112 protein-coding genes and 1 pseudogene (1 of these 113 cut by a window edge) are annotated in these 111,220 nt (G+C 63.2%); 67 read left to right on the forward strand and 46 right to left on the reverse strand.

Features of this window, described 5'->3' with window-relative positions:
* Positions 1-134 (reverse strand): leucine zipper domain-containing protein (locus AC1DUB_RS13630; protein WP_477730057.1); only part of this gene is annotated, 134 nt, incomplete at its 3' end.
* An 80-nt stretch (positions 135-214) separates the two neighbouring features.
* Here AC1DUB_RS13630 and AC1DUB_RS13635 point away from each other — a divergent pair.
* Positions 215-1,294: pseudogene (locus tag AC1DUB_RS13635) on the forward strand (TolC family protein); the annotation flags it as partial.
* Between the two features lie 55 nt (positions 1,295-1,349).
* On the opposite strand, the gene AC1DUB_RS13640 reads toward AC1DUB_RS13635, so the two are convergent.
* Entirely contained in the window at positions 1,350-2,555 is a 1,206-nt protein-coding gene (locus AC1DUB_RS13640) for an MFS transporter (RefSeq protein ID WP_477729938.1), read from the reverse strand.
* A gap of 117 nt (positions 2,556-2,672) precedes the next feature.
* Here AC1DUB_RS13640 and AC1DUB_RS13645 point away from each other — a divergent pair, with 117 nt between their 5' ends.
* Positions 2,673-3,620: a LysR family transcriptional regulator gene (locus tag AC1DUB_RS13645; RefSeq protein ID WP_477729939.1), complete on the forward strand. Its 948-nt coding sequence runs from the start codon at positions 2,673-2,675 to the stop codon at positions 3,618-3,620.
* Between the two features lie 88 nt (positions 3,621-3,708).
* Here AC1DUB_RS13645 and AC1DUB_RS13650 read toward each other — a convergent pair whose 3' ends face one another.
* Positions 3,709-4,368 (reverse strand): TetR/AcrR family transcriptional regulator, encoded by a 660-nt coding sequence (locus AC1DUB_RS13650; RefSeq protein ID WP_477729940.1) that lies wholly within the window; start codon positions 4,366-4,368, stop codon positions 3,709-3,711.
* 152 nt (positions 4,369-4,520) lie between these two features.
* On the opposite strand from AC1DUB_RS13650, the gene AC1DUB_RS13655 reads away from it, so the two are divergent.
* From AC1DUB_RS13655 to AC1DUB_RS13685, 7 genes are all read left to right on the forward strand, one after another.
* Positions 4,521-4,994 (forward strand): VOC family protein, encoded by a 474-nt coding sequence (locus tag AC1DUB_RS13655; RefSeq protein ID WP_477729941.1) that lies wholly within the window; start codon positions 4,521-4,523, stop codon positions 4,992-4,994.
* Between the two features lie 184 nt (positions 4,995-5,178).
* Positions 5,179-5,649, forward strand: coding sequence for a VOC family protein (locus tag AC1DUB_RS13660; RefSeq protein WP_477729942.1), 471 nt, complete (start codon positions 5,179-5,181; stop codon positions 5,647-5,649).
* Positions 5,650-5,767: 118 nt separating this feature from the next.
* The gene (locus AC1DUB_RS13665; RefSeq protein WP_477729943.1) at positions 5,768-6,127 is read left to right on the forward strand and encodes a VOC family protein; all 360 of its coding nucleotides are present in this window, start codon (positions 5,768-5,770) and stop codon (positions 6,125-6,127) included.
* Positions 6,128-6,244: 117 nt separating this feature from the next.
* Entirely contained in the window at positions 6,245-6,667 is a 423-nt protein-coding gene (locus tag AC1DUB_RS13670; protein WP_477729944.1) for a VOC family protein, read from the forward strand.
* 13 nt (positions 6,668-6,680) lie between these two features.
* The gene (locus AC1DUB_RS13675; protein WP_477729945.1) at positions 6,681-7,301 is read left to right on the forward strand and encodes a glutathione S-transferase family protein; all 621 of its coding nucleotides are present in this window, start codon (positions 6,681-6,683) and stop codon (positions 7,299-7,301) included.
* 51 nt (positions 7,302-7,352) lie between these two features.
* Positions 7,353-7,838, forward strand: coding sequence for a DUF1579 domain-containing protein (locus AC1DUB_RS13680; protein WP_477729946.1), 486 nt, complete (start codon positions 7,353-7,355; stop codon positions 7,836-7,838).
* Positions 7,839-7,932: 94 nt separating this feature from the next.
* A complete protein-coding gene (locus AC1DUB_RS13685) occupies positions 7,933-9,024 on the forward strand; it encodes a pirin family protein (protein ID WP_477729947.1) in 1,092 nt (363 codons plus the stop codon).
* A gap of 96 nt (positions 9,025-9,120) precedes the next feature.
* On the opposite strand, the gene AC1DUB_RS13690 is transcribed toward AC1DUB_RS13685, so the two are convergent.
* The 6 genes from AC1DUB_RS13690 to AC1DUB_RS13715 all read right to left on the reverse strand — a co-directional run bounded on the left by AC1DUB_RS13690 (position 9,121) and on the right by AC1DUB_RS13715 (position 15,115).
* Entirely contained in the window at positions 9,121-10,023 is a 903-nt protein-coding gene (locus tag AC1DUB_RS13690; protein ID WP_477729948.1) for an NAD-dependent epimerase/dehydratase family protein, read from the reverse strand.
* A gap of 36 nt (positions 10,024-10,059) precedes the next feature.
* The gene (locus AC1DUB_RS13695; protein ID WP_477729949.1) at positions 10,060-11,337 is read right to left on the reverse strand and encodes a TRAP transporter large permease subunit; all 1,278 of its coding nucleotides are present in this window, start codon (positions 11,335-11,337) and stop codon (positions 10,060-10,062) included.
* Between the two features lie 15 nt (positions 11,338-11,352).
* Positions 11,353-11,856, reverse strand: a complete 504-nt coding sequence (locus AC1DUB_RS13700) for a TRAP transporter small permease (protein WP_477729950.1) — start codon at positions 11,854-11,856, stop codon at positions 11,353-11,355.
* Between the two features lie 11 nt (positions 11,857-11,867).
* A complete protein-coding gene (locus tag AC1DUB_RS13705) occupies positions 11,868-12,803 on the reverse strand; it encodes an amidohydrolase family protein (protein ID WP_477729951.1) in 936 nt (311 codons plus the stop codon).
* A gap of 19 nt (positions 12,804-12,822) precedes the next feature.
* Positions 12,823-13,809 (reverse strand): TRAP transporter substrate-binding protein, encoded by a 987-nt coding sequence (locus tag AC1DUB_RS13710; RefSeq protein WP_477729952.1) that lies wholly within the window; start codon positions 13,807-13,809, stop codon positions 12,823-12,825.
* Positions 13,810-13,975: 166 nt separating this feature from the next.
* Positions 13,976-15,115, reverse strand: coding sequence for an iron-containing alcohol dehydrogenase (locus AC1DUB_RS13715; protein ID WP_477730058.1), 1,140 nt, complete (start codon positions 15,113-15,115; stop codon positions 13,976-13,978).
* Positions 15,116-15,435: 320 nt separating this feature from the next.
* Between AC1DUB_RS13715 and AC1DUB_RS13720 the strand changes: the two genes are divergently transcribed.
* The 5 genes from AC1DUB_RS13720 to AC1DUB_RS13740 all read left to right on the forward strand — a co-directional run bounded on the left by AC1DUB_RS13720 (position 15,436) and on the right by AC1DUB_RS13740 (position 20,017).
* Positions 15,436-16,215 carry an enoyl-CoA hydratase-related protein gene (locus AC1DUB_RS13720; RefSeq protein WP_477729953.1) on the forward strand — a complete coding sequence of 260 codons (780 nt, stop codon included), beginning with the start codon at positions 15,436-15,438 and terminating at the stop codon, positions 16,213-16,215.
* Position 16,216: 1 nt separating this feature from the next.
* A complete protein-coding gene (locus AC1DUB_RS13725; protein WP_477729954.1) occupies positions 16,217-17,413 on the forward strand; it encodes a CaiB/BaiF CoA transferase family protein in 1,197 nt (398 codons plus the stop codon).
* An 82-nt stretch (positions 17,414-17,495) separates the two neighbouring features.
* The gene (locus tag AC1DUB_RS13730) at positions 17,496-18,464 is read left to right on the forward strand and encodes a Bug family tripartite tricarboxylate transporter substrate binding protein (protein ID WP_477729955.1); all 969 of its coding nucleotides are present in this window, start codon (positions 17,496-17,498) and stop codon (positions 18,462-18,464) included.
* 103 nt (positions 18,465-18,567) lie between these two features.
* Complete coding sequence (locus AC1DUB_RS13735) at positions 18,568-19,041, forward strand: cupin domain-containing protein (protein WP_477729956.1); 474 nt, start codon at positions 18,568-18,570, stop codon at positions 19,039-19,041.
* A 73-nt stretch (positions 19,042-19,114) separates the two neighbouring features.
* The gene (locus AC1DUB_RS13740) at positions 19,115-20,017 is read left to right on the forward strand and encodes an amidohydrolase family protein (protein ID WP_477729957.1); all 903 of its coding nucleotides are present in this window, start codon (positions 19,115-19,117) and stop codon (positions 20,015-20,017) included.
* Here AC1DUB_RS13740 and AC1DUB_RS13745 read toward each other — a convergent pair.
* Entirely contained in the window at positions 20,005-21,048 is a 1,044-nt protein-coding gene (locus tag AC1DUB_RS13745) for a transcriptional regulator GcvA (RefSeq protein ID WP_477729958.1), read from the reverse strand. The genes AC1DUB_RS13740 and AC1DUB_RS13745 overlap by 13 nt on opposite strands.
* Between AC1DUB_RS13745 and AC1DUB_RS13750 the strand changes: the two genes are divergently transcribed.
* From AC1DUB_RS13750 to AC1DUB_RS13765, 4 genes are all read left to right on the forward strand, one after another.
* The gene (locus tag AC1DUB_RS13750; protein ID WP_477729959.1) at positions 21,047-21,229 is read left to right on the forward strand and encodes a hypothetical protein; all 183 of its coding nucleotides are present in this window, start codon (positions 21,047-21,049) and stop codon (positions 21,227-21,229) included. The two genes, AC1DUB_RS13745 and AC1DUB_RS13750, sit on opposite strands and share 2 nt — an antisense overlap.
* A 3-nt stretch (positions 21,230-21,232) precedes the next feature.
* On the forward strand, positions 21,233-21,643 hold the full coding sequence (locus AC1DUB_RS13755) for a thioesterase family protein (protein WP_477729960.1): 411 nt from the start codon (positions 21,233-21,235) through the stop codon (positions 21,641-21,643).
* 79 nt (positions 21,644-21,722) lie between these two features.
* Positions 21,723-23,159, forward strand: a complete 1,437-nt coding sequence (locus AC1DUB_RS13760) for an aldehyde dehydrogenase family protein (RefSeq protein WP_477729961.1) — start codon at positions 21,723-21,725, stop codon at positions 23,157-23,159.
* Between the two features lie 200 nt (positions 23,160-23,359).
* Complete coding sequence (locus AC1DUB_RS13765; RefSeq protein ID WP_477729962.1) at positions 23,360-23,830, forward strand: DM13 domain-containing protein; 471 nt, start codon at positions 23,360-23,362, stop codon at positions 23,828-23,830.
* Positions 23,831-23,939: 109 nt separating this feature from the next.
* On the opposite strand, the gene dkgB is transcribed toward AC1DUB_RS13765, so the two are convergent.
* Together dkgB and AC1DUB_RS13775 are read right to left on the reverse strand one after the other, a co-directional pair.
* The gene (dkgB, locus tag AC1DUB_RS13770) at positions 23,940-24,752 is read right to left on the reverse strand and encodes a 2,5-didehydrogluconate reductase DkgB (RefSeq protein ID WP_477729963.1); all 813 of its coding nucleotides are present in this window, start codon (positions 24,750-24,752) and stop codon (positions 23,940-23,942) included.
* Between the two features lie 36 nt (positions 24,753-24,788).
* Positions 24,789-25,991: an MFS transporter gene (locus tag AC1DUB_RS13775; RefSeq protein ID WP_477729964.1), complete on the reverse strand. Its 1,203-nt coding sequence runs from the start codon at positions 25,989-25,991 to the stop codon at positions 24,789-24,791.
* A 140-nt stretch (positions 25,992-26,131) separates the two neighbouring features.
* Between AC1DUB_RS13775 and AC1DUB_RS13780 the strand changes: the two genes are divergently transcribed.
* Complete coding sequence (locus AC1DUB_RS13780) at positions 26,132-27,016, forward strand: LysR substrate-binding domain-containing protein (RefSeq protein ID WP_477729965.1); 885 nt, start codon at positions 26,132-26,134, stop codon at positions 27,014-27,016.
* Positions 27,017-27,079: 63 nt separating this feature from the next.
* On the opposite strand, the gene AC1DUB_RS13785 is transcribed toward AC1DUB_RS13780, so the two are convergent.
* Positions 27,080-27,979, reverse strand: coding sequence for an alpha/beta fold hydrolase (locus AC1DUB_RS13785; protein WP_477730059.1), 900 nt, complete (start codon positions 27,977-27,979; stop codon positions 27,080-27,082).
* A 74-nt stretch (positions 27,980-28,053) separates the two neighbouring features.
* Positions 28,054-28,833, reverse strand: a complete 780-nt coding sequence (locus tag AC1DUB_RS13790) for an SDR family oxidoreductase (RefSeq protein ID WP_477729966.1) — start codon at positions 28,831-28,833, stop codon at positions 28,054-28,056.
* A gap of 261 nt (positions 28,834-29,094) precedes the next feature.
* On the opposite strand from AC1DUB_RS13790, the gene AC1DUB_RS13795 reads away from it, so the two are divergent.
* A complete protein-coding gene (locus AC1DUB_RS13795; protein ID WP_477729967.1) occupies positions 29,095-29,229 on the forward strand; it encodes a hypothetical protein in 135 nt (44 codons plus the stop codon).
* Positions 29,230-29,356: 127 nt separating this feature from the next.
* Here the strand turns inward: AC1DUB_RS13795 and AC1DUB_RS13800 are convergent, their stop codons facing one another.
* Positions 29,357-30,124 (reverse strand): YoaK family protein, encoded by a 768-nt coding sequence (locus tag AC1DUB_RS13800; RefSeq protein ID WP_477729968.1) that lies wholly within the window; start codon positions 30,122-30,124, stop codon positions 29,357-29,359.
* A 412-nt stretch (positions 30,125-30,536) separates the two neighbouring features.
* Here AC1DUB_RS13800 and AC1DUB_RS13805 point away from each other — a divergent pair, with 412 nt between their 5' ends.
* From AC1DUB_RS13805 to AC1DUB_RS13820, 4 genes are read left to right on the forward strand one after another with little or no spacing between them, the layout of a single operon-like run.
* Positions 30,537-30,938 carry a hypothetical protein gene (locus AC1DUB_RS13805; RefSeq protein ID WP_477716588.1) on the forward strand — a complete coding sequence of 134 codons (402 nt, stop codon included), beginning with the start codon at positions 30,537-30,539 and terminating at the stop codon, positions 30,936-30,938.
* Between the two features lie 27 nt (positions 30,939-30,965).
* On the forward strand, positions 30,966-31,577 hold the full coding sequence (locus AC1DUB_RS13810) for a M17 family peptidase N-terminal domain-containing protein (protein ID WP_477716589.1): 612 nt from the start codon (positions 30,966-30,968) through the stop codon (positions 31,575-31,577).
* Complete coding sequence (locus tag AC1DUB_RS13815) at positions 31,574-32,101, forward strand: DUF421 domain-containing protein (RefSeq protein WP_477716590.1); 528 nt, start codon at positions 31,574-31,576, stop codon at positions 32,099-32,101. Before AC1DUB_RS13810 ends, AC1DUB_RS13815 begins: the two co-directional genes overlap by 4 nt.
* Positions 32,098-33,711 (forward strand): MFS transporter, encoded by a 1,614-nt coding sequence (locus AC1DUB_RS13820; RefSeq protein ID WP_477729969.1) that lies wholly within the window; start codon positions 32,098-32,100, stop codon positions 33,709-33,711. The genes AC1DUB_RS13815 and AC1DUB_RS13820 overlap by 4 nt, the downstream gene beginning before the upstream one ends.
* Before the next feature lie 533 nt (positions 33,712-34,244).
* Here the strand turns inward: AC1DUB_RS13820 and AC1DUB_RS13825 are convergent.
* From AC1DUB_RS13825 to AC1DUB_RS13840, 4 genes are all read right to left on the reverse strand, one after another.
* Positions 34,245-34,655 carry a DoxX family protein gene (locus AC1DUB_RS13825; protein WP_477721172.1) on the reverse strand — a complete coding sequence of 137 codons (411 nt, stop codon included), beginning with the start codon at positions 34,653-34,655 and terminating at the stop codon, positions 34,245-34,247.
* A gap of 37 nt (positions 34,656-34,692) precedes the next feature.
* A complete protein-coding gene (locus tag AC1DUB_RS13830) occupies positions 34,693-36,597 on the reverse strand; it encodes an amidohydrolase (protein WP_477729970.1) in 1,905 nt (634 codons plus the stop codon).
* A gap of 82 nt (positions 36,598-36,679) precedes the next feature.
* A complete protein-coding gene (locus AC1DUB_RS13835) occupies positions 36,680-37,297 on the reverse strand; it encodes an antibiotic biosynthesis monooxygenase (protein WP_477729971.1) in 618 nt (205 codons plus the stop codon).
* Positions 37,298-37,306: 9 nt separating this feature from the next.
* Positions 37,307-37,957 (reverse strand): hydrolase, encoded by a 651-nt coding sequence (locus AC1DUB_RS13840; protein ID WP_477716595.1) that lies wholly within the window; start codon positions 37,955-37,957, stop codon positions 37,307-37,309.
* A 111-nt stretch (positions 37,958-38,068) separates the two neighbouring features.
* On the opposite strand from AC1DUB_RS13840, the gene AC1DUB_RS13845 reads away from it, so the two are divergent.
* The gene (locus AC1DUB_RS13845) at positions 38,069-38,971 is read left to right on the forward strand and encodes a LysR family transcriptional regulator (protein ID WP_477721171.1); all 903 of its coding nucleotides are present in this window, start codon (positions 38,069-38,071) and stop codon (positions 38,969-38,971) included.
* Positions 38,972-39,216: 245 nt separating this feature from the next.
* On the opposite strand, the gene AC1DUB_RS13850 is transcribed toward AC1DUB_RS13845, so the two are convergent.
* Positions 39,217-40,413 (reverse strand): acetamidase/formamidase family protein, encoded by a 1,197-nt coding sequence (locus tag AC1DUB_RS13850; RefSeq protein WP_477729972.1) that lies wholly within the window; start codon positions 40,411-40,413, stop codon positions 39,217-39,219.
* A gap of 402 nt (positions 40,414-40,815) precedes the next feature.
* Here AC1DUB_RS13850 and AC1DUB_RS13855 point away from each other — a divergent pair, with 402 nt between their 5' ends.
* The 7 genes from AC1DUB_RS13855 (at position 40,816) to AC1DUB_RS13885 (ending at position 46,811) form a co-directional block, all read left to right on the forward strand.
* The gene (locus AC1DUB_RS13855; RefSeq protein ID WP_477729973.1) at positions 40,816-41,850 is read left to right on the forward strand and encodes a porin; all 1,035 of its coding nucleotides are present in this window, start codon (positions 40,816-40,818) and stop codon (positions 41,848-41,850) included.
* A 69-nt stretch (positions 41,851-41,919) separates the two neighbouring features.
* On the forward strand, positions 41,920-42,441 hold the full coding sequence (locus AC1DUB_RS13860) for a GlcG/HbpS family heme-binding protein (protein ID WP_477729974.1): 522 nt from the start codon (positions 41,920-41,922) through the stop codon (positions 42,439-42,441).
* A 41-nt stretch (positions 42,442-42,482) separates the two neighbouring features.
* Positions 42,483-43,664, forward strand: a complete 1,182-nt coding sequence (locus AC1DUB_RS13865) for an acetamidase/formamidase family protein (RefSeq protein WP_477729975.1) — start codon at positions 42,483-42,485, stop codon at positions 43,662-43,664.
* Positions 43,664-44,539, forward strand: coding sequence for an ABC transporter ATP-binding protein (locus AC1DUB_RS13870; protein ID WP_477721166.1), 876 nt, complete (start codon positions 43,664-43,666; stop codon positions 44,537-44,539). The genes AC1DUB_RS13865 and AC1DUB_RS13870 overlap by 1 nt, the downstream gene beginning before the upstream one ends.
* Positions 44,536-45,390 carry an ABC transporter permease gene (locus AC1DUB_RS13875; RefSeq protein WP_477716606.1) on the forward strand — a complete coding sequence of 285 codons (855 nt, stop codon included), beginning with the start codon at positions 44,536-44,538 and terminating at the stop codon, positions 45,388-45,390. Before AC1DUB_RS13870 ends, AC1DUB_RS13875 begins: the two co-directional genes overlap by 4 nt.
* A gap of 37 nt (positions 45,391-45,427) precedes the next feature.
* Positions 45,428-46,474, forward strand: a complete 1,047-nt coding sequence (locus AC1DUB_RS13880; RefSeq protein ID WP_477729976.1) for an ABC transporter substrate-binding protein — start codon at positions 45,428-45,430, stop codon at positions 46,472-46,474.
* 7 nt (positions 46,475-46,481) lie between these two features.
* Positions 46,482-46,811, forward strand: a complete 330-nt coding sequence (locus tag AC1DUB_RS13885) for an NIPSNAP family protein (RefSeq protein WP_477721165.1) — start codon at positions 46,482-46,484, stop codon at positions 46,809-46,811.
* On the opposite strand, the gene AC1DUB_RS13890 is transcribed toward AC1DUB_RS13885, so the two are convergent.
* Positions 46,802-47,656 (reverse strand): helix-turn-helix domain-containing protein, encoded by an 855-nt coding sequence (locus AC1DUB_RS13890; RefSeq protein ID WP_477729977.1) that lies wholly within the window; start codon positions 47,654-47,656, stop codon positions 46,802-46,804. The genes AC1DUB_RS13885 and AC1DUB_RS13890 overlap by 10 nt on opposite strands.
* Before the next feature lie 181 nt (positions 47,657-47,837).
* Here AC1DUB_RS13890 and AC1DUB_RS13895 point away from each other — a divergent pair, with 181 nt between their 5' ends.
* The 7 genes from AC1DUB_RS13895 to AC1DUB_RS13925 are packed head-to-tail and all read left to right on the forward strand — an operon-like array spanning position 47,838 to position 54,337.
* Complete coding sequence (locus AC1DUB_RS13895) at positions 47,838-48,602, forward strand: alpha/beta fold hydrolase (protein WP_477729978.1); 765 nt, start codon at positions 47,838-47,840, stop codon at positions 48,600-48,602.
* 6 nt (positions 48,603-48,608) lie between these two features.
* Positions 48,609-49,526, forward strand: coding sequence for an alpha/beta hydrolase (locus AC1DUB_RS13900; RefSeq protein ID WP_477729979.1), 918 nt, complete (start codon positions 48,609-48,611; stop codon positions 49,524-49,526).
* A complete protein-coding gene (locus AC1DUB_RS13905) occupies positions 49,523-50,569 on the forward strand; it encodes an Ldh family oxidoreductase (RefSeq protein WP_477716612.1) in 1,047 nt (348 codons plus the stop codon). Before AC1DUB_RS13900 ends, AC1DUB_RS13905 begins: the two co-directional genes overlap by 4 nt.
* A gap of 36 nt (positions 50,570-50,605) precedes the next feature.
* Positions 50,606-51,577: a Bug family tripartite tricarboxylate transporter substrate binding protein gene (locus AC1DUB_RS13910; RefSeq protein WP_477716613.1), complete on the forward strand. Its 972-nt coding sequence runs from the start codon at positions 50,606-50,608 to the stop codon at positions 51,575-51,577.
* A gap of 59 nt (positions 51,578-51,636) precedes the next feature.
* Positions 51,637-52,416 (forward strand): SDR family NAD(P)-dependent oxidoreductase, encoded by a 780-nt coding sequence (locus AC1DUB_RS13915; RefSeq protein WP_477730060.1) that lies wholly within the window; start codon positions 51,637-51,639, stop codon positions 52,414-52,416.
* Positions 52,416-53,735 carry a fumarylacetoacetase gene (fahA, locus tag AC1DUB_RS13920; protein ID WP_477729980.1) on the forward strand — a complete coding sequence of 440 codons (1,320 nt, stop codon included), beginning with the start codon at positions 52,416-52,418 and terminating at the stop codon, positions 53,733-53,735. The genes AC1DUB_RS13915 and fahA overlap by 1 nt, the downstream gene beginning before the upstream one ends.
* Positions 53,736-53,782: 47 nt before the next feature.
* Entirely contained in the window at positions 53,783-54,337 is a 555-nt protein-coding gene (locus AC1DUB_RS13925; protein WP_477729981.1) for a VOC family protein, read from the forward strand.
* A gap of 27 nt (positions 54,338-54,364) precedes the next feature.
* Here AC1DUB_RS13925 and AC1DUB_RS13930 read toward each other — a convergent pair whose 3' ends face one another.
* Positions 54,365-55,282: a LysR family transcriptional regulator gene (locus AC1DUB_RS13930; protein ID WP_477729982.1), complete on the reverse strand. Its 918-nt coding sequence runs from the start codon at positions 55,280-55,282 to the stop codon at positions 54,365-54,367.
* 146 nt (positions 55,283-55,428) lie between these two features.
* Between AC1DUB_RS13930 and AC1DUB_RS13935 the strand changes: the two genes are divergently transcribed.
* Genes AC1DUB_RS13935 through AC1DUB_RS13945 form a run of 3 tightly spaced genes read left to right on the forward strand, consistent with a single transcriptional unit; the run spans position 55,429 to position 58,497 of the window.
* On the forward strand, positions 55,429-56,883 hold the full coding sequence (locus AC1DUB_RS13935; protein WP_477729983.1) for an N-acyl-D-amino-acid deacylase family protein: 1,455 nt from the start codon (positions 55,429-55,431) through the stop codon (positions 56,881-56,883).
* A 58-nt stretch (positions 56,884-56,941) separates the two neighbouring features.
* A complete protein-coding gene (locus tag AC1DUB_RS13940; protein ID WP_477729984.1) occupies positions 56,942-58,084 on the forward strand; it encodes a DSD1 family PLP-dependent enzyme in 1,143 nt (380 codons plus the stop codon).
* 35 nt (positions 58,085-58,119) lie between these two features.
* A complete protein-coding gene (locus AC1DUB_RS13945; RefSeq protein ID WP_477729985.1) occupies positions 58,120-58,497 on the forward strand; it encodes a RidA family protein in 378 nt (125 codons plus the stop codon).
* A gap of 119 nt (positions 58,498-58,616) precedes the next feature.
* Here AC1DUB_RS13945 and AC1DUB_RS13950 read toward each other — a convergent pair whose 3' ends face one another.
* Both AC1DUB_RS13950 and AC1DUB_RS13955 read right to left on the reverse strand, forming a co-directional pair.
* The gene (locus AC1DUB_RS13950) at positions 58,617-59,732 is read right to left on the reverse strand and encodes a DSD1 family PLP-dependent enzyme (protein WP_477729986.1); all 1,116 of its coding nucleotides are present in this window, start codon (positions 59,730-59,732) and stop codon (positions 58,617-58,619) included.
* Positions 59,733-59,999: 267 nt separating this feature from the next.
* Positions 60,000-60,968 carry a Bug family tripartite tricarboxylate transporter substrate binding protein gene (locus AC1DUB_RS13955; RefSeq protein WP_477729987.1) on the reverse strand — a complete coding sequence of 323 codons (969 nt, stop codon included), beginning with the start codon at positions 60,966-60,968 and terminating at the stop codon, positions 60,000-60,002.
* A gap of 569 nt (positions 60,969-61,537) precedes the next feature.
* On the opposite strand from AC1DUB_RS13955, the gene AC1DUB_RS13960 reads away from it, so the two are divergent.
* Genes AC1DUB_RS13960 through AC1DUB_RS13980 form a run of 5 tightly spaced genes read left to right on the forward strand, consistent with a single transcriptional unit; the run spans position 61,538 to position 71,079 of the window.
* Complete coding sequence (locus AC1DUB_RS13960) at positions 61,538-62,482, forward strand: cytochrome-c peroxidase (RefSeq protein ID WP_477729988.1); 945 nt, start codon at positions 61,538-61,540, stop codon at positions 62,480-62,482.
* Positions 62,479-64,278: a DAHL domain-containing protein gene (locus AC1DUB_RS13965; RefSeq protein WP_477729989.1), complete on the forward strand. Its 1,800-nt coding sequence runs from the start codon at positions 62,479-62,481 to the stop codon at positions 64,276-64,278. Before AC1DUB_RS13960 ends, AC1DUB_RS13965 begins: the two co-directional genes overlap by 4 nt.
* Entirely contained in the window at positions 64,275-67,391 is a 3,117-nt protein-coding gene (locus AC1DUB_RS13970) for an ATP-binding protein (protein ID WP_477729990.1), read from the forward strand. Before AC1DUB_RS13965 ends, AC1DUB_RS13970 begins: the two co-directional genes overlap by 4 nt.
* Complete coding sequence (locus AC1DUB_RS13975) at positions 67,388-68,683, forward strand: sensor histidine kinase (protein ID WP_477729991.1); 1,296 nt, start codon at positions 67,388-67,390, stop codon at positions 68,681-68,683. The genes AC1DUB_RS13970 and AC1DUB_RS13975 overlap by 4 nt, the downstream gene beginning before the upstream one ends.
* Positions 68,680-71,079 carry a response regulator gene (locus AC1DUB_RS13980; RefSeq protein WP_477729992.1) on the forward strand — a complete coding sequence of 800 codons (2,400 nt, stop codon included), beginning with the start codon at positions 68,680-68,682 and terminating at the stop codon, positions 71,077-71,079. Before AC1DUB_RS13975 ends, AC1DUB_RS13980 begins: the two co-directional genes overlap by 4 nt.
* Positions 71,080-71,337: 258 nt before the next feature.
* On the opposite strand, the gene gap is transcribed toward AC1DUB_RS13980, so the two are convergent.
* Both gap and tkt read right to left on the reverse strand, forming a co-directional pair.
* Positions 71,338-72,336, reverse strand: a complete 999-nt coding sequence (gap, locus tag AC1DUB_RS13985; protein ID WP_477721148.1) for a type I glyceraldehyde-3-phosphate dehydrogenase — start codon at positions 72,334-72,336, stop codon at positions 71,338-71,340.
* A gap of 54 nt (positions 72,337-72,390) precedes the next feature.
* Positions 72,391-74,448: a transketolase gene (gene tkt / locus AC1DUB_RS13990; RefSeq protein WP_477729993.1), complete on the reverse strand. Its 2,058-nt coding sequence runs from the start codon at positions 74,446-74,448 to the stop codon at positions 72,391-72,393.
* Between the two features lie 275 nt (positions 74,449-74,723).
* On the opposite strand from tkt, the gene murU reads away from it, so the two are divergent.
* The 5 genes from murU to AC1DUB_RS14015 all read left to right on the forward strand — a co-directional run bounded on the left by murU (position 74,724) and on the right by AC1DUB_RS14015 (position 78,693).
* The gene (murU, locus tag AC1DUB_RS13995) at positions 74,724-75,410 is read left to right on the forward strand and encodes an N-acetylmuramate alpha-1-phosphate uridylyltransferase MurU (protein ID WP_477729994.1); all 687 of its coding nucleotides are present in this window, start codon (positions 74,724-74,726) and stop codon (positions 75,408-75,410) included.
* Positions 75,411-75,451: 41 nt separating this feature from the next.
* On the forward strand, positions 75,452-76,861 hold the full coding sequence (locus AC1DUB_RS14000; RefSeq protein ID WP_477729995.1) for an aminopeptidase P N-terminal domain-containing protein: 1,410 nt from the start codon (positions 75,452-75,454) through the stop codon (positions 76,859-76,861).
* A 32-nt stretch (positions 76,862-76,893) separates the two neighbouring features.
* Entirely contained in the window at positions 76,894-77,331 is a 438-nt protein-coding gene (locus AC1DUB_RS14005) for a ribonuclease HI family protein (protein ID WP_477730061.1), read from the forward strand.
* 556 nt (positions 77,332-77,887) lie between these two features.
* Positions 77,888-78,229 carry a TfoX/Sxy family protein gene (locus AC1DUB_RS14010; RefSeq protein WP_477729996.1) on the forward strand — a complete coding sequence of 114 codons (342 nt, stop codon included), beginning with the start codon at positions 77,888-77,890 and terminating at the stop codon, positions 78,227-78,229.
* A gap of 92 nt (positions 78,230-78,321) precedes the next feature.
* Positions 78,322-78,693, forward strand: coding sequence for a cupin domain-containing protein (locus AC1DUB_RS14015; protein WP_477729997.1), 372 nt, complete (start codon positions 78,322-78,324; stop codon positions 78,691-78,693).
* A 433-nt stretch (positions 78,694-79,126) separates the two neighbouring features.
* Here AC1DUB_RS14015 and AC1DUB_RS14020 read toward each other — a convergent pair whose 3' ends face one another.
* From AC1DUB_RS14020 to AC1DUB_RS14050, 7 genes are all read right to left on the reverse strand, one after another.
* Positions 79,127-80,563 (reverse strand): aldehyde dehydrogenase family protein, encoded by a 1,437-nt coding sequence (locus tag AC1DUB_RS14020; RefSeq protein WP_477729998.1) that lies wholly within the window; start codon positions 80,561-80,563, stop codon positions 79,127-79,129.
* 120 nt (positions 80,564-80,683) lie between these two features.
* A complete protein-coding gene (locus tag AC1DUB_RS14025; RefSeq protein ID WP_477729999.1) occupies positions 80,684-81,442 on the reverse strand; it encodes an SDR family oxidoreductase in 759 nt (252 codons plus the stop codon).
* Positions 81,429-82,466 (reverse strand): 4-hydroxythreonine-4-phosphate dehydrogenase PdxA, encoded by a 1,038-nt coding sequence (locus AC1DUB_RS14030; RefSeq protein ID WP_477730000.1) that lies wholly within the window; start codon positions 82,464-82,466, stop codon positions 81,429-81,431. Before AC1DUB_RS14030 ends, AC1DUB_RS14025 begins: the two co-directional genes overlap by 14 nt.
* Before the next feature lie 12 nt (positions 82,467-82,478).
* The gene (locus AC1DUB_RS14035) at positions 82,479-83,651 is read right to left on the reverse strand and encodes a fumarylacetoacetate hydrolase family protein (RefSeq protein WP_477730001.1); all 1,173 of its coding nucleotides are present in this window, start codon (positions 83,649-83,651) and stop codon (positions 82,479-82,481) included.
* Positions 83,635-84,627, reverse strand: coding sequence for a 2-hydroxyacid dehydrogenase (locus tag AC1DUB_RS14040; protein WP_477730002.1), 993 nt, complete (start codon positions 84,625-84,627; stop codon positions 83,635-83,637). Before AC1DUB_RS14040 ends, AC1DUB_RS14035 begins: the two co-directional genes overlap by 17 nt.
* Before the next feature lie 23 nt (positions 84,628-84,650).
* Entirely contained in the window at positions 84,651-85,607 is a 957-nt protein-coding gene (locus AC1DUB_RS14045) for a tripartite tricarboxylate transporter substrate binding protein (protein WP_477730062.1), read from the reverse strand.
* A gap of 78 nt (positions 85,608-85,685) precedes the next feature.
* On the reverse strand, positions 85,686-86,987 hold the full coding sequence (locus AC1DUB_RS14050; RefSeq protein WP_477730003.1) for an L-fuconate dehydratase: 1,302 nt from the start codon (positions 86,985-86,987) through the stop codon (positions 85,686-85,688).
* 104 nt (positions 86,988-87,091) lie between these two features.
* On the opposite strand from AC1DUB_RS14050, the gene AC1DUB_RS14055 reads away from it, so the two are divergent.
* The gene (locus AC1DUB_RS14055; RefSeq protein ID WP_477730004.1) at positions 87,092-88,114 is read left to right on the forward strand and encodes a LysR family transcriptional regulator; all 1,023 of its coding nucleotides are present in this window, start codon (positions 87,092-87,094) and stop codon (positions 88,112-88,114) included.
* A 13-nt stretch (positions 88,115-88,127) separates the two neighbouring features.
* Here AC1DUB_RS14055 and AC1DUB_RS14060 read toward each other — a convergent pair whose 3' ends face one another.
* Both AC1DUB_RS14060 and AC1DUB_RS14065 read right to left on the reverse strand, forming a co-directional pair.
* Positions 88,128-89,111: a Bug family tripartite tricarboxylate transporter substrate binding protein gene (locus AC1DUB_RS14060; RefSeq protein WP_477730005.1), complete on the reverse strand. Its 984-nt coding sequence runs from the start codon at positions 89,109-89,111 to the stop codon at positions 88,128-88,130.
* Positions 89,112-89,993 carry a fumarylacetoacetate hydrolase family protein gene (locus tag AC1DUB_RS14065; RefSeq protein WP_477730006.1) on the reverse strand — a complete coding sequence of 294 codons (882 nt, stop codon included), beginning with the start codon at positions 89,991-89,993 and terminating at the stop codon, positions 89,112-89,114.
* A gap of 113 nt (positions 89,994-90,106) precedes the next feature.
* Here AC1DUB_RS14065 and AC1DUB_RS14070 point away from each other — a divergent pair, with 113 nt between their 5' ends.
* Positions 90,107-90,847 (forward strand): FadR/GntR family transcriptional regulator, encoded by a 741-nt coding sequence (locus AC1DUB_RS14070; protein ID WP_477730007.1) that lies wholly within the window; start codon positions 90,107-90,109, stop codon positions 90,845-90,847.
* Positions 90,848-90,871: 24 nt separating this feature from the next.
* Here the strand turns inward: AC1DUB_RS14070 and AC1DUB_RS14075 are convergent, their stop codons facing one another.
* The 7 genes from AC1DUB_RS14075 to AC1DUB_RS14105 are packed head-to-tail and all read right to left on the reverse strand — an operon-like array spanning position 90,872 to position 96,647.
* On the reverse strand, positions 90,872-91,777 hold the full coding sequence (locus AC1DUB_RS14075) for an amidohydrolase family protein (protein WP_477730008.1): 906 nt from the start codon (positions 91,775-91,777) through the stop codon (positions 90,872-90,874).
* A gap of 15 nt (positions 91,778-91,792) precedes the next feature.
* Positions 91,793-92,803 (reverse strand): AraD1 family protein, encoded by a 1,011-nt coding sequence (gene araD1 / locus AC1DUB_RS14080; RefSeq protein WP_477730009.1) that lies wholly within the window; start codon positions 92,801-92,803, stop codon positions 91,793-91,795.
* A gap of 10 nt (positions 92,804-92,813) precedes the next feature.
* A complete protein-coding gene (locus AC1DUB_RS14085) occupies positions 92,814-93,614 on the reverse strand; it encodes a transporter substrate-binding domain-containing protein (protein WP_477730010.1) in 801 nt (266 codons plus the stop codon).
* A 19-nt stretch (positions 93,615-93,633) separates the two neighbouring features.
* Positions 93,634-94,362 carry an amino acid ABC transporter ATP-binding protein gene (locus tag AC1DUB_RS14090; RefSeq protein ID WP_477716653.1) on the reverse strand — a complete coding sequence of 243 codons (729 nt, stop codon included), beginning with the start codon at positions 94,360-94,362 and terminating at the stop codon, positions 93,634-93,636.
* Positions 94,340-95,044: an amino acid ABC transporter permease gene (locus AC1DUB_RS14095; protein ID WP_477721125.1), complete on the reverse strand. Its 705-nt coding sequence runs from the start codon at positions 95,042-95,044 to the stop codon at positions 94,340-94,342. Before AC1DUB_RS14095 ends, AC1DUB_RS14090 begins: the two co-directional genes overlap by 23 nt.
* 15 nt (positions 95,045-95,059) lie before the next feature.
* Positions 95,060-95,743 (reverse strand): amino acid ABC transporter permease, encoded by a 684-nt coding sequence (locus AC1DUB_RS14100; RefSeq protein ID WP_477730011.1) that lies wholly within the window; start codon positions 95,741-95,743, stop codon positions 95,060-95,062.
* Between the two features lie 16 nt (positions 95,744-95,759).
* On the reverse strand, positions 95,760-96,647 hold the full coding sequence (locus AC1DUB_RS14105) for an NAD(P)-dependent oxidoreductase (RefSeq protein WP_477730012.1): 888 nt from the start codon (positions 96,645-96,647) through the stop codon (positions 95,760-95,762).
* A gap of 609 nt (positions 96,648-97,256) precedes the next feature.
* Between AC1DUB_RS14105 and AC1DUB_RS14110 the strand changes: the two genes are divergently transcribed.
* The 3 genes from AC1DUB_RS14110 (at position 97,257) to AC1DUB_RS14120 (ending at position 99,405) form a co-directional block, all read left to right on the forward strand.
* Complete coding sequence (locus tag AC1DUB_RS14110) at positions 97,257-97,472, forward strand: hypothetical protein (RefSeq protein ID WP_477730013.1); 216 nt, start codon at positions 97,257-97,259, stop codon at positions 97,470-97,472.
* Positions 97,473-97,708: 236 nt separating this feature from the next.
* Positions 97,709-98,368: a peroxiredoxin gene (locus AC1DUB_RS14115; protein ID WP_477730014.1), complete on the forward strand. Its 660-nt coding sequence runs from the start codon at positions 97,709-97,711 to the stop codon at positions 98,366-98,368.
* Entirely contained in the window at positions 98,365-99,405 is a 1,041-nt protein-coding gene (locus AC1DUB_RS14120; RefSeq protein ID WP_477730015.1) for an MBL fold metallo-hydrolase, read from the forward strand. The genes AC1DUB_RS14115 and AC1DUB_RS14120 overlap by 4 nt, the downstream gene beginning before the upstream one ends.
* 51 nt (positions 99,406-99,456) lie before the next feature.
* Here the strand turns inward: AC1DUB_RS14120 and AC1DUB_RS14125 are convergent, their stop codons facing one another.
* Both AC1DUB_RS14125 and AC1DUB_RS14130 read right to left on the reverse strand, forming a co-directional pair.
* The gene (locus AC1DUB_RS14125; protein ID WP_477730016.1) at positions 99,457-100,077 is read right to left on the reverse strand and encodes a class I SAM-dependent methyltransferase; all 621 of its coding nucleotides are present in this window, start codon (positions 100,075-100,077) and stop codon (positions 99,457-99,459) included.
* Between the two features lie 120 nt (positions 100,078-100,197).
* Positions 100,198-101,079 carry an MBL fold metallo-hydrolase gene (locus AC1DUB_RS14130; protein WP_477730017.1) on the reverse strand — a complete coding sequence of 294 codons (882 nt, stop codon included), beginning with the start codon at positions 101,077-101,079 and terminating at the stop codon, positions 100,198-100,200.
* A 93-nt stretch (positions 101,080-101,172) separates the two neighbouring features.
* Between AC1DUB_RS14130 and AC1DUB_RS14135 the strand changes: the two genes are divergently transcribed.
* The 10 genes from AC1DUB_RS14135 (at position 101,173) to AC1DUB_RS14180 (ending at position 108,613) form a co-directional block, all read left to right on the forward strand.
* The gene (locus tag AC1DUB_RS14135) at positions 101,173-101,544 is read left to right on the forward strand and encodes an ArsR/SmtB family transcription factor (RefSeq protein ID WP_477730018.1); all 372 of its coding nucleotides are present in this window, start codon (positions 101,173-101,175) and stop codon (positions 101,542-101,544) included.
* On the forward strand, positions 101,544-101,978 hold the full coding sequence (locus tag AC1DUB_RS14140) for a YeeE/YedE family protein (protein WP_477730019.1): 435 nt from the start codon (positions 101,544-101,546) through the stop codon (positions 101,976-101,978). Before AC1DUB_RS14135 ends, AC1DUB_RS14140 begins: the two co-directional genes overlap by 1 nt.
* A gap of 26 nt (positions 101,979-102,004) precedes the next feature.
* Positions 102,005-102,436, forward strand: a complete 432-nt coding sequence (locus tag AC1DUB_RS14145; protein ID WP_477730020.1) for a DUF6691 family protein — start codon at positions 102,005-102,007, stop codon at positions 102,434-102,436.
* A 184-nt stretch (positions 102,437-102,620) separates the two neighbouring features.
* Entirely contained in the window at positions 102,621-103,118 is a 498-nt protein-coding gene (locus AC1DUB_RS14150; RefSeq protein WP_477721116.1) for a rubrerythrin family protein, read from the forward strand.
* A 195-nt stretch (positions 103,119-103,313) separates the two neighbouring features.
* Positions 103,314-103,478, forward strand: a complete 165-nt coding sequence (locus tag AC1DUB_RS14155; RefSeq protein ID WP_477730021.1) for a rubredoxin — start codon at positions 103,314-103,316, stop codon at positions 103,476-103,478.
* A gap of 79 nt (positions 103,479-103,557) precedes the next feature.
* The gene (locus AC1DUB_RS14160; protein WP_477716666.1) at positions 103,558-103,818 is read left to right on the forward strand and encodes a DUF2061 domain-containing protein; all 261 of its coding nucleotides are present in this window, start codon (positions 103,558-103,560) and stop codon (positions 103,816-103,818) included.
* Positions 103,815-105,014 (forward strand): FAD-dependent oxidoreductase, encoded by a 1,200-nt coding sequence (locus AC1DUB_RS14165; RefSeq protein WP_477730022.1) that lies wholly within the window; start codon positions 103,815-103,817, stop codon positions 105,012-105,014. The genes AC1DUB_RS14160 and AC1DUB_RS14165 overlap by 4 nt, the downstream gene beginning before the upstream one ends.
* Positions 105,015-105,195: 181 nt before the next feature.
* Positions 105,196-107,514, forward strand: a complete 2,319-nt coding sequence (locus tag AC1DUB_RS14170; RefSeq protein ID WP_477730023.1) for an NADP-dependent malic enzyme — start codon at positions 105,196-105,198, stop codon at positions 107,512-107,514.
* A gap of 180 nt (positions 107,515-107,694) precedes the next feature.
* The gene (locus AC1DUB_RS14175; protein ID WP_477730024.1) at positions 107,695-108,123 is read left to right on the forward strand and encodes a guanyl-specific ribonuclease; all 429 of its coding nucleotides are present in this window, start codon (positions 107,695-107,697) and stop codon (positions 108,121-108,123) included.
* Positions 108,124-108,187: 64 nt separating this feature from the next.
* Entirely contained in the window at positions 108,188-108,613 is a 426-nt protein-coding gene (locus AC1DUB_RS14180) for a barstar family protein (protein ID WP_305634851.1), read from the forward strand.
* Between the two features lie 273 nt (positions 108,614-108,886).
* Here AC1DUB_RS14180 and AC1DUB_RS14185 read toward each other — a convergent pair whose 3' ends face one another.
* Both AC1DUB_RS14185 and AC1DUB_RS14190 read right to left on the reverse strand, forming a co-directional pair.
* The gene (locus AC1DUB_RS14185) at positions 108,887-109,828 is read right to left on the reverse strand and encodes a ribosomal RNA small subunit methyltransferase A (protein WP_477730025.1); all 942 of its coding nucleotides are present in this window, start codon (positions 109,826-109,828) and stop codon (positions 108,887-108,889) included.
* 193 nt (positions 109,829-110,021) lie between these two features.
* Positions 110,022-111,220, reverse strand: the 3' portion of a protein-coding gene (locus tag AC1DUB_RS14190) for a peptidylprolyl isomerase (protein WP_477730026.1). Its footprint extends 223 nt past the window's final position; only the last 1,199 of its 1,422 coding nucleotides appear in the window; its start codon lies beyond the right edge, outside the window — the gene reads right to left on this strand; it ends in the stop codon at positions 110,022-110,024.

Below are 111,220 nucleotides of genomic sequence, written 5' to 3' on the forward strand. Positions count from 1 at the left end.
TGCTGCCACTTACGGGCCGTGCGGGGACTCAAGCCAGCGGCTGCAGCCGCTGGCTTCAGACCAATCCGGGCAATTTCTTGAACCAAATGGGCTCGACCTTTGGGCGTCATTGAGGCATTCTTGTGGATGTTCATCCGGGGAGTCCTGAAGAAGTTGGGAAGTCAGAACCTCCATCTTCCTTCACCTCGGGTGAACAACCTCTTGGGAAACTACAGCTAGCCCCGGTTTCGACCGCCACGGCAGTTCTTACGAAGCCAATCTCGGCGCGAGCTGGGAACTGGATGTATTCGGAGGCGTGCGTCGTGGAAGGGAAGCGGCACTTGCCGGGTACCAGGCGTCGGAGGCCGGCGCAGCGGCCACCCGGTTGGCTGTGGCGGCACAAACCGCCGACACCTACATCATCATCCGTGGGCTGCAAACCCGCCTCGGCGTTGCCCGCCGGCAGGTGCAGACGCAGCAGGAATTGCTGTCAACCATCAACCTTCTGTATGGGAAGGGGTTGGCGGCCGAACTTCAAGTGAGGCAGGCCGAAGGTGCGCTTGCCCAGGTTCGGGCGTCCGTGCCGGTCCTTGAGGCGGGTCTGGACGTGGCCATGAACGCGCTTGACGTGATGTTGGGCTCGCCACCCGGAACCCATCAGACGGAATTGGCCAATGCCAGTGTCATTCCTGCGGCTCCGCAAATCACTGCGACAGGCTCTCCGGGTGAGCTGCTAAGGCGCCGCCCTGACCTGATTGTGGCTGAGCGCCGCCTGGCCGCATCGAATGCCCGTATCGGTGTCGCCATTGCCGAGTACTACCCCAAACTTTCTCTGAGTGGGCTGATCGGCAGCGCGACATCGTCTGGCGGCAATCTGTTCACTAGCGGCGCCAGTCAGGCCTCCGGCGTGCTGGGTTTGCGCTGGCGGCTGTTCGATTTTGGCCGCATTAACGCGCAGATCGACCAGGCCAGAGGCCAGGAAGCCGAGATGTTGGCTGCGTACCGGCTCGCCGTGCTGCGGGCAACTGAGGACGTAGAAAACTCCTTTTCGGCTCTGGTCAAGCGCGAGGAGCAGGCCGCTGTACTTGCTCAGGGAGTCGACTCTCTCGGCCGCGCACGAGCAGCTTCGTTTGCGGCGTATCAAAAAGGGGTACTCAGCTTGATCGAAGTCTTGCAGGCCGACGAAAACCTTCTACGTGCCTCCGACGCGCGAGCGCAAGCGCAAACCGAATCCGCACGCGCGGCGGTTGCGGCGTTTAAAGCGCTCGGCGGCGGTTGGCAGCCCCAGGGATCCAACGCGGTAGCAATTAGATAGCCCAACGTTTGGGAAATTGATCCATAAAACTCTGCAGAGATCGATTCATTTCCTGTTATGCCGTGCAGGGGGCAGGTTCTTGAGGCCACAGCCGCACCACCAGCGCGGCGACGCCGGCCACCGCGGCCATCACGCACACACCTTGCCAGCCGGCCTGCGCGAGCACCACGCTGCCCAGCCAGGCGCCGCTGGCCATGCCGGTGAACATGCCGATGAAGAGCACCGCATTGAGCCGGCTGCGCGCGGCGGGTTCAATGCTGTAGATGATGGTCTGGTGCGCGATCAGCGTGGCCTGCGCGCCCAGGTCAAACATCACGGCGCCCAGGGCGATGAGCCACAGCTGGTCAGGGCCCAAGGCCATGGCGATGAAAGCGGCCGCCACCAATGCCGCGCCCAGGCGCGTGACGACCTCGGGACCTTTGCTGTCGGCGATGCGGCCGGCCAGCGGCGCGGCCAGCGCACCGGCAGCGCCCGCCAAGCCGAAGGCGCCGGCCGCGCTGCTGCCCAGGTTGAAGGGCGCGGCGTGCAGCATGATGGCCAGCGTGGACCAGAAGGCGCTGAAGCCGATGCTGACCAACCCCTGGGCAATGGCCGCGCGGCGCAGCGCGCCGTGGCGCTTCCATAGCGTGGCGAGCGAACCCAGCAGCGCCAGGTAGGGCAGCTGCGTGGTCGGCACAAAGCGCGGCAGGCGCCGCCAAACGGCCAGGCCCAGCAGCGCGATGCTCACGGCTGCGGCCACGAACATGCTGCGCCAGCCGAGCTGGTCGGCCACAACACCGGCCACCACGCGCGACAGCAAGATGCCCAGCAGCAGGCCGGTCATGACCGTGCCCACGGTTTTTCCGCGCTGGGCTTCGGGGGCGAGCGTGGCGGCGGCCGGCACGATGTCTTGCGCCAGGGTGGCTGACAGGCCGATCGCGAGGCTTGCCAGCGCGAGCACCGGCACAGAGGGCGCGCTCGCGGCCAGCAGCAGCGCCAGCACCAGGGCGGCGGCCTTGCCGAGGATGATGCGCCGGCGATCATAGCGGTCGCCCAGCGGTGCGAGCAGCCCAATGCCCAGCGCGTAGCCGAGGGTGGTCAGCGTGGGCACCAGGCCGATGGCGGCGGGCGTGGCCTTGAACTCGCCGGCCAGCAGGGCCAGCATGGGCTGGCTGTAGTACAGCGAAGCCGCGGCCAGGCCTGCGCCGGTGGCGAGCAGGAGAATCACCGGGAACGGCAGACCCGGCCCGGTTTGGTCATGCGTATGGCTGCTTGAAGTCATGTGGTGAATCCTGGTTTTGAGGCAGGACGCGAGTATGCGGGGCGGGTTTTGCCCTGTGAAGACGGCTATTGGGCACAATGGTCATACGCCGTATGCATACAAGAACGGGTAATCCACATGAAAACCGCCCCAGACCGGATCGAGCTGATGCAGACCTTTGTGCGCATCGTGGAAGCAGGCAGCCTGTCTGCCGCCGCCGCGCAGATGAACGCCACGCAACCCACGGTGAGCCGGCGCCTGCAGGCGCTGGAGCGTTCGCTGGGGCTCAAGCTGCTGCAGCGTTCTACCCATGCGATGAAGCTGACCGAAGACGGCGCGCGCTGCTTTGCCCGCGCCAAGGAATTGCTGGGCAACTGGGATGCTTTCGAGGCCGACCTGCGCGGCCCGAAAGACGTGCCGGAGGGCACGCTGCGGGTGGTCGTGCCGCATGCCATCGGCCAGCAGCGGCTGGTGGGCCCGCTCGTCGACTATCTGCGGCGCCACGAGCGGGTGGCGGTGGAGTGGCTGCTGCATGACGGCATGCCCGACTTCATCACCCAGGGCATTGACTGCGCGGTGCATGTGGGCGCGGTGGAAGACCCCTCGCTGGTGGCGGTGAAGATTGCCGAGGTGCGGCGCATCGTGGTGGCCGCGCCCTCGCTGCTGCAAGGCAAGCCGCTGCCGGCGCACCCGGCTGAACTGCAGGCGCTGCCCTGGCTGGCGCTGCAGACCTTCTACCGCAACGAGGTGACGCTGATCCATCACGGCAGCAAAGACGGAGACCGCGATGAAGAGCAACGCTTTGCCATACGGCCGCGCCTGGGCACCGACAGCCTCTTTGCCCTGCGCAACGCCACGCTGCTGGGCCTGGGCGCGAGCATCGCCTCGACCTGGCTGGTGGCCGACGACGTGGCCGACGGCCGGCTGCTGCACCTGGCGCCCGAGTGGTGCGCGTCGCCTTTGCCGGTCTACCTGCTGTATCCGTATTCGAATTTTTACCCGGCCAAGCTGCGCCGCTTTGTGGAGGCTCTGCGCGAAGGGCTGCCCACGGGCATGGGCTTGCCCACGCGGGGTTCTGGCTCTTAAGGCGGCAACCGGTCCGCCATGGAGCTGCTCACGCCCGTCAACCGTAGATTGCAGTTGTTTTGATGCTCTCTTTGGGAAGGCTGCCGGCCTACAGACCCTTTTCCACCATGTCCAGCAGACGCTGGCCGATTTGCTGCATTTGCGGACCGATGACGGGCCCCAGCGGGCCGTCAATGACCAGCATGGCCAGGCCGTGCACCGCCGACCATGCGAGGAATTCGGCGCCAGGGCGGCGTTCCGGGGGCAGCACGCCGGCGTCCACCAGTTTGTCGAGCGCGGCGCCCAGCAGTTCGAACGGGTCCAGGCCGCTCTGCCCGGACCGCTCGGCATCGGCCGGGCCGCCCTGGGCCCTTTCCTTCATGTCGTCGGACGCGGCAAAGGCCGTGCGAAAGAGGCCCGTTTCGGCCTGCGCAAACCGCAGGTAGCCCGTGCCCACCGCGCGCACATTGGCGCGGGCGAATTCGGCCGGCGGCAAATCCTGCGGCAGCGCGGCCAGCTCGGCTTCCATCGCCCGGGCCACCGCCGCCAGCGCAGCGGAGCGCACGGCCCGGAGCAAAGCCTGCCGGCTGTCGAAATGCCGGTAGGCGGCATTGGGCGCCACGCCGGCGCGCCGCGTGGCCTCGCGCAACACGACCGCGTCAGGTCCGCCACCGCGCGCCAGCTCGATTCCCGCCTCCAGCAAGGCACGCCGCAGGTCGCCGTGGCGGTAGGTGCTGCGCGAGGCGGGGGGCTTGGACGGGGGCGTCATGACTTGTTACTTTTCAATGTGGACACTGTCCATTATCTTTGCTATTCTTTTGTGTACGGTGTACACAATTTGCGCAAGTTCAGCAAATTCATTCACCCGGCTCACCGTTCAACACCTGGCAAAGCAAAGACACAGTTCCAAAGGAGTAGACCGTGCAGAAAATCACCCCCTTCCTGTGGTTCGACAACCAGGCCGAGGAGGCCATGAATTTTTATACCTCCATCTTCAGGAATTCAAGGATCACCATGCTCAGACGCTATGGCGAGGAAGGCCCGGGACCGAAAGGCGCGGTGATGACCGGCACCTTCGAGCTCGAAGGCCAGCAGTTCATGGCCCTGAACGGCGGCCCGCACTTCACCTTTTCGCCGGCCATCTCGCTGTTTGTGAACTGCCAGACGCAGGAGGAGGTCGACGAGCTGTGGGACAAGCTCTCCGCAGGCGGCGCAAAAAACCAGTGCGGCTGGCTGCAGGACAAGTACGGTGTGTCGTGGCAGATCATTCCCTCCGTTCTGGGTGAGTTGCTGGGCGACAAGAACCCCGCGAAGTCCAGCGCCGTCATGAAGGCCATGCTGCAGATGCACAAGATTGACATCCAGCGCCTGAAGCAGGCCCACGAGGCAGCTTGAGGCCATGGCAAACCGGTGCTGCGCGGCCGACAGGAGATCGGGGCGCCGTCCGACGCGCCAGGCGTGTGCCTGAGAGGAATGCTTGTGAATGTGATTGAAGCGCACATACATTTAAGCGCCTTGAAGCGCCGATTCAACAACGGAAGAAACACATGCCAGTCATTTTTGAATCAAGGAGAAATCCATGACCGTCAAGCCAATGCCAGAGGGCTATCACGCCGTAACGCCGTACCTGATGATCAAGGGCGCCGCCGAGGCCATCGGGTTTTACAAACGGGCGCTTGGTGCAACTGAGCTGTTCCGTTTGGCGCAACCCGACGGTCAAATTGGACACGCCGAAATCAAGGTCGGCGACTCCATCATCATGTTGGCCGACCCTTGTGAGGAAGGTGCGTTCCGCCACCCCCGGTCGCTGGGCGGCTCGTCGGTTGGCCTGCATGTCTACGTGGACGATGTGGACGCTCAATTTGCCCAGGCCGTCAGTGCCGGAGCCAAGGCCGTCAAGCCCGTGCAAGACCAGTTTTACGGTGATCGCACGGGGACGCTGGAAGATCCATTCGGGCACATCTGGTTTCTTGCCACCCACAAGGAGGATCTCACGCCAGAGGAAATCAACCGGCGCGCCGAGGCGCTCTTCAAACAGGGCCACGCCTGACAAGGCGGTCAGGCAGGATGCACAACAAGGCGGAGCATCCCTTGCCTGTTCTGGCGGACAGCGGCATCCGCAAGCTCATTTCCATTCGCCTTCAATCCCGACACTTGAGGAGAACACCATGGCCAATCCATTCGTGCATGTAGAGCTGAACACGACCGATCTCAGCCAGGCAAAGACTTTTTACGGAAAGCTTTTTGACTGGACTTTGGAGGACATGCCGATGCCGCAAGGCACTTACACCCTGATTAAAGTGGGCGAGGGAACGGGCGGCGGAATGATGCAGCATCCCCAGCCCGGCGCCCCTTCCGCCTGGTTGCCCTATGTTGTAGTCGGCGACATCGCAGCGGCTACGCAAAAGGCCCAGTCGCTAGGCGCCACCGTTTGCAAGGAGGTCACGGAAGTCAAAGATATGGGCTGGTTCAGCATCATCATGGATCCGACAGGCGCAACGCTCGGTCTCTGGAAGCCCAAAATGTGAAAACACCGGCACCGGCGAGGCGGTCGCCTGGCCGGTTTCGCGCGACAACAAGCGCATGCAGCGGCCCCGGGAGGTGCACTGGGGCCATCCACATCAAGTACTGAAAGGAAGATCGTCATGCAAGTTCAGCCCTATTTGTTTTTTGATGGCCGCTGCGAAGAGGCCCTCGAGTTTTACCGCAAGGCGCTGGGCGCCGAGGTAAAGATGATGATGCGCTTCAAGGAAAGCCCCGAGCCGCCTGCCGCCGGTTGCGGGCCGGTTTCAGGCGAAAGCATCATGCACGCCTGCTTCCAGATCGGCGACACCGAAGTGATGGCCTCCGACGGCATGGCCGCCGCCGGCAAACCGGAGTTCAAGGGCTTTTCGCTGTCGCTGACGGCGCCCTCCGACGACGAGGCGCAGCGCCTGTTCAAGGCACTGGGCGACGGCGGGCAGGTGCAGATGCCGATGGCCAAAACCTTTTTCGCATCGTCTTTCGGCATGGTGGCCGACCGCTTCGGCGTGTCGTGGATGGTGATCAAGCCCCTCCCCATGCCCTGACATGGCCAGCGCCATGCAGCTTTATTTTTCAGACACGCTGAACCCGCGAAAGGCCTGCGCTGTCGCGAAACACCTGAAGCTGCCGGTGGAATTTATCTACGTCGAGCTGGACAAGGGCGCACACAGGACGCCGGTGTTCCGCGCGATGAACCCCAACGCCAAGGTACCCGTGCTGGTGGATGGCGGCACGACGCTGTGGGAGTCCAACACGATCATGTGCCACCTGGCGGACAAGGCCGGCTCGGACCTGTGGCCGCACGACGCGCGCCAGATCGAGGTGATGCGCTGGCTGATGTGGGACGCGACCGAGTTCGCACCGCAGGCCTCCACGTTTTATTTCGAGTACCTCATCAAGCCGCGTTTCAGCATGGGCGAGCCCGATCCGGCGGAAATCCGGAAGGCCACCGAGGGCTTTATGCGCTATGCCGCCGTGCTGGAAGGCCATCTGCGCGGGCGCAGCTACCTGGTGGGCGAGGCCCTAAGCGTGGCCGACTTTGCGGTGGCGATCACACTGCCCTACGCGCAGCAGGCCAGGCTGCCGCTAGAAGGGTTTCCGGAAATCCGGCGCTGGCACGCGCGCCTCAATGAACTGGAGGCCTGGCGCGAGCCTTTCCCCACCCTGCAGGCGGCGTAATCACGGCGTATTTCACGGCGTAGTTCAACGTCAATCATCCAGGAGAGTTTGATGAAAACAGAACCGCAAAAGGAACACCAGTGGCTGCAGCAGTTGCTGGGCGACTGGACTTATGATGCCGAGATGCAGATGGGCCCGGATCAGCCGCCGACGAAAAGCAAGGGCCAGGAAAGCGTGCGCACCCTCGGCGGCCTGTGGCTGCTGTGCGAGGGCAGCGGCACCATGCCGGGCCTGGAAGGAGTCGGCACCACGCTGATGACGCTGGGCTACGACACGCAAAAGCAGGCGTTCGTCGGCAGCTGGGTCGGCTCGATGATGGCCAACATGTGGATCTACCGGGGCCAGCTCGACCCTACGCAAAAAGTGCTGACGCTCGACACCGAGGGACCGAGCTTTGCCGGCGACGGCAAGCTGGCCAGGTACCAGGACGTGATCACCCTCAAAAACAGCCAGGAGCGCGAGCTGAGCTCCCAGGTGCTGCAAGGCGACGGGACATGGAAGCGCTTCATGACGGCAAGCTACCGGCGCGTGAAGTAGCGCCTGGAGACCGGCAGGCGGCTGCGAGGAGCGGTTGAAAGACGGCGGGGCAGCCTTAGTTGTATTCTTTGCATTCCAGACTGAAAGGCCGCTCATGTCCAGCCCCATTCTCCACCTCAAGCCCCTCGGTTTTCCGTGGGAAACCATAGACCCCTTCCTTTTCTGCGCCTACCACGACGACGCCTACCCCGAGGCGAATGCGCAGATGGGCCCGGCCAGCTCGCTGGCGGGCCGCGACATCGGACAGGACTTCAGCCGCAAGGACGGCTGGAGCATGTACCACGGCAGCACGGTGCCGGGCTTCCCGCCGCATCCGCACCGCGGCTTTGAAACCGTGACCATCGTGCGCAAGGGCCTGATTGACCACTCCGATTCGCTGGGCGCCACGGCGCGCTTCGGCCAGGGCGACGTGCAGTGGCTCACGGCCGGCCGGGGCGTGGTGCATTCCGAGATGTTCCCGCTGCTCAACCAGGACGGCCCCAACCCGCTGGAGCTGTTCCAGATCTGGCTGAACCTGCCGGCGCGCAGCAAGATGTCGGACCCGCACTTCACCATGTTCTGGTCGCAGGACATTCCGCGCCTGACCGCCACCGATGCCGGAGGCCATCGCACCGAAGTGGCCGTGATCGCCGGGCGGCTGGGACAGGAGGGCAGCGCCGCGGCTGCACCGCTGGCGCCGCCGCCCGACTCATGGGCCGCGCAAACCGACGCCGACGTGGCGATCTGGACGATTCGCGTGGCGCCCGGTGGGCACTGGACGCTGCCCGCCGCGACCGGACAGGGCACGCGGCGCAGCCTGTATTTCTTCAAGGGCGCGCGGGTGTCTGTGGCCGGGCAGCCCATTGCCGACCATGCGGCGCTCGAATTGCGCGCGACCGCTCCCGTCGAACTGATCAACGGCGGCAGCGAGGCGGCCGAGTTTTTGCTGCTGCAGGGCAAGCCCATCGGTGAGCCGGTGGCGCAGTACGGCCCGTTTGTGATGAACACGCAGGCCGAGATTGCGCAAACCCTGGACGACTACCGGCGCACGCAGTTCGGTGGCTGGTCGTTTGCCGACGACGCGCCGGTGCATGGCCGCGACCCGGCGCGCTTTGCGAACCACCCGGGCCGACGCGAAGAGCGGCCAACGAGCGGTGACGATCACGCTGCAGCCCATGCCGCAGACGACGACGTCGACGTCGAGTAAAGCGCCCACGGAACCTCGGCAAACAAGAGGCCAGGAGCGGGCAATCGCCAGTAAGCGATTGAGCACGGCGCACCAAAGGATTGCCGGTCTGGTCCGTTATAAAACCATGCCGGCCCTGATCCACTCCAGCACGGACCCATGCCTGGGCTTCCAGGCCAGTTCATTTCGGGCGCGCCTGGACGACACGCGGCTATTGGAACCGAGCGAATAGCTCGCCCGGCCGGCACCCCATTCCCTGATGGCCTCTTCAATGGGCCACCCCTGGGGTGCGCCGAGTCCCAGGCGTTCCGCGATGGCCGCCGTGATCTGCGCGTACGAGGCCTCGCCGTTCTCCGCATAGTAAAACGAGCCCGCCGGGGCGTGACTCAAGGCGAGGAGGTACAGCTCGCTCACATCCTCGATGTGCACGTTCGACCAGATGTTCAGGCCGTGCCCCACATGGCGTGCGATACCGCTTTGACGCGCCTGCGCCAGCAACAGTGGAATTTGAGCACTGTGTGGCTTGAGTCCAAGGCCATGGCCATAGATCATGCTGTTGCACAGGACGATGGAGCGCAAGCCGCGTTCGGTCGCGGCCCTGATGACCTGTTGGTCCAGCGCTGCGCGCTGCGCCTTCCCGGGGACTGGCGTAACAGGGGTGTCTTCGTCGTAGACCGTCCCGCCAGCCCATTCGCCGTTCGCGTTGTCGGCAACCACGCTGGTGCCGCTGGTGTGAATGAAGGTCTTCCCGGTGCCGGAAAGCACATCAATAAAGGTTTCAACGGCAGCCAGGTCATCCGAGCTGGCTGCATTGATAACGGCATCCGCCGAGCGCGCCTCGCGTCTTAATATTGCGCCGTCAGCGAGCTCTCCCAGGACAGGCTTGATGCCCAGTTCAGCAATCCGCGCAGCCTGGGCTTCGGTCCGCACCAGTCCACGCACCGTGTGGCCAGCGGCCACCAGGCGCACGGCGATGGAGCCACCAATAAATCCGGTGGACCCGGTGATAAATACATTCATGGGAGGCTTGGGAGTAATGGCATTTGACATGGGTGCTTACCGGAACCAGGTGGCCGGCACCATCACCAGCTGAGGGAACAGGACGAACAAAAACATCAGCACGGTCAGCGACAGCAGGAAAGGCCAGACGCCCTTGATGACGCTGTCCAGACTGCAGCGGGAAACCCCCGCCACCACATTCAAGACCGTGCCGACAGGCGGGGTGAGCAGGCCAATCGCGTTATTCATGATGAACATCACGCCGAAGTACACCGGGTCGATACCAGCCTTGGTGATCACCGGCATCAGGATGGGGGTCAGGATGAGCACCGTGGGCATCAGGTCGAGCGCGGTTCCCACAATGATGACCAGGATCATGATCACGAACATCAGCAGGATCTTGTTGTCCATGAAAGGTGTCAGCAAATCCGTGACTTGCGCAGGAATGTTGGCAATGGTGATGAGCCAGGCCGAGACCAGGGCGCATGCGACCAAAAACATGACCGTGCTGGAGGTTTTCATCGCGACGAGCATCAGGTGGGGCAGCTGGGGCAGCTTGAGCTCCCGGTAGACCAGCGTGCCAACCAGGAACGCGTACACGACGGCCACCACGGCAGCTTCCGTCGGCGTGAAGACTCCGATCTTCATGCCGCCAATGATGACCACCGGCAATATCAGCGCCCAGACGCCATCGGCCAGTGCCCGGCCCAGTGCCGGCAGGCTGAAAACACGGGTCGGTACCGTCGATTCTTTTTTKGCGCACACCCACCACGTGGCCGCCAGCGTGAGCGCCATCATGAGGCCGGGGAAGATGCCGGCCAGGAACAGCTTGGTGATCGAGATTTGCGCCATCACGCCGAAGATGACGAAGGCGATGGAGGGAGGAATCACCGGTGCAATGATGCCGCCCGCGGCAATCAGTCCGGCCGAGCGCGGCACGTTGTACCCCGCGTTGCGCATCATGGGGATGAGCAGTGCAGCCACAGCGGCAGAGTCTGCGACCGCAGAGCCGGAAATGCTCGCGACCACCGTCGCGGCAATCAAGGCTACGTAGCCCAGGCCGCCGCGCACATGCCCGATCAGGGAGTCGGCAACGTGCACGATGCGCTTGGACAGTCCGCCTGCATTCATGAGCTCGCCGGCCAGCATGAAAAAGGGCACGGCCATGAGCGGGTAGTTGTTGACGCCCTCGAGCAGGTTGAGCACCAGAATTTGCGAATCGAAGTTGTCCAGGTGAAACATCAATGCGACACCACACACCAGCAGTGCGAACGCAATGGGCATGCCCAGCGCCATGGCGCCAAGCAGAGAGAATATGAAGACTGCGATGGTCATATAGGGTTTTCTATTTCATTCGCCCGAAGAACCGCTATGCGGCACTAGTTCGTCCTTCGGCATGCGCCCGGAAACCTGCCGCCAGAGCGAGTAGGCGAACACGATCGCCATCCCGACGCTGCTGATCAGCACAGACGAGTACACCAATCCCATGGGGATGCCCGTGACGGCGGCGTGATCGTCCATGGTGATCACCACCTGCTTCCAGCCGCCATACACCAGCAGGCAGCAGCAGGCCAGGGACAGCACATCCGCAGAAAAGCGGCAGATACGCTGGCCTCTTTCATTCAGACGATCGATCAGGGTGGAGACACCGAGGTGCGCATGATCCTTCATCACCATCAGTGCGCCGATCAGGGTGAGCCAGATGAAGAGAAAGCGCGAAACCTCCTCGGAAAAAGCAATCCCCGAGCTGAACGCGTAACGCAATACGACATTGCCGAATACAAGCACGATCATCGCGGTGAACATGGCGACCATCAACCAATTGGCACTGGTTCTCAAGATATTGTTGAACATGCCTGTCTCCTTTAGTTTTTGTCGAGCCCTGTGAAATCCGGTATCCGGTAGAAACGCCTGGCGTTGTCATGCCAAATGGCGCTTTGTGCGGTCTCACTCAAATCTTTTAAGGCACCGGCTATGGTGTCCACCAGTTCCGGCAGGCCGATGCGCAGCCCGGCGACCGGCATGTTGCTGGCGAACATGCAGCGCTGCCAACCGAAAATGGCAATGGTGTCGCGTATCACGGCGGTGTTTTCATCGGCGTTCCACGGCGCGTTTCGCAGGCCGAATTCAGAGAGCTTGACGTACACTTGGTCGTGGCGTGCCAGCGCCTCCATGCCTTTGCGCCAATGGGCCAAGCCCGCCTCGGAACGATCCCAGGGCAAGCCTGCGTGCTCCAGCACCACCGAAATGCCGGGCAGTTGCTGGACGACTGCAGCGGCCTCTTCCAGATGCCAGAACGGCACCCGCAGGTCCCACGACAAGCCGTGCTTTTCCAGCAAGGCCAGACCTGCCAGCCATTGCTCATCCTGCAGTGATCCGGGCTGGCCGCGCACGGACCCGTTGGCAGTTGCACTGGTGAGCGGCTTGCAGCGAATGCCGCGTACCAGGGCATAGGCCGCTTGCTGCGCGAGCTGTTCATCAGCTTCGGGCGATGCGAAGTCGACATGGGCCACCACGGCGTTCGGAAAGCCGTGGGCTGCATGGATCTCATGCAACCACGCCGTCTCGGCCAGCGACTCCTTGCGGTCGCGCTCGGCTTCCACATGCACCGTTGCCGCCAGCGGCAGGCCTTGCCAGATGCTTCGGTACTCTGCCGGACCGAAGTTCCGGCGGATCGGCTCGTAGTCACCCAGGTGGAAGGCGGCAGGGTTGTAGTCCTGCTGCAGCCAGGGGTACCCGCCGCGGCTGAGGTCCCACAGGTGGTGGTGCGCATCCACGATGGCGGCTGGACGGATTCCCATGGCGGATGGCACCTTGGGCTCAGCGCTGAAGATCGATCGCCTTGAGAACAGCGTCGCCGTTCTTTTCGACATACATCTTGCGAACTTCGTCCTTGACCACGGCACGGATGCCGGCGATGTCGGGGCTTTCGTTCACCTGCATGCCCTTGGCGCGCAACTGGGCAATGGCCGCTGTTTCGTTCTCGGCGTTCATCTTGCGCTGCAGGACCGCAGCGCTGGCAGATTCCTCGAGTAACACTTTCTGGAACTCAGGCTTGAGCGCATCGAATTTCGCCTTGTTCATGACAACGACGAGGGCGGTGTAGGCATGGCGGGTCAGCGACAGGTACTTTTGCACCTCGTACATCTTGGAGGAAACCATCAGCACCGGTGGATTCTCGTTGCCATCCACGGCGCCGGATTCAAGCGCCGAAAACACCTCGGCAAAAGGCATCGGTTGCGGGCTGGCACCAAGCAACTGAAAGGCCTTCAGATGAGAAGGATTTGGCGTGGTTCGGATCTTCAACCCCTTGATGTCCTCGGCCTTCGAGACCTGGCGTTTGTTGTTGGCCAGGCTGCGAAAGCCTATCTCCCAGAATGCCAGGCCTTTCAGCTGGTGTGCACCCAGGTCGTCGAGCAGGGATCGGCCTGTGGGGCCGTCCAGCACGCGGTAGAGCTGCTGCGCATCGGTGAATTGATAGGGCAAATCCAGCACATTGAGCCGGGGCGCCAGGCCCGTGAAGAAAGGGTTTCCGGTGGCGCCTATGTCGATCGTGCCGCTGCGGACGCTGTTGATCAAGGTGGAATCGTTGCCGAGCTGGCTGTTGGCGAAAACCTGAATCTCGACACCCCCCTGGGTGCGTTCCTTGACGCGCTTGCTGAATTCCAGCGCGGCAAGATGCTGTGAATCGTTCGCCGGCAGCGTATGGCCGAAACGCAGCTTGACGGGCGCAGTCTGCGCGGTGGCAAGGCCGGCAGTCGCGGCGAGAAGCAGGACGATGGATGTCAAAAACAAGCGCGTTTTCATGAGAAGTCTCCTTTATGTTTACGAAGGCAGCGGGAGGTCCCGCATGCTCCGGTTCGACGGCAATCAGTAGGTGGTCAATACGCCATCAGTGTATGAAGCACCCGAATGAGTCACAAGCGACATTTAGTCGTCCTGCGCCCTAGAAAAGCTCATCCCCTTCGGCCGCCTACAGGGAGGCCCGAAGCATGGCGTCGTAGTCAGCCGGGGTCGCCAGACGGGGGTTGGTCTTGTGGCAGTGGTCCTTCAGCGCGCCTTCAATGACCTTCGGGAAGATATCCGGCGAAACGTCCAGTTGGCGCAGGCCCGTCGGAAGTCCCAGCCGTGCATTCATCGACAAAATCGCCGGGCCCAGCGCCTTCGGATCGGAAACATCCATTGCCTGCGCCATGCGCTCCAGGCGCTGCTCGTTCTGCACCGACTCTGCCACGGCGTTGAACGCTATGACGGCCGGCAAAAAAATGGCATTCAGGGTTCCGTGGTGGAGCCGCGGGCTCAGGCCGCCGAGCGAGTGGCTGAGGCTGTGCACACAACCCAGGCCCTTCTGAAATGCCAGGGCGCCCTGCATCGAGGCGCTCATCATGTTCAGCCGGGCTTCGCGATCCTGGGGGGACGCGGTGGCGCGTTCGATGTGCCTCCACGCACGGCGCAAGCCGTCCAGTGCAATTCCGTCGGCCGGCGGGTTGAAGGCGGGCGCCATGAAGGTCTCCATGCAATGGGCAATCGCATCCATGCCGGTGGCCGCGGTCAGCAAAGGCGGCAAGCCAAAAGTCAGCTCGGGGTCGCAGATCGCCACCCGGGGTATCAGGTAGGGCGAGAGCACGCCAACCTTGCGGCCGTCGTCCAGGATCAGCACCGCACCGCGCCCGACTTCGCTGCCTGTGCCGGCGGTCGTCGGAATGGCGATGACGGGCGCCGTCTTCGCCGTGATCCTGGCAACGCCGCCCTCGATCGCCGCGAACATCCGCAGTTCCCCCTCGTGCGTCGCGCACACGGCCACCCCTTTGGCCAGGTCAATGGGTGACCCACCGCCAATGGCAATGATGCCGTCGCAGTCATGCGCGACATACAGCGCGACCGCCTGCCGCATGGCGGCTTCTGTCGGGTTGGATGGCGTCTTGTCGAAGACGACAGCCTCCTTGCCATTCGCAAGATGGGACAGGACACGGTCGACGATGCCGGCGGCGCGCACACCGGCATCCGTGACGATGAGGGGTCTCTTGACACCGATCCGGTCGCACTCGCGCTGCAGGAGCTGGACCGCGCCAAAGTCGATTTCGATTTGGGTAACGTAGTTGATGGTGGCCATGGGATCCCCGATGTTGAACTGGAACTTGTGAAGCAAACGCCGCATGCAATGCAGCCGTTTCGCGGCAACTGAAGCTGTTGGCCAGCTTGCAGTGCGCGTATTCTGGGAGTACTTCCCTCCACCTGCAAGGCACATTTTCTTGACGAGTGATCAAGAAATTTTCATGCGCTGGGGCCGCGAGTTTTTCTTGAAGCCATGCAGAAAATTTCTCGCTTGGTGCCATCACCGTTGAAACCTAGACTCTGCTCCTCATGCAAGGCAAGCAGCGCAAACCCCGTTTGCACCTTGCGCAGATTTGAAGTTTCTACAGAACGGGACCTATGCCAACACCAGTACTCATTGATCGAAAGGAGAGCGTCGCGACGGTCACGCTCAACAACGCGGCCAAGCTCAACGCCATGAACCGTGACATGTGGCTGGGTCTGGAGGCGGCTGTCAAAACGCTGTCGGCTGACGACGATGTGCGCTGCATCATCCTTCGCGGCGCCGGTGACCAGGCTTTCTCGGCGGGCGCCGACATCGAGGAGTTTCCCCGCGCGCGGCTCAACGGAACGCAGGCACGCGCCTATGCCCATGTCACCGAAGCCGCGATGCAGGCGATCGCCACTTGCCGCCACCCGACGCTGGCGATGATCCAGGGCGCCTGCGTGGGGGGCGGCCTCGAGATCGCCTCGGTCTGCGACATGCGCATCTGCGGCGTATCCAGCCGCTTTGGCGTGCCGGTCAGCCGGCTCGGCCTGGTGATGTCTTACGGTGAACTGGGCGGCCTGGTGTCACTGGTCGGTGCCAGCACCGCGCTGGAGATCCTGCTGGAAGGCCGGGTGTTCGGTGCAAAGGAGGCGCTCGACAAGCGCCTCGTGAACAAGGTGGTTGAAGACGCCGAGGTGCCGGCTGAAGTGGAGGCCATCGCCCGGCGCGTCAGCCACGGCGCTCCGCTCGTCGCGCAATGGCACAAGAAATTCATTCGCCGGCTGGCGGATCCGGCGCCGCTGACCGAAGCGGACCGGGACGAGGCCTACGCGTGCTTCGACACGGAAGACTTTCGCGCCGGCTATCAGGCATTCATCAACAAGACCCGACCGGTCTTCAAGGGGAAGTGACATGGGACCGTTGCAAGGAATGAAGGTCATCGAGCTGGCCCACATCATGTCGGGCCCGATTTGCGGGCTGATGCTCGCCGACATGGGTGCACAGGTCATCAAGGTCGAAAAAGTCCCCGGAGGCGATGACGCCAGGCGCTTCGCGCCTGTCCTGCCGTGCGGTGAGTCGGCGGCCTTCATGATCGTCAATCGCAACAAGCGGGGCATCGGCCTGAACCTGAAGACCGCAGGTGGCAAGGCGGTTCTGCTCAAGCTCCTGAAAGATGCGGACGTCGTGACCGAGAACTACCGCACCGGCACCATGGAAAAACTCGGGCTGGGGTATGAAACGCTGCGCGAGATCAACCCGGCGCTGATCTACTGCTCGATCTCCGGCTTTGGCCGCACAGGCCCCATGGCCGAGAGCGCCGGCTTCGACCTGGTGGCGCAGGGCATGAGCGGGCTGATGAGCATGACGGGCGAGGAAGGCCAGGCGCCCATCAAGGCCGGCTCACCCGTGGCCGACATCAATGCCGGGATTCTGGCGGCACTCGGCATCGCGGCCGCCTATGCCCAAAGGCTGCGCACCGGCCTGGGCCAGAGCGTGGACACCTCGCTGTTCGAGGCCAGCCTGCACCAGATGTACTGGCCGGTGGCGAGTTACTTCACCGACGGGACCGTGCTGCCCAAGATGGGCTCGGCCAACGCAACCAGTTCACCCTACCAGGCTTTCCGCTCCAAGGATGGCTGGATCAACATCGGTGCGGCCAACCAGAGCAACTACGAACGCCTGCTCGAGGTGCTGGACGCACCGGCCCTGGCATCTGATCCGCGCTTCGCCACCAATGCCGGCCGCATGGAGCACCGGCCGGAACTGGTCCGCCTGCTGACGGAGCAATTGACCCGGCGAACCACCGCGGAATGGATGGCGCTGTTCGACCGCGTCGGGCTGCCGGCCGGCCCCATTCTCGGCATCGCCGAGGCAGTCGCCCATCCCCAGACGATAGAGCGCGGAATGATCGTGGAGACCCGGCATCCCACCGCCGGCAGTGTGAAAGGGCTGGGCCTGCCCATCACGTTTTCAAAAGGGCGGGACAACAGCGGCCGGCCCGCCCCTCGCCTGGGCGAACACACCGTCGAAGTGCTGCGCGAGTTCGCATTTTCCGATGAGGACATCCGCACGCTGCGCCAGGAGGGCGCGATCTTCGCCATGGAGTGAACGCTCCGCCCCCTGCATGAAAGAGTTTTTGTTCATGAGTTCCGGCGCAAGTTGCGCCAACCCTTCAACCCGAGGAGATATCGTGTCTGCATTCAATTTACGCAAATGGCTTATGGCCCTGTGTGCCGTCGGTCTCACGGCCGGCGCCGCAGCGCAGCCTGGCGGCTACCCCAGCCACAGTATCGAGCTGGTCGTGCCCTGGCAGGCAGGAGGTGGCGCCGACGTGGTCGCCCGCGCCTTTGCGGTCGCGGCGCAAAAGCACTTGCCCCAGAGCATCGTGGTGATCAACAAGCCCGGCGCCAGCGGCGTGCTAGGCATGACCGAAGTCTGGAAAGCCAAGCCCGATGGCTACCGGCTTCTTCTGGCCTCCAGCGAGATGACCTTCCTGAACCATCTTGGCCTGGCGAAGTTTTCCTATGAAGATTTCGCGCCGATTGCCCGACTGAACGCCGACCCGGCAACCGTCGCGGTTCGCGCCGACGCGCCTTATGCAACGCTCGAGGAGTTTCTGGAGGCCGCGCGCAAACCGGGCTCGAACATCCGGGTCGGCAATGCGGGCCATGGCTCGACGTGGCATATGGCAGCGGTGGCTCTTGCGGACAAAACCCGCGCGAGTTTCAACCACATTCCTTACGCGGGAGGGGCGCCGGCGATTCTCGCGCTGCTGGGTGGCCACATCGACGCGGTCACCGTCAGCACGGCCGAGGTTTCCAGCCACGTTGCCACGGGCAAGCTCAAGGTCCTGGCGGTCATGGCCGACCGGCGCGTCAAGGGATTTGAATCGGTGCCGACGCTCAAGGAGCGCGGCATCGACGTGTCGCTTGGCATCTGGCGCGGCCTGGCCGCCCCCCGGGATACGCCGCCCGAGGTGCTGAAGGTCCTGCGCGCGGTCGTCGCGAAAACGGTCCAGGAGCCAACCCTGCGGGAAGCGCTTGAGAAGCTGAACTACAGCACCGACACCTACGCCGATGACGTGACCCTGCAGGCGGTCATGGCCCGTGAAAGCCTTTATTTCAAACAGCTGGCCGGCAAGATTGAACCCAAGCCTTGAGGCTGCCGGCCAGCGTCACCCCTTGTATGGAGACGAAACGCAACTCTGCCGCCCGTCCCTGTGCATTTTTCGCCCTTAACTTTGATCTGACGAGGAGACATTCATGAACACTACTGCATCGTACCTACGCGCCTTCTGCGGCGCTTCCCTGTTGGCCCTGGCCTGCATCCCGGCCGCGTGGTCCGCCGACGAGGTCGCGCCTCCCGACATATCGTTCAAGCCGGGCGATGTCCGCTACACCATGAACCCCGCCTCGCCCTCCCAGAGCGCGGTCCTGTTCGGCGACCCGAAACAGCCGGGCCTCTTCATCCTGCGCGTACGCATCCCGGCGAACACCAAACTACCTGTGCACACCCATCCCGACAAGGTCAGGATCGTCTCCATCATTTCGGGCACCCTCTACTTCGGCTACGGTGACAAGTTTGACGAGTCCAAGCTGATCGCCTACCCTGCAGGATCGCTCTTCAAGGAACCCATCGAGGCACCTCACTATTCGTGGACCAAGGACGGGGACGTCGTCTGTGACGTGATCGGCATGGGCCCGTCGTTCACCACGCTGGTACCGCAGAAAAACTGACGGCCCCCCGGGGCGTTCGACTGTTTCAACGCATGGTCGCTCGCCCCGCCGCCCGCTGCAAGGAATCGCCGGCATGAACTTTGATGAACCCTTTATCGATGCCCACCAGCATTTTTGGGACCTGCGGAACAATCCCTACCCCTGGCTGCAGGGGGAAGATGTCAGCGGGTTCCGGTATGGCGACTATGCCGCACTCAAGCGCGACTACCTGCCCTGCGACCTGGCCCGAGACACCGAGGGCTTTCGGCCCGTCAAGACCGTTCACATAGAAGCCGAATGGGAGCGTGCGACGCCGCTGGGCGAGACGCACTGGCTGACGCAGCTGGCCCGTGAGACGGGATGGCCTTCTGCCATCGTCGGGCATGCCAGGCTTGATGCACCGGATGTGGATGAAGTGCTCCAGGGGCAGGCCGGCTATGCGATGGTCCGTGGCATACGCCACAAGCCCGTGACCGCCGCGCTGCGTGCCGATGCCCGGCGCGGCTTGCCGGGGTCCATGGATGACGAGCGCTGGCGCAGGGGCTATGCATCGCTGGAGCACCATTCTTTTTCTTTTGATCTGCAGGCGCCCTGGTGGAACCTCGACCAGGCTGCCGACCTCGCCCGTGATTTCCCCGCTACCCGGCTCATCATCAACCACACGGGACTGCCGGCAGACCGGAGTGCCGAAGGTCTGAGCGGCTGGCGCCGGGCCATGGAACAGGTCGCGCGCCAACCGAATGCCACCGTGAAGATATCCGGTTTGGGCCAGCAGGGTCAGCCCTGGACCCAGACGGCGAATGTGCCCATCATTCGCGACACGATTGCGATTTTCGGTGCGGATCGCTGCCTGTTCGCCAGCAATTTTCCGGTGGACAGCCTGGTGGCGCGCTATGAAGACATTCTGGCGGGCTTTCTTGCCGCCATCGCAGACCGGCCACCTGAAGAGCGCCGCATGCTGCTGCATGACAACGCACAGCGTATCTACCGCTTGTAGGCTGCCTCGGCGTCTGTTGATTCAGCGGCATTGGCCAGGGCAACCTCGCTGCGAACCCACTCTGCGAAAAGCATGATGCGCGGATCGTTGATCCGTTCTTTCGGATACACCATGTAGTAGGAAAACTCGACCGGCAGGCTGATGTCGAACGGGCGCACCAGGCGACCTTGGGCCAGGTCGTGGAGCACCCAGTTCTTCTTTGCAAGGGCAACGCCCAAACCGTCGATGGCTGCATTGATCACGAGATGGCTGGGCCAGAACGAGGGACCACGCGTCGCGTCGACGCCGGTCACCCCTGCATGTGCCAGCCACATCGACCAGTCCGGATTGGAGACGTCGGTGTACTTGCTGTCGTCGTGCAGCAAAGTGTGATGTTTCAAATCTTCCGGCTTCAGCAGCGGGTGCTCGCCGCGCATGAGCGCGGGGCTGCACACCGGAAAGACTTCGACCGACAGACACACCTCGGAATGCAGGCCGGGATAGTTGCCGCGGCCATAGCGGATCGCCAGGTCGTAGTCCTCGCGCTCGAAATCGACCATGCGCGCGGACGTTGAAATCTTGAGGTCGATGTCCGTGTGCGCCTTCATGAACCGTTCCATGCGCGGAATGAGCCACTTGACGGCAAAAGTCGGAGGAACGCTGACCCGGAGCGCCGGCAGATTCTGGGCATGCAGCTGTTGGGTCGCGGCGGCCAATTGCTGGAACGCTTGCTGCACGCCGGGCAGGTAGGCACGCCCCGCTGCCGTCAACGCGAGCGCCTTGGACTCGCGCACGAAAAGAACGACACCCAGGCTTTCCTCCAGCGCCTTGACCTGATGACTCACGGCTGAGGGGGTAACGAACAGCTCATCGGCCGCGCGGGTAAAGCTCAGATGACGCGCTGCCACCTCGAACGCCCTCAAGGGATTGAGGGGGGGAATCTGACGCGCCATCTCTTGTCTCTGTTGGTAATTCAGGCTCGAAGCGAGCCTTTTAATTCTTGGAACCCTGACGGTGAGTTTACTTGAAACACATCCCGGTGTCACATCCATGAAGCCGCTCCTCCGGCCACTGCGCTTGAGGTTTCGCTTCGAGTTTCGCTTCAAGTTTTTCTTGTGCCGGGTTCAATTAAATGTCGCTTGTCCGGAGGAATCCGCAGCCATAAACTTTGCCGCCATGACCGCCATGAACGTTTTGCCGGTCACAAACCTGGAACAAAAGAATGACGAGTAAAAAATGACGAATGAACTGAGCATCGGCGCGGAGGTCTCCAGAGCCATCACGGTGGACCTGCCCCGAACCGTGGATTTTCTCGGCGAGGAGCTTCGCGTGTACGCCACACCGGAGCTGGTACGGGACATCGAGCAAGCCTGCCTCGACTTTCTCCTGGAGCATGTCAGCCCCGGGGAGAACTCCGTGGGCATCGCAATTGATCTCAGCCACAGCGCGGCCACGCTGGTTGGCATGGCGGTGCAGATCACCGCCACGGTCATTGCCATGGACGGACGCAAGGTCAGCTTCAAGGTCACGGCGGTGGACGGCATCGAAGAGATCTGCAGCGGAACACACAGCCGGTTCATCGTGGACGTGGCCAAGCTCCGCGGGCGTGTTCACGACAAGGCCCAACGCGCCCTGGCGGTGCGCTGACCTTATTCCTTATCTCTTATCTCTTCCCGCCACATTCGTTCTTCTTCTTTTCTTCTTTTTCTTTGTCTTCTGGATCCCCATGCAACGCTACAACAATCTGATTGCCAGCTGCTGGGTTGCCGGCGCAAGCTACGCACCCAATATCAACCCTTCCAACCTGGCAGATGTCCTGGGTGAGTACGCCCAGGCAGATGCATCCCATGTCGACGCGGCGGTGGACGCGGCGCGAGCGGCGTTCCCGGGCTGGTCGACCTCGGGTATTCAGTTGCGCAGCGATGCGCTCGACCGGATCGGCACCGAAATCCTTGCGCGAAAGGAAGAACTTGGCACACTGCTCGCGCGGGAGGAGGGGAAAACAAAAGCCGAAGGCATCGGTGAGGTCACCCGTGCGGGGCAGATCTTCAAATTTTTCGCGGGGGAATGCCTGCGCATGGCCGGCGAGAGCATGGCTTCCGTGAGGCCGGGCATCGGCGTGGAAATCACGCGCGAACCCGTTGGCGTGGTGGGGCTGATCACCCCGTGGAACTTTCCCATCGCGATCCCGGCCTGGAAAATCGCACCGGCTCTGGCCTGGGGCAACTGTGTCGTCTTCAAGCCTGCCGACATCGTGCCTGGCTCTGCGTGGGCGCTGGCCGAGATCATCTCGCGCAGCGGCATCCCGGCCGGGGTGTTCAACCTGGTGATGGGCCGGGGCAGCGTGATCGGCGAGGCGCTGGTCCATCACGCCGGTATCGATGCCGTGAGTTTTACAGGCTCGGTGGGCGTGGGCCGGCGCATTGCGCAAGCCTGCGTTGCCAGCTTCAAGAAAATCCAGCTGGAGATGGGGGGCAAGAATCCGCAGGTCGTGCTTGACGACGCCGACCTGACCCAGGCGGTGGAACTCTGTGCTCAAAGCGCGTTTTATTCAACCGGTCAGCGTTGCACGGCCTCCAGCCGTTTGATCGTGACCCAGGGTATCTACGGCCGGTTCGTGGAAGCCCTGCAGGCGCGCATCGCCCGGATCAGGGTTGGGGACGCGCTTGCCGCGGGGACCGACATGGGGCCGGTCTCCTCGCAGGCCCAGCTTGAACAAAACCTCAGCTACGTGCACATCGGGCAATCGGAAGGCGCAACGCTGGCGTTCGGCGGCGAACGTATCAAGGCGGACAAGGACGGCTTCTTCATGACACCGGCGCTCTTCACCGACAGCACACCTTCCATGCGGATCAACCGCGAAGAAGTCTTTGGCCCGGTGGCCAGCGTGATCCGCGTGGCGGACTACGAGGAAGCGCTGGAGGTCGCCAACGACACGTCGTTCGGACTCTCCGCCGGCATCGCGACCACCTCGCTGAAGTACGCCACCCATTTCAAGCGCCACAGCCAGGCGGGCATGGTGATGGTGAACCTGCCGACGGCCGGAGTGGACTATCACGTGCCCTTCGGCGGCCGCAAGGGGTCAAGCTATGGGCCCCGCGAGCAGGGCCGGTACGCCCAGGAGTTTTTCACGACGGTGAAGACTTCCTACACGCTGGCCTGAGCCGGCTCTACGGGCGCCCCGGTCGCCATCCGGGTGCCGCATCGGCCGCCATCGGCCCCGGGGCATTGCCAGCGCGGGCGGTTGAACCTTACACTGGTCCTGCAACCGTCATGGCGGCGGTTCCGTTCAACAAGGTCGGTCATTCAGCGACGCACATTCATACGCGCCAGTGCACGGCTGGCGCACGTTTGGGCCGTGTCATGAAGAAAGCCCTGCTTCTCATCGCATCCTATGTCGTGGCGTTTGCCGCGGGCTTCGCCGCGGGCATCTATGCCTTGCCTGTCCTCACGGCGCCACCGGCGCCCTCCGCCACCGAGATCGCCTCCCAGGTAGGCCAGGCCACATACACGGGCCAGTTCCGCCGGGACCTCAAGGACAGTGACCTGTTTCACTGGGGTGAAGGCACGGTCTCGGTCAGCCCGCAAAGCATTGCCCTGTCGGGAAGGCTTGCGCCGGGGCCGGACTACAAGCTGTATCTGTCGCCCGAGTTCGTCGAAACAGAGGCGGACTTTGTGCGCCTGAAGGCACGCATGATGCGCGTCGGGGACGTCAAAACCTTCGAGAACTTCGTTGTTTCAGTCCCGGGGTCGGTCGACATTTCACGCTACAACACGGTGATCGTCTGGTGTGAGTCTTTCAGCCAATTCATCACGGCCGCCAGGTATCGCTAGACGCAGAAAACCGTGCACCGGTTCGCTGGCGTCGAGCGGTCGCACAGGCGGTGATCTTGACGAAGATGCCGGCAAGGCCACAGCCCGCATCTGCCCGGCGGCAGAGCCCTCAGTCCCACTTCGGCGCAAGACCGTCCGGATTGGCCAGGCGCTCGCCGCGGTCGAGTGTCGCGATCTGTGCCATGTCCTCGTCGGTCAACCGCAGCTGCTGCGCCAGCAAATTGCCCTGCAGGTTGACGCGCCGGGTGGACGACGGAATCACGGCGTAGCCCAGTTGCAAAGCCCAGGCCAGAGCCACCTGCGCGGGTGTGGCGCCGTGCTGCTGCGCGATCTGCCGGATCACCGGGTCCTGCAACACCTTGCCGTAGGCCAGCGTCATGTACGAGGTGATGTGAATGCCCTGGCTGCGTGCGAACTCAGCGACCCGGCGGTTTTGCAGGTAGGGGCTGAGTTCGATCTGCAGGGTGGCGATACTGGCGGCGCCCACCACCTCGATGGATTCCTGCAGCAAGGCGATGTTGAAGTTGGAGACACCGATCTGCTTTGTCAGTCCTTGCGCCTGGGCCTCCATCAAGGCGCCCAGCGTGTCGGCCAGCGGCACCGCCTGGCCAGGAGACGGCCAGTGGATCAGCGTGAGGTCCACCTGGTCGGTGCGCAGTTTGGCCAGGCTGTCCTTGAGGCTGGGAATGACGCGGTCTCTGGCGAGGTGTTCGGTCCAGATCTTGGTGGTCAGGAAAAGCTCACTGCGCGGCACGCCGCTGGCGGCAATGGCCTGGCCGACCTCGGCTTCGTTGCCATAAATCTGCGCCGTGTCGATGAGCCGATAGCCGAGGTCCAGCGCGTTGCTGACGGAGTCGACAACGACCCGGTCTTTCAGGCGGAAGGTGCCGAGGCCGAATGCGGGAATGATGGGAAGGGTCATGTTGGTGTCCTTGTTTCTGCGGAATGAATGAATAAGTCAGTGGGCGGGCACAGGGCCCTGGCTGGCCGCGCGGGCCGGCACGCCGTCGCGCACGTCCAGCCGGCCGCTCCAAAAAGTGAGCGCCAACGCCACCAGCACCACCCCCGCGCCTATCCACGGCGTGTGCATCAGGCCCAGGTGCGTGACCACCAGGCCGCCGGCCCAGGCCGCAAAGGCAATGCCGAGGTTGAAGGCGGCGATGTTCAGGCCCGAGGCCACGTCGATCGCCTGCGGTGTGTGGCGCTCCGCCTGGCTCACCACATACACCTGCAGGCCCGGCACATTGCCGAACGCCACGGCGCCCCAGAGCAGTACGGTGGCCACCGCCAGCCACGGATGCGGCGCGGTGAATTGAAACAGCAACAGCACGGCGGCGAGCAGCGCGAAGATGATCTTCAGCGCGGCAATTGGCCCACGGCGGTCGGCCAGGCGCCCGCCCCAGAGATTGCCCACCGCCACCGACACACCGTACACCAGCATCACCCAGCCGACGGCGCCGGCGCTGAAGCCCGACTGCTGCAGGATGGGTGCCAGAAAGGTGAAGGGAATGAAGGAGCCGCCGTAGCCGATGGCCGTCTTGGCATAGACCAGCAGCAGGCGCGGCTGAGCCAGCACCTGGAACTGCTGCGCCAGCGAGGCCGGTGGCGTGTGCTTGATGTGGCGCGGCACGAACAGCAGGCTCACCAGGAAGGCGATGGCGCCGAGAGCCGACACCGCCAGGAAGGTTTCGCGCCAGCCGAAGTGCTGGCCGATGAAGGTGCCCAGCGGCACGCCGGTGACCAGCGCCACCGTGAGGCCGGTGAACATGATGGCAATGGCGCTGGCGGCCTTGTCCTTGGGCACCAGGCCGGTGGCAATGGTGGAGCCGATGGAAAAGAACACGCCATGCGCGAGGCCCGTGAGAATGCGCGCGGCGATCAACGAGTTATAGCCCGGCGCCTGCCAGGCCAGCAGGTTGCCCAGTGTGAACAGGGCCATCAGCCCGAGCAGCAGGGTTTTGCGCGGCAGTTTGCCGGTCAGGGCGGTGAGCACCGGCGCGCCGATGGCGACGCCCAGCGCGTACAGGCTGACCAGCAGGCCCGCCGAGGGCAGGCTGATCTGCAGGTCGGCGGCCACAGTGGGCAGCAGGCCGACGATGACGAACTCGGTCGTTCCGATGGCAAAGGCGCTGATCGTCAGCGCAAGAAGGGCAATGGGCATGAGAGGCTCCGGAGGTTTCACGAAGCCTGCAGTGTGGGCTTTTTATCTTTGCAGAATAAGCCCTGTACGCGCACAATATAGTTGACTAGAAATCAACAATGCCATGCACGTTACACCCTGAAGCTACGCCCTGAAAAACCATGAAGACCACGATTGAAGAACTGCTGGCCTTCCGCGCGGTGGTGGACACCGGCTCCATCACCGCGGCGGCCGACCAGCTGGGGCAAACCGTCTCGGGCATCAGCCGCGCGCTCGGCCGGCTGGAGAAAAAGCTGGCCACCACCCTGCTGCGCCGCACGACGCGGCGGCTGGAGCTGACCGAAGAAGGCCAGACCTTCCTGGCCCGCACCCGCGCCATCCTGGACGCCATGGACGAGGCCGAGGACGAACTGGTGACGCGGCGCCAGCAACCGGCCGGCTTGCTGCGGGTCAATGCCGCCTCGCCCTTCATGCTGCACGCCATCGTGCCGCTGGTGCCGGAATTCAGCGCGCTGTTTCCGAAGATCCAGCTCGAGCTCAACACCGACGACCTCAACGTGGACCTGCTGGCCCAGCGCACCGACATCGCCATCCGCATCGGGCCGCTGCGCGACTCCACGCTGCACGCGCGGCCGCTGTGCAGCAGCCGCCTGCGCGTGCTGGCCAGCCCGGCCTACCTTGAAAAACACGGCAGACCCAAACGCGTGGCAGACCTTGCCAGCCATGCGCTCATCGGCAACAGCCAGCTGCCAACACTGAACCAGTGGCCGCTGCGCGGGCCGCAGGGCGACAGCTACGCCGCAGCCCTTGCTTTCAGCGCTTCCAGCGGCGAAACCATGCGGCACCTGGCGCTGGCGGGCATGGGCATCGTCTGTCTGGCCGACTTCATGACCGAAGCGGATCGCGCGAACGGCAAGCTGGTGCAGCTGCTGGCGCGCGACACCGTCGAAGTGCGGCAGGCCGTCAACGCGGTGTACTACCGCAACACGGCGCTGTCGTCGCGCATCACGGCGTTTCTGGATTTCATCGCGGCTCGGCTGCGCTGACCCGACAACAGAACCCTGGCTGGAGCTGAAATCACGCGGGCCCAGCGCGGCACGGCGCGCAACTTATCGTCCGCTGCCGAGGAACTTCCCAATCAACGCAACGGTCGCATCAGGGCTCTCCTCCATGAGCCAGTGCCCCGCCTTTGGCACCACCTCTTCCTGGACATTCGTCGCCGCGTTGCGCATCACAACGGCCATGGTTGCGCCGAATGATTTTTCGCCGCCGATGGCCAGCACGGGCATGGCCAGTTTGGTTTTGGACCAGGTGATGTTGTCCGCCACGTCTTTCGCAGCAATGGCCGTGAACTGGGAGAAGGCAGCCCGCATGGCGCCACGCTGCGCATATTGCCTGGTGTAGTGAACGCGCGTCGCTTCGTCTATCTTGGACGGGTCGCCAGCGAACTCATTCCAGAAGCGATCGAGGTAGATGCGTTCGCGCCCGGCCACCAGACGCTCGGCATCGCGGCCAGAAAAATTAAAATGCCAAAGTTGCGGGCTGAGAACGATCTGATCCCATGGCGCAATGCCCGGAACGGGCGCGTCCATCACGACCAATTTATCCACTTTATCGGGATAGCTCGCCGCGTAAGCATAGGCAACCATGGTGCCGATGTCGTGACCGACCACTGCGGCATGGTCTTGTCCCAGCTGCGTGACGACCGTCCGGATATCGGTGGCCTGCGACTTCTTGTCATAGCCGCCGGTCGCTTTCGACGAGCGTCCCATGCCGCGCAGATCGGGCACGATGACCATATGCGTCTTGGCCAGGTCCTGCGCCAGCGGCCCCCACATGTCCCCTGTGTCGCCGAAGCCGTGGATCAACACCACGGCCGGGCCGGCCCCGCCCGAGCGAACGAAAATGTTCGTTCCGTCCTGCATGGTGACCGTGCGAGTTTTGAAGCCTGCGGGCAGGGACGGCGGCGCGGCGGTGGCGGTGCCGGCGTAGAGCACCGCGCTTAGCATCGCTGAAAAAATAATATTGCGTGTTTTCATGGTGACTTCCTCACGTTGAGATGGATACGATGAAAGACAGGAGATCAGGTACGGGTGATGGATGCGCCACCGTCAACCAACGAGGCAGTACCGGTGACGAACGACGAATCGTCTGAAGCCAGGTAGAGCACCGAACGGGCCAGCTCTTCAGGCCGTGCCGGCCGCTTCAGCGCGTGCAGATTGGTCACGAACGATTGGGATTCGGGGGTGTTGTTCATGGCCCGATACATCTCGGTGTCTACCGCGCCCGGCAAGATGGCATTGACCCGAATGCCTTGCGGACCATACTCCGCCGCCAGGGCCTGTGTCAATCCGATCAGCCCGGACTTGCTGGCGGCATAAGCGGCCACACCGGGGAAAGCAAATGTATGACCGACAAAAGTCGAGGTAAAAATAATCGAACCGGCGCCCGTTTTTTGCATGGCTGCAAGCTGGTGTTTTGCGCCAAAGAAGGCGCTGGTCAAATTGGTGCTCAGGGCCTCATTCCAGCCTTGCGCCGAAATTCCGGTGCTCGGGCCCATTTCGCCCAGCGTACCGGCGTTGTTGAAGGCAATGTCCAGCCGGCCAAATTTCGCCACGGCCAATTCAACCAGCGCTTGGGCAAAGGCTTCCGATTGCACATCGCCGGCCAATGCCACGGCCGTGCCGCCGTCGGCCGCAATCTCGGCCACCAGGCTGTCCAGTTCCGGCTGGCGGCGGGCAGCCACCACCACGCGCGCGCCTTCGGCGGCAAAAAGCCTGGCCGTCGCGCGGCCTATGCCGGAACTGGCGCCTGTGACGATGGCCACTTTGTCCTTGAGTCTTTGGGTTGTGAGCGTATTCATGGTGATGTCCTGAAAGTTGAGTGAATGACAAAAGCTTGGGGTCGGTTAGCCCGATAGCCAGCCGATAAAGCCAATGTACGATTCATCTTCTGTTAGAAGAAGGTCTAAAAAGTGTTTTGATCACTCAGCTTTTATGAATTGGCGAGGCTTGGATGACCCGCTAGATGGCAAGGCACGAAAGGTTGCCCAAGCCATACGTTGCAGGGTTTTTGCTCGCATGCACACATCTTGTGATCCATTGAAGAACAGGACGGCAACTTGATGTTGCACCAATGCCAGGTTGTTCCATTCGAGGCCACCGGCAAACTCGCGGCCAGCATGATCAAGGGCCCTGCGCTCAAGGTCTATCCCGGCGCGCCGCGCGACCTGCGTCACGAACCAGGACGACATCAATAGGGAGCTGCTGGCCGTCATCAAAGGCTGAGCGTTTCAAGCGCGATGGCCACAGCCCGGCCCTGCGCCGTTTTAGAAACCCACACATGCCCCACGCAAAAGCCGGGCGCACCTTCCAGGTCAGTGATTTTTACGGAGCCGGGCTTGTTTGCGTCAGCGCGTTCAGCACCAGTGCGAGCGCCGCCACCGGCGCCAGGATGGCCCAAAATCCCATGGGCTTGAAAGCCAGCGCACCGCCGAGCGAGCCTATCGCGAAGGCCGTGATGGCCGGCCACATCCCGCGCGCACGCGTCGCCGCAGCTGCGGATCCCGGCGCCTTGGTCAACAGGTCAATCAGGTCCATGGATATCTGGGTCACATTACCGGTCATCACGGTGGACGGACTCATCTTCGAGAAGGTGCTTCGCGACGCCGCGTTCTGCACCGACATGCCGAGCACGCCCAGCAAGCCCACCACGATCACCTGCCAGCCGTCCTGGTGCAGAAACGGCGTGGCGAGCACACCGCTGGCCATGAATGCCAGCAGCAGTAGCAGTTGCACAACCACCACCGCCACGCCAGACGCACGGCCCTCCCGCTCACAACGCAGTTGCCAGGCACGGGTCGCCACCACGCCGGCCACAAAGGCCGGCAGCGCCAGCAACTTGCCCAGCACGGCGGCGCTGCCGGCGCCCGCGATCGCCGCGCCTATAAGCACGAAGTTGCCGGTGACGTGAGCCGTGAACAGCCCAAACAGCGCGACAAACCCGAAGGTGTCTACGAAGCCCGCCGTGAACGAGAGCAGGATGCTCACACGCCGGCTGACCATGGGCCCGGAGGCGTCTGGCGTCGCCGGCGCGGGCGCAGGCGCGGAGGAAAACGCCTGCGGCGCGGTGGCGGTGGGATTGGTGGTACTCATTGATATGTCCTCGGGATGTGGAACGCCAGCGCCGGCGGCTTCAGGCCAAGCCTGCTCTTGCAGCAGACGGTGCCCTGCCCGCCGGCAACCCCGGCGCCAGGAGTGAAGAGTCAAGAGCTTGTTTCTTGACTGATAGAGAATGGGCTTTCCAAGCCTCCCGGTTTGCGGCTTTTCTGCCCTCACACCGTCATTCTTCATAGATGCCGCGCGCAAAACCGGTACGCGGCAGCCAAAAATCGCACTTTTCAACAAGCCATTCCATGCAGGCTGTCCTATGATGCTAGCACTGTCACCTTTGCGCCGCCCTGCGCGCTGACGGACGTCGCCACGTGGTCATGCCCAAAACCGAATCGGCCACAGTGACGTCCACATCCGCCGGGGTCCTGCCCATATCCTGAGGAAGGAACCGACCATGCCAACATCCGGCGAACACATCGTAGTCAAAGCCCACGAATTCCAGTTGCTGGATGCGAACGGTCAGCAGCAAGCGCGCCTAGGCGCGACCGCTAACGGCGTGGCGCTGACCATGGGCAGCAGTGGCAGCGGACCACAGCTGTGGCTTGGCGCGGACGCGGGCGGAGACGCCGCCCTGCAACTCTTCGACCGGGACACCGGTGCGAAGCGCGTCGAGATCAGCCTGGACGCCAAAGGCACGCACGTGTTTTTGGCTGGCGAAGGCGGACAGCAAAGCTACTTGTTCCTGAAAAACGGCGGGCCGACCGGCGTAGTGCTGACCGACCAGGCGGGCAAGCGCCGCGCCCAGGTGATGGTCGATGCTGCCGGAAAACCCGACATCAGCACCGATCCATCCTGACCCATTTGCACAACAAGGACCATTGCCATGACATCCACGCACCTCAATCCCGACAGCCCCGAAAGCTTCTCGCACGGGAAAGTAACGTTCAAGGCTGTAGCCATGAGCCCGTCAGCAACGGACACCGCCTTGCAGGTCGTCTGCTTTCCCGACCAGACGCTGAACCAGACCTACGGCGGCGGCACCGAGCTGATAGATGCAGGCTTCAAGGGCGCCATTCGAGACCTGCGCAGCGAGGATATTTTTCGCGGTGAACGGCTCGAAACGCTGCTGCTACAGCCCGCGCGCCAGCAGATCCCCGCGCGTAACCTGCTACTGATTGGCTTGGGCGACCCAACCATGCTGACACTGGACACACTCACAGCCGTGGGTCGTGTCGCCGCGCGCGAAGCCATCAAGCTCAACGTCTGGAGTTTTTGCTTCGCGCCCAGCCTGAAGGACGCGGGGCTCTCGCTGTTCGACGCGTCCGAGGTGTCTGTCGCGCTCGCACGCGGCATGACACAGGCCATTTCCTGGGCACAGACGCTGCATGCGCGAGGTCTGCAGCAAGACTTCCTTCTGGAGGAGGTCATATTCCTGGCAGGCACGCAACATCTCGAAAGCTCACTCAAGGGATTGAGGACCGCTTTCGGCAAATGACCGCATTCATGCTCTCGCCTCTATTCGAGCTGACGGTTTCCCCACTGGACCTGATCGTCCGTACGCTGGTCGTGTACGCGATCGTGTTGGTTCTATTGCGGATAGCCGGTCGCCGTCAGATCGCTCAGATGGGTCCCACCGAGTTGGTGGCGATGCTGCTGATCAGCAACGCCGTGCAGAACTCCATGGTTGGCGGGGACAGCTCGCTCGCTGGGGGCCTGATCTCCGCCGCCACGCTCGTCGTGTGCAGTCGCGCCATCCGCTACCTTACGTTTCACAGCCACGCCATGAGTGCCCTCATCGAAGGCAAGCCCATTACCGTGGTCATCGACGGAAAGATACTGGGCGCTGAACTCCGTAAGGTGCTGATGACAGCGCCGCAGCTCCGCGCATTGCTCATGCTGCAGGGTGTCGAAGACATGGCCGAAGTCCGGCGGGTGGTGCTCGACTCCGAGGGCCGGCTGATCGTCACCCACAAAGGCTCCCCCATCGAGTCGGAAATCGACAAACAAGAGTCGACATGAGCGCATCCAGCACAGCTACTCCCGGCAGCTGGGCGCCCTTGGCGGAACCACTGTTCCGCACCCTGTGGATCGCCACCCTGATCGCCAATACCGGTACCTGGACGCAGGACATGGCGGCCAGCTGGATGATGATATCGGCGACCGACTCGCCGCTGCTCGTATCACTAATGCAAGGCGCGGCCAGCCTGCCTTACTTGCTGTTCGCCTTCCCGGCAGGCGTACTTGCCGACAGCCTTAACCAGCGCACCATGCTTGTCACGGCGGCCTTCTTCGTGGCCTGCGTGTCGGCGCTCATGGCCGGTTTGTCGCTGGTAATGCCCATCGCGCCCTGGATGCTGCTTCTCTACGTTTTCGCCATGGGTGCGGGCGGTGCGTTCTACTATCCGGTCTGGAAAGGCGTGGTGCCACAACTCGTCAAGCCGGAACTGCAGACCTCGGCATTTGGCCTTGACGGCGTTTCCGTGAACCTTGCGCGTGCGTTGGGACCCGCCATAGCCGGTATCCTCATCGGCCTTCAAAGCCCATCGCTCGCGCTGGCCTTCAATGCGCTATCCTTCATCGCCTTGGCCTTGCTTCTGCTCCGCTGGACGCCCGAGGTGCGGACGGTCAAGCCCATCTCTGCCACAGCATTCGTCTCGTCATTGCGCACCGGCATCCAGTTCGCACGCTTTTCGCCTGCGGTGCTGCGCATCCTGAGCAGAAGCCTAATGTTCCTGTTACCGGCCAGCGTGATGTGGGCGCTGCTGCCGCTGATCGGACGTAAGGCCATGGGACTTTCATCGGGCGGATACGGCATGCTGGTGGGCAGCGTCGGTCTCGGCGCCATCGCCGTCATCGGACTGATGCCGCGGCTCAAGAGCCGACTGGGCACGGAAGGCATGATGTTCGCGGGCAACCTGTGCTTCATCGCCAACTTGGCGGCTCTCGCCTACGTCCCGCATTTTGGGACCCTGTGCGCGACCATGGCGCTCGCCGGCGCCGGCTGGATACTGGTTCTCTCCAACTTGCAGGCAAGCCTCCTGCCGGCCACACCCACCTGGGTGCGCGGCCGCGTCATCGCCATTTACTCCTTGACGTTTTTTGGCGGTGTCAGCGCGGGCAGCATTGTCTGGGGCTTCATCGCCCAGCTCTCCAGCCCCCAGATTGCACTGACGATCGCGCTGCTTACGCTTGCAGTCACCGCTACCTGTGGTCTCTTTCTGACCCTGCCATCGACCGGCAGTGCCAGCGCCACACCATCGCCGCCGCTCCCCCTGGCCACGATGACGCCGGTCTTCAGCGAGACCCTCGATATACAGGGGGAAGGACCCATCGCCGTCTACAACGACTACCAGGTTCCGCCTCAGAACCGCGCGGAATTTCTCGAAAAAGTCATCATGCTCGGAAGGATCAGACGAAAAAACGGCGCCTACCAATGGGGCATTTTCGAAGACCTTGAGAACCCAGCGCTGCAAAAGGAACGATTCATGGTGTCGTCCCGGACTGAGTATGGGGACCAGAACGACCGGATCTCCGACGAAGACCAGGCCGTGTTGTCCGACATCATCGGGTTGACCGTGACCAGGCAGCCCCCAGCGCAGCGATACTTCAGACTGGAGGCCATCAATTGAGCATGGAGGCTGCCGGCCCCTTCGAGCCGGCGCTTGCACTTTTTACGACCGGGATGTCAACGCAAACCTGTATCAGACATTACCTTGACTCTTTTTTGGAGAACTCGACCATGTTCGCCACACCCAAAACGAATGAGCCAGTCACTCAGTCACTAGATTCTTTTGGGTGCATGTCAGGGCTATTGGGGAAAAATCAGGAACCTGGCTCTGGAATCAGATTTTTCCGTTGACAGGACCGCTCCAGGGCAAGTGCAAACGCCGGCGAGCGACCGAGGCTTCCTAACGGGAGTGTCGCCAGGCGCCACACCGCCGCCGGATTTTTCACGCACACCATGCCTTCGAGCATGACTTCGAGACGAGTTCTGTGTACCCGCGAACCATGACCCCGCAGCAGAACCGGCGCATTTTGCGGATCGACGACATGCCCTCGATCCATGAGGACTTTCTTGTCTTGGGTGTCCCAGCACGCCTTTGAGCGCGCCTTCGCTTTGCGCTTTCATCCAGGCGCAGATTTCTTTGTAGCTGGCTTCACCTTAACGCGCAGTGCGACGATCCCAGCACAGCGCGGCCACGAGCAGGAGGCCGCCGACCAACCCCAGGTGTTCAAGAAAAGCATTGCGGTTGTGGAACTGCTCCATGCCGCTCATGGTCCAGAACGGGTGGCCGATGACCGTGGCGATCACGGTGAACCCGGCCAGCGCGAGCGCGCCCAGGGCCGACCACAGGCCGCGGCCCAGCAGCATCAGCGCCGCGCCGACCAGCTGCGTGGCGAGCGTCGCGGCGGCAAAGACCGGCGCCGGGCTCAGGCCGAAATGCTGGGCCTCGCCGATCGCTGCGTCGAAATTCAACAGCTTGGATACGCCGCTGTAGACGAAGGCGATCGCCAGCAGGACTTTGGCGGCCCAGAGCGCCTGTGTTGAAAATTGTGGGTTGTGGGTGTCCATGGCGTTGTCCGTGGTGACCATTCTTGTCATTCTTTATCTACAGCCAGCAGGCGCAGCCCAGCGCGCCCCAGAAGCTCTTCTCGTCCGACACCGGCGTGTTGGCCAGCCAGCTTTTCGTGTGCGCATGGCCATGAACGGCGCAAGGCTTGACGCAGCAATCGGCAAACGGCAGCAGGGCCTTGCGTTGCGTGGTTGGGGCGGCGCGGCCCGGCTGGTTGCCACCCAGTGCAGGTTCGCGCCAGTAGCCACCGTAGGCGTTGGTCGGCGCCCAGTCGTTGGCGGCTTTGGGCATCGGTGGCGCGAGCCTGGCGAAGTCGCCGTCGCCATGCACGATGCGGCCGCCAACCACTGTCAGGTGCGAGACCAGGTCCTTGATGTCGGCCTCTGGCACACCGAAGAAGTCGCGCGAGGGCACGATGAAATCGGCCAGCTGGCCGGCCTTGATCTGGCCCTTTTGCCCGTCGGCATTGGCGAACCAGGCGCTGCCGGTGGTCCACAGCCGCAGCGCGGTGTCGCGGTCGAGCAGGTTGTCGGGCCGGTACATCGTGGTGCCGCCGACGGTCTGGCCGGTGATCATCCAGTACAGGCAGATCCAGGGGTTATAGCTGGCGACGCGGGTCGCATCGGTGCCGCCACCGACGGGCAGACCCGCATCAAGCATCTTGCGGATCGGCGGCGCTTGCTCGGCGGCCCGGGCCCCATAACGCTCGATGAAATATTCGCCCTGGTAAGCCATGCGGTGCTGCACGGCGATGCCGCCGCCCAGCGCCTTGACGCGCTCGATGTTGCGCAGGCTGATGGTTTCGGCATGGTCGAAGAACCAGTGCAGGCCGTTGAAGGGAATGTCGCTGTTGACTTTCTCAAACGTATCGAGTGCGCGGCCTATCGATTCGTCGTAGGTCGCGTGCAGCCGGAAGGGCCAGCGCTTTTCGACCAGCAGGCGCACGACGCCTTCGAGCTCGTCCTCCATGCTCGCAGGCAGGTCGGGGCGCGGTTCGCGGAAGTCCTCGAAATCGGCAGCGGAGAACACCAGCATTTCGCCGGCGCCGTTGTGGCGGAACATGTCGCTGCCGGACAGCGGCGGCAACATGTCGGTCCACTGCCTGAAGTCGTCTATCTCCTGCTTGGGCCGCTGCGTGAACAGGTTGTAGCCGATGCGCACGGTGAGCTCATCCGCGTCACGCAGTTTCTCGATCACGCGGTAATCGTCGGGGTAGTTCTGAAAGCCGCCGCCGGCGTCGATCACCGAGGTGATGCCGAGTCGGTTGAGTTCGCGCATGAAGAGCCGGCTCGAGGCCTCCTGCGCGTCGGGGTCGAGCTTGGGGCCTTTGGCCAGCGTGGCGTAAAGAATCATCGCGTTCGGCTTGGCAAGCAGAAGGCCTGTCGGGTTGCCACTGGCGTCGCGCACGATCTCGCCGCCGGGGGGGTTCGGCGTGTCCTTGCCGTAGCCAACGGCGCGCAGCGCCGCGCCGTTCAGCAACGCGCGGTCGTACAGGTGCAGGATGAAGACGGGGGTGTCGGGCGCGACGGCGTTGATTTCTTCCAGTGTCGGCAAGCGCTTTTCGGCAAACTGGTGCTCGGTGAAACCGCCGACCACGCGCACCCACTGCGGCGCCGGCGTGCGCGCCACCTGCGCCTTGAGCATCGCCATCGCGTCGGCCAGCGAAGGCACACCGTCCCAGCGCAGCTCCATGGTGTAGTTCAGGCCGCCGCGGATCAGGTGCGTGTGGCTGTCGTGCAGGCCGGGCAGCGCGGCGGCGCCACCGAGGTCAATCACCTGCGTCTTGCTGTCGGCGTGACGCATGACTTCTTCGCGGTCACCGACGGCGATAAATTTGCCACCGGCGATGGCCACGGCCTGGGCCACCGGGTTCTGCCGATCCAGCGTGGTGAAGCGGCCGTTGATGAAGATGATTTCAGCGGGGGTGATGGAAGCGGTCATGCGCGTCTCCAGGAGTTGGTCAAAGGAGGACCAGCAACAGAAGTGCGTTCGCGCTGGTCAATTTTTTCGGGGAACTACTAGACTACTCTTTGCGGAATAACCAGTCGTGCACCAGCTCGGTGTAGCGCGGCATGATCAGCCAGACGACGATGGCGACGATGACGGCGGCAAGGATGCCGTGCGCGACTCCGTATGCACCCAGCACAGGAAAAGCTTTAAACACGGGTCCAAACGCCCACGGCACCACCATGGTCAGCGGCCAGATCACCGAGGTGGTGATCAGCCACTGCTTCCACGCTGGTGGCTTCACCGCCGGCTCGCCGGCTGCAGGGGACTCGGGCTGGAACCAGTAATCGATGCCGGCGCCGACGCTGACCCGTTCGGCGGCCGCCAGCTGAGGCTGCACGGCCTCGATCAGGCGTGCTCGCTCGGCCGACTGGTACCAGCGTGTCGCGTCGTCATGCGTGGCAAAGCTCACGATGATGGTGTAGTCGACGCCGCCCTCGGTCGGACGCACGACCTGCACCCCCTGGTGGCCCGGAAAGGCCGCGGCAGCCCCCATGGTCTCGACAAGCCAGGCCTCATACGCGGCGTGTGCGCCGGCGCGCACACGGTGACGCACGACGAAACTGACGCTGTCGGCGGACGCGCTGACCCGCTGGTCAGCGGCAGCAAGGGGGGTGCTCGCGACGCTGTTCATGGTGTGCTCTCAGCCAACCTTGCGCGCCGGCATCTTGTGCACATGCGTGATCGCGTAGTCGATACCCGAGCCGTAGGCGCCGGAGTGCTCCACGACGATGCCGGTGGTGGCGGCGTAGGTTTCCTTGCGTGCCCAGTCACGCTGCATTTCCAGCAGGAACTGCTGCCAGGTGATTGGCACGGCGCCCGCCTGAATCATGCGCTGCACCGACATGTTGTGTGCCGCGACCGAGGTGCCGCCGGAGGCATCCTCTACAAAGTAGACCTCATAACCATCCGCCATCGCCTCGAGCGCCGGGAAGTTCAGGCAGACCTCCGTCCAGAGCGCAGCGAGCACCAGCTTTTTGCGGCCGAACTTCTTCAATTCAGCCTTCACGGCCTCGTCATCCCAGGTGTTCATGCTGGTGCGCTCGAAAATCTTGTTATTGGGCAGTACGGCGAGCAGTTCAGGCCAGATGTTGCCCGAGAAAGACTCGGTCTCCACCGAAGTCAGCACCGTCGGTACCTTGAAAGCCTGGGCCGCCTTGGCCAGGCCGATGACATTGTTCTTCAGCAATTGCCGGTCGATGTTGGCTACGCCGAATGTCATTTGCGGCTGGTGGTCGATCAAGACCAGCGCGCAGTTTTGCGGGGTCAGCAGTTCGAGTTTGCCTTGCGTCATGATGCTTCCTTCAGGGGGTGGTTTAAAACGAAATGAGCCTGAATCCTAGACTGCTTCCTATAAGATGACTAGTTAGCAATTTGGAACCAAACTGCATCCAAAGAGGAAACAATGGACCGACTCGACGCCCTGCAGGCACTGGTACTTTCAAAACAGGTCGGCAGCTTTTCGGGGGCCGCGCGCGCATTGGGTGTGACGCGCTCGCACATCAGCAAGCTCATCGCTTCGCTGGAGGCGGAATACGGCGGCGCTCTCTTCGCCCGGTCGACCCGAGCCCTTGCCCTGACCAGCGCCGGTGCCACCCTGCACGACTACGCAGTGGACCTGCTGGCGATTGCCGCCGAGGCCCGCGAAGCCATGTCGGCCTTGCAGGGTACGGCGTCCGGGCCATTGCGGGTCAACGCGCCGATGTCGTTTGGCCAGCTGGTGCTGGCGCCGCTGCTACCGGGTTTTCTGGCGCAGCATCCCCAGATCGAGCTGCGCGTGGAACTGAACGACCGCGTGCTCGATCCGTTCGAGCATGGCTTTGATCTCACGCTGCGCATTGCAGAGCTGACGGACTCTTCACTGGCCGCGCGGCGCATGTGCAGCGTGCCCCGGGCCATCTATGCGGCCCCGAGTTACCTGCAGGCACATGGGGTGCCGGACTCGCCGCAGGCACTGAAGACGCACCGTTGCCTGAACTACGCACACGTCAACACGGGCCATGTATGGCGCCTTGGCAAGGGCCGGGAAACCGCGCATGTCGCGGTTGGCGGACCGCTGTGCTCGAACAACGGCGAACTGCTGGTGGAGGCCGCCGTCGGGGGCGCCGGGCTGATATTGCAGCCCGGCTTCCTGGCGGCCGGGCACATCGCGGCGGGCCGGCTGGTGCCGGTGTTGCCGCAGTGGCAAGAGTCCCCGGAAATCGCGCTGTACGCGCTCTATCCGGCTGCCCGCCGGGTGCCTGTCGCCGTGCGCGCCCTGATCGACTACCTGCTCACGACGCTGCCCCGCGCTGTGGCCTCGGCATGAGGGAGCCCGCCTTATCAAGAGTCGAACAAGCTACCCTGTCCGATATTCGCGTGGAATTCGGTGCTTCAAGCAGGGACAGAGATTCGTAGTTGGGGGGCAGTTTTAGTTCGGGCGGGTATTTTCAATCCGCTGGTCGGGGATACACCACATGATCGCCACGGCAACGTAAGTCGCTGTAGCAATCCACGCATTCACAAACGAGCGTGGGATTACCGCATCGTGCGTTAACTCATTCACTCATTCACTCATTGACTGCGTAGCGAATTTGCCAATCTGGCCTGAAGCTCCGGTGTGAACAGCACTTTGGGCAGCATGCAATGTACCCCTTTGGGAGGTATCGAGCTGTAGACTGTTCCAGTCTGATGGGAATATTGTGTAATTCTAAAACTGGCTGCGACACTGCAGATCCCATAGCAATCTTCCAACGAAATTGCAGTTGCTCTTGACATCCACGCTATTAGCTGCCTTAGACAAGATACCAAAGCTGTTTCAAGACTCTCACCGAATCCCAGTCCTATCCAGTGGGTCGGAGTTTCAACCATAGGACTGTTCAGAACAGATTTTTTATGCAGGACGTACTGCACCTGCAAATCTTCCAGTGCGGTCTCAATTGCGGTCTGGTTTACAACACCATCGCCCTGCGCACCGTTGGAGTCACCCGTCCAGATTCTTGCTTTTGCAACTTGCACCGGAAGAAATAGCGAAGTTCCCGCTACTAATTCAGCAAGATCGAGGTTGCCACCATATGGGCCAGCCAATATCCCGCTCGTCGGTTTGTCCCCGACTGGTTGTGCAGCAAACACGCCCTGAAACGGGGCGAGTGGAATAGTGACTCCAGGTAAAAACTCCGCAGCTGTACGCTCTTTGTTGAATTTCAGATAACGCAAGTAAGGTTTCTGAAAATCCGCAGGCAATGCCCCGACTCCCTTTGGCGAGGAATTCCAGCCCCAATCGATGGGACGCAGCTTTAGCATCCGGCACTCGACAACATCGCCAGGCATTGCGCTTTCAACTTCGATGGGTCCGATAAGTGAGTACGGACCCGCAGGATATTTCTTTCGGATCGGCTCGCGCTCCTCAAACGACATGCCGTACTTGGCCTCATTTCCCCATTGTGTCCAGGTACCGTCATAGTGGACTACGTCACCGCTTCGAATGATGGCTGCGGCGGGCGCGCTGGGGTCCATCTGTCCCACGCGAACCGTGTCTTTGGACGGCACCACGCGATGAGTTCGCCCTGTCGGCAAGACCATTTTCCCCACTGTGTCTAACGCTGCTCCCGGGCTAGCAGATGCAGATGCGCATCCTGGAAGGAAACTGATGAAGGGTGCCAAACCGGCTACAGCAGAAATTTTGAAAAGCGCTCTGCGAACTTGCTGCTGATCGCTGCTGCCGCGTTCATCGGCATCGCCGGATGAACACCCACTGGAAGAATCGGGCATGCATGTCTCCTTTTTATTAACGTGATGAGCAAAATGATTGCTCTCGTTAAATATACGGGCCGACACACCATGTGATCTAACCAAGCTATTCGACGAGTTACCACATCGTCCGATTTTCTAGCTGGTGGCAGCAAGATTTCACGCTGTCTTGCATAGGGAACCTGCGCAGACCAACGTCCATACGCTGGACATACATGCCGATGGACAAAAGCGCCCGGCACAGTCGCGTCCGCTTAGCGGCGCCACACACACCCGGTCGAAAGAATCGGACTCAGTGGTAACTGAGCGGAACTTCCGGTGCACCCGGCTATGCAGGTCGCACCTATCCTTCAGCCCGTGACAAGCGAACTCATCGCCTGCATTTACTTGCCCATTCACAAACATCAAAGGAGACAAGCAAGCATGTTTATCCGTTCAACCATCGTTTCAACCATCGCACTGGCGGCCTGTGCAAACGTGTCCGCACAAAGCAGTGTCCAGATGTACGGTGTGCTCGACGCATTCGTTGGTCAGATCAAAACCACCGCGGCCACAGGTTCCGCCACCAAAACCGCAGTGGTCAACTCTGGCGGCCTGACCACATCGTTCCTGGGCTTTCGCGGATCCGAAGACCTGGGCAGCGGCTACAAGGCAGTTTTTGCGCTAGAGAGCTATGTGCGCGTGGACACTGGCGCGACAGGGCGCAACGACACAGACCCGTTATTCGCGCGCGCATCGTTCGTCGGGATCCAAAGTCCGTACGGCCAGTTCAGCTTCGGACGCATGCCCACGCCCTATTCACTGGCCACCACCAATTTCACGCCGCTCGTGGGCACCACCGGTGTCAGTCCGATTTTCGCCAACGCCTTCAAGAACAACGTGCTCGGCGATACGCGGATGAACAATTCGATCAAGTACCAGTCGCCACGCATAAGCGGCTTCGAAGCTGACCTGCAACACAGCCTGGGCCGGGAAGAGCCGCAGGGCGTCAACCACAAGCGTGAGGTGGCGACGGACGGTGCCGTGCGCTATTTCAACCAGCAGCTTGCCCTGGTGGTGGCGACACGCCAGATCAACCTCAACACCGCCAACGACGGGCACAAGCAGGATGTGTGGATGGTGGGCGGCACCTACGACTTCGGCGTGGCCAAGCTCAGCGCGCAGTACCACAAGGTCCGGGAGACCTATCTGAACACCGCGCTCAATGCCACCCGCAAGGTAGGCGAGCTCGGTGTGAGCGTGCCCGTCGGCCCGGGCGCAATCCTGGCGGAGTACGCCACCACGCGAGCAGACGACCGCGTTGCCACGACGATCGATCGCCGCAAGTCTTTTGCCTTCGGCTACGACTACAACCTGTCGAAGCGCACCGACCTGTATACGATGTACTACTCGGATCAGTTGTACAAGCCGGATTCGAAGCAGACGACCGTTGCATTCGGCATTCGACATCGCTTCTGACCCTGATTGCGCGGGGCAAACGCCCCATCCCGCCCGCCCACGCGGCAAGTACGTACCGAGGAGACACGCATGACAAAAATCATTCCCACCATCCTGCTTCTGGGCCTGCAGCTAGCCGGCGCCATAGCGTACGCCCAAGCCGAACGCGGCGTGATCGCCAACGCAAACCTGTCGCTGGAGCAGGCCACCGCATTGATGCAGTCAGCCTTCACCTTTGCAAGGCAGAAGAATACTGCCGTCACCGTGGTGGTGGTCGATTCCGGCGGCCATGTGATCACCGGAGCCAGGATGGACGGCATGCCTTTCGGCACCTTCGATGTAGCGCGCGGCAAAGCAATTGCCAGCGTTGCGACCGGAGGGGAGTCTGGAAAGACGCTGATGGAGCGCTACAAGGCCAACCCGATCGTCTTCGGGCAGATCAGCTCGCTGAGCTACGGCGGCCCCATGTTTCCTTCGCAAGGCTCGTTGCCCATATTCATCAACGGCCTCCTCGTGGGCGCGGCGGCCGGCAGCGGCGCGTCGAGTCAGTTCGACGAAGACGCGGTGCGTGCTGGCATCGCTGCCATCGGCGCATCGTCAACCCGCCCCTGAACCTTACCAAGCCCTACCACGCCTTACAAGCCATACCAACCATGCAAAGCCAAACCTCTTGCAGCGTGTCTCAAGACACGCTTGAAAACGCAGCCCGCTCACTCGACATTCCGGATACAGGACGACGCCACCTTCTGCGCGGCGCAGCGGCGGCGCTTGTTACCCCTCTCGCCGGCTGCACCGCAGCCGGCCGTGCATCCCTGGTTATCGACGAAGCGCCCACGCCAGGCAGGACACACGTTGTTGAATCGAATTCGAAAACCGTTACCGTCGGCCTGCTCGACCCCAAAGCCGCCCCTGCGGCCCTCATCGATTCTGGCGACATCGTGTCTTATCCAAACACGTGGTTGAATTGGGCCAACGAGCCGCGCTACGGCATGTCGTTCGCCGAGCGCGAGCCGATCCGCCGCCGCTACCCCAACGGTCCCTACTCGAACATCGGCCCCGTTGTGATCCGCGGCGCCGAGCCCGGCGATTTGGTCGAAATCCGCACGGTACGTGCACGCCCCATCGAATGGGCATGGAATTCCTCGCCGGCCAACGTCGGCGCCATTCCCGAGGACTTCAACAAGCCTTACCTGAGATATTTCAAGTTCGACGCGGATCGCAAGAGCGTGGAGTTCGCGCCCGGTATCCGGCTTGAATTGCATCCCGGCCAAGGGCTCTTCGCTACCCAGCCGCCCGGCGACAGCGCGGTCAGCGGCATCCTGAACGGTGCCTACGGCGGCAAACTCGGCCTGCACGAACTGGTCGAAGGCACCGCGCTGTTCCTGCCCGTGTTTCATCCAGGCGGCCGCTTGTGGACCGGCAACTCCCATGCCGTGCAAGGCGATGGCATGGTCAACCAAACCGCGATGGAAACGGCGATGGAAGACCTGCGCATCCAGTATGTGCTTCACAAGAAGGTGACTATCGGCCTGCCGCTGGCCGAAACACGGACACACTGGATAGGGGTGGGATTTGGCAAGACGCTGGACGATGCGCTTGTCAACGCATTGCGCGGCATGCTCGATTGGGTCAGCACCGCACTGTCTATGGACCGCGCCGACGTCTATTCGCTGTTCAGCCTGGCAGGCAGCTTCCGGGCAACAAAGTTCGCGCGCCAGCGCGGCTCGGTTTATACCGAAATGCCGGCGCAGACCATGCACGCCATGCTGCCCAAAAGCATCCTGTCGGCGCCGCTGGCAGAGAAACTCTCCCGCTCATTGCGCAGGCACGCCTGATGTTCATCCCGGACGCCATGAACGCCGTGACACAAAACCCAGTGCCTCCACGCCAACTCCCGATGGCCGATCCGCGCGCGCCCGCGCGCACGCCGCAAATCATCGCCCGTCATCTCGGCAAGGAATTCATCTCCGGCGGCCGCAGCGTCGTTGCATTACAAGACGTCAACATCGTGATCGAGCAGGGCCAATTCTGCTGCATCGTCGGCCCCTCGGGCTGCGGCAAGACTACCCTGCTGCGTGTCGTCGCGGGCCTTGAGACGCATACGTCAGGCGAGCTCAGGCTCGCGCATTTCAACCAGACGAAGCCGCTTCTGTCGATGGTGTTCCAGGAACAGTCGATATTTCCGTGGATGACCGTCGAAGGCAATGTCGAGTATGGCTTGCGTATGCGCAAGGTGCCCAAGGCCGAGCGCCGGGACACAGTACGGCACTACCTCGACAAGGTAAGCCTCACACAGTTTGCCGGTTCATATCCCCACCAGTTGAGCGGGGGCATGAAGCAACGGGTCTCTATTGCCCGCGCGTTCGCCAATGACCCGGAAATCCTGTTGATGGACGAACCGTTCGCGGCACTGGACGAACAAAATAAGGCGATCCTCCAGGAAGAGCTGCTGCGCATCTGGGAAGAGTCGCGCAAAACGGTGCTTTTCATTACTCATTCGATCGACGAGGCGCTTGTACTCAGCGATCGTGCGCTGGTGATGACCGCACGGCCCGGAACGCTGAAGGCAGACATCGCCGTACCTCTGCAACGCCCGCGTGGCGCCTACGAGATTCGATCAAGCCCTGGCTACGCCGAACTGAATGAGCGGCTGTGGAAAGAACTGCGCGAGGAAGTGATGAACACCCGCCCACAAAAAGAAATCGCATGAGCACTTCAAAAATAATGGCCCTCCCGGCGTCAACCCCGCAGATCGAAGTGCGTGCATCGTCACGCCTGGTCGTTCGCAAGGTATCGCCGGCGGCCATCGAGCGCATGGTTGCCATTGTGGCTCCGCTGCTGCTGCTTGGATTATGGGAAGCGCTGACCCGCTCCGATGTTCTGGACCAGCGTTTCTTTCCTGCGCCCTCTTCCATCATCGGCACGTTCTACCACATGACCTTCAACATGCCATGGGACAACTCGCTGACCTACCACGTACTGGTCAGCCTGTCGCGCGCGCTCATTGGCTTTCTTCTTGGGGCGATTCCGGCCATGGTGATCGGCGCGATCATGGGGCTGGTACCCATCGTACGGGCTGCCGTACAACCCATCGTCGGCGCGCTGTTTCCGATTCCAAAGGTAGCGATCCTGCCCTTGCTGATGCTGATCTTCGGTATCGGTGAAGAATCAAAGTGGGCCATCATCGCCATTGGTGTTTTTTTCCAGGTATTGATCGCGACCGCCGCTGGCGTCGCCAACATAGACCGCATCTATCTGGACGTCGGCGCCAATTTCAAGGCCGGGCGCATCGCCACCTACACCACGATCGCGTTTCCCGGTGCGCTGCCCCTGATCGTGGCAGGCCTGCGGCTGGGCTGGGGTTCTTCACTTTTGCTGCTGGTGACCGCCGAGATGGTGTCGAGCCAATCGGGTATCGGCTTTTTGATCTGGCGTGCCTGGCAACTGATGACGGTGGAAGACATGTACGTTGGCCTGGTCGTGATCGCATTCATCGGTATCACGTCGTTCTGGCTGATCGATGCACTCGAATCCCGCCTGCTTCCGTGGAAGCGCCGCTGAGGCGCCTGCAGTCAACAACGTCCTCAGGAGTCAAGACATGAACACCAACATGAACACGAAAGCGTTTTCACGCCGCACGCTGATGGCAGCATCGACGGCCGCGCTCGCGCTTTCACATCTTTCCCTTCGGGCTCAGGCTGTCACGCGCACCCCGCTTTCGCCACCGGTCAAGCTGCGCGTGGGCATCATTGCCGCGATGTTCGATGCCGTCTCGATCATCGCGGCCGAGAAGGGGTACTTTCGCGAGGAAGGCCTGGACGTCGAGATCAAGGCCTTTCCTGGCTCGGGTGAAGCCGCCCAGGCGCTGGCCATCGGTGCACTTGACGCGTTGGCGAGCGGCCCCAATCCCATGATCTTCAACTCGCGCAGCCGCAACATCGATCTCACCATCGTCGCGACGGCCGGCCAGCATTCGCCGGGCCACGGCTCCATCAGCTTCGTCATGCGGCGCGACCATGTCGAGAGCGGTCGTTACAAGACACCTGCAGACTTGAAGGGTATGAAGCTGGCATCGGGCCTGGCCGCGCCCAGCAGCTGGTTCGTCTCGCAACTTGCACTGCAATCCGGCGTGACCGAGAAGGAATTCGACATTGTCCAGTTGGGCCTGCCCAATGTCATCGCCGCGCTGGGCAACAAGTCGATAGACGCCGCATGCATCAACGAGCCGCATGCCACTCTGGTGCTCAAGCGGATCAATGGCGTGCGCATCATGTCCATGGACAAATTCCGCCCGAACTTCCCGAATGGCTATCTGATCTATGGCCCTTCATTGATGAAGACCAACCGCGAGGCCGGGCGTCGCTACATGGTGGCGTACATGCGCGCGCTGCGTGACTATCGCCAGGCCTTCATCGAACCGGGCGCGAAAGGCTCGCCCGAAATTACGGCACAACTGAAAAAATACAACATGGAGATGTTGCCCGAAACACCAATGCTCGACTTCCCCGCGAGCGGCGCCCCATCGTTCGTCGCGGTGGACGAACTGATCCAGTGGCACCTGAAGATGGGGAATATTCGCGCCGTCCCGGACCTGAAGGCACTCACGGACGAAAGCTTCCTGCAATACGCTCGCACACAGGCTTGAGATCGACATGCTTATCGAACAACGCACATACACCCTGGAGCCTGGCAAGATGCGCCAATACCTGGCGACCTACGAGAAGGAAGGGTTGGAAATACAAAAAACCATTCTGGGCCACTGGCTCGGTTGCATGGTGACCGAAATCGGCCCGCTGAACCAAGTGATCCACCTCTGGGGATTCGACAGTTTCGAGGACCGCCTGGCGCGCCGTGCGCGGCTCATGGCCGACCCCACATGGCAGGGCTACCTCGCCAAGGTCGCGGGACTTGCCGTGCACCAGGAAAACCGCATCCTGCTTCCTGCGGCGTTCTGGAACCCACCGGCCGCGGCTCAGGCCTGATCGGGCGAAGCCTGGCTCAGCATCCCGCGCTTGAAGTCGCTCGGCGGAAAACCGATGTGCTGCGCGAAGAAGCGGGCGAAGTGGCTCGGCGCCGAAAACCCCAGTTCATCCGAGACTTGGGTGACCCGTGAATTCGGATCGGACAGCATGCGGGTAGCCAGCGTCATGCGTTCCCAGTCCAGGTATTGCTGCGGCGAAGCGCCCAGGCAATTCTTGAACTGCTCGAAAAAGCGCGAGCGCGACAGGCCTACATGCGCGGCCACGTCTTCCAGGCTCGGGTTGCTGGCCGCATTCTCACGCATGAACCGCGTGGCGCGCATGATGCGCGCATCCATGGGCCGCTCGGCCAACAGGGCCTTCTTCGAAAACTCCTGGTCGCAATAGGCCACAGCCACTGCACGAACGAGATCCCGCAGAATAGGCGTGCGTTCCTCATCCGACATTTCGAGGCCCGACGTCATGCTGATCGCAATGCGCACGACGCATTCGCGCACCTCTGGCGACAGTTGCATCAAAGGGGACGGAAACATCTTTGCGCGCGGCGGTGATTGCACGCCCAGTACCTGCGACATCCACGGCCCGTTCAGCAGCGCCGTCAACACCAGCGTGGCGGCGCCGTGGCTGTTGAGCTTGGCATGCGGCTCCCAGGGATTCACAAAGATGGCGTTATCGTCGCTCAGTTCGAATGTCGCGCCATTGACCTTGAACCCCGTGTCGCCACCGCCAATTTTGAAGATGAAGTTGTATTCCGAATGCGCGTGTTCGACCAGGTCGCGCGCGGTAAGGTTCAACGTGATGCGGCCGAACTCGCCCTGCATAACCGACGACTGGCGTGCGTCTTTCATCTCGATCTCCTGCGCGGGAGAAAAGAATCGGACGATTTGGTAGAACGCCGGCATGGCGCGTTGTGCATTTTGGGCTTTCTCTGACTACAGTACGTAGCTCAACGAACTGAGGCCGACATTCTAGGCATGCGGCCACCCACAGGTCAATGCGGGAATACGTGAGACAACAAGCGAGGAAGATATGGCGAACAGCGTCGTAACGGTGGGCAACGGGCCAATCAAGGTCCTGGCCCTTCATGGCTGGTTTGGTTGCGCGGAAGGATGGGGACCCTTCGTCGAGGTGATCGACAAACGGAAATTCACCTATGCATTCATGGATTGCCGCGGCTACGGCGGATCGATGCACCTGCAGGGCAACTACACGATCGCGGAGATTGCGTCGGACGCCATCGCGGTTGCGGACCAGCTGCAATGGGACCGCTTCTCGCTGCTCGGCCACTCCATGGGCGGCAGTGCAATACAGCACGTGCTCGCAGATGCAACGCCGCGAGTGCGCGCCCTGGTGGCCGTGACGCCGGTGCCGGCCAGTGGCGTGCCCTTCGACGAAGAAACCTGGAGTCTCTTTTGCAGCGCGGCAGCCAACCCGCAGGCGCGACGGGCCATCCTGGACGGCAGCACCGGCAGGCGCCTGTCGGGCCACTGGCTCGACAGCATGGTGCAGCGCTCATGGGAACGCTCGAACCAGGACGCATTCGCGGCCTACCTGAACTCGTGGGCCAGGACCGACTTCTCTGGCCGGATCGCGGGCGCGAAGCAGCCCATCAAGGTCATCGTCGGCGAAAACGATCCCGGCCTGACCGAGGAGGTCATGCAGCAAACCTATCTGCGCTGGTATCCCAACGCCGAGCTTCAGGTCATGGGCAACGCCGGGCATTACCCGATGGATGAGACGCCTGTCGCCCTGGTTACGAGCATCGAAGAATTTCTCTTGCGCACCAATACATAAGTATCCATGCAACAAAACATCCGCTTCCCATCCGACGGCTTGATGCTGTCGGGAATTCTCAGTATGCCGGGCGAGCAGGCCAACGACGTGCCATGTACCGCTCATCCCATCGTGGTGCTGCTACACGGATTTGGCGCCAACAAGGAGGATCACGTCCTGGCGATCACACACGCCCTGCTCGACAAGCTCGGTTATGCAACCCTGCGCTTCGACATGCGTGGCTGCGGCGAAAGCGAAGGCGAGCGGGCCAGGGTGTTGTGCGAGGACCAGGTGCGTGACACGCACAACGCCGTCACATGGCTGCTCTCAAACACCAACGTCGATGCCAGCCGCATTGTGGTGCTCGGCCACAGTTTCGGCGCAGCCATCGCCGTGTACGCGGCGGCCACCGACAAACGGATTGCTGCCTGCGTCTCATCTGCGGGCTGGGGCGATGGTGCGAGCAAATTCCGCGAGCAACATCCCTCGCCCCAGGCATGGGCGAAGTTCACTTCGATGATGGAGGAGGGCCGCGCGCGAAGTCGGGCCGGCGAGTCCATGCGCGTCTCGCGTTTCGACATCGTACCCATCCCGCCGCACATGCGCGCAGGGCTGCCGCCGGGCGCGTTCCTGGATTTTCCGTACGAGGTCGTCGAAAGCATGTTCCGCTTCCGGCCCAACGATGTTGTGGCACAGATCGCTCCCAGACCCTTGCTGCTGTTGCATCCGTCGTTTGACTCGGTCACACCGACCACCCAGTCGATCGAGCTGTTCCGGCACGCCAAGATGCCCGTCGACCTTCACCTGTTTGCAGGCATCGACCATTTCATTTTTGACGATGAGAACGCCATGACATTTAATCTCCTGCGCGACTGGCTTGCGAAGAACGTGGCCGGGCAAAACGAGACCCACCAAGTGCTGACCAGCGAAGGCAGTGGGCAATGACCACCCCCGCTCAGGTGGATCACCGCAGGCTGCATCACTTCGCCGCCACACTTCTCGGGGCAGCCGGGCTGGATCCTGTGCAGGCCACACAGGTCGCGGACGTGCTCATCTGGGCGGACTTGCGCGGCACCGGCTCACACGGCGTGTCCAGGCTGCCCCTCTACTTACATTGGCTCGCGTCTGGCGAGATGCGACGCGACGCAAGTGTCGAAGTGGTGCTGCGGTTGCCCGCCCTTGCCGTGCTCGACGCGGGCCGGGGCCCCGGTGCCGCGGGCATGGCAAAGGCCGTCGAGCAATCCACCGAGCTGGCGCGCGACTGCGGAGCGGGCGTTGCAATCCTTCGCAACACAACGCACACCGGTGCGCTGGGCTACTACACCCACGCCATCGCAACGCAGGGTTTGGTGGGATTGGCCGTCGCGGCGTCCGGCCCGATGATGGGCTACCACGGCGCTGCAAGGCCAGCGGTTTCCACGAGCCCGATCTCCGTGGCTGCCCCGAGGGGAGACGGCCTTGCACCGCTCGTTTTCGACATGGCAACCAGTGTGGTCTCGCTTGGCAAGCTGATGCAGGCACGCAAGGTCGGCCAGCCTATACCGATGGGTTGGGCGCTCGACGCCTACGGCCAACTCACTACCGATGCCGATGCGGCCGTGACGCCGGCGCCCCTTGGCGGCCCGAAAGGTTCCGGGCTCGCGCTGATGGTCGAAGTGCTGGCCAGCGTGCTTTCAGGAAACCCGATTCTCGCGCCCGCGCTCTCGGCGCCCCCGGGTTCGCAGCCTCATTTTCAGAATGCATTCGTGCTCGCACTCGATGTGGCGCGCATCGACGTCGGCGGCCACTTCTTCGGCAACATGGATGAGCTGGTTGCGCAGATCAAGAAGCTGCCAGTGGCCGATGGCGCGTCCGAGGTATTGCTGCCAGGCGAACGCGGCACCAGTGAATCCCGGAGCCGGCAGGCTGGCGGCATTGCGCTGCCATTGGCCGTGCGAGATGAACTGGCACTTGCCGCACGCGGCCTCGGCGTTGAGGTGCCTTGGTAGGCATTCGCGTCTTCTTCATTTTTTCAGGTCACCATCATGCATTCCATAGTCTTGCTCTCCCGTCCGCTAAAGGCCGCATGTGTTTCGCTGGCGATCGCCGTTTGTGCATGCGCCTCGGCCCAGACGTTTCCGATCAAGCCCCTGCGAATCATTGTGCCCTTCCCCGCTGGCGGGGCGCAGGACATTCTCGCTCGCACACTGGCGGATGGCCTGTCTACACGCTTGAAGCAACCGGTCATCGTGGAAAACCGTTCAGGCGCAGCGGGCAACATCGGTGCGGAGGCGCTGGCAAAGGCTTCGCCTGATGGATACACGCTGGGCATCCTCAGTGGCGTGCATAGCGCCAACGCCGCCTTCTACCGCAAGCTGCCGTACAGCTTCGAGCGCGATTTCGTCCCGGTCAGCGCCATTGGCGACTCGGCCGTGCTTCTTGTCGCGTCCAACCAGGCACCGTTCAAAACCGTGGGCGAAATGCTGGCGTACGGCAAAGCCAACCCCGGCAAGATAAATTTCGGCAGCACGACAAGCCTCACCATGGACTTGCTGAAAGTGCAGACCGGCGTGGACGTGACGATGATCACCTACAAGGGTCTGGGCGAGGTGTTGCAAGACCTGATGGGAGGGCGGATAGAACTCGGCGCGGGTCCATCACCGCAACTTATTCCCCTGATCAAGGAAGGAAAAATCAGGGCGCTCGGATTGGCGAGTAGAAAACGCATCACCGAACTGCCCGGCGTTGCCACCGTGGCTGAAACCATCGGGGGTTATGACGCGGGCATGTGGTATGGCCTGTTCGCTCCAGTTGGCACGCCCGCTGCGCTGGTGTCGCGCATTGCGCACGAAACCGGGCAGGTACTTTCCTCCAAATCCACCCGCGAAAAGCTGCTCACGCAAGGAATTGACCCCGACTTTTCGGTGGCATCGCCGCAGGTCATTGGTGACCGCATCCAGACCGAAATTGCACGTTGGCGCAGAGTTGCTGCGGCAACAGGCAACTATGCAAATTAATGCATTACCTCCATCCGATGCCAATTCACAAAAAAAAAGCAGATGCAGGAAGCGAAGCCATGAGCATTTCAGAATTTAAAGTACCTCAAAGGCTGGACGGTAAGGTTGCTGTCGTTACAGGAGGAAGCAGCGGCATTGGCGCAGCCTGTGTTCAGGCGTTGGCCGCTGAGGGGGCCAGCGTCGTGATCGGCTACCACCTGGGTCGAGACCGGGCTGAGGCGCTGCGCGCGCAATTGCCAAAGCAAGGCCCTGAACAGGTGCACAGCGTGCTGCACATTCCCCTTGGTGACAGTACTGCACACGCTGAAGTCGCGAGCGTCCTGCGATCCACAGCAGGCAAGGTGGATATCCTGGTCAACTCCGCAGGGTTCACCCGGCGGATCGCGCATGCGGACCTGGATACCCTCGACGACGTGCTGTTCAACGAGATTCTCATTGCCAATGCCGGAGGGCCGTTTTCCATTATCCGTGCACTGCTGCCACTGTTGCGTGGGTCCGGAAATGGGCTGGTGGTCAACGTGTCATCGATATCGGCCTTCACCGGATCGGGCAGCAACATTGCCTATTGCGCAGCCAAGGCGGCGCTGGACACCATGACGGTCTCAATGGCGCGCGCGTTCGGACCTGCCGTGCGCTTTCTCTGCGTGTCCCCTGCGGCCGTGGATACGGGCTTTGTTGAAGGCAGAAGCCACGGGGAGCTGGAAAAAAAAGCGGCCCAGACGCCACTCGGGCGCATTGTGACGCCCGAAGATGTGGCACTGGCCGTGCTCGCCTGCGCGACACACCTCAAGACAGCAACCGGTACGCGCATCATTGTGGACGGGGGGCATAGGCTGTGATGGACCTGAACCGTACCCATGATCCCGCCTTGCGCAGTTGGGTGGCTTCAGCCAACATCGAAGGCGTTGACTTCCCTGTCCAGAACCTGCCATTTTGCGTATTCCGCAAAGAAGAAGACGAGCCCGCGCGTTGCGGTGTGGGCATTGGCGACAGCATCCTGGACATTGGCCGTTGTGCAGACTTGTTCGAGGGTGCTGCGTCGCAGGCTGCGGTGGCCTGCCAGGCATCCTCGCTCAACGCCTTGATGGCGCTTGGCCTGGGCGCCGCCTCCGCGTTGCGCGCCAGCTTGTCGGAGCTCTTGAGCACGGGCCACACCTTGCACCGCGACTTGCTGGCCAGGGCGCTGCTGCCCATTGCAGCCGTAGACCTGGTTTTACCAGTTCGGATTGGCGGTTTTACGGACTTCTTCGCCTCCGTGCACCACGCAAGCAATGCGGGCCGCTTGTTCCGGCCGGACATGCCACTCTTGCCAAACTACAAGTACGTGCCGATCGCCTACAACGGCCGTGCGAACAGTGTCCGAGCCAGCGGAATTCCTGTACACAGGCCGCGCGGCCAAATCAAAATGCCCGACCAGGCCGTGCCGGTCTTCGCACCAGCGCAGCGCCTGGACTACGAGGTGGAGCTCGGGATGTACATCGGTGAAGCGTCGGACGCGGGAAAGCCGGTCAACGTGAAACGCGCAGCGCGCCACATCTTTGGCTTTTCGCTGCTCAACGACTGGTCAGCCCGTGACATCCAGGCCTGGGAATACCAGCCGCTCGGCCCATTCCTGGCCAAGAGTTTCGCGACCACCGTGTCGCCCTGGGTGATCACGGCCGAGGCCTTGGCGCCGTTTCGAACGCCGACGCTGGTGCGCGCCGCGGATGACCCGCAGCCACTGCCGTACCTGTACGACGCGCAGGACCAGCGCGAAGGCGCGTTGGACATCCAGATCGATGCTCACCTGCGCACCGCGCAAATGGCGGCTCAGGGTTTGCCTGCCAGGCGGCTGTCCCGCTCCAACGCGTCAACGCTGTACTGGACATTCGCCCAAATGGTGGCGCACCACACCAGCAATGGCAGCGCACTGGATACCGGCGACCTGCTGGGCTCCGGAACGATTTCAGGCGCAAGGGACGACACGCTGGGCAGCCTGCTGGAGATCACGTCAGGCGGCGCAAAACCCTTTGCACTGGACACGGGCGAGCAGCGGACCTTTCTTGGCGATGGCGACGAGATCGTGCTCACCGGCTGCTGCGAGCGGCCAGGGTACGCACGCATCGGTTTCGGCGAATGCCGGGCCACATTGCTGGCGTGCACACCCGAACAGCATTGACCGACAAGAACAACGGCCAGAACCCCACAACTTCAAAGGAGATCATCATGCTATGCAAGAAACTTCACCACGCGGCTTTCCGCTGCAGGGATGCAGCCGAGACAACCGCTTTCTATACCGAGGTTCTCGGCCTCAAGTTTGCGCACGCCATGGGTGAGGACCATGTGCCGTCCACTGGCAAATACAGTCCCCACGTGCACATTTTTTTTGAAATGGAAGACGGCAGCAATATTGCCTTTTTTGAATGCCCGCAGGATCCCGGGAACATGAAGGACCTTGCTTCGCCAGACTGGATTCAGCACTTTGCCTTCGAGGTTGAAAACGTGCAGGCCCTCAATGACGCCAAGTCCAGGCTCGAAGCCCGTGGACTGACCGTTGTCGGGCCCACCAACCATGACGACATCATGCTGTCGATCTATTTCTTTGATCCGTCCGGGCACAGGCTCGAATTGACTGTCCGCACTTGCGATCCGGCACGGGCGGCGAGCTTTGAAGTCGAGGCACCGAAAGTGCTGCACATCTGGAGCCAGACGCACGACTGGTCGCAGCGAGATAAGGCGTTTGGTTCGATGGCAGGTTATGCGCGTCAGATGGGGCCGTGACGGTTTGGAGTCAACTTGTCAATCGGGTCACCGCGCTGCCGCCCGCCAAGGCGGCACGGGCTGAAAGCGCGCCTGCAGGAAAGCCAGAAACAGCTTCACGCGCGCTGACACGCCGTGGCGCTGCGGAATCAGGGCGACGATGTCGGCGTCGGGCAGGCGCCAGCCGTCGAGCAGGCGCACCAAGCGGCCCGATGCGAGGTGTTCGGCCACGTCCCATTCTGAACGCATGATGATGCCCTTGCCTGTCAGTGCCCACTGCCGCGTCACATCGCCGTCGTTGCTGCTCATCGCCGGCGCGATGCGCACCGCCGCGTCGGTGCGGCCCTTGCGAAAGCGCCAGAGCGAAACATCCTCTTCGTTTTCCCGCAGCACGAGGCACTGGTGGCCGGTCAAGTCCTCCGGCCGCTGCAGCGGCGCATGGCGGGCCAGGTAGTCGGGCGAGGCGCAGAGGATGCGGGTGTTGGGCGCAATCGGGTAAGCGACCATACTGGAGTTGGCCAGATCGCCGATGTGCACGATCAGATCGAACCGGTCGGCCTCGGCGGCGGGGGGCACATCGCTGAGCGTCAGCGCGACCACCAGCTTCGGGTGTTGCGCATGAAAGTCGGCCAGCGCTCCGGCCAGGTGCTGCCTGCCAAAGCCCAGGGGGCCGCGCACGTGCAAGGTGCCGGCCACTTCGCCGGAACGCGCACGCAGGCTGTCAATCAGCGCATCGAGCTCGGCCAGCAGGGTGAGGGCCTTGGTGTAGAACAGCTCGCCCTCGTCGGTCAGGCTGAAGCGCCGGGTGCTGCGCTGGACCAGCTGAACGCCGAGGCGGTTTTCGAGTTGCCGCAGGCGCTGCGAGACAGCCGACGCCGTAACGTCCATGCGCCGTGCCGCTTCGGCCAGCGCGCCGCTTTCGGTCAGCGTGACAAAAAATCGCAGGTCGGTGGTGTCGCTGGACATTCGTTAAAGCACCCGTTAATGCATCCGTTGAAGCGCCGCTGAACCATTCGTTAAAACATCTTAGGTCAAGTGTTAGAACTGTTCAGTAATTCTACGCAATAGTGCTACTAAACTGAAGTCTCCGCAACCCAGCGCCGAGGCAAGACATGAGCGAGCATTACGACATCCTGATCCGCAACGCCGCCATTGTTGATGGAACCGGCGCTGCCCGTTTCAGTGGCGATGTGGGCATTCGCGGCGACCGCATTGCGCGCATTGGCGACCTGCGCGGCGCCGGCGCCAGCACCGAGATCGACGCCGCCGGCATGGTGCTGGCCCCCGGCTTCATCGACGCCCACACCCACGACGACCGGCTCATGCTCTCGGGCGGCGACATGGCACCCAAGGTCAGCCAGGGCATCACGACGGTGGTCGGCGGCAACTGCGGCGTGTCGCTGGCCCCCATGCCGCGGCCCATTCCCGACCCGGTGACGCCGCCGCTGAACCTGCTGGACGGCACCGGCGCGTGGTTCCGCTTCCCCGATTTCGCCAGCTACCTGGACGCCTTGCGTGCCCAGCCGGCCGCCACCAACTGCGCCATGCTGGTGGGCCACACCACGCTGCGCGTGGCCACCATGGACGACCTGACGCAGCCGGCGAGCGCCGGCGAGATTGACGCGATGCGCGAACTGGTCGAGGAAGCCATGCAGGCCGGCGCGATTGGCGTGTCGACCGGCCTGTTTTACGAGCCGTCGATTGCCGCCCCGACCGAAGAGGTGATTGCCATCTGCGAGCCGCTGCGCGCGCACGGCGGCGTGTACTGCACCCACATGCGCAACGAGGGCGACGACGTCATCAAGTCGCTGACCGAGACCTTTCGCATTGGCCGCGAGGTGGATGTGCCAGTGGTGATCTCGCACCACAAGGTGGTCGGCGTGAAGAACTATGGCCGGTCGACCGAGACGCTGAAGTTCATTGCCGACAACATGGCGCTCCAGCCGATCTGCCTGGACTGCTATCCCTACCCGGCCTCGTCCACCATCTTGTCGGCGCACCGCGCGGTCAATGCCACGCGCGTGACCGTGACCTGGTCGGAGCCCATGCCGGAATGCGCCGGTATGGACCTGGCCGACATCGTGGCGCAGCAGGGCGGCACGCTGGAGGAGGTGGTGGACCGTCTGACCCCGGCCGGCGCGATCTACTACATGATGGACGACCGCGATGTGCAGCGCATCCTGCAGTTCGACCAGACCATGATCGGCTCGGACGGCCTGCCGCATGATGAGGCGCCGCATCCGCGCCTGTGGGGCAGCTTTCCGCGCGTGCTCGGCCATTACGGCCGCACGCTGGGCCTGTTCACACTGGAAACGGCGATCCACAAGATGACGGGCCTGACCGCCAGGAACTTCGGTCTGGCCGGGCGCGGCCTGGTCCAGGAGGGCGCTTTTGCCGACCTCACGCTGCTCAACCCGGACACGGTGGACGAAGGCGCGACCTTCAAGAAACCGATTGCCCCGGCCATCGGGATCGACACCGTGCTGGTGAACGGCCAGATCGTCTGGCGCAACGGCCAGCCCAGCGGCGCCCGGCCGGGCCGGGTGCTCAAACGCGAAACCACATGACGCACACGACCCACAAAGCACACAACACACACAAGACATCTTCCGGACTGCAGACCGCATGAACACCAGCCTTTTTGAAAATCTCGAAACCCCCGCATTGCTGCTGGACACAGCGCGCATGGACCGCAACATCGAACGCATGCGCGGGCGCATGACGCGCCACGGCGTTCATTTCCGTCCGCACGTCAAGACCAACAAGTGCATGGACGTGACGCAGCGCCTGCTTGACGCCGGTGCGCGCGGCATCACGGTCTCCACCTTGCGCGAGGCCGAGTATTTCAGCGAGCGCGGCATCAACGACATCCTGTACGCCGTGTGCCTGTCGCCCAACAAGCTGGCGCATGCACTGCGCCTGCGCCAGCAGGGCATCCGGCTGACGGTGATCGTGGACAGCGTGGAAATGGCGCTGCAACTCAACCCGGAAGGGCTTCAGGGAGACGACCGGCTGGATGTGTTGATCGAGATCGACTGCGACGGACACCGCTCCGGGGTTCAGCCCGACTCGCCCGCGCTGCTGGCCATTGCCGACGCGCTGCAGTCACAGGGACTGGCGGTGGGCGGCGTGATGACCCACGCCGGCGACTCCTACATCTGCCGCAGCACCGAGGCCATCGTGGCCATGGCCGAGCAGGAGCGCGCCGGCGCCGTGCAGGCGGCGAGGCGCCTGCGCGCGGCGGGCCATGCCTGCCCGGTGGTCAGCGTGGGCTCCACGCCAACCGCGCTGTTTGCCGAAAACCTCGACGGCGTGACCGAGGTGCGCGCCGGCGTGTTTGTCTTTTTTGACCTCGTGATGGCCGGCCTCGGCGTCTGCCGTACCGACGAGATTGCCCTGTCCGTGCTGACCACGGTGATCGGCCACCAGAAGGACAAGGGCTGGACGGTGACCGACGCGGGCTGGATGGCCATGTCGCGTGACCGGGGCACCTCCCGGCAAAGCATTGACCAGGGCTACGGCGTGGTCTGCGGCGTCGATGGCGCTCCGCTGGAAGACCTGATCATGGTCGATGCCAACCAGGAGCACGGCATCATCGCCCGTAGGCCGGGCAGCACGGCGGGCCCGGCGCCCTTCCTGCCGATTGGCAGCCAGCTCCGCATCCTGCCCAACCATGCCTGCGCCACGGCGGCACAGTTCCCCTGTTACCGGGCACTGGACGGGGCGCAGCGGCTCGCCGGCACCTGGCAACGCTTTTACGGCTGGTAGGCGACGGCCCGACGGCCATTTGGAGACAGACTGCGATGAAACTCATTTCCTCTGCGCAGGTGCCGGCGCCCGGCGGCCACTATTCACATGCGGTGGAAGCCGGCGGCCTGGTGTTTGTCTCGGGCATGCTGCCGTCCGGCAACAACCAGCCGCCCGCGCCCTTCGAAGCCCAGGTGCAGTCGGCGCTGGACCACTGCAGCGCCGTGCTGGCTGCGGCGGGTTGCGGTTTCGATGATGTGGTGCAGTCCACGGTGTACCTGGTGGGCGTGGAGCACTGGCCGGACTTCAACCGGCTGTACGCCGAGCGCTTCGGCAGCCACCGCCCGGCGCGGGCCGTGGTGCCGGTGCCGGCGCTGCACCACGGCTTCCTGGTCGAGATCCAGATGGTGGCCGAGCGGCCGGGGCGGGCCTGAGCCGCCCGGCCCCTCATTCCAGTTCGCATTGGAAGCGAGAACAAGGCGCGACGCCGCAGACAGTGCTACAGCACGGCAAGGCCAAGCAACGCAGTTATCGTTTTTAATGCGGATTGGAATCAGAGCAGCGCGCCGCGCGCTGCGACTGGCCACAGCGCCTCGACGCGCTGGCCACGCACACACACCAGTTCGTCGTAGAGGTTGACGGTCGGGTCGCAATGGCCGGGCACCAGCCACAGCGTGTCGCCCAGGGACAGGGCGGCGGCATCCGGCGTCAGGATGACGCCGTGCTCGTCGGCGGCCTTGGCGTAATGCAGCTCGGGCCGTTTCCACACGACGGGCAGGCCCGAATCGACGCTGGACGCCTTGAGGCCGCTGTCGACCACGGCGCGCTCGGCGGTGGGCCGGCTCATCACGGTGGTCTTGATGAACAGCGCATGTTCAAACGCGACATCGCCTTCGCCACGCTGGTTGTCACCATAGTCGCGGTCCATGAACACGTAAGAGCCGGCCTGCAGTTCGTTGTAGACACCCGAATCCCGCTCGTGCAGGAAGGTGCCGGTGCCTGCGCCGGTGACACACTTCACGGCAATGCCGCAGGCCTCAATCGCCGCCAGCGTCTGGCGAACCCGCTGGACGGCCTCCCCAATGGCCTGGGCACGTTCGCGCGGCGTGCGCAGATGCTGCGCGGGGCCGTGGTAGCACTGCAGGCCGGCAAAGCGCAGGGGCGGCGACGCGGCCACCAGCCTGGCCAGCTGCGCGGCCTCGGCCCCCGGCGCGGCGCCGCAGCGGTGCGCGCCCACATCCACTTCCACATACACATCCAGCATGACCTCGTGCGCTTGCGCGGCCACCGCCAGCGGCGCCACCTGCGACGGGTGATCGACCAGCACGCCCAGGTGCGCGGCGCGCGCCAGCTCCATCAGGCGGCCGATTTTGGCCCGGCCGACCACCTCGTTGGTGATCAACACATCGCGCACACCGGCCGCGACAAACACCGCTGCCTCGCTGACCTTCTGGCAGCAGACGCCGACGGCACCCAGCGCGATCTGGCGCAGCGCAATCTCGGGACACTTGTGGCTCTTGGCGTGCGGACGCAGGCGCACCTTGCTGCCCTTGAGCGCATCTGCCATGCGGCGCAGGTTGCGTTCGAACGCGTCCAGGTCCAGCACCAGCGCGGGCGTGTCCACCGCGTCCAGCGAATCTCCGGGCCGTGCAGCCTTCCATGGCGTCATGGGTTTCTTTTAACCTAGAAACGGCAGTTGGATGCGCCCGAGTGCGCCGTGATCGGCGTGCCAGGCAAGGTGTGACAACGCAGTGGGCTCCTGCCCACAAGGCGGAGCAACGCAGCATGGCGCGTCGATCACGGTGCAATCGGGCGCATAGCGCTGTCACCCGGAAGGTGAACGCGATCGAAGAGGGAAAAGTCAATGTGCATGCGGCTTTCCTGAAGTTTGTGAGCGGTCAACTGCGGTTTCTAGGTTTAAGGCGGGCAGCAGGCATCAATCCACCTTCGCGCCGGAGAACTTGATCACGCGGGCCCACTTCTCGGTTTCACGCCGGGACAGCTCGCGGAACTCCTCGGGCGTGCTGGGGTCGGTCTCCGAACCCAATACCCTGAAACGCTCCTTGACGGCCGGATTGGCCAGCGCCGTGCGGATCTCCGCGTTAAGGCGCGTGACGATGTCTTTGGGCATGTTGGCCGGCCCGATCAGGCCGCCCCAGGCCACCACCTCAAAGCCCGGCACGGCTTCCGCGATGGTCGGGATCTGCGGGTAGGTGCTGGAACGCCGATTGTCCGAAATGCCCAGCGCCCGCACACGGCCGGCCTGGGCGTGCGGTCCGGCCACCGGCGAGTTGATCATCATCAGCTGCACGCCGCCGCCGATCAGGTCGGTGACGGCCGACGTCGCGGCCTTGTAGGGCACATGCAGCATGTAAGTGTTGGTCATCGACTTGAACAGCTCCACGCCAAGGTGGGCCGTGGTGCCGTTGCCGTCCGAGGCAAAGGCCAGCTTGCCCGGGTTTTTCTTCGCATAGGCGATCAGCTCCGGCACGGTGCTGGCCGGCACGCTGTTGTTCACCACCATCAGGTTGACCACGCGCACCGCGTTCGAGATCAGGGTCAGGTCCTTGTCAATGTCGTAGGGAATGTTCGGCAGCAGCGAGCGGTTGGTGGCCAGGGACACCACGTTGCCGTAGGCCAGCGTGTAACCATCCGCCGGCGAGCGCACCAGGTCCATCGTGCCGATCACATAGGAGGCGCCCGGCTTGTTGTCGATCACGAACGGCACGCCCATCTGAACCGACAGCTGCTGGGCCAGCGCCCGCATCAGCACGTCGGGAGCGCCCCCCGGCGCCGACGGCACGATCAGGCGGATGGGCTTGTCCGGGTAGGCGGCCTGGCCGGGCAGGGCGAAGGCCGCGAGCGCGGCGAAGAAGATGCTGGCTAACAGGGATTGGCGACGCATTGTTCGGACTCCAGGAGGTGAAAGCAGGGCGGGTGCAGCGGGCTGGAAAGCCGCATGGGCGCGGGCTTTTCAGGCGAATTCATTCTAGGACCGCGTCTGCTGAATGTCGCTTACCCAGGCTACAGCTAGAGTTAAGCAGGACTTAGCAATGTGCCCGCTTTGGGGGCATGCATGCATTCAGTTCGATTCCATTCGATTCAGTTCGGTGCGTGGGCACGGACCGCGGAGCGATCATGCCGGCCAGCCTTTCCCGGCCCCACATCGGTGGCATGCGGGTACTGAAACAGGGTTGTTTGGGCCCGGTTTTGTCCAAATCGGTTTCAAATCGGCTTTTTTACCCAACGAAGACAGGCACAAAGAATCGTTTTCTTGCACAATGTTCGCAAATTGCTCGCAAATACAGCCAGGCAGAAAACAGCTTATCAAGTACACGGCTGATAAGCCCTGAAGTGTGTTTGATCCGTATTGAAGACGACGCCAGCAACACTGGCAAGGCAATAGGGATGGGAAAAAAAAGAACGACGACCATGTCTGCGGTCCGTACAACCATGCAAACCACGACATCGAGCATGTTGAAGCTCGTGATCGTCATGGTCGTCTGGGCATCCCACCCCGCCGCTGCGGCCTTGCTCGATGAGCCGATCCAGCCGATTCCACCGACCCTGAAGCAGGATTCGGCTCGCACCGAAATCGGACGCCTGCTGTTTCGCGATACACGCCTGTCCGGCAATGGCCGCGTGTCTTGCGCCAGCTGCCACGATCTGGGCAAGGGCGGCGGCGACGGCCGCGCGCAGTCAATTGGGCTGCATGGCGGGCTGACCGGCGTCAACGCCCCGACGGTGCTCAATGCCGCGCTCAATTTCAAGCAGTTCTGGAATGGCCGTGCCGACTCGCTGGAAGCACAGATAGATCACGTCGTACAGAACCCGGTTGAGATGGGTTCGAAATGGGAAGACGTCGTCCAGAAAGTGTCGCAGGACGCCAAATACAAGAGCGCATTTGCGGCGGCCTACAAAGACGGGGTCACCAAGGCGAATATCCAGAACGCCATCGCGACTTTCGAGCGAACCCTGATCACGCCAAATTCGCGCTTTGACAAATTTCTGCGTGGTGACGCCAATGCCATTTCCGCCGCCGAGAAAACCGGATACGCAAAATTCAAGCAGTATGGATGCGTCGCCTGCCACCAGGGCGTGAATGTGGGCGGCAACATGTTTCAGAAGTTTGGCGTCATGGGCAACTACTTCGAGAAGCGCGGCAATCCGACGCAGGCCGACCTTGGCCGTTATCTCGTCACCAAGGTGGAAAGCGACAGGTATGTCTTCAAGGTGCCCAGCCTGCGCAACGTCGCGCTGACCGCGCCCTACTTCCACGATGCCTCGGCGAAGACGCTGGAAGATGCCGTTGACATCATGTTCAGGTACCAGCTCGGCCGCGTCGCCTCCAGGGAGGACAAGGATTCCATCGTCAGGTTTCTGGGCACACTGACCGGTGAACTGGACGCAAAGCCGTGAGAGTGTCCAAACCATTGACCTGGTTACCGATGGCGGCTGTGACCGCCATCCTGATGTCTGTTCTGGTTTTCCTCTATGAGAAAACGCAAAGCTTTGGCGGACCCGATTACTTTGAGAATGTCGTCCTGCTAAGGCATCTCAAGCAACTGGATGCCGAATGGGAACTGGACGTTCTGAAGTCCAAAGTCGGCATCAACACGCACTACGATCCCCTGGCTGGCTCCCTGGTTGAATTAAACCGGCTGCTGGAAAAACTCAAGGCGGACATGGAGACCCAGCAACACGCCGAAGCTGCTACGCTGGAGAAGAACCGTGCGGCGCTGTTCCGCGTCATCCAGGAAAAAGCCGTCCTGATCGAACAGTTCAAATCGAACAACTCGGTGCTGCGTAACTCGCTGGTCTTCTTGCCCACCGCGGCGGCGGACGTCGAACAGTCGGTGGGGCAAGCCAGTGCAAGCGCACAGCCGGCAGTCAGACGCGCCTTGATCAACGTGAACAAGCTGCTGCTCGCCAGCCTGTTGTACAGCCAAAACGCATCGGATGACAAGGGTTCCGAAATCCAGGCTGAGTTGAGCCAGCTTGATGCCGGTTTGCATAACCTTCCACCGGATATCCGGGAGAGGCTGGATATTTTCGGCGTGCATGTCCGCACCATCCTGCGCGAGCAAAAGACTGTCAATCAGCTTCTCGGCCGTATTATTGCCGTGCCGACGGCAGCAATGATCGATGAGATCAACAACGCGATGACCGTTGAACACCAGCAAGCTGAAGTGCAGCTCGACCAGCATCGTGCGTACCTGCTGATTTTCTCGGCGGTGCTGGTGGCGCTTCTCGTGTATGCGGCGATCCGCCTGGTGCGCAGTCACGCCGTGATCAAGCGCGTCAACGAGGAACTCCAGGATGCCAATGAAAATCTGGAGCTACGGGTTCAGGAACTGCACGAGACGCAGAGTGAACTGGTCGCTACAGCGCGCCAGGCCGGCATGGCGGAGATGGCCACCAACGTGCTGCACAACGTGGGCAACATCCTGAACAGCGTCAACGTCTCTGCCGATCTGGTCGGCAGCACGCTGCGCACCTCCCGGGCCCCGGGTTTGATGCGGGCCGTGCAATTGATGGACGCGCACGCGGCGGACCTGGGCGATTTTCTGACCCGTGACGACAAGGGCAAGCTGCTGCCCGGCTACCTGAGCGGGATTGCGCACGCCCTGGCGCAGGAGCAGCAAGACATGCTCAAGGAACTGGGGCACCTCACCCGCAGCATCGATCACATCAAGGACGTAGTGGCCACCCAGCAATCCTACGCCGGGGTGTCCAGCGTCATCGTGCCGGTCCAGATATGCGATCTGGCGGAGGATGCCCTGCGCATGAACGGCGGAGCACTCGCGCGCCATCAGGTGACCGTGGTCAAGGAGTTTGCAGAGGTACCGGTGGTTCGGCTCGACCGGGCGCGCGTGTTGCAGATCCTGGTGAACCTGATCAGCAACGCCAAGAACGCCATGGCGGGCATGACGGGTGGATCGCACCGGATCACGCTGCGTGTGGACGTCGCCGCCGGCTCCAGTTTGCGGGTATCCGTCAAGGATGAGGGCGAGGGCATCACAGAGGAGAACCTGACGCGGATCTTCGCGCACGGATTCACCACCCGCAAGGCAGGCCACGGCTTCGGGCTGCACAGCTGCGCGCTGGCGGCCCGGCAGATGGGCGGCGCCCTCACGGCCCACAGCGATGGCCCCGGCAAGGGCGCGACCTTCACGCTGGAACTCCCGGTCGACACAGCGCAGGCCGAGCCATGAAAGCGCAGCACCCGCCGGAGTCCCTCATCAGCCCCGCCCCTGCGGCCCGGAAAACCGGGCTCGCGGAGAAAGGCCGATTCTCGTGGTTTGACGCGTCCATGAACGGATTTGGCATCAGAGCCAAAGTCGCCGCACTGACTGGTTTTTGCCTTGTGTTTGCGCTGATTGCCACACTGGTTCTTCTGTCGTGGATGCAGGTGAATGTCAATCGCGACCGTGAGGTTCTTGCCTCGTACATGCGCTGGATGGAGTTGGCGAGAGTCCAGCAGGTGAATTTCAAAAAACAGGTGCAGGAATGGAACAACATCCTGTTAAGAGGCCATCGCCCGGAGGATTTCGAGCGCCACCGTCGATTGTTTTTGGTGCAGGAACGCCTGGTTCAGGAAAACGGGAAAGCCTTGACAGGCATGCTCACCCAACCCGCCCTCCGCGCCAGGGAGGACGAATTTTTGAAAGTGCATGAAGAACTTGGCCGTCGCTATCGAAACGCCCTGGGGGTCTTCGAGCAAAGCGGAAGACTGAATTTTCAGTCGGTGGATCGCCTGGTTCGCGGGATGGATCACGTGCCGACCGACTTGATCGACGGGCTCGTGGCATCGATCGCCAACGACTTTGACCAATACAAAACCTCCCTTGCTGCCGTCCTTCTCGATGAACAGCGTTACGCGGTAGGGGCGGCCCTCAGCGTGTTCCTGGGACTCATGCTGGCGAGCCATCTGCTTGCCAGGCGCATCACCAGGTCCATTCATGACCTGACGCAGACGGTAGCCAGAGTTTCGGCCGAGAAAGACTATTCGCTCCGCGCGCAACGAAGCAGCCGCGATGAGCTGGGCCTGCTCACGGACGGGTTCAACGAAATGCTCGCCCAAATTCAACAAAAGAATGCCACTTTGCAGCAGTCCCACGACGATCTCGCGGCACGGGTCGCCGAGCGCGACCACGCCGAAGAAGCGTTGCTGGTGTCGCAGGCGCTCTATCACTCGCTGGTCGTGCAGCTGCCGGTCGGGATTTTTCGCAAGGACGCCGCCGGGCGACACGTTTTCGTCAACCCCCGGTTTTGCGAGCTCAAACACATGCCGGCGGATCAGATTCTGGGCTGGACCGCGCCGGAGATTTGCGCGCGCGAATCACAGAACGCGGCCAGTATGTGGCTCCCTGAGCTGGCCGGCCAGGGGACGATCCACCACGAGCAGATCATGCGAAACGGGCAGCCGGTCGCACTGGAGGAAACCTACACCGGCCCGGACGGCCAGCCGCAGCACTGGCAGGTTGTCAAATCGGCGGTGTTTGGGCCTGACCAGGCCATCATTGGCAGCCAGGGCGTCGTGCTTGACATCACCGAGCGCAAGCGGACGGAGCGAGCCCTGCGCGAGAGCGAAGAGCATTTTCGCTTTCTGAACGATCTGGCCAAAGCGACGCGCGCGCTGGCCGATCCGGAGCAGATCATGGCAGTGACGGCGCGCATGCTGGGCGAGCGCCTGGGCGCCTCCCGCTGCGCCTACGCAGACGTGGAAAAGGACGGCGAACAGTTCACCATCCTGCACGACTACACCGACGGCTGCATGAGCACCGTGGGCAATTATCAGCTTTCGCTCTTTGGTGCGCGGCCCGTGGCCAAGCTCCAAAGCGGGCAGACCCTGATCATTCGCAATGTGGAGGCGGAGCTTTTGCCGGGCGATGGAGCGGAGATGTTCAATGCCATCGGCATCCAGGCGATCATCACCTGCCCGCTGGTCAAGGATGGCATTCTTCGCGCCATGATGGCCGTGCACCAGACGACACCGCGCGACTGGACCCCGGGCGAAGTCGCCATCGTTCAGGAAGTCGTCGAACGTTGCTGGGCGACGATAGAGCGCAGGGCCGCGGAGGAAAGCCTTCGCCAGAGCGAAGCCCTGCTCCGTATTGCCGGCCACACCGCCCGGCTGGGCGGCTGGACCGTTGACCTGCCGGAAGCCCGCATCACCTGGTCGGATGAGATATGCGCCATCCACGACGTGGCACCCGGCACCGCGCCTGGACTTGAGCTGGCCTTGAGTTTCTACGCCCCGCAGTCGCGTGAGTCCATCCAGAAAGCCTATGAGGCCTGCGTCCGGGAGGGCACGCCCTTCGATCTCGAAGCGGAACTCATCACCGCCAAAGGACGGCATGTCTGGGTTCGCGCCATCGGCGAGGCCGAATGCCATGCCGCCGGCACGATCACGCGGGTGCAAGGGGCGCTTCAGGACATCACCGCGCGCAGGCAGGCGGCGCTAGAGCTGGAGCAGGCCCACACTCAACTATTGGCCGCATCCCTCAAGGCCGACATGGCGGAATTCGCCACCGGAATCCTGCACGACATCGGCAATGTGCTCAACAGCGCCAATATCGCGTCTTTTTGCGTGGCTGACAGCCTCAGAAAATCGAAGGCCGCCAATTTGTCCAAAGTGGTCGCGCTACTGCGGGAGCACGAGAAGGATCTGGGCGACTTCTTCACCAACAGCCCCAAAGGCCGGCAGGTGCCGGTTTACCTGGCGCAACTGGCCGGGCAACTGGCCGAAGAGCAAGCCGGCGCACTCAAGGAACTGGCGCAACTGCAAAAGAACCTCCAACACATCAAAGAGGTTGTGGCGAGGCAGCAGGACCTGGCCAGAACGCCCGGTGCGACGGAAGCCGTCAATGTGCCCGAGTTGGTGGAAGACGCCCTGCGGATGAACCTGAGCGGGGCGGCGCAGCACGACATTGAAGTCATCAGGGATTTCAAGGCCGTGCCGGCTGTCAGGGTGGAAAAGCACAAGGTGCTGCAAATCCTGGTCAACCTGGTTCGCAATGCCAAACAATCCTGCGAAGTTTCAGGCCGCCAGGAGAAAAAATTGGGCGTCCATACGACCCGCGACAACGATCACGTTCGAATCGCGGTCAGTGACAACGGTGTGGGCATACCGCCCGAAAACCTGGGGCGAATCTTTTCCCACGGCTTCACCACCAAGAAGGACGGCCACGGCTTCGGATTGCACAGCTGCGCACTGGCGGCCGCGGAGATGGGTGGCACTCTCACGACCCACAGCGACGGGATCGGCCGGGGCGCGACCTTCACACTCGAGCTTCCGATCAACGGCGCGCAGGACCAGCCGTGAACCCGCAACCGAATCGGCGCATTTTGCTGGTCGACGACATGCCCTCCATCCATGAGGACTTCCGCAAGATCCTCGTGGCCAGGCCGGCGGCGCACGATCTGGACGATGTCGAAACGGCCCTGTTTGGCCAGGCCACATCCCTGTCCGGTGAGGGCTTCGAACTGGACTCAGCCTACCAGGGGCAGGAAGGCGTGGCCAGGGTCGAAGCCTCCGTTCAGGCCGGCCGTCCCTATGCCATGGCCTTTGTGGACATGCGCATGCCCCCGGGCTGGGACGGCGTGGAGACAATCGAACGGCTCTGGCGCATCGACCCGCAGGTGCAGGTCGTGATCTGCACAGCCTACTCCGACTACCCCTGGGAGGAAGTGCTGACGCGGCTGGATGTGCAGGATCGCCTGCTCATCATCAAGAAGCCGTTCGACATGATCGAGGTCAGCCAGCTGGCCAGGATGCTGACCGCCAAATGGGAACTGGCACGCCAGGCGGCGTTGCAGATGAACAGCCTGGAAGAGGCCGTGCGGGAGCTCAGGGCAACCGAAGCAGCCCTGCGCCAATCCAACAGGGAGCTCGAGGCGTTTGCGTACGCCGTATCGCATGATCTGCGCACGCCGCTGAGCATCATGAATGCGTTCAGCAATCTGCTGGCCAAGGAACTGGACGGCCATGCCAGCGAGGCGGTGCTGCACTACCTGTCCAGAATTCAGGCCAATGCCGTGGTGGGGTCGCAACTGATCGAAGCCCTGTTGTCCCTGGCCCAGGCATCGCGTGCCGAGCTGCACATGGAGCCAGTCGATCTGAGCGCCATCTCGCGCGAGCTCCTCGGCGATTACCGCAGCGTTGTTCCGTCGCGCGAGGCGTCCATCACCGTCCAGGACGGTTTGTGGGTCCACGGCGACCGGCGCCTGATCCGGACCGCGATGCAGCACCTGCTGGACAATGCCTGGAAGTTCTCGTCCCTGCGGACCCATACCGAGATCGAGGTCGGCAGACTGGACGGCACCGACGGCGAGGCGGTGTTCTTTGTGCGAGACAACGGTTGCGGTTTCGACATGGCTTACGCCAGCAAGCTGTTCGGCACCTTCCAGCGGCTCCACGCGGTCCATGAGTTTCCCGGAACCGGCGCGGGACTGGTCACCGTGAGCCGGATTGTCGGCCGGCACGGCGGCCGGGTCTGGGCCGATTCCAAACCTGACGAAGGCGCCACGTTTTACTTCACGCTCCCTTCGGCCGCCCGGCAAGGCCCGCCCCGTGAAAGCCACTTCGCACCACAAGAAAACAGGAACGCGCCATGACCACGCAGCAGAACCGGCACATTTTGCTGGTCGACGACATGCCCTCCATCCATGAGGACTTCCGCAAGATCCTCGCGGCCAAGTCGGGGGGGCGCGATCTGGACGAAGTCGAAGCAGCCCTGTTTGGCCCGCCCGCATCGCCGTCCGGTGAGGGCTTCGAACTGGACTCGGCCTACCAGGGACTCGAAGGGGTGGCCAGGGTCGAAGCCTCCGTTCAGGCCGGCCATCCTTATGCCATGGCCTTTGTGGACATGCGCATGCCCCCGGGCCTGGATGGCGTGGAGACGATCGAGCGGCTCTGGCGCATCGACCCGCAGATGCAGATCGTGATCTGCACGGCCTACTCCGACTACCCGTGGGAGGAGGTGCTGACGCGGCTGGACGCGCAGGACCGCCTGCTCATCATCAAGAAGCCGTTCGACATGATCGAGGTCAGCCAGCTGGCCAGGACGCTGACCACCAAATGGGAACTGGCGCGGCAGACGACGCTGCAGATGAGCGGCCTGGAGGAAGCCGCAGAGGAACGCGCCAAGGCGATGCGCGCCAGCGAATCGCAGTTGCGCCAGATCACGGACACCGTGCCGGCCTTGATTGCCTACGTCGACGCTGAACAGCGCTTTCAGTTTCACAACCTGGCCTATGAAGAAGGCTTTGGCCTGAAGCGCGATCAGATCCACGGCAAGACCATGCGCGAGATGATGGGTGATGCGCTTTACGAAAAAGAACGCAGCAAGATTGAAGAAGTCTTGTCGGGTTACGCGGTGCAGTATGACCGCGTGCAGAAAACTGCGGACGGCCAGCTGCGCGACTACGTCATGCAGTACTTTCCGCGCTATGGCGAAGACAAGGATGAAGGCAAGGTGGTGGGCTTTTTCTCGCTGGGCACCGATATGACCGAACTCAGACGCATCGACCGCATGAAAAGTGAATTTGTCTCCACCGTCAGCCATGAGCTGCGCACGCCGCTGACCTCCATCCGCGGCTCGCTGGGCCTGATGGCCGGTGGTGTTGCCGGAGAGCTGCCGGTCATGGCCAGGAACCTGGTCGGTATTGCCGCCAATAACTGCGAGCGCCTGATCAGGCTCATCAACGACATTCTTGACAGCGAAAAAATCGAGTCGGGCAAGATGCGCTTTGAGCTGCAGCAGGTGGAACTGCAGCCTCTGCTGGTGCAGGCCCTGGCGGCCAATGAAGGCTTTGCAGGCCAGCACAACGTCAAACTGGCCCTCGATGCCCCGACAGCCGCGGTGAGGGTCAACGTCGACAGCGACCGGCTCACCCAGGTCGTCACCAACCTGCTGTCCAATGCCGTGAAATTTTCACCGCCGGCGTCCTGCGTACATATCAGGCTGCTGTGCAGCGGCGGGCGGGTCCGGGTTGAAGTGGCCGACAGCGGCCCCGGCATCCCCGAAGAGTTTCGCAAACGCATCTTCCAGAAATTCTCGCAAGCCGACACCTCGGACACCCGGCAAAAGGGTGGCACGGGCCTGGGCCTGAGTATCTCGCGCGCCATCGTGGAGCAGATGGGCGGCAGCATGGGATTTACCACCAAGACCGGGATAGGGACCGTTTTTCACTTTGAGCTGCCCGAAGCGGTGCCGCTGCCGGTTGAAGACCGGGACAGTGCCGCGCCGCGGCCCCGTGTCCTGATTTGCGAAGACGACCCCGACATTGCCCGGCTGATCAACCTGATGCTTGAAAAGGGCGGCTTTGATTCGGACATCGTGCACAACGCCGCGCAAGCGCTGGAACAGGTGACGCGCTGGCCTTACGCCGCCATGACGGTCGATCTGAACCTGCCCGACCTGGACGGGATCTGCGTGATCCGTGCGCTGCGCCGCGAAAGCCGCACGCGGAACCTGCCCATTGTGGTGGTGTCGGCCAACGCCGAAGAAGGCGAACTCGAATTCAACACCCAGCCGCTGGCAGTGTCGACCTGGCTGGAAAAGCCTATCGACGAAAACCTGCTGATCCTGAGTTTGCGCCGCGCCATTGACAACATGGCTGAAGGCAAGCCGCGCATTCTGCACGTCGAGGACGACCTGGACATTCAGCGCATTGCCGCGGCCATTGCCCAGGACTTCGCAACCTTTGAATTCGCCTGTACCCTGCAGGAAGCGAGGGACCAGCTGGCCAGCCATCATTACGATCTGGTACTGCTTGACCTGACGCTCCAGGACGGTTCGGGCTGGGAGCTGTTAGACACCATCGAAGCGCTGGACCCCGCACCACCGGTCGTCGTGTTCTCTGCCAGCGATCTGAACATGACGGAAAGCCAGCGCGCAGAAGCGGTGCTGGTGAAAGCGAACACCTCCAACGCGGAGCTGATCCAGACCTTGCAGCGGGTGCTCGACGACAGCCTGTGGGGCACAACCCATCCACCCCTGAGTACCTAGAACTTTGACTTGTCATTGCGGGCCTGACCCGCAATCCATGGATCCCGGATCAAGTCCGGGATGACAAACCAGGGGGCAAGGGCTTGACTGAACCGTATTGCGCCTGGGCCTGGGCCCGAATCCATCGCTTTCATTGTGTTCCGATACCTCTGTGTCGAAGTACTAGAACTTGCCCGTGAATAATTTGGGGTCGTGCAACCGCCAACCCCATAAAAAAACGCGCCCGAAGGCGCGTTTTTTGTGGAAAGTGAAAGCGAATTACTTCGCCACCACCCGCACCATCTCCAGGCACTTGTTCGAGTAGCCCCATTCGTTGTCATACCAGGCCACGACCTTGATGAAGGTGCCGTCGAGCGCAATGCTGGCGTCGGCGTCGAAGATCGACGTGCGGGCATCACCGCGGAAGTCGGTGGCCACCACCTTGTCTTCGGTGTAGCCGAGCACGCCCTTGAGCGCGCCTTCGCTTTGCGCTTTCATCTCGGCGCAGATTTCCTTCAGCGTAGCTTCCTTGCTCAGCTCGCAGGTCAGGTCGACCACCGAGACGTCGGAGGTGGGTACACGGAAGGACATGCCGGTGAGCTTTTTGTTGAGCTCGGGAATCACCACGCCCACGGCCTTGGCGGCACCGGTGGACGACGGGATGATGTTTTCCAGGATGCCGCGGCCGCCGCGCCAGTCCTTGTTGCTCGGGCCGTCCACGGTCTTCTGCGTGGCGGTGGCCGCGTGCACGGTGGTCATCAGGCCGCGCTTGATGCCCCATTTGTCGTTGAGCACCTTGGCGACGGGCGCCAGGCAGTTGGTGGTGCAGCTGGCATTGGAGATGACGGCTTCGCCCTTGTAGGTCTTGTCATTCACGCCGAAGACGAACATGGGGGTGTCGTCTTTCGAGGGGGCGGAAATGATGACCTTTTTGGCGCCGGCCGCCAGGTGCTTTTCAGCCGAGGCCTTGTCGAGAAAGAGGCCGGTGGATTCGATCACGACCTGCGCGCCGACGTCATTCCATTTCAGGTTTGCCGGATCGCGCTCCTGCGTGAGGCGGATTTTCTTGCCGTTGACGATCAGCGTGTTGCCGTCGACCGACACCTCGCCCTTGAAGCGGCCATGCACCGAGTCGTACTGCAGCATGTAAGCCAGGTACTCGGGCTCGAGCAAATCGTTGATGCCCACGATTTCAATGTCGCCGAAGCTCTGCACCGCCGAACGGAACACATTGCGGCCGATGCGGCCGAAACCATTGATGCCTACCTTGATCGTCATGCTCGTTTCTCCAGAAAAGTTAATATCAAAAACCGGTTCTTGCCGAATACCGATTTATTTCTTCAACACCTTGCGCACGGTGTCGGCCACGTTCTCGGGCGTGAAGCCAAAGTGCTTGAACAACGCCGCCGCGGGTGCCGACTCGCCGTAGGTGTCGATGCCGACCACGGCGGCGCAGCCGTATTTCCACCAGCCGTCGGTCACACCCATCTCGACCGCGATGCGCGGAATGCCGGCCGGCAGCACGGACGTCTTGTACGCGGTGCTTTGCTTGTCAAAGGTGGTGGTGCTGGGCATGGAGACCACGCGAACCGCAATCTTTTTGGCGGCAAGCAGTTCCTGCGCCTTGAGCGCCAGCTGCACTTCGGAGCCGGTGGCGATGATGACGGCCTGGGCCTTTTTGTTCAGCCCCACTTCGGCGGGCTCGGCCAGCACGTAAGCACCCTTGCTGATCTCGCCAAGGTCGTTCTTCGGCGCGTACGGCAGGTTCTGGCGGCTCAGCAACAAGGCGGTGGGCTTGTTCTTGTTTTGCAGCGCCACGGCCCAGGCCACGGCGGTTTCGGCCGTGTCGCCCGGACGCCAGACGTCGAGGTTGGGAATCAAACGCAGGCTGGCGGCATGCTCGATCGACTGGTGCGTCGGGCCGTCTTCGCCCAGGCCGATGGAGTCGTGCGTGAACACATGCACCACGCGCAGCTTCATCAGCGCGGCCATGCGGATGGCGTTGCGGCTGTAGTCGCTGAAGGTCAGGAAGGTGCCGCCGTAAGGGATGTAGCCACCATGCAGCGCCACACCGTTCATGATGGCGGCCATGCCGAATTCGCGCACGCCGTAGTTGATGTGACGGCCGCCGACCTGGCTGCCGTTGGCGGCTTCGGTCTGTACCACCTCGCCGTTCAGGTCAAAGCGCAGGCTGGGCGTTGACTTGGTGTTGGTGAGGTTGGAGCCGGTCAGGTCGGCCGAGCCGCCCAGCATCTCGGGCAGGCCGGCGGTGAAGGACTCCAGCGCAATCTGTGAGGCCTTGCGCGACGCCACGGTTTCGGCCCGGGTGTGCGCGCCAATCACCGTATCGACGGCCAGCTGCGAAAAACGCTTGGGCAGTTCGCCCTTCATGCGGCGTGTGAATTCCGCGGCCAGCTCCGGATAGGCGGCCTTGTAAGCGGCAAATTTCACGTCCCAGGCAGTCTCTGCGGCCAGGCCGGCGGCCTTGGCGTCCCAGGCGTCATAGCTTTCCTTGGGCACTTCGAACGGGGTGTGCGGCCAGTTCAGTTCGTCGCGCGTGAGCTTGATTTCTTCGGCGCCCAGCGGCTCGCCATGGGCCTTGGCGGTGTTGGCGCGGTTGGGGCTGCCTTTGCCGATGTGGGTTTTGCAGACGATCAGCGTGGGCTTGTCGGTGTTCTCTTTTGCTTCGGCAATCGCGGCTGACACGGCTTCCGCGTCGTGCCCGTCGAGGGGGCCGATCACGTTCCAGCCGTAGGCGGCAAAGCGCAGCGGCGTGTTGTCGATAAACCAGGGGGTGACCGGGCCGTCAATCGAAATGCCGTTGTCGTCGTACAGGGCGATCAGCTTGCCCAGCTTCCAGGCGCCGGCGAGGGCGGCGGCTTCGTGGCTGATGCCTTCCATCAGGCAGCCATCGCCCATGAAAACATAGGTGTGGTGGTCGACCACCGTATGGCCGTCACGGTTGAACTCCTTGGCGAGCAGCTTTTCGGCCAGCGCCATGCCCACGGCATTGGTCAGGCCCTGGCCCAGCGGGCCGGTGGTGGTTTCCACGCCGGGGGTGTAGCCGTGCTCGGGGTGGCCGGGGGTTTTGCTGTGCAGTTGGCGGAAGTTCTTCAGCTCACTCATGGGCAGCTTGTAGCCGGTCAGGTGCAGCAGCGCATAGAGCAGCATGGAGCCGTGGCCGTTGGACAGCACGAAGCGGTCGCGGTCAAACCACTGCGGATTGTGCGGGCTGTGCTTGAGGTGGCGGCCCCACAAGGCAACGGCGATATCGGCCATGCCCATGGGCGCGCCAGGGTGGCCGGAGTTGGCCTGCTGCACGGCATCCATGGCCAGCGCACGAATGGAATTGGCCATGAGGGATGGGGAGGTGTCAGCCAGTGCAGTCATTGACGTAAGGTCCAGGGTAGGTGAAGTTCGCGCCCGGCAACTGACTTGGCATTAATTACGGGAAAACCAGCCAGCGCGGGAAAACCCATGATTTTACGGGATGTGCCCGGTCGGCAGGCCGGGGCGACCGGGCGCCCCCAGGGCCCCGGCCGTGTTTCAGCGTCGGGCGGGTGCCATGGCAGCGCCAGCAGCTATCAATTCAATAGCTGGTTGTGCCCGCATAAAGCTGGCTGCAGCCCGGTTTTCTGCTTAAAAAGGCCATAATCGCAGCCTGTATGACCACCCAAGCCCTGATTCTGGCCGCCGGTCGCGGTGAACGCATGCGCCCGCTGACCGACACCTGCCCCAAGCCCTTGCTCACTGTGCAGGGTAAACCACTGATCGTCTGGCATCTTGAGGACCTGGCACGCGACGGGGTGACCGACGTGGTGATCAACACCGCCTGGCTGGAGGAGCAGCTTCCCGCCGCGCTCGGCGATGGCCGCGCATGGGGCCTGCGCATCCGCTACTCGCACGAAGGCGCGCGCTTTGGCGGCGCACTGGAAACCGCCGGCGGCATTGCCACCGCCCTGCCGCTGCTGGCCGATGCGCCGTTCTGGCTGATGGCGGGCGATGTCTACACGCCCGGGTTTGAGTTTTCGCCCGCCGCCGCCACACAGTTCGCCGCGTCTGATTCACTGGCCCATCTTTACCTGGTGCCGAATCCACCGCACCACCCCCAAGGCGACTTCGGCCTCTCGGCCGACGGCCTGGCGCTGGATGAGGCCGCGGAAAAGTTCACCTACAGCACCTTGGGCCTGTATCGCCCGGCGCTTTTCAGCCACACGCCGGCCGGGCAGAAGGCCGCACTGGCGCCGCTGCTGCGCCAGGCCATGCGGCGCGGCCTCGTCTCGGCGGCGCTATATTCAGGCCCATGGACCGATGTGGGAACGCCCGAGCGCCTCACTGAACTCAACGAGTAACCCAACGAGCCCAACCAAACCCGCCGACCGGCAACACCACCATGACCACAAGCATTTACCAGAAGCGCCGCGCCACCATTGCCCGCGCCCTCAAAGCGGCCGGCGGCGGCATCGCCCTGCTGCCCACCGCCCCCGAAGTGCCGCGCAACCGCGACAGCGACTTCCCGTATCGCCACGACAGCTACTTTTATTACCTGACGGGCTTCAGCGAGCCCGACAGCTGGCTGGTGATTGAGGCCAGCGGCCAGACGACGAAGACCACGCTGTTTTGCCGGCCCAAGGACCTGGAACGCGAGATCTGGGACGGCATTCGCCTGGGCCCCAAGGCCGCGCCGGTCGGCCTGGGGGTGGATGCCGCCTTCAGCGTCGAGACACTGGACGAGAAAATGCCGGCACTGCTGGCCAACCAGAAGGCCGTGTGGTTTCCGTTTGCCACGCACAAGGGCCTGGAAAGCCGGGTCGATGGCTGGCTGAACAGCGTGCGCGCGCGCGTGCGCTTTGGCGCCGAATGCCCGCAAAGCCAGCACGACCTGTGCAAGCTGCTCGATGAAATGCGGCTGATGAAAGACAGCCACGAGATTGCCATTTTGCGGCGTGCCGGCAAGATCTCCGCCGCTGCCCATGTGCGCGCCATGCAGACCTCGGCGGCCATGCTGCGCAACGGCGCAGCCAGCGGAGCCAAGGGCGGTCTGCGTGAATACCACCTGGAAGCCGAACTGCTGCACGAGTTCCGCCGCCAGGGCTCGCAGTTTCCGGCTTACGGCAGCATCGTCGCGGCGGGGGCCAACGCCTGCATCCTGCACTACCGCGCCGGCGACACCGAACTTAAACCCGGCCAGTTGTGCCTGATCGATGCCGGCTGCGAACTCGACGGTTACGCCAGCGACATCACGCGCACCTTTCCGGCTGATGGAAAATTCACCCCGGCCCAGCGCACGCTCTATGACATCGTACAGGCCGCACAGGAGGCGGCGGTGCAGGTCACCAAACCGGGCAAGCGCTTTCTGGACCCGCACGAAGCGGCCACGCGGGTGCTGGTCGAAGGCATGCTGGACACCGGCCTGCTGCCCAAAGCCAAACACGGCAAGGTCGACGACGTGCTGGAGTCGGGCGCCTACCGCCAGTTCTACATGCACCGCACCGGCCACTGGATGGGCATGGACGTGCACGACTGCGGCGATTACACCGAACCTTCGGCCAAGCCACGCGAAGAAAAAGACGCGCTGGGCCAGACCGTGATGCGCAAGCCCTCGCGCGTCCTGAAGCCCGGCATGGTGCTGACAATCGAGCCGGGCATCTACGTGCGCCCCGCCAAGGGCGTGCCCAAGGAGTTTTGGAACATCGGCATCCGCATTGAAGACGACGCGCTCGTGACCGCCAAAGGCTGTGAGCTGATGACGCGCGGCGTGCCGGTCAAGGCCGATGAGATTGAGGCCTTGATGCGCGGGTGAAGGCCGGCTACGGCCAACAACCGACCTTGCACATGAACCCCTGGGTTGTTTACTGTGACGGCAGCGCCGTGCCCAACCCCGGTCGTATCGGCCTCGGAGCGGTGTTTACCGAGCCTGATGGCACGCGCCACACTCTTTCGCAAGCGGCGCATGAGAACGGCTGCAACAATGAGGCGGAGCTAAGAGCGCTGCTGGCGACGCTTCGGGAACTGAAATTACGTGGTGCGGGCACGCTGCTCATACACTGCGACAACAGTGTCGTTGTCGAACAGGTCGGCGGCGGCGCAGCAAAGCCGATAGCCCGGCTGGCCTCCTTGTTTGATGAAGCGCGAGCACTGCTCAATTCGTTCGCCCAGGCAAACCTGGTGTGGATACCGCGCCATCGCAACAGCGAGGCTGATGCGCTGGCTCGTGCTGCACTAGGAATTGCTGAAAAGCGCGTTGTCAAAATATCCAGGAAGCGGCGTTAGTTCCAGACGAGCTGAGGCTACAGCGGGCCAGAATCGGTAGTAGACCGCTGTCTGCTTCCGGGCTTCAAATCAAACTTGAATTTAAGTGACGGCAAGCAACCGTTCATTAGCGGCGTGGATTGAAAATTCCTGACGTTGGTGATGATCGGTGGCCGACGGCAGCGCAGCGGGAGCGGCCGGTCACGGAGCCATGCTACCAAGCGTGTCTAGCGGTTGTGCGTTCACACCGACACCCTGCGCTCGTTGGCGAGCATCGTCGGGGTTTGTAACGTAGCACGTCACTCACCTGCTCCAGCAGGCGCTTGGATTGGGGGAGGATAGGCGACAGAGTTCATGGGAACAAAACTATGTATAAAAAACGCAGCATTTGCGCCAAGAGGCAAGATGCCAAGCGGGTTACTGGGCTTAGGCTGGGTTAGTTGCAACCCGGCGTTCCAGCTTATCCAGTCGGACAAACTGGATTCCCAGAATATCCGACGATCTACATCACGTTAGGCGCCAGCAGAGACTGCTCCTGCTGCTCCCTCCCGTGGGACTCTTTGCACCGGCGGGCCGTATGATCAACATCATGAGCGCAAGCAAAGAATTCGTCAGTCACGTTCGAGAGTTGTTGTCGCCCATTGGAAATCTCAGCGACGGCACGTTCTTTGGTGGCCACGCGCTGAAGCACAATGGGCAACAGTTCGCCATGATCATGGGGAACACCCTTTACCTTCGGGTCAACGATGAAACCAGACCGGAGTACGTCGCGAAGGGTTCGAAAGCGTTTTCCTATCTAACAAAGGCTAGGCGAGTCGAGGTCCGAACGTACTTCGCTGCACCTGAAGAGCTATTGGAATCGAAGGAAGCACTATTGGCCTGGACCCGTAGGGCAATCAGTGCTGCAACTGGTACCTAACCCTTCATATATGGACCCCCACAACTGCAGGAGGCGGCTTCGCCGCTAATGTTGGTGGTCCGGTCATCTTCACGTTAGCCCTCAGGAAAGCCATGTTCAAAGCCGCCTCACCTCTTCAGGTCGCCACCTCCCTTACCGAGCTGTGGTCCCCGCGCGTTGTCGCTGAAGTCGACGACTCCTACGTCAAGGTGGCCAAAGTTCAGGGCTCTCTCGCTTGGCACAGCCACGAGAACGAAGACGAACTTTTCCTCATTCTCAAAGGTCATCTTCGAATCGAAATGGAAGGTGGCAATGTCGAGCTTGGTGAAGGCGAAATGTTCGTCGTACCCAAAGGCGTTCGCCACAATCCGGTTGCGGAGCAAGAGTGCTTGATCATGCTTGTTGAGCGGAAGGCCACGCTCCATACGGGTGATCTCGTCACGGAGAAAACTCGCTCCTTGGCAGAGCAGCTTTGTCCGCTATGAGCGTGCGGTGTCGCCTGCGGGCTAACGGCCAGTTGAAACACAGACTTTGCAAGATCGACGGCAAGGCAAAGAACACGCCGCCAACAGTTCCGGCACCGATGCATGAAACAAGGACAAGCGTTGCGAACATGAACAGAATGTACCGGAGGCGGCGGGCTCTATGGCGTCCAACGCTGGAGATGATCGAACCACAACTGCGGGTGCGCTCATGAGGGGCTTAACGAATGAAAAGGCCTTCCCCGTCCCGAGCTAGCCACGCAGTAGCGGCAAACGGCAACTCAGTGCCACGATGGGAAGTGCAAAGTCTCATCCTCTCATCCACTCACTCGAAAGGGAAAGTCCATGGCTACTATTGTCACCGTTGGAATCGATCTCGCCAAGAACGTCTTTGCCGTGCATGGCGTGGATACTGCAGGCAGCGTCCTGTCGCCGCTCAGGCCAGCGTATAAGCCGTCTTCACCGTGGTGAAGAACTCCTGCGCATAGCGGCCCTGCTCGCGCGGCCCGTAGCTGGAGCCCTTGCGGCCGCCGAAAGGCACGTGGTAGTCGACCCCGGCGGTGGGCAGGTTCACCATCACCATGCCGGCCTGGCTGTGGCGCTTGAAGTGCGTAGCGTATTTCAGGCTGGTGGTGGCAATGCCGGCGGACAGGCCAAACGGCGTGTCGTTGGCGGTTGCCAGCGCCTCTTCATAGTCCCTGACCTGGATGACGCTGGCCACCGGCCCGAAGATTTCTTCGCGGTTGATGCGCATGGACGCCACGCTTTCGCTGAACAGCGCCGGTGCCATGTAAAAGCCGTCCAGGGCCATTTTCAGGCGTTGGCCGCCGGCCGCCAGCAGCGCGCCCTCGGCTTTGCCGATGTCCACATAACTCAGGTCCTGCTCGAGCTGGCTCTGGCTGGATACCGGGCCGATGTCGATGCCGGCCTCCAGCGCATCACCCACCTTGAGCGTGGCCATGCGCTTTTTCATGGCGTCGATGAATTTCGGGTAAATGCCTTCGGTGACGATCAGCCGGCTGGACGCCGTGCAGCGCTGGCCGGTGGAGAAGAAGGCGCTTTGCACGCACAGCTCGACCGCGGTCTGGAGGTCAGCGTCGTCGAGCACGACTTGCGGGTTCTTGCCGCCCATTTCGAGCTGCACCTTCTTGAGGTTCTGTGCACAGGCTTGCGCAATACGGGCACCGACACCCTGGCTGCCCGTGAAACTGATGGCGTCGATGCCGGGGTGATTCACCAGCGCGTCGCCGATGACGCTCCCGCGGCCCATGACGAGGTTGAACACGCCGGCCGGAATGCCCGAGCGGCTGATGATGTCGGCCAGTGCCCAGGCGCAGCCGGGCACAAGGTCGGCGGGTTTGAAGACCACGCAATTGCCGTGAGCCAGGGCCGGGGCGATTTTCCAGGCGGGAATGGCCAGCGGAAAGTTCCACGGCGTGATCAGGCCAACCACGCCGACGGGCTCGCGGGTGATTTCCACGCCGATGCCGGGGCGCACCGAGGGCAGGGTTTCACCGCCCAGGCGCAGGCATTCGCCGGCGAAAAATTTGAAGATGTTGCCGGCGCGTGCGGCTTCGCCCATGCCCTCGGCGCGGGTCTTGCCTTCTTCGCGCGCCAACAGGGTGCCAAGCTCCTCCTTGCGCGCCAGTATCTCGTTGCCGATCTTGTCCAGGGCGTCGGCCCTGGCCTGGATGCCTGACACCGACCAGGCGTCATAGGCGCTGCGTGCCGCCTGCACGGCTTCGTCCACCTGCACAGCATCGCCCTGGGTGTAGTGGCCGATCACGTCGGCCATGTTCGAGGGGTTGAGGTTGGGCGAGTAGCTGTTGCCGGCCAGCCATTGGCCATTGATGAGGTTGTCGTGTTGCGTCATGTTTTTTTCAGAAAGTGTTATTCCATTTCTAATTCGATGCGAGATTAGGCATACCACCGCAGACAGTGCTGTAACGGCCAAGGTGTGGCAACGACATATCGTATTGAAGTAGAAATGGGATTAGCCGCGGCCGATAAAGGGCATGGTGGTCGCCATTACGGTCAGGAAGGGCACGTTGGCATCGAGCGGCAGGCTGGCCATGTAGGCGACGGCGCTGCCGACATGCCGGGCGTCCATGGTCGGCTCCACGGCCAGCGTGCCGTTGGCCTGCAGCACGCCGGTTTTCATCCGTTCGGTCCGGTCGGTGGCCGCGTTGCCCACGTCGATCTGCCCGCAGGCGATGTTGAAGCGGCGGCCTTCGAGCGAAGCGGCCTTGGTCAACCCGGTGACCGCGTGTTTGGCGGCGGCATAGGCGGCGGCATGCGGGCGCGGGCTGGTGGCGGCGATCGAGCCATTGTTGATGATGCGGCCGCCACCGGGGGTCTGCGCCTTCATGATGCGGAAGGCTTCCTGCGTGCAGAGAAACACGCCGCTCAGGTTGATGCCGATGGCCTTGTTCCAGTCCTCGTAGCTCAGCGCTTCGAGCGGCACCGCCGGCGACGAAATGCCCGCGTTGTTGACCAGCAGGTCCAGCCGGCCAAAGACCGCGAGCGCACGGGCGAACAGCGCCTTGACCGAGACCGGGTCGCTGACGTCGGCCGTCACCACCAGCGACTTTGCGCCGCTCGCGGCACCTTCTTGCGCCACCAGGTCCAGCGGCTCCCGGCGCCGACCGGCCAGCACCACCGAAAAGCCGCTTTGCATGAGTGCCAGCGCCACCTGCTTGCCGATGCCGGTGCCGGCGCCCGTGACCAGCGCAATTTTTTCAGGCGAGGGCATGTTCAGCCTCCTGTTCACGGCGCGCGAGGGCCATGCGGCAGGCCAGCTGAAAAGCCTGCAGCATCGCGCCCGGATTGGCGACACCCTGGCCCGCAATGTCAAACGCCGTGCCGTGCGCGGGTGTCAGGATGGGAAATGGCAGGCCGCCCTGCACCGTGATGCCGCGCCAGAAGCCCATGAGTTTCATGGCGATCTGGCCCTGGTCGTGGTACATGGTGACCACGGCGTCGTACTGGCGCTGCTCGCCCTGCACCTTCAGGAAAATCGTGTCTGCCGCGAACGGGCCTTCAACCGGGATGCCGCGCGCCCGCGCCGCTTCCACCGTCGGACCGATGATGTCGATCTCTTCCCGGCCGAACGAGCCGTTGTCGCCGTTGTGCGGGTTCAGGCCGCAGACCGCAATGCGCGGATGGGCCACACCGCTGCGCTGCAGTTCGCCGTGGATCAATTCAATGCCCTGTGTCACGCCCTGGTGCGTGATCTGGTCGGCCACCTCGCGGTGCGCAATGTGAGAGGTGACGCGCGAAGTCCACAGGCCATCGAGCACATTGAACTCGCACACCGGCCCGTCGAAACCGAGCTGCTCGACGAACCAGTGCAGCTCGTCGCTGGTGTGCATGCCGGCCTGGTGCAGCGAGTGTTTGTTCAGCGGCGCGAACAGGATGGCATCAGCCTGCCCATGCCGGGTGGCTTGCAGCGCCATGGACAGCGTGTCCAGGCAGTAGCGACCGCCCTTGACGCTGGATACACCGCGTTCAAATTCGCCTTCCGTCTCTCCGCGGTAATCCACCAGCACCGGCTTGTCGTGCGAGAAGTCGGCCTCGTTTATCGAAGCCGCCTGCACATAGGGCGTGCGGCAACCCGCCACCGCCATGCCGCGCTCCAGTTCGGCCCGGTCGGCGATCAGCAGCAGCTCCGCCGACTGCGCGGCGGCCGGGTCGGCCAGCAGCCGGGCGACCAGTTCGGGCCCGATGCCGGCCGGGTCGCCCAGCACCATAGCGATGCGAGGTTTGCGTGATTTCATGAATTCCTTTGCTCAGCGGCTGGGCAGCAGGCCGCGCGCCGCCAGGTTGGTGAAAAAGGCCTGCAACCCGAAGGTCCACGGCGCGATGCGGTCACTCTGGTTGACGGTGTTGACCAGGCGGCCGAGCTTGGGGCTGGAGATGCCGACCACGTCGCCCACCTGGTGGGTGAAACCACTGCCCGCCGCGCCGCGGTCCTGCGTGGGCGCGAACATGGTGCCCAGGAAGAGCATGAAGCCGTCGGGGTACTGGTGGTGGGCGCCCACGGTCTGGCGCACCAGGTCCAGCGGGTCGCGGCTGATCTGCGACATGGAGCTTTCGCCGCGCAGCACAAAACCGTCGGGGCCTTGCACGTCGAGGCTCACGGTGCAGCGCCGCACGTCGTCGAGCGAAAAACTGGCGTCGAACAGGCGAATGAACGGGCCGATCGCGCAGGAGGCATTGTTGTCCTTGGCCTTGCCGAGCAGCAGGGCGCTGCGGCCCTCGAAGTCGCGCAGGTTGACGTCATTGCCCAGCGTCGCGCCCAGGACTTCGCCGCGGCTGTTGACGGCCAGCACCACTTCCGGCTCGGGATTGTTCCAGGCCGAACCGGGATGGATGCCGATCTCGGCCCCGGTGCCCACGGCAGACAGCACCGGCCCCTTGGTAAACACTTCGGCGTCGGGGCCGATGCCGACCTCGAGGTATTGCGACCACAGCCCTTGCCGCACCAGCAGTTCCTTGAGCTGCTCCGCCTTGGCCGAACCGGGCACTATGCTGGCCAGCGAGCCGCCCAGCAGCTCCAACACCCGGCCGCGAATCGCCTCGGCCTGGCTGGCATCGCCCTTGGCCTGCTCTTCGATCACGCGTTCCACCAGGCTGGAGGCAAAGGTGACCCCGGCCGCCTTGATGACCTGCAGGTCGCAGGGCGCCAAAAAGTAAGGCGCCTCGCCGTTTGTCCGCTGGCTGTTCTGGAACAGGCTGTCGGCGCTGCCGATGTAGCGGCCCGGCGTGGCGCGCACCCGCGCGGCCGGGTCGGCCAACTCGAGCAGGCCGCTCATGGTGGGCACGGCCTGCGACAGGTCAAAGACGCCACCCTCGCGCAGGGCCACAACGCTCGGGCCGGCGGGCTGGCCCGCGCCCTCGCCCGGAATCCAGGCGCGGCCGACCAGCGTCCCGGTCATCTTGTCTTCAGGCAACCACTCCATTGAGCACCTCCGGATTCACAGGGTTTGTCGGTCCGTCACCGCAGAAAAAACCGATCAGGTTGTCTGCGGCCAGGTTGGCCATGGCCAGGCGCGTCGGTCCGGTCGCGCTGCCGATGTGCGGCGTCAGCACGACGTTGGGTACCTCGAGCAAGCCCGGGTGAAGCGTGGGCTCGCCCTCATACACGTCCAGGCCCGCCGCAGCAATGCGCTTGTCACGCAGCGCCAGGGCCAGTGCCGCATCATCGGCGATGCCGCCACGCGCGATGTTGACCAGCGTCGCGGTCGGTTTCATCAGCGCCAGCTCGGCCGCGCCGATGGCATGGTGCGAGGCCTTGGAGTACGGCAGCACCAGCACCAGGTGGTCGGCAGTGCGCAGCAACTCGTCCTTGCCGACATAGCGGGCGCCGGTCTCACGCTCGACGCTGTCTTCAAGCCGGGAACGGTTGTGGTAAATCACCTGCATGCCAAAGCCAAAGTGGCCGCGGCGAGCCAAGGCCTGGCCGATGCGGCCCATGCCCAGGATGCCCAGTGTCGAGCCGTGAACGTCGGAGCCGACCAGCGTGTTGTATTGCCAACGGCTCCACTGCCCGGCGCGCAGGTAGCGCTCGCCTTCCGACACCCGCCGCGCTGCGGCCAGCAGCAGGGCGAAGCCGAAATCAGCCGTAGTTTCGGTCAACACACCCGGCGCGTTGGTGCCGACCACGCCGTGCGCGGTCATGGCCTCCACATCAAAGTTGTTGAACCCCACCGACATGTTGGCGCAGATGCGCAGGTCCGGGCAGGCTTGCAACAACGCGGCATCAATGCGCTCGCTGCCGGTGGCAAAGAGCGCCTGCCGGCCTTGCAGCGCGTCCATCAACTGCGCGGGAGACCAGGGCTCATCCGCCTGGTTGGCCCGCACCTCGAAGTGCGGCTCAAGGCGGGCAATCACCTCGGGCGCGATCGCCCGGCAGACCAGAAGGGAGGGCTTGCTCATGCCTTTGACCTTTGATCTTTGACCTACTGCTTCAGGCCGAGCTTGCTGATCAGGCCTTTGTAGAAGGCGTGATCGCGGGCCATGACCGCACCAAAGGCTTCGCCATCCGCATAGGCATAACCCATGTTCTGGCGGTCCAGCGCGTCACGCAGGCTTTGTTCGGTCACGATCTTCGCGGTCGCTGCGCGCAGCACATTGACAACTTCGGGCGGCGTGCCCTTGGTCACGGCCAGGCCACGCCAGGTGCCGATGGAAATGTCGATGTTGCGTTCCTTGAGCGTCGGCACTTTCTCGAAGCCCTTGATGCGCTGCTCGGACATCACCGCCAGCGTTTTCAGCTTGCCCGTCGAGGTGTAGGCATAGACTTCCGCCGCGCTCACCGTGATGGCCTCGATGTGGCCGCCCAGCAGGGACAGCGCGGCCGGTGCAGCGCCGGCAAACGGAATATGGTTGAACTTCACCCCGGTCTTGTCTTCCACGGCCGCGGCGGCAAGATGCCAGGTCGAGCCGTTGCCGCCGTTGCCCACGCGGAAGTCGCCCTGTTTCGCAGCCGCCAGGAATTCTTCGACGGTGTTCCACGGCGCATCGGCGCGCACCGTGATCGCTGCCGGGTCGTAGTTCAGGCGGGCGATGGGGATGAAATCCTCATAGGTGATTTTGGTCAGGCCCATGTTGGGCTGCGTCATCAGGTCGGTCGCGAGCAGGGCGACCTTGTAGCCCTCCGGCTTGCCATTGATGACGTCGGCCCAGCCGATGGCGCCGCTGGCGCCGGGCTTGTTGACCACGATCAGGTTCTGCGGCAGGTGCTTGACCGACGCCAGCGCGAAGGCCCGGCCCAGCACGTCGGTGCCGCCGCCGGCCGGGTAGGGCACGATCAGCTCAATCGGCCGGTTCGGGTAGGCGGCCTGGGCCAGCACGGCGGCAGGCAGGGCCAGGGCGCACAGCAGGCCGGCCAGGATGCGGGAAGCAAATGTCTTCATGGTCTTCATGGTTGTCTCTCTTTGTTGGCAGGGGTGGGGATGTCGTGATGATTGGAAGGAGCGTGAAGTTCAGGACCTTCAGGACCAGGCGGGGCCGTTCGGAAACTCGAATTCCTTGAGCGTCGCGGCATGCATCTCGATGCTGTAGCCCGGGCGCTGCGGCGGCATGTAGCGGCCCTTGCGGATGACCACCGGGTCGAGGAAATGCTCATGCAGGTGGTCCACGTATTCCAGCACACGGTTTTCCAGCGAGGCAGACACCGCGATGTAGTCAAACAGCGAGATGTTCTGCACGTATTCACACAGGCCCACGCCACCGGCGTGCGGGCACACCGGCACACCGAACTTGGCGGCCATCAGCAGCACCACCAGCACCTCGTTCAGGCCACCGAGGCGGGCCGCGTCAACCTGGCAGAAGTCAATGGCCTTGGCCTGCAGCAGCTGCTTGAACATCACCCGGTTGTGGCAATGCTCGCCGGTCGCCATGCCGATGGGCGCAATGCGCTCGCGGATGGTGGCATGCCCCAGGATGTCGTCCGGGTTGGTCGGCTCTTCGATCCACCAGGGTTCGAAGGCGGCCAGGCGGCGCATGTTGACGACGGCTTCGTCCACTTCCCACACCTGGTTGGCGTCCATCATCAACTTACGGTCCCAGCCGATCTCTTCGCGCAGGATGGCGGCGCGGCGCATGTCTTCCTCGATGCTGCCGCCGACCTTCTGCTTGAAGTGTGTCCAGCCCTCAGCCACGCCTTCGCGGGCCAGACGGCGCATTTTTTCCTCGGAATAACCCAGCCAGCCGGCCGAGGTGGTGTAGCCGGGGTAGCCCTGCTCCAGCATTTCCTGCTCGCGCGCGGCCTTGCCGCCGGCGTTGCGGCGCAGGATGGCCAGCGCCTCCTCGGGCGTGAGCGCGTCGGTGACGAAACGGAAGTCCAGGCAGCGCACCAGCTCCTCCGGGCTCATGTCGGCCAGCAGCTTCCAGACCGGCTTGCCTTCGGACTTGGCCCACAGGTCCCAGACGGCATTGACGATGGCGGCCGTGGCCAGGTGGATCACGCCTTTGTCCGGGCCCAGCCAGCGCAGCTGGCTGTCGCCGCTGGTGATGTTGCGCCAGAACGCGCCCATGTTGCCCGTGATCTCTTCGAGCGTGTGGCCGACCACGAACGAAGCCAGCGAGTTGACGGCGGCCACGCAGATTTCATTGCCTCGGCCAATCGTGAAGGTCAGCCCATGGCCTTCCAGCGCCGAGGGGGCATCGGTGTGCAGGACGACGTAGGTAGCGGAATAGTCGGGCGCCGTGTTCATGGCGTCCGAGCCATCGAGCGAGCGCGAGGTGGGGAAACGGATGTCGCGAACCGAGAGGTGGGTGATGGTGGTCGGCACTTCTGTCTTTCAAAGGGAGTGAAAAGATAGCGAAGCTTATGCCGATTGGCGATCCCCATCCAATCGTTATTTGGTATATTTCGATTCACATTTTTGGATCACTCATGGACGATGCCAACGGCACTCCTGCCACCCCCGCCACCCCCGCCACCCCCGCCGCCACCGCTGCTCCCTCGCCTCCCGCCCCTCCGGCCAACCTGTTTCGCCGGCTGCGCATCAAGAGCCGGCAGGTCATGCTGCTGGACGCCCTCGACGAGCACCGCAACCTGCGGCGCGCGGCGGCGGCCATCCACACCACCCAGCCCGCCGCCACGGCGTTGCTGCAGCAGCTGGAAGAAGGGCTGGGCGTGGTGCTGTTCGAGCGCCATGCGCGCGGCATGGAGCCCACGGTGTATGGCGAGGTGATGATTCGCTACGCGCGCGGTGTGCTGCACGACTTCGCCCACGCCGGCGACGAGATGGCGGCGCTGGCCGCGGGCGCATCGGGGCTGGTGCGCATCGGCAGCGTCATGGGCGCCACGCCGGTCCTGCTCACCCAGGGCCTGGCGCGCTTCAAGGCCGGCAACCCGCGGGTGCGCGTTTCCCTGCAGGTGGACACCAGCGACCTGCTGATGCCGGCCCTGCTGCGCGGTGACCTCGACGTGGTGCTGGGGCGCCTGCCGGACCAGTTCTATGACGAAGACCTGGAGATCGAGCAGCTGGAGGGCGAGCCGATGAGCGTGGTGGCGCGGCCGGGCCATCCGCTGTTTGGCCTCGCCAAGGTGACGCTGGCCGACCTGGTCGCGCAGACCTGGATCCTGCATCCGCTGGGCAGCCCGATGCGGCGCCGTGTCGAGCAGGCGCTGCAGCACGCCAGCCTGTCGGCGCCGCCCGACATCGTCGAGACCTCGTCCATCCTCGCCACCACCTCGCTGCTGGAGGCCAGCGACATGATCTCGGTCGTGCCGCTGGATGTGGCACAGCACTATGCGAACTATGGGATGGTCGCGATCCTGCCGGTGGACCTGCCGATGCCCATGGCCAATCTGGGCATCATCACGCGCAAGAAAAAAGACCTGTCGCCCGCAGTCAAGGGCTTTTTGCATGCCCTGCGCGACAGCATGCTGGAACGGCAGATCGCGCGTTAGCGCGCTAGCCGCGTTACTCGACGCGCCCGATGCGCTGCACCAGCGCCGCCATCTGGCGGGCGTCGGCTTGCACGAAGTGCTCGAACTCGGGCTTGTCCTGGTACTGGAAATAGCTGCCCGCCGAGGCCAGCGCCTGGATCGCACGCGGGTCCTCGGCGACGAACTTCGCCGCCTGGCGCAGGCGCGTCACCACCGGCTCGGGCGTGGCGGCGGGCACGAAAAGGCCCGACCACTGCGAGTAAGAGATGGGCACGCCCAGTTCCTTGAAGCTCGGCACGTCGGGCAGCGCCGCGAGCTTGGTCTCGCCCCAATGCGCCAGAGCACGCAGCGTGCCGGCACGAATGTGCTGCATCACGCTGGACGGGCCGGTCGCGATGGCATCGACCTGCCCCATCAGAACCGACAACACCGCCGGACCTGCGCCGGTGTACGGCACGTGCAGCATGAAGCTGTTGGTGGCGGCCTTGAGCTGCTCCATCGGCACGTGCATGGTGCCGTAGTTGCCGGACGAGCCGAAGGTGATCGCACCGGGCTTGGCCTTGACGGCGGCGATGAAGTCCTTGTAGGTCTTCCACGGGCTGTCGGCCTTCACGATCAGCACGGTGGGGTCGGCGGTGAAGCGCGCGATCGGCTTCAACTGGTCCAGCGTGTACATCGGCGTGCGCTTGAGCACCTTGTCGGCTTCGGGCAGCACGACGACCGACGACAGCGACATGAGCATCGTGTAGCCATCGGCCTTGGCCTTGGCGACCTGGCCCATGCCGATGCCGCCACCGGCGCCACCGCGGTTTTCCACGATCACGGATTGATTGAGCGCACGGCCCATCGCCTCAGCCACGGGGCGACCCACGGTGTCGGCCACGCCGCCAGGCGGGAACGGGACCGTCATGGTCAGGGGGTGGGCGGGGAATCCATGCTGCGCCCACGCGGGGGCAGACAGCAGGCCGGGCACGGCCGAAGAGGCCAGGAATTGAAGTACGTTGCGACGGTCGATCATTTACAGGGTCTCCACACGGTTGTTGAGTTCACCCAGGCCGGTCACGGCGACGCGGACCTGGTCGCCATGGCGAAGGAATTTGGGGGGCGTGAAGCCGATGCCGACGCCGACGGGCGTGCCGGTGGCGATGATGTCGCCGGGCTGCAGCGTCATGGCGCGCGACAGGGTTTCGACCAGGGTCGCCACGTCGAAGATCAGCTGCGAAATATGCGCGTCCTGGCGCAGTTCGCCGTTGACCCAGGTCTGCACGCGCAGTGAATCGATCGGCGCGTCGTCCTGCGTGGCGATCCACGGGCCGAGCGGGCAGAAGCCGTCGAGCGACTTGCCCAGGAACCACTGCGCATGGTTCTTCTGCAGGTCGCGGGCGGTGACGTCGTTCAGCGCAACGAAGCCGAACACCTTGCTCAAGGCGTCGGCCTTCGAGACGTTGCGGCATGGCGCGCCGATGACCACGCCGATCTCGCCTTCGTAGTCGACCGACGAGGTGTGCTTGCTGTCAAAGCGGATGGCGTCGTTGGGGCCGGCCAGCGTCGTGGTCGCCTTGGTGAAGATCTGCGGAAACGCCGGGATGGCCGAAGCGCCGCTGGTCGCGTTGAAACCGCTCTTGTCGAACTCCATCGCATGGTCGTGGTAGTTCTTGCCCACCGCGATGACGTTGCGCACGAAGGCCGACAGCGGCGGCAGGAACGTGACTTCGGCCAGCGGCGCACGGTCGGTGGCGGCGGATTTCAGGTCGTTCGCCGTCAGGCCCTGCTCGATCACGGCAAGCACGGGGTTGGGATGGGAAGCGAGGCCGCCCTCGATGAACAGGACCTCCTGCTTCTGCTCGTCGATCAAGGCAAGGCGGGTCTTGCCGGCCCAGGTGGCGCGTCCGATCTTCATGAAATCTCCAGTCAAAGTGAAAGCACCAATTGGTACTTATTGGGTTGATTTGGTTAACTTGGTCAAATTCTAGTTCAACTCGATATTCAACTCAATAACCGACCAAATCTGATGTGTATTCACGCAATTGGTTTGATTTGGTACGATGCAGGCTGAATCCTTCCAATCACCCGGAGCCTTTCATGGACAGTGCAGCCCAGTTGCGGGAGACCATCGTCAAGAACCTGAAGTCCGGCACCTGGCGGGCCGGGCACCGCATTCCCACCGAACGTGAGCTGTGCGACCAGTTCGGCATCGGCCGTTCCACGGTGCGGCGCGTGCTGGCGCAACTGAAGGACGCGCAGCTCATCACGCAGACCGTCGGCAGCGGGACCTATGTCACCGATGGCGTCAACGGCGCGCTGGCCCGCATGGCGAAGGGCGGCAGCGCCCAGGCCACCAGCCCGGCGGAATTGATGGAAGCCCGGCTGGCGCTGGAGCCGGCGATCGTGGAGATGGTGATCCGCAACGCGACGTCGGCCGATTTCGAGCGCATGCAAGCGTGCTGCGACAAGGCCGAGGCCGCCGCCTCGCTGGAGGAGTTCGAGCACTGGGACGGCATGCTGCACGAGGTCATCGCGGAAGCCGCCCACAACACCTTCGTCACCAACGTGTCCCGCCTCATGAGCGAGGCGCGCGAGCAAGGCGAGTGGGGAATGCTCAAGCGCAAGAGCGTCACGCCGGAGCGCCGTGCCGAGTACCAGCGCGAGCACAGGGCACTGGTCGCGGCATTCCAGGACCGCGACCTGGCCACCGCCACCGCGCGCACCCGCGACCACCTGCTGCGCGTGCGGCGCAACCTGCTGGGAATCTAGGGGGCCGCGCGGGGCGCGGCCGGTTCAGCGGCGCATGTCGTAGAGGCGCAGCGCGTTGTCGTGGAACAGCTGGCGCTGCTCGTGCGGCGCGAGGTCGGCGACGATCGCCGCGAAGCCGCGGAAGATGTCCTCGAACGAGGCGCACAGGCTGTCCACCGGAAAGTTGCTGCCGAACATGCAGCGGTCAGCACCAAAGATCTCGATGGTGTCGCGAACCACCGGGCGGTTGGCTTGCACCGACCAGCGCCGCCCGGCCAGGCCGATGCCGCTAATCTTCACGCTGACGTTGGGGCACTGCGCCACGCACCGCATGGCCTCTCGCCAGGCTGCGAGCCCTTCGCTGCTGCGATCCGAGGGCATGCCGGTGTGGTTGATGATGAGGGGGGTGTCCGGAAAGTCCCGCGCCAGGGCTGCGGCCTCGTGCAAATGCCAAAAGGGTGTTTGCAGCTCGAAATGCAGGCCGTGGCGCGCCAGCAGGCCATAGTTGTGCCGCCACGCAGGGTCGGCCATGCCACCCGCTGCCGTGTCGGCTGGCGATTCGTTGGCGCGCGGCTTGTGGCGAATGCCGCGCACAAACCCGAAGGCGGCCAGTTGCTCCAGCGTGTGCTGCGCATCGGGCTGGTCCAGCCAGGCTTTGCCGATCGCCACCGTGGGCCACCCACTTTGCTGGCGCAGGCCCGCGATGTAGCGCATCTCGCCGATGGGGTCGCGCGGATCCCAGTCGGCCTCGATGTAGACACTGCCGGCCAGCCTGAACGCCGCCGTATCCCGGAGGTAGTCAGCCGGCAGGTAGGGGCGGGCGATCGACTGGTGATCGCCATAGCGGTGCGGCGGACGGTCGCTGTCGCACAGCCACGGGTAGTAGTTCAGGACGGGGTCCCAGAAATGGTGGTGGGCATCGATGATGGGAAACCCCAGCGCTTCGGTCATGGCAGGTCCTGAAGGTCAGGCAGCTTTCATGCTGCCGTAGCGGAAAGCGTTCTCGACGCGCCGGATGCCGTTGACCAGCGCCCGGCCGAACGGTGGCGCGGAGATTTCGAAGCGGCAGGCACTGTCGACCTTGATGCCTTCGGCGAACGACAGCGTGGCGGTGCCGAAGTAGTGCACGTGTACGTCGCCCGGCACCAGGAACTGGTCGTACTTGAAATGGTGGAACTCGATGTTGCCGATGGAGTGCGACATGTTGTCCTCCCCGGTGAAAAAGGGTTTTTCCCAACGCGAGCGACCCTTGCGCACAATGCGCGACAGGCCGGTGATGCTCGGCGGCAGTTCGTTGAGCAACAGCTCCGGGCCGAAAGAGCTGCCACCCAGCTTGGCGTGCGACACCAGGCCGCTGTTGCTGCGCTCGGTGACATGGTCGGACAGCTCGTTGGCGAGGGCAAAACCGACGCGGCGCGGCGTGCGGTCGGCACCGATCAGGTACAGGCCGGCCAGTTCGGGCTCTTCGCTCGCGTCCTCGGCGAAGGCCGCAACCGGAAAATCCCGGTAGGGATGGACCACCGAATGGCCACTGCCCTTGAAGTGCCATTCGGGGGCGACGCCCGGCGGGCCATTGCCATCGGGACGCCCGCCTTCCAGGCCCAGCTTGAACAGCCGCAATGAATCGCTGAGCGTGGTCTGGCCGGCGTGCAGCGCGCGCCGCAGGTGGTCGCGTGTGCGTTCGCCGCCCAGGTGTGTCAGGCCCGAGCTGCTGACCAGCATATGGGCCGGGTCCGGGTGGTCGAACGGCACCAGCACGGCCTGGCGTTCGACCAGGCCGTCGTAGTCAACCCGTTCGGCGGAAACCCGTTTTTTGACCAGCCATGCCAGCGGCGTCTTTTCTGCCAGCGCCTGCTGGACCAGCGCATACGTGCTGTCGCAGCCGGCCAGCACCCGCACGGTATCGGGCGCTTCGACCAGGCCGACGGCGCGCTCGCCGTCGGCGCGCAGGAACTGCAACAGGCGCAACGCGGCCATCAGGCAAGCCTTACTTCAGCCACTTCTCGAGCGCCTCGGCCGGGATCTCCGCGCCGTGATACTTCTTGAAGATCTCGCCCAGCTTGCCGTTCTTGTGGTTGGCCCGCACCCAGTCGTTCACCCAGGCCAGCATGCGCGTGTCGTCCTTGCGCACGCCGATTCCGAGGTCGTTGGTACGCAGGATGAACTTGGGCTCCAGCTGCCGGTTCGGCGCCTTCTGCATCATCGTCTGGAACAGCGCGTTCGAGGTGCCCACCAGGTCGGCCTGGCCGGTGACTACGGCAGTGATCACGCCGGCATCGTCGTCATACCGCACCACGGTGGCGCCCTTGGCGTTCTGCGTGATGTCGCTGTCCTGCGTGGTGCTGCGGTTCACCGCCACGCTCTTGCCGGCGAGGTCCGCCATGCTCTTGACCTGGATGCCCTTGATGCCGCCCACCAGCGAGATCTGCGGGGCATAGGGCACCGAGTAGTCGATCACCTTGGCGCGATCGGCCGTCCAGGCCAGGGTGGAGATGATGATGTCGGCCTTGCCGGTCTGCAGGTTGGGAATGCGCGTAGCGCCGACGGTGGGCACCACTTCCAGGGCGACGCCGAGGTCCTTGGCCAGCAGCACCGCCACGTCATAGTCGGAGCCGGTGGGTTTCATGTTGCCGTCGGTCATGCCCGAGGGCGGTACCGCGAGGTCGACCGAGATGCGGATCTTCTTGGCCGCGCGGATGCTGTCCAGCGTGTCGGCCTGGGCGGCGAAGCCCGTGGCAGCCACGGCCACCACCAGGGCGCTGCGGGAGATGATGGAGATCAGTTTCATGGTGAGGTTTCCTTTGGGGTTACAAGCCGTTGTCGACAAATTGCTGCAGTTCGGCGGTCTGCGGGTTGAGCAGCATGTCGCCGGTTCCGGTTTCCCAGATCCGGCCTTCATGCATGAAGATCACGACGTCGGCCACCTTGCGGGCAAACGCCATTTCATGGGTCACCAGCACCATGGTCATGCCGCCGGCGGCCAGCTCCTCGATGACCTTGAGCACTTCGCCCGTCAGCTGCGGATCGAGCGCCGAGGTGACCTCGTCGAACAGCATGACCTGCGGCTCCATCGCCAGCGAGCGGGCGATCGCCACACGCTGTTGCTGGCCGCCCGACAGCTGCTCGGGGTAGGCCTGCGCCTTGTCCGCCAGGCCGACCTGGCGCAGCACCGTCCGGGCGAGTTCCAGCGCCTCGGCCCGGCTCTTGCCCTTGGCGGCACGTGGGGCGAGCGTGATGTTCTCTTCCACCGTGAGATGCGGAAACAGGTTGTAGCTCTGGAACACGATGCCGACGTCGCGGCGCAGGCCGCGCAGGTCGATGGCCGGGTCGCTCACCCGGTGGCCGCAAACTTCGATCAGGCCGCTGTCGATGGCTTCCAGCCGGTTGATGCAGCGCAGCGCCGTGCTCTTGCCCGAGCCGCTGCGGCCAATGATGGCCACCACCTGGCCTTTTTTCACCTGGAACGACACCCCTTTGAGTACGTTCAGGCTGCCGAAGCTCTTGTGCACGTTTTCAAGATTCACAATATTGGACATTGCCGATTCCTTTCTTCAGTTCCGGCTCGGGCTTGCGGCCAGCGAGCAATCTGTTTTCGAGTTTCCGGGCCCACCAGGACAGCGGGAAACACAGCAAAAAGTACAGGCCGGCGACCAGCATGTAGACCACAAAGGGCTCGAACAGCGAGTTGTTGATGATCTGGCCGGCGCGCGCCAGCTCGACGAAGCCGACGACGGAGGCGAGCGAGGTGTTTTTGACGATCTGCACCATGAAACCCACGGTCGGTGGCGTGGCGATGCGCAGCGCCTGCGGCAGGATCACCATGAACAGCCGCTGGGTGCGGGTCAGCGCCAGACATTCGGCGGCTTCCCACTGGGTTTTGGGAACCGCTTCAATGCAGCCGCGCCAGATCTCGCCGATATAGGCGCTGACGTAGATGGTCATCGACAGCCCGGCGGCCACGATCGCGGGCAGGCTCAGGCCCATGATGCTCAGGCCGAAATACGACAGGAACATCAGGATCAGCAGCGGCGTGCCCTGCACCAGCTGCACATAGCCGAGCGCCAGCCAGCGCAGCGTGCGGCTGCGCGAAATGCGTGCCAGCGCGACGCCAAAGCCCAGCAGGCCACCGCCGGCGAAGGCCATCAGCGACAGGATGACGGTCCAGCCCGCGCCCTGCGCCAGGAAGTAAAGATGGTTGAGGTTGAATTCGTTGTTCATGGCTTCATCCCGCGCTCACATCGTGGTGCCGAGCCTGCGGCGGCGCGTGAAAACGGCCTGGCCGATGGCCCAGAAACCGAGGCGCATCAGCAGCGACAGCATCAGGTAGAACACGGCCACCACGATGTAGGTCTCGAAGGAGCGGTAGGTGTCGGACTGGACGCGGTTGGCAATCGCCGTCAGTTCCTCTGCGGAGATTTGCGAAGTGATGGACGAGGCCAGCATCAGCAGCACAAACTGGCTGGTCAGCGCCGGGTAGACGCGCTCCATGGCGGGACGCAGGACCACATGCCAGTAGACCTGCAGCTTCGACAGCGCCAGACACTCGGCGGCCTCGAGCTGCCCCTTGTGGATGGAGTCGATGCCGGCGCGCATGATCTCGGTGGTGTAGGCGCCGATGTTGATGACCAGCGCCGCAATCGCCGCCACGTAGGCCGGCACCTTGAAGCCCAGGCTGGACAGCCCGAAGTAGACGATGAAGATCTGCACCAGCAGGGGGGTGTTGCGGATGGTCTCCACGTAGATGCTGCAGGCCTGCGCGATCCAGCCGTTGCGGCTGCCGCGGCCGAAGGCGCACAGCGTGCCGATCAGGAAACCCAGCAGCGTGGCGATCACCACGAGCTGGATCGTCAGCCAGGCGCCGTGCAGGAACAGCGGCCACTGGGCCAGCACGGCGGAGAAGTCGAATTTGTAAGTCATGTTGTCGCCGGCAGGTTCAGGCCGCGGGCCGGTACGAGTTGACGATGGAGGCCGTGTCCTTCATGCCGTTGCCCTGCTCGACATAGTCGGTGTAGCGACGTGTCGCGGCCTCGAGCATGGGCAGGCTGAGCTCGAGCGCGTGCGCGTACTCCTTCACGGCTTTGAGGTCCTTCAGCAGTTGCCGGGCATAACTGCGCGGTGGCTCAAACGCGCGCGCCTGCATCTGCGGGTAGAGCTGCTTCAGGAGGCTGCTGTCGGCATGGCCGCCGGCCAGGCACTGCGGCAGCACCTGCGCATTGATGCCGGCCGCTTCGGCCAGGGTCAGGGCCTCGGCCAGCACCACATAACCGCTGCCGACAATCAGCTGGTTGATCATCTTGGCGGTCTGGCCCGCGCCGCTTGCGCCGATGTGGGTGAAGTTGGCGGCCAGGTCGGCCATCACGGCGCGGATGGACTCGATGTCGCTGGCTTCGCCGCCGGCCATCACCGTCAGCGTGCCGGCACGCGATTGCAGCGGGCCACCGCTCACGGGAGCATCGACCCAGCGCATGCCGGTCTCGCCCTGCAGTTGCCGCGCCATGCTGCGCGTTGCCGCGGGGTCGATGGTGGAATGGTCGATCAGGGTCTTGCCGGCCGCCGCCGTCTGGGCAATGCCCTGCGCCCCGAAGACACAGCTGCGCACCGCCTCGGTATGCAGCACGCACAGGATCACGATGTCGCTGGCGGCGGTGACGGCCGCCGGTGAAGGCGCGCTCACGGCGCCGGCCGCAACCAGAGGCAGCACCCGCTCGGGCTCGAGGTTCCAGACCGTGACCGGCCAGCCCTGTTCGAGCAGGCGCAGAGTCATCGCCGTGCCCATGATGCCTAAGCCTATGAACCCGATACGGGCCTTTTCAACTGCCATGCTTGTCTCCAGTGCCACAGTGTTTGACGTGGTGACGAAGCATACGAAGGCTAGCGATCCTCATCCAATCGTATTTCGTGATCTATCGATATGGGTTTTTGAATCAGTACGGAAGCCATGCGGAACCCGGGTCGATGTCTGGTGCCACCCGTCTGAACCCGCCTGACCGGGCTCATTCCTGGAATCCGCCTCTGCCGGCCGGGACTGGCATGTGGCCCGCTCTGCCGAATCTGGGCGGGCCGCCGCCGACCAACAGGCGCTGAAGGAGTAGCACTGGTCACCGCCAAGGGCTGTGAGCTGATGACGCGCGGCGTGCCGGTGAAGGCCGACGAGATTGAGGCGCTGATGCGGGGGAGGCCGCGGAAGGCTGAACGCAGAATGCTGAGGGCAATCGATAGCCCCAGGGGCCTGGTCCGGCCAATGTCTTTCAAGGGCATCACCCCTGGGTGCGCTTGCGCACAGACGTCCGAAGCGTATCGGGCGCACAGTATTCATAGGCATTGCCGTCATCTAACCTGTTGATCATCAGATTAGCCGCCACCGCAAGAATACGGAGCGCTACGCCTGGGACATCGCCGTCCCCTCCCGGCGTCAAGACGAAAGCTAATCATGAACAAGTTCTTAACATCCACGGCCAATGCGTCCCGCTACGAGTTGCGCTTCACCAGTCTGTTCAACCGGGGGCGCGGGTATGCATTTCCCTGTGACGCCGAAGGAAGCGTGGAGATGGGCAACCTGAGTGACCATGGCCGCAGCAATTATCTGTATGCCCGGGTCGTCGTCGGAAACGAGCTGGCGATTCCCATTGTGGTCCACCTGGCCTGAGCCACCGCCCTTCGCGCGCACAAGGCAATTTATCTAGCCAATCGGGCCGGCGCTTCAGCTTCAGCGTCGATCCGCCTTCGCTCAGGCTCAGGCTCACGCCTGAACTGAAAAATACCCGCTCTCGACCTGCGGCGGGCTAGCTGCTACTATTTCAAGTTCTTCCAAAGCATTTCAAGGTGGCTCTGCGCCAGGGCGCCGGGCGGGCCGCCTACAACTCAGGCGCTGAAGGAGTAGTCATGTCTTTGCGCATCAACGACACCGCCCCTGACTTCACAGCCGAGACCACTCAGGGCAAGATCCGCTTTCACGAATGGATAGGGGACGGATGGGCGATCCTGTTCTCGCACCCGAAGGACTTCACGCCCGTCTGCACGACGGAACTCGGTTACATGGCGAAGATTGAGCCCGAGTTCACGCGCCGCAACTGCAAGCTGATTGGCCTGTCGGTGGATCCGGTGGACAACCACACGCGCTGGGCCCGCGACATCGAAGAGACCCAGGGCCATCTGCCGAAGTACCCGATGATCGGCGACACCGACCTGGCGGTCGCCAAGCTCTACAACATGCTGCCGGCGGACGAGCCCGGCACCGCCGAGGGCCGCACCGCGGCCACGAACGCCACCGTCCGCTCGGTTTTTGTCATTGGCCCCGACAAGAAGATCAAGCTGATGATGACCTACCCGATGACCACTGGCCGCAACTTCGACGAAATCCTGCGCGTGCTCGACTCGATGCAGATGACGGCCAAGCACAAGGTGGCCACGCCGGTGAACTGGAAGCAGGGCGAGGACGTGATCATCGCCGGCTCGGTGTCCGACGACGATGCGAAGACGCTGTTCCCGCAGGGCTGGAAGGCGCCCAAACCCTACCTGCGCATCGTCAAGCAACCGTCATGATCTTCGAGCAGGTCGCCGTCGGAGGCTGCCGGTCCTACCTGCTGGGTTGTGCTGACACCTGCGCCGGAGCGCTGATCGATCCCGAGGTCAGCCAGGTCGACCGTTACCTGGCGCTGGCGTCCCGCGACGCGCTGCGCATCCACTTCGTGATCGATACGCACACGCACGCCGATCACTTCTCGGCCGCGCGCCAGCTGGCCGACCGCCTCGGCGCGATGACCGTCATGCACCGGGCCAGCCCGGCGCCCGGCGTGGACCTGCGCGTTGATGACGGCGAGATGATCGTGCTCGGCAAGTTGCGGCTGCAGGTGCTGTACACGCCCGGGCATACCGTGGACTCGATGTGCCTGGTCTCCGACGACCGGGTCTTCACCGGCGACACCCTGCTCATCGGCGGAACCGGGCGTACCGACCTTCCCACCGGCGATCCCGAAGCGCTGTACGACAGCCTGTTCGGGCGGCTCCTGAAGCTCGACCCGGCGCTGCTGGTGTACCCGGCCCACGACTACAAGGGCCGCAGCCACTCGACCATCGGCGAGGAAATCGCCACCAATCCACGTCTGCAGCGGACGGACCGGGCGGCGTTCGTGGAGATGATGAAGAGTCTCGACCTGTCCATGCCCACCCACCTCACGGAAGCGCTGCGCACCAACATGAGCGGTGGCAAGACCGTGGCGCAGATGCTGGCCGAGGCTGCCGCTTGCGTGCCCTTCATGTCCATGGCCGAGCTGCGAAGCCGTGTCGACGCGGCACCTGCCGATCTGATCGTGCTCGATGTGCGCGAGCGCGACGCCTACGAGGCCGGGCACATTCCCGGCGCGCGGCTGCTGCCGCGCGGCCAACTGGAGCTGCGCGTCAACAGCGAGCTGCCGGACCCGACAGCGCGCATCGTCACCTGCTGTGAGTTCGGCCGCATCTCGACGCTGGCCGCGGCCACGCTGCGCACCATGGGCTTTCAGCGCGTGGTTGCGCTTGACGGCGGCATGAAGAGCTGGCGCGAGGCGAACTACCCGGTGCGTGCGGGGCCGGCGGCCTGACGGCGACCGCGTTGCTGTGGGTTGCGAGGAGATGCAGGCGGCGGTCCTGAATCACCCAGGCGCCTTGACGCAGTAGCAATAGATGAACTGCTGCGTTGTCCCGGACGGGGTTTCATGGACTTCGGTGGCGCTTTCGACGAGCTGGAAGGCCGCGCCAAATTCCCCGTGCAGCCCTTGCGCGTCATAGCGGACCACGTCAAGACCGCTGCACTGGGCCGGCCCCTCCGGCCCAAACGTGGCGACGATGACATGGCCTCCCGGCTTGACGGCCCGCATGACCTGCCGCACATAGGCATCGCGTTGCCCGGCGTCGGTCAGGAAGTGGAAAACCGCCCTGTCGTGCCACACGTCGTAGCGCGCTGCGGGTAGGGCCACCCGGGTGACGTCCCCGACCCACCACGTCACCGCCTGGCTGGCGGGGCCGAGCCGTTGCCGGGTGGCATCAATGGCCGCCTGCGAAATATCGAGCACGCTGACGTCGCGGTAGCCCGCCGCCAGCAGATCATCGACCAGCGTCGACTCGCCACCGCCGACGTCAATGACGGACATGGCACGGCCGGGGGCCGCTTTTTCGATCAGCGACAGGGATCGCTCCAGATGCGGGCGAAACCAGCTGACCGCGTCTGCTGCCTTGTGTTGATAGACCTGTTCCCAATGATGCCGGGTGTTCATTCCTGCTCTCTCACAAAGACGCCAAAGTAATCCGGTGGGGCCCTGATCGCCGGGCCACGCCTGTTTGCGACCCCAGCGCGTAGCCAAAGCCCTTTGCTTTACTTTCCCTTATGAAGCACTTTATCCAGTTTGCGCGCCCAGCGTGTTGACCGGAATTTTCAGATACCGGATGCCATTGTCTTCGGGCGGCGGCATGTCCCCGGCGCGAACGTTGACCTGGATGGACGGCAGGATGAGGGCGGGCATGTCCAGCGCGGCGTCGCGGGCGGTCCGCATGGCGACGAATGCCTCCTCGGAGACGCCGTCGTGCACATGAATGTTGCGGGCGCGCTGTTCACCCACGGTGGTCTGCCATTGCGGCGCCCGCGACGCGGGGGGATAGTCGTGGCACACATACATCGTGGTCTTGGCCGGCAAGGCCAGCAGGGTGCGGATGGAGCGATACAGCGCATGGACGTCGCCGCCGGGGAAGTCGGCCCGCGCCGTGCCCACATCGGGCATGAACAGCGTGTCACCCACAAACACCGCGTCCTCCACCCGATACGCCATGTCCGCGGGGGTATGGCCGGGAACCAGGAGCGCGGTGGCCTCGACGTCCCCGATCCTGAAGGTTTCGCCGTCCTTGAACAAATGGTCGAACTGGCTGCCGTCGGGCAGGAAGGCGCGCTCCAGGTTAAAGATTTTCTTGAAGGTCGCCTGTACCGCCCGGATGTTCTCGCCAATCGCGATGCGCCCACCCACATGCTCCTTCAGATAGCGGGCTGCCGACAGGTGGTCGGCGTGGGCGTGGGTTTCCAGAATCCAGTCGATGTGCAGCTGCTGCTCCGCCACATAGGCCAGCACCCGGTCCGCCGAGGTCGTGCTGGTGCGTCCGGCCTTGAAGTCGTAGTCAAGCACCGGGTCGATGATGGCCGCGTGTCGGGTGCTGGTGTCTGTCACCACGTAAGTGACCGTCCAGGTGGGGCTGTCAAAAAAAGCTTGGACTGTGATGCGAGCACTCATGGCCGACTCCGTGGGTTAATTACAATCTACTTGCCAATAATATATATATTTGTATAATATTGTCAAGTAACCCACAGACAAACAGACAGAGCCATGCAAGATACCCATCCCGTCATCGATCCCGAGTTGCTGCGCGGCGCGACCGCGCAAGCGGTTGGCGTGCTGAAACTGCTGGCCAATGAGGACCGGCTGCTGCTGCTGTGCCAGTTGTCGCAGGGCGAGCGCTGCGTCAGCGAGCTGGAGGGCGGGCTGGGCATCCGCCAGCCCACGCTGTCGCAACAACTCGGCGTGTTGCGCAATGAGGGCGTCGTCAACACACGCCGGCAGGGCAAGAACATTTACTACAGCGTGGCCGATCCGGCCCTGCTTGAAATCCTGGCGGTGCTGTACCGCCTCTATTGCCCCGAGAACCCCAAAGCCCCCAAAACCCCCCACTCCCCCGAAAGCCCCGAAGGAGCAACCTGATGTCCATCGACTGGAATGCCTTCTCCCCCTGGTCCGCCCTGCTGGGCGGCATGCTGATCGGCCTGGCCGCCGCCATGTTCGCGCTGCTCAACGGGCGCATCGCGGGCATCAGCGGTGTTCTGGGCGGCCTGTTGAAGCCCGCGCGGGGCGATGTGGGTTGGCGCGCCGCGTTCATTGCGGGGCTGGTTGGTGCTCCGCTGGCGTACGCGGCGTTCTCCGTGCTGCCCGCCGTGCAGATTGATGCCGGCTACAGCGCTCTGGTCGCGGCGGGCCTGCTCGTGGGCATAGGCACCCGCTACGGTTCGGGCTGCACCAGCGGCCACGGTGTCTGCGGCCTGTCAAGGTTCTCGCTGCGTTCGCTGGCGGCGACGGCCACCTTCATGGGCGCAGGTTTCGGGACGGTGTTTGTGCTGCGCCACCTCTTCAATAGTTAATAGTTACGTAGTTAAGGAGCAGATTCATGTTTGTCCTGACGTCGCTACTCGCCGGCCTCCTGTTCGGCCTGGGGCTCATGGTGTCCGGCATGGCCAATCCGGCCAAGGTACTGGGTTTCCTGGACCTGGCGGGCCGGTGGGACCCCTCGCTGGCACTGGTCATGGCGGGGGCCATCGCGGTGGGCTCCGTCGCCTTCCTGCTGGCGAAAAACCGGACCTGCTCGCTCTTGGGCGCCGATATGAAACTGCCCACCGCCAGCCGTATAGACCGCCGGCTGGTGAGGGGCAGTGCGCTATTCGGCATGGGCTGGGGCATTGCCGGGTTCTGCCCGGGCCCCGGCCTGGTGGCTCTCGGCATGGGCGAGTCTAAAGCGCTGGTGTTTGTCGCCGCGATGCTCGCCGGCATGGCGGTGTTCGAGGTGCTGGAAAAGCGCCGGCAGACGCAGCGCACCGCATGAGCAAGCGCCGATGGGCGCGGCCGCGTTGGCCACCCACGCGCCACTGACCGCCCCGGCTCCTCCCGGCAGACCGTCATTGCTTCTATCAATCGTTTAGGCAAAAGCAATTGGCCCATTCTATAGCTTGCATATATCATTTCTCCTGTTCCGATAATTTATAGCTATCAACATGCAGGAGTTCACGATGAGCACAACGCAACGCCCCGAAATCAAGACCATGGCCAACCTGGAAGCCGCCTTTGCCGGCGAATCCATGGCGCACATCAAGTACCGCTATTTCGCCAAGCTGGCCCGCGAGGCCGGTGACGAAGCCACAGCGCGCACCTTTGAAGAAACCGCCGACCAGGAAGTGATGCACGCCTTCGGCCACCTGGACCTGCTCTATCCCAAGGCGACCATGACGCCCGCCCGGGCGCTACAGATCGCCATCGACGGCGAAACCTACGAGTACACCGAGATGTACCCCGGCTTCCGCGCCACCGCTGAAGCCGAAGGCAACGCGGCGGCCGTGGCTGAAATGGACGAGCAGATCGAGGAGTCCAAGGTCCACGCGGCCCAGTTCAAGGCCACCCTGGAGAAAGCCCAGAAACGCTTCGCGGCCCTGGCCCGGGTGGAAGAGCGCCATGCCAACCACTACCAGGCGCGGCTTAATATCGTCAAAGAAGGCGCCGCGGCGGCCTGAACCGGCGGGCCCGCAGGGCTGACCCTGCAGGGGCTGTAAGACGCGAACGGCAGAGGCGACTGACAATGAACAGTTCTGCCCCACAAGCAGCCGGGCGTCCTTCCGGGCGCCCTTGATTTTTGAGAGCCGGCGACCCCTGTACAAGAGCAAGAGGGGTCAGCGGCACATTTAACTTTAGAAACTGAAAGAAACCCGATGAAAACCTATCTCTGCATCGTTTGCGGCTTTGTGTACGATGAGGCGGCTGGCCGTCCTGAAGACGGCATCGCAGCCGGCACGCGCTGGGCCGATGTGCCTGACAGCTGGGCATGCCCGGACTGCGGCGTTGCCAAGGCCGATTTTGAAGTGGTCGAAATTTAAGAAACCCGCAGCCCTGCCGCTGCCGGCCCGCCATTGCGGCGCGGCCGGTCCTTGTTTTACCGAATTTGTGGAGTCCGTGATGGCCAAACTTGCCCGCGCCAACTTGCCTACCCTGAAGAAGACTGCCAGCTACTACGTGCTGCACGTCACCGTCGCCGCCTTGGTGGCCTACGCTGTCACGGGCAATTTTTTGCTGGCCATGACGCTGAGCCTGCTGGAGCCCACGGTTCAGGCCTTTGCCTTTTTCTTCCATGAGAAAGCCTGGGAACGCTGGGGCGGACAGCGCAGGGCGCTGAGCTCCATGCCAGCGATGCCCTTGACGGCAGGAGCTGCGGCATGAGCCGGCCCGTGCTGGTCATTGGCGCCGGGCTGGCCGGCTGGACCACGGTGCGCGAGTTCCGCAAGCTGGACAGCAGCACGCCCGTGGTGATGATCACCGCGGACAGCGGCGACTTCTACGCCAAGCCGTCCTTATCAAACGCCTTCGCGCAGGGCCGGCTGCCGGCGCAGCTCATCAGCACCCCCGCCGCCAAAATGGCCGAATCGCTGAACGTGACGCTGATGCCCCACACGCGGGTGGAGGCGCTCGATGTGGCCGCCAAAACCGTCAGCACGTCTGCCGGAACGGTGGCCTACCGCGATCTGGTGCTGGCCACCGGCGCGCAGCCGATTCGCGTGCCGCTCGAGGGCCGGGCCGCGGACCGCGTGATCAGCGTCAATTCGCTCGAAGACTTCGCGCGTTTTCACGCGGAGCTGCAGCCGGCGGGTGACTCCGCAGGCAACCGCGGCCGGCACGTGCTGGTCATGGGTGCCGGGCTGATTGGCTGCGAGTTTGCCAATGACCTGGCCCAGGCCGGCTACCGCGTCAGCGTGGTCGATCCCGGTACCCGCCCGTTGGCCGCCCTGCTGCCGGAAGCGGCCAGCACGGCCCTGCAGCAGGCGCTGGAAGCCCTGGGCGTCCGCTTTTACTTCGGCACCACGGTGCGCGCGGTGGACCCGGCCGCAGCACAGCCGGCAGGCGCCGACGCCCTGGCGGTTTCGCTGGCCAGCGGGGAAGTCATTGACGCCGGCTGCGTATTGAGCGCGATCGGCCTGAGAGCCGACACGGCCCTGGCCCGGGCGGCGGGCCTGACAGTGGACCGCGCCATTGTGGTCAATACCCGCCTGCAAACCAGCGCTGAGGGCGTATACGCGCTGGGCGACAGCGCCCAGTACGGCAGCGCGGCTTCAAAACTGTCGGTGCATGGCAGCGCGCTGCCTTACGTGATGCCCATCATGGCTGCGGCCAAGGCGCTGGCGGCCAACCTGGCGGGCACGCCGGCAGAAGTTGTCTTCCCGCTGATGCCGGTTTCCGTGAAAACCCCCGCACTGCCGCTGGTGGTGGCGCCGCCGCAGCCCGGCACAGACGGCCAATGGCACATGCCGGAAACAGGCCTGTGGCAATGGGTTGACGAAGCGGGCCTGCAACGCGGCTTTGTGCTGGCGGGCACGCAGACCGCCCAGCGCATGGTGCAGTCCAAGCGGGTTGCGCTGTAGGGCCTGAACGCGCCCTGGACGCGGGAGGCCGTGCCCGGCCGGTTCCTTGGTAAAAAGTCAAAAGCGCAACACCTGATTTGCGTAGATTCACTGACTGGGGTTTTCCCACGCAACGGCCTACAATCGCAGACCTTACAAGAAATTGACGGTCATACCGACCGTTTCTGCTGGAGACCCCTAGATGCCGACACCACCCGCCGCGACGCCCGACAACCGTGACGAAAGACGCGCAGAACTGCGCCGCGCCGCGCTCGAATACCACGAGTTTCCGACCCCCGGCAAGCTGGCCATCGCGGCCACCAAGCAGCTGACCAACCAGCGCGACCTGGCGCTGGCCTATTCGCCCGGCGTGGCGGCGCCCTGCGAGGAAATCGTCAAGGACCCGAACGCGGCCTTCAAATACACCAGCCGCGGCAATCTGGTGGCCGTGGTGACCAACGGCACCGCCGTGCTGGGCCTGGGCGACATCGGCCCGCTGGCGTCCAAGCCGGTCATGGAAGGCAAGGCGGTTTTATTCAAGAAGTTTGCCGGTGTCGATGTGTTCGACATCGAAATCGACGAAAAGGACCCGGCCAAACTGGTCGACATCATCGCCGCGCTGGAGCCGACCTTTGGCGCCATCAACCTGGAAGACATCAAGGCGCCCGACTGCTTTTACGTGGAACGTGAGCTGCGCAAGCGGATGAAGATTCCCGTGTTCCACGACGACCAGCATGGCACGGCCATCACGGTGGGCGCAGCGGTGCTGAATGCGCTCAAGGTCGTGGGCAAGGACCTGAAACAGGTCAAGCTGGTGACTTCGGGCGCGGGTGCGGCGGCGCTGGCCTGCCTCGGGCTGCTGATCAAACTCGGCATTCCACGCGAGAACATCTATGTGACCGACCTGGCCGGCGTGGTCTATGAAGGCCGCACCGAGCTGATGGATGAAGACAAGATCCAGTTTGCGCAAAAAACGTCGGCCCGCACCCTGGGCGAAATCATCGAAGACGCCGACATCTTTTTGGGCCTTTCGGCCGGCGGCGTGCTCAAGAAGGAGATGGTCAAGAAGATGGCGGCCAAGCCCATCATTTTGGCCCTGGCCAATCCCAATCCGGAGATATCGCCAGAAGACGTCAAATCCGTGCGTGATGACGCCATCATGGCAACAGGTCGGACTGATTACCCGAACCAGGTCAACAACGTGCTGTGCTTTCCCTATATTTTCCGGGGAGCCCTGGACGCCGGCGCATCGACCATCACCATCGAGATGGAAATTGCCGCGGTGCACGCGATTGCCGAGCTGGCGCAGGCCGAGCAGAGCGAGGTGGTGGCCGCCGCTTACGTGGGCGAAAAGCTCACCTTCGGCCCGGAATACCTGATTCCCAAGCCCTTCGATCCGCGCCTCATGATGAAGATTGCGCCTGCCGTGGCCAAGGCGGCCGCCGACAGCGGCGTGGCCCTGCGCCCCATCCAGGACCTGGACGCCTACCGCGAGAGGCTGCAAAGCTTTGTCTATGCCTCCGGCACCGTGATGAAACCGATCTTTGCTTCGGCCAAGACGGCGGCCCGCAAGCGCGTGGCCTATGCCGAGGGCGAGGAAGAACGCGTGCTGCGCGCCTGCCAGATCGTGGTAGACGAAAACCTGGCGCGCCCGACCCTGATCGGCCGGCCCGCGATCATTGCCCAGCGCATTGAAAAGTTTGGCCTGCGCCTGAAGGAGGACCTCGACTACGACGTGGTGAATGTCGAGCAGGATCACCGCTACCGCGACTTCTGGCAGACCTACCACCGCATGACGGAGCGCCGCGGCGTGACCGTGCAGATGGCCAAGATCGAAATGCGCCGCCGCCTCACACTGATCGCCGGCATGCTGCTGCACAAGGGCGATGTGGACGGGCTGATTTGCGGCACCTGGGGTACCACCGCCCACCACCTGGACTACCTGGACCAGGTGATTGGCAAGCGTGACGGCGTGTGCACCTACGCCTGCATGAATGGTCTGCTGCTGCCCGGACGTCAGGTGTTTCTGCTCGATACCCATGTGAACTACGACCCGACGGCGGAGCAGCTGGCCGAAATCACCACCATGGCGGCCGAGGAAATGCTGCGCTTTGGCATCAAACCCAAGGCAGCCTTGCTGTCGCACTCCAACTTTGGCTCGTCCAACCAGCCCAGCGCCCTGAAGATGCGCCGCACGCTGGAACTGTTGCGCGACAAAGCGCCCTGGCTGGAAGTCGACGGCGAAATGCATGGCGACATGGCGCTGGACGCCGTTACCCGCGGCGTCATCATGCCCAACTGCACGCTGACAGGTGAAGCCAATTTGCTGGTGCTGCCCAACATCGATGCGGCCAATATTGCCTACAACCTGCTCAAGACCGCCGCCGGTGGCAACATTACCATCGGCCCCGTGTTGCTGGGCGCCAACAAGCCCATGCACATCCTGACTCCGACGGCCACGGTGCGCCGTATTGTCAATATGACAGCCCTTACCGTAGCGGACGCAAACGCAGCCAGATAACGAAAATTTAGATAGCTAGCACCAACTTACTAGCGGCTTATCCCCCGCAGTTGGTGCCTAAATTTTCAGCAGCCACTTGCGTTTTCTGCCCATATGCGGCAAACTACGCCTCTTGAAATTTAAGGGTTAACCCGAAAAAAATTTGGGGGTTAATACCTGAATTCAAGAAAGGCATTTTTCATGTTGCGCAAGACTGGGCGCGGTGAGTGGGGTTTCTGGCGGGCGGCGGTAGCCGCCGGGTTGTGGGTCCTGTCGACGAGCCTGGCAGGGTTAAGCCCCGATGTGGCGCAAGCCAGAAGCCCGGTTGATCCGGGCCCGGTGGCAACGATTCCGGCAACCCAGCTGCCCCCTCAAGGGCGCGACATGATGAGGCTGATTTACCAGGGTGGGCCGTTCAGGTACGACAAGGACGGCACGGTGTTTGGCAACCGGGAACGGATTCTTCCCGCCAACAATCGCGGCTACTACCGTGAGTACACCGTCCGGACACCCGGTGAGCAGAGCCGGGGAGCCCGGCGCATTATTTGTGGCGGCTTGAAACCCACCGCACCTGATGCCTGTTATTACACCGATAACCACTATGCGAGTTTTCGCAAGATTACTCCTTGAAGTCCGATAAATTGGACTGTGGTTGTTAATTCGAGTTTTTGACTTAAGAGAAAGAGAAGCGGAGATGGATACACCACTTCGTCGGGACAACGAAACGCCTTTGCGTGGCGTGCGGCCCAATATCGTGCAGTCCATACGCGCATTCCGCGTACAGGACCTGCAGGATGCGGCCACACAGCTGAATCAGCACTTCCTGTATGCCAACCTGGGCAATGCCCAGAGCAAACAGGACATTCTGGACATGATCGCGGCGCAATACACCTTCCCGGCACATTTCGGCAAGAATTTCGATGCGCTGTACGACTGCATGACGGACCTGGTCCACAAATCAGGCCCGCAACCCGGCTTCATCGTCGTGCTCGAGCAGATTCCGGCCAACGCCAAGTTTGACAAGGAAGCGCGGGAGCAACTGCTCGACATCTTCAGGGATGCCGCGGACTACTGGGCGGATCGAAAGATCCCGTTCAGATGTTTCTATTCTTTTCTGTAGCCCGCTCCCCAGACATTGGCCAAGGGGATCGGGCGAATGAGGCCCAGCAAGCAGTTGCAGACGGTGAAGAACCCATGCCTACCGACAAACTGGTAGACGTGTCACCGCTGGCGCTGCGTATGAGCAGTCCGTTCAACGCGGGCTACTGGCTCGCAGCCGCCTGACACCCCGGTTTCAGGCGAAAAGAAAAAAGGCCGTCATCCGACGGCCTTTTTTCATGGTGCAAGCGCCAGCAGGCGCCCACATGGCCACGGCACAGCCATGGCACGGCTCCTACACGGCCACGGCAGCCACCTGCTGCGCCAGCGCCACATATTCGGCCACCGGCACCTCCTCGGCCCGGCGCTGCACGTCAAAGCTTCCCGGGAAGCCCCGCGCCGTCAGCCACTGGCCCAGGGTATGGCGCAGCAGCTTGCGGCGCTGGCTGAAAGCCACCTGCACGAGCTGGCTCAGCAGTTTGACGTCCAGCGCCGCAGGGTGGGCGTGCGGCACCATGCGCACGACCGCACTGTCCACCCGCGGCGGCGGGTCAAAGCTCTGCGGCGGCACAAACAGCACGTTTTCCATTGCGTAGCGCCACTGCAGCATCACGCTGAGCCGGCCATAGTCGCTCGTGGAGGGCGCCGCCACCATGCGGTCAATCACTTCCTTTTGCAGCATGAAGTGCTGGTCTTCAATCACATCCACGGCGTCCAGCAGGTGGAACAAAATGGGCGTGGAGATGTTGTAGGGCAGGTTGCCGACCACGCGGAGCTTATGAGCCCCCACGCTTGTCACTTGGTGTACTGCGCTGCCCCCCGAGGGGGCCGCTGCGCCTGCGGTCTGGCGAAGCCAGTCCCGCGGCCCCTGCTGGGCTGAAGAGCCTGCAGGCTCCAGCCCCTTGGGGGCTGTTTCGGCTTGGGACAGCCCTGCGCTGCGCACGGGGCCGTGTTGCAAGCGCTCTGCCAGTTGGCGAAAGTCCACCTTCAGCACATCCGACTCCACCACCGTCAGCTGCGGGTGCGCACGCAGTTGCTGCGCCAGATCACGGTCCAGTTCAATCACCGTGAGATGTCCCAGCCGCTCGACCAGCGGCTGCGTCAGCGCCGCAAGACCGGGGCCAATCTCCACCACCGCCTGGCCCGCCCGGGGCGAAATCGCCTGGACGATGCCTTCAATAATGCCCTGGTCCGTCAGGAAATGCTGGCCAAAGCGCTTGCGCGGGATATGTTTCACGATCAGTTCTGCCCGCCAAAGTTGCGGCCGCTCTCCGGCAGGCTCAAGCAATTTTCCGCCGGGCCGCCCAGTGACAAGCGGGGGGGCTCTTCATCCCAGCAGGGGCCGCGGAACCGGCTTTGCCGGGCCGCAGGCGCAGCGGCCCCCTCGGGGGGCAGCGCAGTACACGCAGTGACAAGCGTGGGGGCCACATTCACTGCGGCGATTCGCGGTATTCCACATAGGCACGGCCGCGGACTTCCTGCGCCCACAGGGCATACGCTTCGTCCTGCTTTTTCCCGCGCAGGACGTTGCGCGCCATCTCGCGCTGGTCGCGCGGGGACATCTGCGCCTCGCGCCGCTCCAGCACCTGGATCAGGTGCACACCGAAGCGCGACACCAGCGGTTCGGAAATCTGGTTGGGCGCCAGGCCATCCATGACCTTCTCGAACTCGGGCACAAACATGCCGGGGTTGGCCCAGCCCAGATCACCGCCTTGCTTGGCGGAGCCATCTTCACTGTTTTCGCGCGCCAGGGCGGCAAAATCGGCCTGGCCGGCCAGGATGCGCTTCCTGAACGCGGCCAGCTTCTCCATCGCGGCGGCTTCGCCCTGCTTGGGCGACAGCCGCAGCAGGATGTGGCGGGCATGGGTTTGTGGAATGACAGAGCCGGGCATGCCGGCCCGCCTTTTTTCAATCACTTTCAGGACGTGAAAACCGGCACCGCTGCGGATCGGGCCGGCGAGCCCGCCCACCTTCAGGCTCTTGGTGCTCTCCACAAAAAGCGGCGGGTAGCGGTCTGCCTCGCGCAAGCCCATCAGCCCGCCGGTGCCGCGGGTGGGGGAGTCGGAGAACTCATTGGCCAGGGCCGCAAAGTCAGCCCCCCCGCGCGCCTTATCCATCACCTGCTGGGCCTTGGCCTGCAGGGCTGCCACCTGCGCGGGCGTGGCATTTTCCGGGACGGCCACCAGAATCTGGGCCAGGTTGAGGGCCAGCGAGGACAGCTCGGAAGCACCTTCCTGTTCGCGCAGGAACTGGTCAATGTCCTGCTCGGTCACGGTCACCCGGGACTCGACCTCGCGCTGGCGCAGGCGGCTGACCAGCAGCTCGTCGCGCAAGTCGGACTCGAACTGGCTGTAGGCGATGCCATCGGCCTTCAGGCGACGGCGCAACTCATCCACGCTGATCTGGTTTTGCCGGGCAACCGTCTGCACGGCGGCTTCGAGGGCGTTGTCGTCGACGCGCACGCCGCTCGATCGGGCCAGCTGCAGTTGCGCCTTGTCGCTGATCAACCGCTCCAGCACCTGCGGGAGCAGCTCTCTCCGGGGGGGCAGGGTCGCACCCTGCTGGATGATTTGCTGCTCGGTGCGGGCCAGCTTGGTACGCACCTCGCTGTTGGTGATGGGTTCCGAAT

Source organism: Polaromonas sp. P4_F9 (assembly GCF_056401235.1).

Coding starts and splice junctions, on each gene's coding strand:
- AC1DUB_RS13640 (WP_477729938.1), bottom strand. CDS start 2,555: ATGACTTCAAGCAGCCATACGCATGACCAAACCGGGCCGGGTCTGCCG.
- AC1DUB_RS13645 (WP_477729939.1), top strand. CDS start 2,673: ATGAAAACCGCCCCAGACCGGATCGAGCTGATGCAGACCTTTGTGCGC.
- AC1DUB_RS13650 (WP_477729940.1), bottom strand. CDS start 4,368: ATGACGCCCCCGTCCAAGCCCCCCGCCTCGCGCAGCACCTACCGCCAC.
- AC1DUB_RS13660 (WP_477729942.1), top strand. CDS start 5,179: ATGACCGTCAAGCCAATGCCAGAGGGCTATCACGCCGTAACGCCGTAC.
- AC1DUB_RS13665 (WP_477729943.1), top strand. CDS start 5,768: ATGGCCAATCCATTCGTGCATGTAGAGCTGAACACGACCGATCTCAGC.
- AC1DUB_RS13670 (WP_477729944.1), top strand. CDS start 6,245: ATGCAAGTTCAGCCCTATTTGTTTTTTGATGGCCGCTGCGAAGAGGCC.
- AC1DUB_RS13675 (WP_477729945.1), top strand. CDS start 6,681: ATGCAGCTTTATTTTTCAGACACGCTGAACCCGCGAAAGGCCTGCGCT.
- AC1DUB_RS13680 (WP_477729946.1), top strand. CDS start 7,353: ATGAAAACAGAACCGCAAAAGGAACACCAGTGGCTGCAGCAGTTGCTG.
- AC1DUB_RS13685 (WP_477729947.1), top strand. CDS start 7,933: ATGTCCAGCCCCATTCTCCACCTCAAGCCCCTCGGTTTTCCGTGGGAA.
- AC1DUB_RS13690 (WP_477729948.1), bottom strand. CDS start 10,023: ATGAATGTATTTATCACCGGGTCCACCGGATTTATTGGTGGCTCCATC.
- AC1DUB_RS13700 (WP_477729950.1), bottom strand. CDS start 11,856: ATGTTCAACAATATCTTGAGAACCAGTGCCAATTGGTTGATGGTCGCC.
- AC1DUB_RS13705 (WP_477729951.1), bottom strand. CDS start 12,803: ATGGGAATCCGTCCAGCCGCCATCGTGGATGCGCACCACCACCTGTGG.
- AC1DUB_RS13710 (WP_477729952.1), bottom strand. CDS start 13,809: ATGAAAACGCGCTTGTTTTTGACATCCATCGTCCTGCTTCTCGCCGCG.
- AC1DUB_RS13715 (WP_477730058.1), bottom strand. CDS start 15,115: ATGGCCACCATCAACTACGTTACCCAAATCGAAATCGACTTTGGCGCG.
- AC1DUB_RS13720 (WP_477729953.1), top strand. CDS start 15,436: ATGCCAACACCAGTACTCATTGATCGAAAGGAGAGCGTCGCGACGGTC.
- AC1DUB_RS13725 (WP_477729954.1), top strand. CDS start 16,217: ATGGGACCGTTGCAAGGAATGAAGGTCATCGAGCTGGCCCACATCATG.
- AC1DUB_RS13735 (WP_477729956.1), top strand. CDS start 18,568: ATGAACACTACTGCATCGTACCTACGCGCCTTCTGCGGCGCTTCCCTG.
- AC1DUB_RS13740 (WP_477729957.1), top strand. CDS start 19,115: ATGAACTTTGATGAACCCTTTATCGATGCCCACCAGCATTTTTGGGAC.
- AC1DUB_RS13750 (WP_477729959.1), top strand. CDS start 21,047: ATGAAGCCGCTCCTCCGGCCACTGCGCTTGAGGTTTCGCTTCGAGTTT.
- AC1DUB_RS13745 (WP_477729958.1), bottom strand. CDS start 21,048: ATGGATGTGACACCGGGATGTGTTTCAAGTAAACTCACCGTCAGGGTT.
- AC1DUB_RS13755 (WP_477729960.1), top strand. CDS start 21,233: ATGACGAATGAACTGAGCATCGGCGCGGAGGTCTCCAGAGCCATCACG.
- AC1DUB_RS13760 (WP_477729961.1), top strand. CDS start 21,723: ATGCAACGCTACAACAATCTGATTGCCAGCTGCTGGGTTGCCGGCGCA.
- AC1DUB_RS13765 (WP_477729962.1), top strand. CDS start 23,360: ATGAAGAAAGCCCTGCTTCTCATCGCATCCTATGTCGTGGCGTTTGCC.
- dkgB (WP_477729963.1), bottom strand. CDS start 24,752: ATGACCCTTCCCATCATTCCCGCATTCGGCCTCGGCACCTTCCGCCTG.
- AC1DUB_RS13775 (WP_477729964.1), bottom strand. CDS start 25,991: ATGCCCATTGCCCTTCTTGCGCTGACGATCAGCGCCTTTGCCATCGGA.
- AC1DUB_RS13780 (WP_477729965.1), top strand. CDS start 26,132: ATGAAGACCACGATTGAAGAACTGCTGGCCTTCCGCGCGGTGGTGGAC.
- AC1DUB_RS13785 (WP_477730059.1), bottom strand. CDS start 27,979: ATGCTAAGCGCGGTGCTCTACGCCGGCACCGCCACCGCCGCGCCGCCG.
- AC1DUB_RS13790 (WP_477729966.1), bottom strand. CDS start 28,833: ATGAATACGCTCACAACCCAAAGACTCAAGGACAAAGTGGCCATCGTC.
- AC1DUB_RS13795 (WP_477729967.1), top strand. CDS start 29,095: ATGTTGCACCAATGCCAGGTTGTTCCATTCGAGGCCACCGGCAAACTC.
- AC1DUB_RS13800 (WP_477729968.1), bottom strand. CDS start 30,124: ATGAGTACCACCAATCCCACCGCCACCGCGCCGCAGGCGTTTTCCTCC.
- AC1DUB_RS13805 (WP_477716588.1), top strand. CDS start 30,537: ATGCCAACATCCGGCGAACACATCGTAGTCAAAGCCCACGAATTCCAG.
- AC1DUB_RS13810 (WP_477716589.1), top strand. CDS start 30,966: ATGACATCCACGCACCTCAATCCCGACAGCCCCGAAAGCTTCTCGCAC.
- AC1DUB_RS13815 (WP_477716590.1), top strand. CDS start 31,574: ATGACCGCATTCATGCTCTCGCCTCTATTCGAGCTGACGGTTTCCCCA.
- AC1DUB_RS13820 (WP_477729969.1), top strand. CDS start 32,098: ATGAGCGCATCCAGCACAGCTACTCCCGGCAGCTGGGCGCCCTTGGCG.
- AC1DUB_RS13825 (WP_477721172.1), bottom strand. CDS start 34,655: ATGGACACCCACAACCCACAATTTTCAACACAGGCGCTCTGGGCCGCC.
- AC1DUB_RS13830 (WP_477729970.1), bottom strand. CDS start 36,597: ATGACCGCTTCCATCACCCCCGCTGAAATCATCTTCATCAACGGCCGC.
- AC1DUB_RS13835 (WP_477729971.1), bottom strand. CDS start 37,297: ATGAACAGCGTCGCGAGCACCCCCCTTGCTGCCGCTGACCAGCGGGTC.
- AC1DUB_RS13840 (WP_477716595.1), bottom strand. CDS start 37,957: ATGACGCAAGGCAAACTCGAACTGCTGACCCCGCAAAACTGCGCGCTG.
- AC1DUB_RS13845 (WP_477721171.1), top strand. CDS start 38,069: ATGGACCGACTCGACGCCCTGCAGGCACTGGTACTTTCAAAACAGGTC.
- AC1DUB_RS13850 (WP_477729972.1), bottom strand. CDS start 40,413: ATGCCCGATTCTTCCAGTGGGTGTTCATCCGGCGATGCCGATGAACGC.
- AC1DUB_RS13855 (WP_477729973.1), top strand. CDS start 40,816: ATGTTTATCCGTTCAACCATCGTTTCAACCATCGCACTGGCGGCCTGT.
- AC1DUB_RS13860 (WP_477729974.1), top strand. CDS start 41,920: ATGACAAAAATCATTCCCACCATCCTGCTTCTGGGCCTGCAGCTAGCC.
- AC1DUB_RS13865 (WP_477729975.1), top strand. CDS start 42,483: ATGCAAAGCCAAACCTCTTGCAGCGTGTCTCAAGACACGCTTGAAAAC.
- AC1DUB_RS13870 (WP_477721166.1), top strand. CDS start 43,664: ATGTTCATCCCGGACGCCATGAACGCCGTGACACAAAACCCAGTGCCT.
- AC1DUB_RS13875 (WP_477716606.1), top strand. CDS start 44,536: ATGAGCACTTCAAAAATAATGGCCCTCCCGGCGTCAACCCCGCAGATC.
- AC1DUB_RS13880 (WP_477729976.1), top strand. CDS start 45,428: ATGAACACCAACATGAACACGAAAGCGTTTTCACGCCGCACGCTGATG.
- AC1DUB_RS13885 (WP_477721165.1), top strand. CDS start 46,482: ATGCTTATCGAACAACGCACATACACCCTGGAGCCTGGCAAGATGCGC.
- AC1DUB_RS13890 (WP_477729977.1), bottom strand. CDS start 47,656: ATGAAAGACGCACGCCAGTCGTCGGTTATGCAGGGCGAGTTCGGCCGC.
- AC1DUB_RS13895 (WP_477729978.1), top strand. CDS start 47,838: ATGGCGAACAGCGTCGTAACGGTGGGCAACGGGCCAATCAAGGTCCTG.
- AC1DUB_RS13900 (WP_477729979.1), top strand. CDS start 48,609: ATGCAACAAAACATCCGCTTCCCATCCGACGGCTTGATGCTGTCGGGA.
- AC1DUB_RS13905 (WP_477716612.1), top strand. CDS start 49,523: ATGACCACCCCCGCTCAGGTGGATCACCGCAGGCTGCATCACTTCGCC.
- AC1DUB_RS13910 (WP_477716613.1), top strand. CDS start 50,606: ATGCATTCCATAGTCTTGCTCTCCCGTCCGCTAAAGGCCGCATGTGTT.
- AC1DUB_RS13915 (WP_477730060.1), top strand. CDS start 51,637: ATGAGCATTTCAGAATTTAAAGTACCTCAAAGGCTGGACGGTAAGGTT.
- fahA (WP_477729980.1), top strand. CDS start 52,416: ATGGACCTGAACCGTACCCATGATCCCGCCTTGCGCAGTTGGGTGGCT.
- AC1DUB_RS13925 (WP_477729981.1), top strand. CDS start 53,783: ATGCTATGCAAGAAACTTCACCACGCGGCTTTCCGCTGCAGGGATGCA.
- AC1DUB_RS13930 (WP_477729982.1), bottom strand. CDS start 55,282: ATGTCCAGCGACACCACCGACCTGCGATTTTTTGTCACGCTGACCGAA.
- AC1DUB_RS13935 (WP_477729983.1), top strand. CDS start 55,429: ATGAGCGAGCATTACGACATCCTGATCCGCAACGCCGCCATTGTTGAT.
- AC1DUB_RS13940 (WP_477729984.1), top strand. CDS start 56,942: ATGAACACCAGCCTTTTTGAAAATCTCGAAACCCCCGCATTGCTGCTG.
- AC1DUB_RS13945 (WP_477729985.1), top strand. CDS start 58,120: ATGAAACTCATTTCCTCTGCGCAGGTGCCGGCGCCCGGCGGCCACTAT.
- AC1DUB_RS13950 (WP_477729986.1), bottom strand. CDS start 59,732: ATGACGCCATGGAAGGCTGCACGGCCCGGAGATTCGCTGGACGCGGTG.
- AC1DUB_RS13955 (WP_477729987.1), bottom strand. CDS start 60,968: ATGCGTCGCCAATCCCTGTTAGCCAGCATCTTCTTCGCCGCGCTCGCG.
- AC1DUB_RS13960 (WP_477729988.1), top strand. CDS start 61,538: ATGTTGAAGCTCGTGATCGTCATGGTCGTCTGGGCATCCCACCCCGCC.
- AC1DUB_RS13970 (WP_477729990.1), top strand. CDS start 64,275: ATGAAAGCGCAGCACCCGCCGGAGTCCCTCATCAGCCCCGCCCCTGCG.
- AC1DUB_RS13980 (WP_477729992.1), top strand. CDS start 68,680: ATGACCACGCAGCAGAACCGGCACATTTTGCTGGTCGACGACATGCCC.
- gap (WP_477721148.1), bottom strand. CDS start 72,336: ATGACGATCAAGGTAGGCATCAATGGTTTCGGCCGCATCGGCCGCAAT.
- tkt (WP_477729993.1), bottom strand. CDS start 74,448: ATGACTGCACTGGCTGACACCTCCCCATCCCTCATGGCCAATTCCATT.
- murU (WP_477729994.1), top strand. CDS start 74,724: ATGACCACCCAAGCCCTGATTCTGGCCGCCGGTCGCGGTGAACGCATG.
- AC1DUB_RS14000 (WP_477729995.1), top strand. CDS start 75,452: ATGACCACAAGCATTTACCAGAAGCGCCGCGCCACCATTGCCCGCGCC.
- AC1DUB_RS14005 (WP_477730061.1), top strand. CDS start 76,894: ATGAACCCCTGGGTTGTTTACTGTGACGGCAGCGCCGTGCCCAACCCC.
- AC1DUB_RS14010 (WP_477729996.1), top strand. CDS start 77,888: ATGATCAACATCATGAGCGCAAGCAAAGAATTCGTCAGTCACGTTCGA.
- AC1DUB_RS14015 (WP_477729997.1), top strand. CDS start 78,322: ATGTTCAAAGCCGCCTCACCTCTTCAGGTCGCCACCTCCCTTACCGAG.
- AC1DUB_RS14020 (WP_477729998.1), bottom strand. CDS start 80,563: ATGACGCAACACGACAACCTCATCAATGGCCAATGGCTGGCCGGCAAC.
- AC1DUB_RS14025 (WP_477729999.1), bottom strand. CDS start 81,442: ATGCCCTCGCCTGAAAAAATTGCGCTGGTCACGGGCGCCGGCACCGGC.
- AC1DUB_RS14030 (WP_477730000.1), bottom strand. CDS start 82,466: ATGAAATCACGCAAACCTCGCATCGCTATGGTGCTGGGCGACCCGGCC.
- AC1DUB_RS14035 (WP_477730001.1), bottom strand. CDS start 83,651: ATGGAGTGGTTGCCTGAAGACAAGATGACCGGGACGCTGGTCGGCCGC.
- AC1DUB_RS14040 (WP_477730002.1), bottom strand. CDS start 84,627: ATGAGCAAGCCCTCCCTTCTGGTCTGCCGGGCGATCGCGCCCGAGGTG.
- AC1DUB_RS14045 (WP_477730062.1), bottom strand. CDS start 85,607: ATGAAGACATTTGCTTCCCGCATCCTGGCCGGCCTGCTGTGCGCCCTG.
- AC1DUB_RS14055 (WP_477730004.1), top strand. CDS start 87,092: ATGGACGATGCCAACGGCACTCCTGCCACCCCCGCCACCCCCGCCACC.
- AC1DUB_RS14060 (WP_477730005.1), bottom strand. CDS start 89,111: ATGATCGACCGTCGCAACGTACTTCAATTCCTGGCCTCTTCGGCCGTG.
- AC1DUB_RS14065 (WP_477730006.1), bottom strand. CDS start 89,993: ATGAAGATCGGACGCGCCACCTGGGCCGGCAAGACCCGCCTTGCCTTG.
- AC1DUB_RS14075 (WP_477730008.1), bottom strand. CDS start 91,777: ATGACCGAAGCGCTGGGGTTTCCCATCATCGATGCCCACCACCATTTC.
- araD1 (WP_477730009.1), bottom strand. CDS start 92,803: ATGGCCGCGTTGCGCCTGTTGCAGTTCCTGCGCGCCGACGGCGAGCGC.
- AC1DUB_RS14085 (WP_477730010.1), bottom strand. CDS start 93,614: ATGAAACTGATCTCCATCATCTCCCGCAGCGCCCTGGTGGTGGCCGTG.
- AC1DUB_RS14090 (WP_477716653.1), bottom strand. CDS start 94,362: ATGTCCAATATTGTGAATCTTGAAAACGTGCACAAGAGCTTCGGCAGC.
- AC1DUB_RS14095 (WP_477721125.1), bottom strand. CDS start 95,044: ATGAACAACGAATTCAACCTCAACCATCTTTACTTCCTGGCGCAGGGC.
- AC1DUB_RS14100 (WP_477730011.1), bottom strand. CDS start 95,743: ATGACTTACAAATTCGACTTCTCCGCCGTGCTGGCCCAGTGGCCGCTG.
- AC1DUB_RS14105 (WP_477730012.1), bottom strand. CDS start 96,647: ATGGCAGTTGAAAAGGCCCGTATCGGGTTCATAGGCTTAGGCATCATG.
- AC1DUB_RS14110 (WP_477730013.1), top strand. CDS start 97,257: ATGAACAAGTTCTTAACATCCACGGCCAATGCGTCCCGCTACGAGTTG.
- AC1DUB_RS14115 (WP_477730014.1), top strand. CDS start 97,709: ATGTCTTTGCGCATCAACGACACCGCCCCTGACTTCACAGCCGAGACC.
- AC1DUB_RS14120 (WP_477730015.1), top strand. CDS start 98,365: ATGATCTTCGAGCAGGTCGCCGTCGGAGGCTGCCGGTCCTACCTGCTG.
- AC1DUB_RS14125 (WP_477730016.1), bottom strand. CDS start 100,077: ATGAACACCCGGCATCATTGGGAACAGGTCTATCAACACAAGGCAGCA.
- AC1DUB_RS14130 (WP_477730017.1), bottom strand. CDS start 101,079: ATGAGTGCTCGCATCACAGTCCAAGCTTTTTTTGACAGCCCCACCTGG.
- AC1DUB_RS14135 (WP_477730018.1), top strand. CDS start 101,173: ATGCAAGATACCCATCCCGTCATCGATCCCGAGTTGCTGCGCGGCGCG.
- AC1DUB_RS14140 (WP_477730019.1), top strand. CDS start 101,544: ATGTCCATCGACTGGAATGCCTTCTCCCCCTGGTCCGCCCTGCTGGGC.
- AC1DUB_RS14145 (WP_477730020.1), top strand. CDS start 102,005: ATGTTTGTCCTGACGTCGCTACTCGCCGGCCTCCTGTTCGGCCTGGGG.
- AC1DUB_RS14150 (WP_477721116.1), top strand. CDS start 102,621: ATGAGCACAACGCAACGCCCCGAAATCAAGACCATGGCCAACCTGGAA.
- AC1DUB_RS14155 (WP_477730021.1), top strand. CDS start 103,314: ATGAAAACCTATCTCTGCATCGTTTGCGGCTTTGTGTACGATGAGGCG.
- AC1DUB_RS14160 (WP_477716666.1), top strand. CDS start 103,558: ATGGCCAAACTTGCCCGCGCCAACTTGCCTACCCTGAAGAAGACTGCC.
- AC1DUB_RS14165 (WP_477730022.1), top strand. CDS start 103,815: ATGAGCCGGCCCGTGCTGGTCATTGGCGCCGGGCTGGCCGGCTGGACC.
- AC1DUB_RS14170 (WP_477730023.1), top strand. CDS start 105,196: ATGCCGACACCACCCGCCGCGACGCCCGACAACCGTGACGAAAGACGC.
- AC1DUB_RS14175 (WP_477730024.1), top strand. CDS start 107,695: ATGTTGCGCAAGACTGGGCGCGGTGAGTGGGGTTTCTGGCGGGCGGCG.
- AC1DUB_RS14180 (WP_305634851.1), top strand. CDS start 108,188: ATGGATACACCACTTCGTCGGGACAACGAAACGCCTTTGCGTGGCGTG.